General features: G+C 62.3%; 112 protein-coding genes and 1 tRNA gene (2 of these 113 running past the window's edge). 57 read left to right on the top strand and 56 right to left on the bottom strand.

Annotated features, from left to right (window positions below):
- The 3 genes from ligD to NKH41_RS12400 all read right to left on the bottom strand — a co-directional run.
- Positions 1-2,396: the 5' portion of a DNA ligase D gene (gene ligD / locus NKH41_RS12410; protein WP_352770210.1), read on the bottom strand. It extends 106 nt beyond the left edge of the window; the window shows 2,396 of its 2,502 coding nt (coding positions 1-2,396); the start codon lies at positions 2,394-2,396; its stop codon lies off the left edge, out of view.
- 9 nt (positions 2,397-2,405) lie between these two features.
- Entirely contained in the window at positions 2,406-3,257 is an 852-nt protein-coding gene (gene ku, locus NKH41_RS12405; RefSeq protein ID WP_352539795.1) for a non-homologous end joining protein Ku, read from the bottom strand.
- A gap of 118 nt (positions 3,258-3,375) precedes the next feature.
- On the bottom strand, positions 3,376-3,882 hold the full coding sequence (locus NKH41_RS12400) for a YciE/YciF ferroxidase family protein (RefSeq protein WP_352770207.1): 507 nt from the start codon (positions 3,880-3,882) through the stop codon (positions 3,376-3,378).
- Between the two features lie 406 nt (positions 3,883-4,288).
- On the opposite strand from NKH41_RS12400, the gene NKH41_RS12395 reads away from it, so the two are divergent.
- The 3 genes from NKH41_RS12395 to NKH41_RS12385 all read left to right on the top strand — a co-directional run bounded on the left by NKH41_RS12395 (position 4,289) and on the right by NKH41_RS12385 (position 6,886).
- Positions 4,289-4,435, top strand: a complete 147-nt coding sequence (locus NKH41_RS12395) for a hypothetical protein (RefSeq protein ID WP_023718851.1) — start codon at positions 4,289-4,291, stop codon at positions 4,433-4,435.
- A gap of 257 nt (positions 4,436-4,692) precedes the next feature.
- Positions 4,693-5,073: a thiol-disulfide oxidoreductase DCC family protein gene (locus NKH41_RS12390; RefSeq protein WP_352778836.1), complete on the top strand. Its 381-nt coding sequence runs from the start codon at positions 4,693-4,695 to the stop codon at positions 5,071-5,073.
- Between the two features lie 61 nt (positions 5,074-5,134).
- Positions 5,135-6,886, top strand: a complete 1,752-nt coding sequence (locus NKH41_RS12385; protein WP_352770205.1) for a saccharopine dehydrogenase family protein — start codon at positions 5,135-5,137, stop codon at positions 6,884-6,886.
- Here the strand turns inward: NKH41_RS12385 and NKH41_RS12380 are convergent.
- The 3 genes from NKH41_RS12380 to NKH41_RS12370 all read right to left on the bottom strand — a co-directional run bounded on the left by NKH41_RS12380 (position 6,775) and on the right by NKH41_RS12370 (position 10,369).
- Positions 6,775-7,158: a DUF1850 domain-containing protein gene (locus NKH41_RS12380; RefSeq protein WP_352451865.1), complete on the bottom strand. Its 384-nt coding sequence runs from the start codon at positions 7,156-7,158 to the stop codon at positions 6,775-6,777. The genes NKH41_RS12385 and NKH41_RS12380 overlap by 112 nt on opposite strands.
- Positions 7,155-9,251, bottom strand: coding sequence for a TRAP transporter permease (locus tag NKH41_RS12375; protein ID WP_352770203.1), 2,097 nt, complete (start codon positions 9,249-9,251; stop codon positions 7,155-7,157). Before NKH41_RS12375 ends, NKH41_RS12380 begins: the two co-directional genes overlap by 4 nt.
- A 158-nt stretch (positions 9,252-9,409) precedes the next feature.
- On the bottom strand, positions 9,410-10,369 hold the full coding sequence (locus NKH41_RS12370) for a TAXI family TRAP transporter solute-binding subunit (RefSeq protein WP_352539793.1): 960 nt from the start codon (positions 10,367-10,369) through the stop codon (positions 9,410-9,412).
- 253 nt (positions 10,370-10,622) lie between these two features.
- On the opposite strand from NKH41_RS12370, the gene NKH41_RS12365 reads away from it, so the two are divergent.
- Both NKH41_RS12365 and NKH41_RS12360 read left to right on the top strand, forming a co-directional pair.
- Positions 10,623-10,976 carry a YciI family protein gene (locus tag NKH41_RS12365; protein WP_352614750.1) on the top strand — a complete coding sequence of 118 codons (354 nt, stop codon included), beginning with the start codon at positions 10,623-10,625 and terminating at the stop codon, positions 10,974-10,976.
- Positions 10,976-12,232, top strand: coding sequence for an RNA polymerase sigma factor (locus tag NKH41_RS12360; protein WP_352770200.1), 1,257 nt, complete (start codon positions 10,976-10,978; stop codon positions 12,230-12,232). The genes NKH41_RS12365 and NKH41_RS12360 overlap by 1 nt, the downstream gene beginning before the upstream one ends.
- A gap of 15 nt (positions 12,233-12,247) precedes the next feature.
- Here NKH41_RS12360 and NKH41_RS12355 read toward each other — a convergent pair whose 3' ends face one another.
- From NKH41_RS12355 to hrcA, 6 genes are all read right to left on the bottom strand, one after another.
- Complete coding sequence (locus tag NKH41_RS12355) at positions 12,248-12,871, bottom strand: glutathione S-transferase family protein (RefSeq protein ID WP_352539792.1); 624 nt, start codon at positions 12,869-12,871, stop codon at positions 12,248-12,250.
- Positions 12,872-13,045: 174 nt separating this feature from the next.
- Complete coding sequence (gene cysK / locus NKH41_RS12350; RefSeq protein ID WP_023718844.1) at positions 13,046-14,026, bottom strand: cysteine synthase A; 981 nt, start codon at positions 14,024-14,026, stop codon at positions 13,046-13,048.
- Between the two features lie 165 nt (positions 14,027-14,191).
- Positions 14,192-14,809 (bottom strand): LysE family translocator, encoded by a 618-nt coding sequence (locus tag NKH41_RS12345; protein WP_352614746.1) that lies wholly within the window; start codon positions 14,807-14,809, stop codon positions 14,192-14,194.
- An 87-nt stretch (positions 14,810-14,896) separates the two neighbouring features.
- Complete coding sequence (locus NKH41_RS12340) at positions 14,897-16,252, bottom strand: PQQ-dependent sugar dehydrogenase (protein ID WP_352770198.1); 1,356 nt, start codon at positions 16,250-16,252, stop codon at positions 14,897-14,899.
- Between the two features lie 100 nt (positions 16,253-16,352).
- Entirely contained in the window at positions 16,353-16,550 is a 198-nt protein-coding gene (locus tag NKH41_RS12335) for a hypothetical protein (RefSeq protein WP_023678983.1), read from the bottom strand.
- Between the two features lie 35 nt (positions 16,551-16,585).
- On the bottom strand, positions 16,586-17,698 hold the full coding sequence (gene hrcA, locus NKH41_RS12330) for a heat-inducible transcriptional repressor HrcA (RefSeq protein ID WP_502893799.1): 1,113 nt from the start codon (positions 17,696-17,698) through the stop codon (positions 16,586-16,588).
- Positions 17,699-17,842: 144 nt separating this feature from the next.
- Between hrcA and rph the strand changes: the two genes are divergently transcribed.
- From rph to NKH41_RS12305, 5 genes are read left to right on the top strand one after another with little or no spacing between them, the layout of a single operon-like run.
- Positions 17,843-18,559 (top strand): ribonuclease PH, encoded by a 717-nt coding sequence (rph, locus tag NKH41_RS12325; protein WP_352473573.1) that lies wholly within the window; start codon positions 17,843-17,845, stop codon positions 18,557-18,559.
- 33 nt (positions 18,560-18,592) lie between these two features.
- A complete protein-coding gene (locus tag NKH41_RS12320) occupies positions 18,593-19,003 on the top strand; it encodes a VOC family protein (RefSeq protein ID WP_352473571.1) in 411 nt (136 codons plus the stop codon).
- A gap of 14 nt (positions 19,004-19,017) precedes the next feature.
- A complete protein-coding gene (rdgB, locus tag NKH41_RS12315; RefSeq protein WP_352614790.1) occupies positions 19,018-19,665 on the top strand; it encodes an RdgB/HAM1 family non-canonical purine NTP pyrophosphatase in 648 nt (215 codons plus the stop codon).
- Entirely contained in the window at positions 19,662-20,825 is a 1,164-nt protein-coding gene (hemW, locus tag NKH41_RS12310; RefSeq protein ID WP_352770195.1) for a radical SAM family heme chaperone HemW, read from the top strand. Before rdgB ends, hemW begins: the two co-directional genes overlap by 4 nt.
- A 4-nt stretch (positions 20,826-20,829) precedes the next feature.
- Positions 20,830-21,153, top strand: a complete 324-nt coding sequence (locus NKH41_RS12305; RefSeq protein WP_352770193.1) for a low molecular weight protein tyrosine phosphatase family protein — start codon at positions 20,830-20,832, stop codon at positions 21,151-21,153.
- Positions 21,154-21,416: 263 nt separating this feature from the next.
- On the opposite strand, the gene NKH41_RS12300 is transcribed toward NKH41_RS12305, so the two are convergent.
- Entirely contained in the window at positions 21,417-21,602 is a 186-nt protein-coding gene (locus NKH41_RS12300) for a hypothetical protein (protein WP_352614740.1), read from the bottom strand.
- Positions 21,603-21,778: 176 nt separating this feature from the next.
- Here NKH41_RS12300 and rsmI point away from each other — a divergent pair, with 176 nt between their 5' ends.
- The 4 genes from rsmI (at position 21,779) to NKH41_RS12280 (ending at position 24,573) form a co-directional block, all read left to right on the top strand.
- Positions 21,779-22,705, top strand: a complete 927-nt coding sequence (gene rsmI, locus NKH41_RS12295; protein WP_352770191.1) for a 16S rRNA (cytidine(1402)-2'-O)-methyltransferase — start codon at positions 21,779-21,781, stop codon at positions 22,703-22,705.
- Complete coding sequence (locus NKH41_RS12290; RefSeq protein ID WP_023678973.1) at positions 22,698-23,075, top strand: YraN family protein; 378 nt, start codon at positions 22,698-22,700, stop codon at positions 23,073-23,075. The genes rsmI and NKH41_RS12290 overlap by 8 nt, the downstream gene beginning before the upstream one ends.
- Positions 23,076-23,284: 209 nt before the next feature.
- Positions 23,285-24,256, top strand: coding sequence for a complex I NDUFA9 subunit family protein (locus tag NKH41_RS12285; RefSeq protein WP_352473565.1), 972 nt, complete (start codon positions 23,285-23,287; stop codon positions 24,254-24,256).
- 80 nt (positions 24,257-24,336) lie between these two features.
- Positions 24,337-24,573 (top strand): metallothionein, encoded by a 237-nt coding sequence (locus NKH41_RS12280; RefSeq protein ID WP_352926009.1) that lies wholly within the window; start codon positions 24,337-24,339, stop codon positions 24,571-24,573.
- A gap of 321 nt (positions 24,574-24,894) precedes the next feature.
- On the opposite strand, the gene NKH41_RS12275 is transcribed toward NKH41_RS12280, so the two are convergent.
- Positions 24,895-26,145 carry a flavin-containing monooxygenase gene (locus NKH41_RS12275; protein ID WP_352770251.1) on the bottom strand — a complete coding sequence of 417 codons (1,251 nt, stop codon included), beginning with the start codon at positions 26,143-26,145 and terminating at the stop codon, positions 24,895-24,897.
- A 225-nt stretch (positions 26,146-26,370) separates the two neighbouring features.
- On the opposite strand from NKH41_RS12275, the gene NKH41_RS12270 reads away from it, so the two are divergent.
- Positions 26,371-27,084 carry a DNA helicase gene (locus NKH41_RS12270; RefSeq protein ID WP_352932698.1) on the top strand — a complete coding sequence of 238 codons (714 nt, stop codon included), beginning with the start codon at positions 26,371-26,373 and terminating at the stop codon, positions 27,082-27,084.
- Between the two features lie 96 nt (positions 27,085-27,180).
- Here the strand turns inward: NKH41_RS12270 and NKH41_RS12265 are convergent, their stop codons facing one another.
- Positions 27,181-27,987, bottom strand: coding sequence for an undecaprenyl-diphosphate phosphatase (locus tag NKH41_RS12265; RefSeq protein WP_352770189.1), 807 nt, complete (start codon positions 27,985-27,987; stop codon positions 27,181-27,183).
- 161 nt (positions 27,988-28,148) lie between these two features.
- Between NKH41_RS12265 and NKH41_RS12260 the strand changes: the two genes are divergently transcribed.
- The 10 genes from NKH41_RS12260 (at position 28,149) to NKH41_RS12215 (ending at position 38,629) form a co-directional block, all read left to right on the top strand.
- Positions 28,149-28,841, top strand: a complete 693-nt coding sequence (locus NKH41_RS12260; protein WP_023678968.1) for a glutathione S-transferase family protein — start codon at positions 28,149-28,151, stop codon at positions 28,839-28,841.
- Positions 28,822-29,982, top strand: a complete 1,161-nt coding sequence (gene queG / locus NKH41_RS12255; RefSeq protein ID WP_352770186.1) for a tRNA epoxyqueuosine(34) reductase QueG — start codon at positions 28,822-28,824, stop codon at positions 29,980-29,982. The genes NKH41_RS12260 and queG overlap by 20 nt, the downstream gene beginning before the upstream one ends.
- Positions 29,979-30,887, top strand: coding sequence for an SDR family oxidoreductase (locus NKH41_RS12250; protein ID WP_352770184.1), 909 nt, complete (start codon positions 29,979-29,981; stop codon positions 30,885-30,887). The genes queG and NKH41_RS12250 overlap by 4 nt, the downstream gene beginning before the upstream one ends.
- 56 nt (positions 30,888-30,943) lie before the next feature.
- On the top strand, positions 30,944-32,038 hold the full coding sequence (mepA, locus tag NKH41_RS12245; RefSeq protein WP_502895684.1) for a penicillin-insensitive murein endopeptidase: 1,095 nt from the start codon (positions 30,944-30,946) through the stop codon (positions 32,036-32,038).
- A 121-nt stretch (positions 32,039-32,159) separates the two neighbouring features.
- Entirely contained in the window at positions 32,160-33,185 is a 1,026-nt protein-coding gene (locus NKH41_RS12240) for a glucokinase (protein WP_352473558.1), read from the top strand.
- Positions 33,186-33,303: 118 nt separating this feature from the next.
- Positions 33,304-35,163, top strand: coding sequence for an ABC transporter ATP-binding protein (locus NKH41_RS12235; protein WP_352770248.1), 1,860 nt, complete (start codon positions 33,304-33,306; stop codon positions 35,161-35,163).
- On the top strand, positions 35,160-35,993 hold the full coding sequence (dapB, locus tag NKH41_RS12230; RefSeq protein ID WP_352683980.1) for a 4-hydroxy-tetrahydrodipicolinate reductase: 834 nt from the start codon (positions 35,160-35,162) through the stop codon (positions 35,991-35,993). Before NKH41_RS12235 ends, dapB begins: the two co-directional genes overlap by 4 nt.
- A 76-nt stretch (positions 35,994-36,069) precedes the next feature.
- Positions 36,070-36,690 carry a 2,3-bisphosphoglycerate-dependent phosphoglycerate mutase gene (locus NKH41_RS12225; RefSeq protein WP_352473555.1) on the top strand — a complete coding sequence of 207 codons (621 nt, stop codon included), beginning with the start codon at positions 36,070-36,072 and terminating at the stop codon, positions 36,688-36,690.
- 73 nt (positions 36,691-36,763) lie between these two features.
- Positions 36,764-36,848 (top strand) — tRNA-Leu (locus NKH41_RS12220).
- Positions 36,849-36,958: 110 nt separating this feature from the next.
- Positions 36,959-38,629: a DUF6538 domain-containing protein gene (locus tag NKH41_RS12215; protein ID WP_352932693.1), complete on the top strand. Its 1,671-nt coding sequence runs from the start codon at positions 36,959-36,961 to the stop codon at positions 38,627-38,629.
- A gap of 682 nt (positions 38,630-39,311) precedes the next feature.
- On the opposite strand, the gene NKH41_RS12210 is transcribed toward NKH41_RS12215, so the two are convergent.
- The 6 genes from NKH41_RS12210 to NKH41_RS12185 form a co-directional block, all read right to left on the bottom strand.
- Entirely contained in the window at positions 39,312-39,617 is a 306-nt protein-coding gene (locus NKH41_RS12210) for a hypothetical protein (protein WP_352932690.1), read from the bottom strand.
- Between the two features lie 529 nt (positions 39,618-40,146).
- Positions 40,147-40,587, bottom strand: coding sequence for a hypothetical protein (locus NKH41_RS12205; protein WP_352932687.1), 441 nt, complete (start codon positions 40,585-40,587; stop codon positions 40,147-40,149).
- Entirely contained in the window at positions 40,584-40,784 is a 201-nt protein-coding gene (locus tag NKH41_RS12200; protein WP_352932684.1) for a hypothetical protein, read from the bottom strand. The genes NKH41_RS12205 and NKH41_RS12200 overlap by 4 nt, the downstream gene beginning before the upstream one ends.
- A complete protein-coding gene (locus NKH41_RS12195; protein ID WP_352932681.1) occupies positions 40,765-40,950 on the bottom strand; it encodes a hypothetical protein in 186 nt (61 codons plus the stop codon). Before NKH41_RS12195 ends, NKH41_RS12200 begins: the two co-directional genes overlap by 20 nt.
- Entirely contained in the window at positions 40,944-41,150 is a 207-nt protein-coding gene (locus NKH41_RS12190) for a hypothetical protein (RefSeq protein WP_352932679.1), read from the bottom strand. Before NKH41_RS12190 ends, NKH41_RS12195 begins: the two co-directional genes overlap by 7 nt.
- Before the next feature lie 748 nt (positions 41,151-41,898).
- A complete protein-coding gene (locus NKH41_RS12185) occupies positions 41,899-42,483 on the bottom strand; it encodes a recombinase family protein (RefSeq protein WP_352932676.1) in 585 nt (194 codons plus the stop codon).
- A gap of 378 nt (positions 42,484-42,861) precedes the next feature.
- Between NKH41_RS12185 and NKH41_RS12180 the strand changes: the two genes are divergently transcribed.
- Positions 42,862-43,113 carry a Y4lK-related protein gene (locus NKH41_RS12180; RefSeq protein WP_352932673.1) on the top strand — a complete coding sequence of 84 codons (252 nt, stop codon included), beginning with the start codon at positions 42,862-42,864 and terminating at the stop codon, positions 43,111-43,113.
- A gap of 133 nt (positions 43,114-43,246) precedes the next feature.
- Here NKH41_RS12180 and NKH41_RS12175 read toward each other — a convergent pair whose 3' ends face one another.
- The gene (locus NKH41_RS12175) at positions 43,247-43,678 is read right to left on the bottom strand and encodes a hypothetical protein (protein ID WP_352932670.1); all 432 of its coding nucleotides are present in this window, start codon (positions 43,676-43,678) and stop codon (positions 43,247-43,249) included.
- Between the two features lie 175 nt (positions 43,679-43,853).
- Between NKH41_RS12175 and NKH41_RS12170 the strand changes: the two genes are divergently transcribed.
- Positions 43,854-44,891 carry a PIN domain-containing protein gene (locus tag NKH41_RS12170; RefSeq protein WP_352932668.1) on the top strand — a complete coding sequence of 346 codons (1,038 nt, stop codon included), beginning with the start codon at positions 43,854-43,856 and terminating at the stop codon, positions 44,889-44,891.
- A 432-nt stretch (positions 44,892-45,323) separates the two neighbouring features.
- On the opposite strand, the gene NKH41_RS12165 is transcribed toward NKH41_RS12170, so the two are convergent.
- On the bottom strand, positions 45,324-49,124 hold the full coding sequence (locus NKH41_RS12165) for a DUF5906 domain-containing protein (protein ID WP_352932665.1): 3,801 nt from the start codon (positions 49,122-49,124) through the stop codon (positions 45,324-45,326).
- Positions 49,125-49,648: 524 nt separating this feature from the next.
- Between NKH41_RS12165 and NKH41_RS12160 the strand changes: the two genes are divergently transcribed.
- The 3 genes from NKH41_RS12160 (at position 49,649) to NKH41_RS12150 (ending at position 53,617) form a co-directional block, all read left to right on the top strand.
- Positions 49,649-50,296, top strand: coding sequence for an FxLYD domain-containing protein (locus NKH41_RS12160; protein ID WP_352932662.1), 648 nt, complete (start codon positions 49,649-49,651; stop codon positions 50,294-50,296).
- Between the two features lie 48 nt (positions 50,297-50,344).
- The gene (locus NKH41_RS12155) at positions 50,345-52,258 is read left to right on the top strand and encodes a DUF7380 domain-containing protein (RefSeq protein ID WP_352932660.1); all 1,914 of its coding nucleotides are present in this window, start codon (positions 50,345-50,347) and stop codon (positions 52,256-52,258) included.
- Between the two features lie 147 nt (positions 52,259-52,405).
- The gene (locus NKH41_RS12150) at positions 52,406-53,617 is read left to right on the top strand and encodes an AlbA family DNA-binding domain-containing protein (RefSeq protein ID WP_352932657.1); all 1,212 of its coding nucleotides are present in this window, start codon (positions 52,406-52,408) and stop codon (positions 53,615-53,617) included.
- Between the two features lie 270 nt (positions 53,618-53,887).
- On the opposite strand, the gene NKH41_RS12145 is transcribed toward NKH41_RS12150, so the two are convergent.
- The 7 genes from NKH41_RS12145 to NKH41_RS12115 form a co-directional block, all read right to left on the bottom strand.
- On the bottom strand, positions 53,888-54,259 hold the full coding sequence (locus NKH41_RS12145) for a DUF4087 domain-containing protein (protein WP_352473554.1): 372 nt from the start codon (positions 54,257-54,259) through the stop codon (positions 53,888-53,890).
- Positions 54,260-54,337: 78 nt separating this feature from the next.
- Positions 54,338-54,838 (bottom strand): hypothetical protein, encoded by a 501-nt coding sequence (locus NKH41_RS12140; protein WP_352614725.1) that lies wholly within the window; start codon positions 54,836-54,838, stop codon positions 54,338-54,340.
- A gap of 115 nt (positions 54,839-54,953) precedes the next feature.
- Positions 54,954-55,361 carry a lysozyme inhibitor LprI family protein gene (locus NKH41_RS12135; protein ID WP_352473552.1) on the bottom strand — a complete coding sequence of 136 codons (408 nt, stop codon included), beginning with the start codon at positions 55,359-55,361 and terminating at the stop codon, positions 54,954-54,956.
- Between the two features lie 100 nt (positions 55,362-55,461).
- Positions 55,462-57,756, bottom strand: a complete 2,295-nt coding sequence (locus NKH41_RS12130; RefSeq protein ID WP_352770182.1) for a lysozyme inhibitor LprI family protein — start codon at positions 57,754-57,756, stop codon at positions 55,462-55,464.
- 39 nt (positions 57,757-57,795) lie between these two features.
- Entirely contained in the window at positions 57,796-58,716 is a 921-nt protein-coding gene (locus tag NKH41_RS12125) for a Do family serine endopeptidase (protein WP_352770180.1), read from the bottom strand.
- A gap of 113 nt (positions 58,717-58,829) precedes the next feature.
- The gene (locus NKH41_RS12120) at positions 58,830-59,270 is read right to left on the bottom strand and encodes a hypothetical protein (protein WP_352473549.1); all 441 of its coding nucleotides are present in this window, start codon (positions 59,268-59,270) and stop codon (positions 58,830-58,832) included.
- 33 nt (positions 59,271-59,303) lie between these two features.
- The gene (locus tag NKH41_RS12115; RefSeq protein ID WP_352473548.1) at positions 59,304-59,654 is read right to left on the bottom strand and encodes a hypothetical protein; all 351 of its coding nucleotides are present in this window, start codon (positions 59,652-59,654) and stop codon (positions 59,304-59,306) included.
- A gap of 824 nt (positions 59,655-60,478) precedes the next feature.
- Here NKH41_RS12115 and NKH41_RS12110 point away from each other — a divergent pair.
- Complete coding sequence (locus NKH41_RS12110; RefSeq protein ID WP_352473547.1) at positions 60,479-60,859, top strand: hypothetical protein; 381 nt, start codon at positions 60,479-60,481, stop codon at positions 60,857-60,859.
- 139 nt (positions 60,860-60,998) lie between these two features.
- On the opposite strand, the gene NKH41_RS12105 is transcribed toward NKH41_RS12110, so the two are convergent.
- From NKH41_RS12105 to NKH41_RS12070, 8 genes are all read right to left on the bottom strand, one after another.
- A complete protein-coding gene (locus NKH41_RS12105; RefSeq protein WP_352770178.1) occupies positions 60,999-62,639 on the bottom strand; it encodes an ABC transporter substrate-binding protein in 1,641 nt (546 codons plus the stop codon).
- A gap of 273 nt (positions 62,640-62,912) precedes the next feature.
- Positions 62,913-63,905, bottom strand: a complete 993-nt coding sequence (locus tag NKH41_RS12100; protein WP_352770176.1) for an alpha/beta hydrolase — start codon at positions 63,903-63,905, stop codon at positions 62,913-62,915.
- A 16-nt stretch (positions 63,906-63,921) separates the two neighbouring features.
- The gene (locus tag NKH41_RS12095; RefSeq protein WP_352770173.1) at positions 63,922-64,599 is read right to left on the bottom strand and encodes an isochorismatase family protein; all 678 of its coding nucleotides are present in this window, start codon (positions 64,597-64,599) and stop codon (positions 63,922-63,924) included.
- A 20-nt stretch (positions 64,600-64,619) separates the two neighbouring features.
- The gene (locus NKH41_RS12090; protein WP_352770171.1) at positions 64,620-65,924 is read right to left on the bottom strand and encodes a M24 family metallopeptidase; all 1,305 of its coding nucleotides are present in this window, start codon (positions 65,922-65,924) and stop codon (positions 64,620-64,622) included.
- A gap of 293 nt (positions 65,925-66,217) precedes the next feature.
- Positions 66,218-67,195 (bottom strand): GlxA family transcriptional regulator, encoded by a 978-nt coding sequence (locus tag NKH41_RS12085; RefSeq protein WP_352770169.1) that lies wholly within the window; start codon positions 67,193-67,195, stop codon positions 66,218-66,220.
- Between the two features lie 327 nt (positions 67,196-67,522).
- Positions 67,523-68,704 (bottom strand): cystathionine gamma-synthase, encoded by a 1,182-nt coding sequence (locus NKH41_RS12080; RefSeq protein WP_352458589.1) that lies wholly within the window; start codon positions 68,702-68,704, stop codon positions 67,523-67,525.
- Complete coding sequence (locus tag NKH41_RS12075; RefSeq protein ID WP_352473972.1) at positions 68,701-70,125, bottom strand: pyridoxal-phosphate dependent enzyme; 1,425 nt, start codon at positions 70,123-70,125, stop codon at positions 68,701-68,703. The genes NKH41_RS12080 and NKH41_RS12075 overlap by 4 nt, the downstream gene beginning before the upstream one ends.
- 187 nt (positions 70,126-70,312) lie before the next feature.
- Positions 70,313-70,711, bottom strand: coding sequence for a RidA family protein (locus NKH41_RS12070; RefSeq protein ID WP_352458587.1), 399 nt, complete (start codon positions 70,709-70,711; stop codon positions 70,313-70,315).
- A gap of 155 nt (positions 70,712-70,866) precedes the next feature.
- Between NKH41_RS12070 and NKH41_RS12065 the strand changes: the two genes are divergently transcribed.
- Together NKH41_RS12065 and NKH41_RS12060 are read left to right on the top strand one after the other, a co-directional pair.
- Complete coding sequence (locus NKH41_RS12065; RefSeq protein ID WP_352458586.1) at positions 70,867-71,196, top strand: hypothetical protein; 330 nt, start codon at positions 70,867-70,869, stop codon at positions 71,194-71,196.
- Complete coding sequence (locus NKH41_RS12060; RefSeq protein WP_352542813.1) at positions 71,193-71,840, top strand: cysteine hydrolase family protein; 648 nt, start codon at positions 71,193-71,195, stop codon at positions 71,838-71,840. Before NKH41_RS12065 ends, NKH41_RS12060 begins: the two co-directional genes overlap by 4 nt.
- Before the next feature lie 114 nt (positions 71,841-71,954).
- Here the strand turns inward: NKH41_RS12060 and NKH41_RS12055 are convergent, their stop codons facing one another.
- From NKH41_RS12055 to NKH41_RS12040, 4 genes are all read right to left on the bottom strand, one after another.
- The gene (locus tag NKH41_RS12055) at positions 71,955-72,308 is read right to left on the bottom strand and encodes a winged helix-turn-helix transcriptional regulator (protein WP_352473975.1); all 354 of its coding nucleotides are present in this window, start codon (positions 72,306-72,308) and stop codon (positions 71,955-71,957) included.
- 328 nt (positions 72,309-72,636) lie between these two features.
- Positions 72,637-73,983: an FAD/NAD(P)-binding protein gene (locus tag NKH41_RS12050; RefSeq protein ID WP_352770164.1), complete on the bottom strand. Its 1,347-nt coding sequence runs from the start codon at positions 73,981-73,983 to the stop codon at positions 72,637-72,639.
- Positions 73,984-74,032: 49 nt separating this feature from the next.
- Positions 74,033-74,485: an RrF2 family transcriptional regulator gene (locus tag NKH41_RS12045; RefSeq protein WP_023675902.1), complete on the bottom strand. Its 453-nt coding sequence runs from the start codon at positions 74,483-74,485 to the stop codon at positions 74,033-74,035.
- 147 nt (positions 74,486-74,632) lie between these two features.
- Positions 74,633-74,824 carry a hypothetical protein gene (locus NKH41_RS12040; RefSeq protein ID WP_352458582.1) on the bottom strand — a complete coding sequence of 64 codons (192 nt, stop codon included), beginning with the start codon at positions 74,822-74,824 and terminating at the stop codon, positions 74,633-74,635.
- Positions 74,825-75,163: 339 nt separating this feature from the next.
- On the opposite strand from NKH41_RS12040, the gene tauA reads away from it, so the two are divergent.
- The 4 genes from tauA (at position 75,164) to NKH41_RS12020 (ending at position 78,127) form a co-directional block, all read left to right on the top strand.
- On the top strand, positions 75,164-76,177 hold the full coding sequence (tauA, locus tag NKH41_RS12035) for a taurine ABC transporter substrate-binding protein (RefSeq protein WP_352614697.1): 1,014 nt from the start codon (positions 75,164-75,166) through the stop codon (positions 76,175-76,177).
- Between the two features lie 108 nt (positions 76,178-76,285).
- Positions 76,286-77,059 (top strand): taurine ABC transporter ATP-binding protein, encoded by a 774-nt coding sequence (locus tag NKH41_RS12030; RefSeq protein ID WP_352770161.1) that lies wholly within the window; start codon positions 76,286-76,288, stop codon positions 77,057-77,059.
- Complete coding sequence (locus tag NKH41_RS12025; protein WP_352770158.1) at positions 77,056-77,919, top strand: ABC transporter permease subunit; 864 nt, start codon at positions 77,056-77,058, stop codon at positions 77,917-77,919. The genes NKH41_RS12030 and NKH41_RS12025 overlap by 4 nt, the downstream gene beginning before the upstream one ends.
- A 19-nt stretch (positions 77,920-77,938) precedes the next feature.
- Positions 77,939-78,127, top strand: coding sequence for a hypothetical protein (locus NKH41_RS12020; RefSeq protein ID WP_352473982.1), 189 nt, complete (start codon positions 77,939-77,941; stop codon positions 78,125-78,127).
- 59 nt (positions 78,128-78,186) lie between these two features.
- Here NKH41_RS12020 and NKH41_RS12015 read toward each other — a convergent pair whose 3' ends face one another.
- A complete protein-coding gene (locus tag NKH41_RS12015; RefSeq protein ID WP_352491244.1) occupies positions 78,187-78,372 on the bottom strand; it encodes a hypothetical protein in 186 nt (61 codons plus the stop codon).
- Positions 78,373-78,677: 305 nt separating this feature from the next.
- Here NKH41_RS12015 and NKH41_RS12010 point away from each other — a divergent pair, with 305 nt between their 5' ends.
- From NKH41_RS12010 to NKH41_RS12000, 3 genes are all read left to right on the top strand, one after another.
- Positions 78,678-79,037, top strand: coding sequence for a septal ring lytic transglycosylase RlpA family protein (locus NKH41_RS12010; protein WP_352473985.1), 360 nt, complete (start codon positions 78,678-78,680; stop codon positions 79,035-79,037).
- Positions 79,038-79,293: 256 nt separating this feature from the next.
- On the top strand, positions 79,294-80,571 hold the full coding sequence (locus tag NKH41_RS12005; protein WP_352458576.1) for a polyhydroxyalkanoate depolymerase: 1,278 nt from the start codon (positions 79,294-79,296) through the stop codon (positions 80,569-80,571).
- Between the two features lie 212 nt (positions 80,572-80,783).
- Complete coding sequence (locus NKH41_RS12000; RefSeq protein ID WP_352453647.1) at positions 80,784-81,401, top strand: transglutaminase-like cysteine peptidase; 618 nt, start codon at positions 80,784-80,786, stop codon at positions 81,399-81,401.
- Positions 81,402-81,410: 9 nt separating this feature from the next.
- On the opposite strand, the gene NKH41_RS11995 is transcribed toward NKH41_RS12000, so the two are convergent.
- The 4 genes from NKH41_RS11995 to NKH41_RS11980 are packed head-to-tail and all read right to left on the bottom strand — an operon-like array spanning position 81,411 to position 84,203.
- The gene (locus tag NKH41_RS11995; RefSeq protein WP_352473989.1) at positions 81,411-81,779 is read right to left on the bottom strand and encodes a helix-turn-helix domain-containing protein; all 369 of its coding nucleotides are present in this window, start codon (positions 81,777-81,779) and stop codon (positions 81,411-81,413) included.
- Between the two features lie 53 nt (positions 81,780-81,832).
- The gene (locus NKH41_RS11990; protein WP_352473990.1) at positions 81,833-82,369 is read right to left on the bottom strand and encodes a Smr/MutS family protein; all 537 of its coding nucleotides are present in this window, start codon (positions 82,367-82,369) and stop codon (positions 81,833-81,835) included.
- On the bottom strand, positions 82,366-83,472 hold the full coding sequence (gene mltA, locus NKH41_RS11985) for a murein transglycosylase A (RefSeq protein WP_352770154.1): 1,107 nt from the start codon (positions 83,470-83,472) through the stop codon (positions 82,366-82,368). The genes NKH41_RS11990 and mltA overlap by 4 nt, the downstream gene beginning before the upstream one ends.
- A gap of 23 nt (positions 83,473-83,495) precedes the next feature.
- Positions 83,496-84,203 (bottom strand): Tim44/TimA family putative adaptor protein, encoded by a 708-nt coding sequence (locus tag NKH41_RS11980; RefSeq protein WP_352770151.1) that lies wholly within the window; start codon positions 84,201-84,203, stop codon positions 83,496-83,498.
- A gap of 198 nt (positions 84,204-84,401) precedes the next feature.
- On the opposite strand from NKH41_RS11980, the gene NKH41_RS11975 reads away from it, so the two are divergent.
- Together NKH41_RS11975 and secB are read left to right on the top strand one after the other, a co-directional pair.
- Positions 84,402-84,893: an FxsA family protein gene (locus NKH41_RS11975; protein ID WP_352770149.1), complete on the top strand. Its 492-nt coding sequence runs from the start codon at positions 84,402-84,404 to the stop codon at positions 84,891-84,893.
- Positions 84,894-85,006: 113 nt separating this feature from the next.
- On the top strand, positions 85,007-85,507 hold the full coding sequence (gene secB / locus NKH41_RS11970) for a protein-export chaperone SecB (RefSeq protein WP_352770146.1): 501 nt from the start codon (positions 85,007-85,009) through the stop codon (positions 85,505-85,507).
- Positions 85,508-85,761: 254 nt separating this feature from the next.
- Here secB and dnaQ read toward each other — a convergent pair whose 3' ends face one another.
- From dnaQ to NKH41_RS11945, 5 genes are all read right to left on the bottom strand, one after another.
- A complete protein-coding gene (gene dnaQ / locus NKH41_RS11965) occupies positions 85,762-86,484 on the bottom strand; it encodes a DNA polymerase III subunit epsilon (RefSeq protein ID WP_352770143.1) in 723 nt (240 codons plus the stop codon).
- 85 nt (positions 86,485-86,569) lie between these two features.
- Positions 86,570-87,172, bottom strand: a complete 603-nt coding sequence (coaE, locus tag NKH41_RS11960) for a dephospho-CoA kinase (protein WP_352770141.1) — start codon at positions 87,170-87,172, stop codon at positions 86,570-86,572.
- Positions 87,169-88,011, bottom strand: a complete 843-nt coding sequence (locus NKH41_RS11955) for a shikimate dehydrogenase (protein WP_352770138.1) — start codon at positions 88,009-88,011, stop codon at positions 87,169-87,171. The genes coaE and NKH41_RS11955 overlap by 4 nt, the downstream gene beginning before the upstream one ends.
- On the bottom strand, positions 88,004-88,603 hold the full coding sequence (locus NKH41_RS11950; RefSeq protein ID WP_352473997.1) for a Maf-like protein: 600 nt from the start codon (positions 88,601-88,603) through the stop codon (positions 88,004-88,006). Before NKH41_RS11950 ends, NKH41_RS11955 begins: the two co-directional genes overlap by 8 nt.
- 168 nt (positions 88,604-88,771) lie before the next feature.
- Entirely contained in the window at positions 88,772-89,590 is an 819-nt protein-coding gene (locus NKH41_RS11945) for a pyruvate, water dikinase regulatory protein (protein WP_254817949.1), read from the bottom strand.
- Positions 89,591-89,991: 401 nt separating this feature from the next.
- Here NKH41_RS11945 and hemE point away from each other — a divergent pair, with 401 nt between their 5' ends.
- From hemE to rho, 3 genes are all read left to right on the top strand, one after another.
- Positions 89,992-91,020 (top strand): uroporphyrinogen decarboxylase, encoded by a 1,029-nt coding sequence (gene hemE, locus NKH41_RS11940; protein ID WP_352770135.1) that lies wholly within the window; start codon positions 89,992-89,994, stop codon positions 91,018-91,020.
- A gap of 5 nt (positions 91,021-91,025) precedes the next feature.
- Positions 91,026-91,568 carry a protoporphyrinogen oxidase HemJ gene (hemJ, locus tag NKH41_RS11935; RefSeq protein WP_352614786.1) on the top strand — a complete coding sequence of 181 codons (543 nt, stop codon included), beginning with the start codon at positions 91,026-91,028 and terminating at the stop codon, positions 91,566-91,568.
- Between the two features lie 166 nt (positions 91,569-91,734).
- Positions 91,735-93,000: a transcription termination factor Rho gene (gene rho, locus NKH41_RS11930; protein WP_023675925.1), complete on the top strand. Its 1,266-nt coding sequence runs from the start codon at positions 91,735-91,737 to the stop codon at positions 92,998-93,000.
- Positions 93,001-93,049: 49 nt separating this feature from the next.
- Here the strand turns inward: rho and NKH41_RS11925 are convergent, their stop codons facing one another.
- Positions 93,050-95,068 carry a thioredoxin domain-containing protein gene (locus NKH41_RS11925; RefSeq protein WP_352770132.1) on the bottom strand — a complete coding sequence of 673 codons (2,019 nt, stop codon included), beginning with the start codon at positions 95,066-95,068 and terminating at the stop codon, positions 93,050-93,052.
- A gap of 58 nt (positions 95,069-95,126) precedes the next feature.
- On the opposite strand from NKH41_RS11925, the gene mnmE reads away from it, so the two are divergent.
- The 5 genes from mnmE to NKH41_RS11900 all read left to right on the top strand — a co-directional run bounded on the left by mnmE (position 95,127) and on the right by NKH41_RS11900 (position 101,138).
- A complete protein-coding gene (gene mnmE, locus NKH41_RS11920) occupies positions 95,127-96,455 on the top strand; it encodes a tRNA uridine-5-carboxymethylaminomethyl(34) synthesis GTPase MnmE (protein ID WP_352770129.1) in 1,329 nt (442 codons plus the stop codon).
- Positions 96,456-96,844: 389 nt separating this feature from the next.
- Positions 96,845-98,734: a tRNA uridine-5-carboxymethylaminomethyl(34) synthesis enzyme MnmG gene (mnmG, locus tag NKH41_RS11915; RefSeq protein WP_352932644.1), complete on the top strand. Its 1,890-nt coding sequence runs from the start codon at positions 96,845-96,847 to the stop codon at positions 98,732-98,734.
- Positions 98,731-99,387 (top strand): 16S rRNA (guanine(527)-N(7))-methyltransferase RsmG, encoded by a 657-nt coding sequence (gene rsmG, locus NKH41_RS11910; RefSeq protein ID WP_352453673.1) that lies wholly within the window; start codon positions 98,731-98,733, stop codon positions 99,385-99,387. Before mnmG ends, rsmG begins: the two co-directional genes overlap by 4 nt.
- Positions 99,388-99,404: 17 nt before the next feature.
- Positions 99,405-100,205 (top strand): ParA family protein, encoded by an 801-nt coding sequence (locus NKH41_RS11905; RefSeq protein ID WP_352770122.1) that lies wholly within the window; start codon positions 99,405-99,407, stop codon positions 100,203-100,205.
- A gap of 51 nt (positions 100,206-100,256) precedes the next feature.
- Positions 100,257-101,138 carry a ParB/RepB/Spo0J family partition protein gene (locus NKH41_RS11900; protein ID WP_352770120.1) on the top strand — a complete coding sequence of 294 codons (882 nt, stop codon included), beginning with the start codon at positions 100,257-100,259 and terminating at the stop codon, positions 101,136-101,138.
- A 228-nt stretch (positions 101,139-101,366) separates the two neighbouring features.
- On the opposite strand, the gene holA is transcribed toward NKH41_RS11900, so the two are convergent.
- On the bottom strand, positions 101,367-102,413 hold the full coding sequence (gene holA, locus NKH41_RS11895; RefSeq protein WP_352770117.1) for a DNA polymerase III subunit delta: 1,047 nt from the start codon (positions 102,411-102,413) through the stop codon (positions 101,367-101,369).
- Positions 102,414-102,843: 430 nt separating this feature from the next.
- On the opposite strand from holA, the gene NKH41_RS11890 reads away from it, so the two are divergent.
- The 4 genes from NKH41_RS11890 to lpdA all read left to right on the top strand — a co-directional run bounded on the left by NKH41_RS11890 (position 102,844) and on the right by lpdA (position 108,152).
- Positions 102,844-104,076 carry a 3-methyl-2-oxobutanoate dehydrogenase (2-methylpropanoyl-transferring) subunit alpha gene (locus NKH41_RS11890; RefSeq protein ID WP_254817940.1) on the top strand — a complete coding sequence of 411 codons (1,233 nt, stop codon included), beginning with the start codon at positions 102,844-102,846 and terminating at the stop codon, positions 104,074-104,076.
- 2 nt (positions 104,077-104,078) lie between these two features.
- Positions 104,079-105,092 (top strand): alpha-ketoacid dehydrogenase subunit beta, encoded by a 1,014-nt coding sequence (locus NKH41_RS11885; RefSeq protein ID WP_352770114.1) that lies wholly within the window; start codon positions 104,079-104,081, stop codon positions 105,090-105,092.
- A gap of 10 nt (positions 105,093-105,102) precedes the next feature.
- Entirely contained in the window at positions 105,103-106,494 is a 1,392-nt protein-coding gene (locus NKH41_RS11880; RefSeq protein WP_352770111.1) for a dihydrolipoamide acetyltransferase family protein, read from the top strand.
- A 263-nt stretch (positions 106,495-106,757) separates the two neighbouring features.
- Positions 106,758-108,152 (top strand): dihydrolipoyl dehydrogenase, encoded by a 1,395-nt coding sequence (gene lpdA / locus NKH41_RS11875; RefSeq protein WP_352770109.1) that lies wholly within the window; start codon positions 106,758-106,760, stop codon positions 108,150-108,152.
- 168 nt (positions 108,153-108,320) lie between these two features.
- Here the strand turns inward: lpdA and NKH41_RS11870 are convergent, their stop codons facing one another.
- Positions 108,321-109,424, bottom strand: a complete 1,104-nt coding sequence (locus NKH41_RS11870; RefSeq protein ID WP_352770108.1) for a saccharopine dehydrogenase family protein — start codon at positions 109,422-109,424, stop codon at positions 108,321-108,323.
- A gap of 123 nt (positions 109,425-109,547) precedes the next feature.
- Between NKH41_RS11870 and NKH41_RS11865 the strand changes: the two genes are divergently transcribed.
- From NKH41_RS11865 to NKH41_RS11855, 3 genes are all read left to right on the top strand, one after another.
- Positions 109,548-109,976, top strand: coding sequence for an Lrp/AsnC family transcriptional regulator (locus NKH41_RS11865; protein ID WP_352770106.1), 429 nt, complete (start codon positions 109,548-109,550; stop codon positions 109,974-109,976).
- Positions 109,977-110,163: 187 nt separating this feature from the next.
- The gene (locus NKH41_RS11860; RefSeq protein ID WP_352491263.1) at positions 110,164-110,529 is read left to right on the top strand and encodes a RidA family protein; all 366 of its coding nucleotides are present in this window, start codon (positions 110,164-110,166) and stop codon (positions 110,527-110,529) included.
- 22 nt (positions 110,530-110,551) lie between these two features.
- Positions 110,552-111,781, top strand: a complete 1,230-nt coding sequence (locus tag NKH41_RS11855) for an amidohydrolase/deacetylase family metallohydrolase (RefSeq protein WP_352770103.1) — start codon at positions 110,552-110,554, stop codon at positions 111,779-111,781.
- Positions 111,782-111,936: 155 nt separating this feature from the next.
- Here NKH41_RS11855 and NKH41_RS11850 read toward each other — a convergent pair whose 3' ends face one another.
- Positions 111,937-112,305 carry the 3' end of an NAD(P)-binding domain-containing protein gene (locus tag NKH41_RS11850; protein WP_352770100.1) on the bottom strand. 1,413 nt of this gene lie beyond the right edge of the window, so 369 of the gene's 1,782 nt are visible here — the last part of the coding sequence; the start codon falls outside the window, past its right edge — the gene reads right to left on this strand; it ends in the stop codon at positions 111,937-111,939.

The raw sequence follows: 112,305 nt of genomic DNA, 5'->3' as shown, positions 1-112,305 counted from the left end.
GGCAATCCGGCCTCGATTTCCGCCCAGGTCACCGGCATTGATACCGTGGCGCCTTTTTTGGCGCGCGACGAATAGGGCGCGACCGTGGTCGCGCCACGGCCATTGCGCAGATAATCGACGAATATCCTGCCGGTGCGCGCCTTCTTAGACAGCGTCGCCGTGTAGCGGTCGGGTGCGGCTTGCTCGAGCGCTCGGGCGAACTCATGGGCGAAGCCTTTGACCTCGTCCCAGTCCGCCGACGGCTTCAGCGGGACGAGGACATGATAGCCCTTGCCGCCCGAGGTCTTGACGAAATTAGGCAGGGACAGTTCGTCGAGCCGGCTGCGGATATCGAGCGCCGCGGCACGCACCGCCTTCACGTCGACACCCTCGTCGGGATCGAGATCGAAGATGATCTGGTCTGGTTTTTCCAGCTCTTCCGTGGTCGAGCCCCAGATGTGGATCTCGACGACGCCGAGTTGAACGAGGGCCACGACACCGTCGAAATCGCGGATGAACAATATCTCCTCGCCGTCGGTGGGGTCCTTCATCACGGCGATCTTGTCGTGCATGCCGGCCGAGGCATGCTTCTGGAAGAACCGTTGGCCGCCAACACCGTCCGGCGCCCGCACGAGGCTGAGCGGCCGGTTGATGACGAATTGCTTCATGCGCGGCCAGACCAGCGCGTAGTGATCGACCAGATCCTGCTTCGATACGTTCTCCTGCGGCCACAGAAGCTTGTCGGGGCGGGACAGCGTAACCGAGGTTTTCGCCGTGGCCGCGGGTTTGGCGGGCTTTGGCTTCGACTCTGCCGGAGCTGAGCGTGCTTTCGGTTTCTCCTGCACGACTTCCTCCGCCGGCTTGTCCTCGCGCAATCCCTGGAACGACGCGTGGCGTATTATACGGTCCGACGTCCAACTGCGAAACTCCACTTCGCCAACAAGTTCGGGCTTGACCCAGACCAGCCCCTTGCCCCTTGGCACCGCCCTGTCGAAGGGCGAGGTTGTCGTCTTCAGCGCATCAAGCCTCCTCTTCAGCTCGTTGGTGCTTTTGGCCGTGAAGCCGGTGCCGACGCGGCCGGCATAGCGCAGCTTGCCGCCCTCGTGATAGCCGACCAGCAGCGAGCGCAGGCCCCGCCCGGTCTTGTCCGACGGCATGTAGCCGCCGATGACGAATTCCTGGCGCGCCGTACATTTCGACTTCACCCAGGACGGGACACGGCCGCTGCGGTAGGGCGCATCGGCGCGCTTGGAGACGACGCCTTCGAGCCCCAGCCGGCAAGCATGCTCCAGCATGATCTTGCCGGGCTCGGCAAAGTGGTCGCTGAAGCGCACGGCCTGATCCTCGGCCTGTCCGGCGAGCAAAGTGCGCAGCCTTTCCTTGCGCTCGACCAGCGGCTCGGAACGGATATCCTCACCGTTGAGACGCAACAGGTCGAAAACGTAGTAGATGAAACGATCCGTACGGCCCGCCGACAGATCTTGCTGCAGCAGCGAGAATGACGACACGCCATTATCCGCCAGCACGACGATTTCGCCGTCGATGATAGCATCGGTGCATTTCAGGCCGCCAAGTGCCGCGACAATTGCGCCACCGAATTTGTCGGTCCAGTCGAGGCCGGCGCGTGTCAAAAGCCGCACCTCGGTGCCGGCAAGCTGCGCCTGCATGCGATAGCCGTCGAACTTCACCTCATGTAGCCAGTCCTTGCCGGGCGGGGCGTCCCGCTCCAGCGTTGCGAGCGCCGGTTCGATGAATTCCAGCCGCCTTGCCGCGACGGCCTTCGCTTTGCTGGCGGCCGGCCTGTCGGACTGCCAGACGCTTGGCTTCTTGCCGTCGGCGGTCTTGCCTTCGCCGACCTCTTCGATGGTCAGGCCGGATTTCACCGATTGCGGCGCCTCCTGCAAAATGTCCTCGCCCGGACGCGCGGCGGCATCGTCGGATTTGATCAGCAACCAGTTGTCACGCTTTTCGCCCGGACGCGGCTTCAGCCGCACCAGATGCCAGGCGCCATGCAATTTGTGGCCATACAGTTCGAAACTGATATGGCCTTTCTTCATCGCCCTTGCCGGGTCGCCATCGGGGACCCAAGTTCCCTCGTCCCAGACAATGACCGAGCCGCCGCCATATTGGTCCTTCGGGATAGTGCCTTCAAACGGCGCATAGTCGATCGGGTGGTCCTCGACGTGCACGGCGAGCCGCTTTTCGTGCGGGTCGAGGCTCGGGCCTCGCGTCACGGCCCAGCTCCACAGCACGCCACCATGCTCGAGACGAAGGTCGTAGTGGAGCCTGGTGGCGGCATGCTTGTGGATGACGAAGATGCCACCCGGCACGGCTTTCTTGCCGCGCGAAACCTTGCCGGCTGGTTCGGCCGTCTTCTTGAAATTGCGCTTGGCGTGATACTGCTCGAGGCTGGCCATGGGCGGATCCTAAGCAGATTTGCGCCGGGCGGCTTTGGACTTGGCGCCTTTTCCCGGGCGTCCGGTCTTTGCCGGCGCACCGGCTTCCGATGAAAGGCTCTTCTTCAGCGCATCGAAGAGGTTGACGACGTTGGAGGGCCGTGGTTCCGCCTTGGCCTTCGGTGCCTTCTTGCCGGCCTTCTTGGCGCGGACCAGCTCGATCAGGGCATTTTCGTATTTGTCCTCGAATTCGGAAGGATCGAACGCCGCCTGTTTCTCATCGACGATGTGTTCGGCCAGCCTGATCATCTCGGCGTCGGTCTTCACCGTCTTGATGTCGCCGAACACTATCTCGGGCCTGCGAACCGTATCGCCATAGCGCAAGGTCGTCAGCAGCAGACCCTTGCCCAACGGCTCGATGACCACCGGACGTTCGCGGCGATAGAGCACAATGCGGGCCAGCCCCGCCGTCTTCTTGGCGGCCATGGCGTCGCGGATGACGGCGAAGGCCTCTTCCGAGACCTCGTCCGCAGGCGTCACATAATAGGGCGCGTCGAGATAGATCTGCTGGATCGAGGATTTTTCGATGAAACCATCGAGGCTCATCGTGTGCGAGGATTCGATCTGCACGGCTTCGATCTCCTCCTCCTCGATTTGGACGAAGTCGCCGTCGCCGATTTCGTAGCCCTTGATCTCGTCGCCTTCATCGAGCGGCTTGCCGCTTGCCGAATCGACATAGACGCGCTTGACGGTATTGCCGGTCTTGCGGTTGAGCACGCGGAATGAGACTTTCTCCGCCTGGGTGACGACATTGGTCAGTTCGACGGCGCAAGTGACCAGCGAAAGCTTGAGATACCCTCTCCAGGCCGGGCGCGGCGCCATGACAAACTCCCTGCACGACAATGTTCAACCGAGAACGGGCAAAGTCCGTTCCGGTTCCGGCAGCGCAAAGGCAAGTCCGGGCTTTCAACCCAGCCTTGCCTTGTTCTCACTCACTGCGCTACTCGGCGGCTTGCAGGTTGACCTTGCTTTCCGCTATCTCGGTAAGCTTGCGGTCGGTTGCCTGCTCCTCCTTGAGGTTGTTGGCCAACACATTGGCGCAGTCGCTGCGGCCCAGTTGCTTGGCCCAGGCAATCAGGGTGCCGTAACGGGTCATCTCATAATGCTCGACCGCCTGGGCAGAGGCGATCAGCGCAGCGTCGAGGACCTCCTTGTCGGCGATGTCGCCGCTGACGTCGTCGGCTTCTTCGAGAATGCCGTCGATGGCTGGGCAGTCGACCTGCTTGGCCTTCACGCCGTGCAGTTCGAACACCTGCTCGACACGCTGGATATGACTCTTGGTCTGAGCGAGATGTTTCTCAAAGCCGGCTTTCAGCTGCGGATCACTCGCCTTGTCGATCATCTTCGGCAGCGATTTCTCGATCTGTTTTTCAGCGTAATAGATGTCGCGCAGCGTGTGCACGAAGAGGTCGTCGAGGGTTTTGATATCCTTCGAAAAGAAACCCATGGCCTTTGCCTTTCCATTGCTCTTGCGGTTTCGGATTTTTGGCTGCGGCCCACCCGAGCACCACAGCCTGTGGAGCCGGTTCGTCCCGGCACTGGGAAATCAACGTGCGGCTGACGGGCCGGTTCCTGGTTTTCCGGCCGCGTGCACGGAAATTTCGCGGTCCGGCAAAACCTGAAACAAAACCGCGCCTCTGCGACATTCAGGCGAAACATATGTGATGCAAAAGTCACAATGGACGAAATGCCGACGGAATGCATGGAAACACCGCGAATCAGCCGCATTCCAGCCATGAACAAAGGCATTTTCGACCAGAGATTAACATCGCGTTCACCGACTATTCACGCCTGGACGCTATGATCCCCGCAATTCGGAAGGGACATCCGAAACGGGACAGGGACCGAGTAAAATGAGCTTCTGGAATCAAATCGCCGGCTATGCCGCCGCCATCCGCGAATTCGTCGCTCCGACCTATCGGCCTGAGCGCTATTATATGCGCGGCCCAGGCCCCGCCTGCGCGCGCCGTGGCAACACGCTTGGGATCAGCGTGCACTAATGATGACCACGGAAAGCCGTCACGACAGCCGGATCTGCCGGCCCGACGCCGACAACCGGTCAACGACCTATCGCGCCGAGCGCCCTGCGCTGACCGACAGACGGCGTGCGACAACGCCAGGCCTCTAGCATTCCGGGCTTTGATCCAGCCGCCGGCAGGCCTAGTGTCGCCTGACACCAGCTGCCGGGCGTCACGTGATCGTCGAGCCGAACCATTCTCCTGAGCCGCCACAATTCGGTGCAAGTCGCCCGTTGATCGTGTTCGACGGCGTCTGCGTGTTGTGCTCGGGCTTTGTGCGCATGGTGGTGAAGCTCGACCGCAAGGGCCGCTTCCATTTCGTAACGGCTCAGTCGCCGTTCGGCGAGGTGCTGTTCAAGAAATACGGGCTGCGGACGGATAGCTACGAGACCAATCTCGTCATCATCGATGGCGCGGCTTTCACCCGCCTGGACAGTTTCGTTGCCGTCATGGCCGAACTCGGCTGGCCGTGGCGGGCGGCGCGGGTCCTGCTGCTGTTGCCGTGCCAGCTTCGCGACTGGCTCTACGACCGCATCGCAAAGAACCGCTACGCCCTGTTCGGCAAGAAAGACAATTGCGAAATCCCTTCCGCCGAGGTGAGGGCAAGATTGATCCGCTAGATTCGTTGCCGTGGCCGGGAGCGGGCGGGGCATTTTGGGGGAACTGTTGGGGGAACTGCGGATGAAGGTTCTTGTCGTCGGCGGCTATGGCACCTTTGGCGGTCGCACTGTCGAGCTTTTGGAGGGCGAGCCGCATCTGATCCTCTTTGTCGCCGGGCGCTCGCTCGCCAAGGCTGACGCGTATTGCAAGAAGCACGCCCCGACAGCAGCCCAGCTGGTGCCGGCACTGTTCGACCGTGACGGCGATCTCGCCGCGCAACTCGCTGCATTTGAGCCTGATATTGTAGTCGACGCGAGCGGTCCGTTCCAGGCCTATGGCGAGGGACGCTATCGCCTGATCGAGGCCTGCATCGCCCGGCGCATCAACTATCTCGATCTAGCCGACGGCTCGGATTTCGTCGCCGGTGTCTCTGCGTTCGACGAGGCGGCGCGAAACGCCGGCGTCTTCGTGCTGTCCGGCGTCTCGAGCTTTCCGGTGCTGACGGCGGCGGTGGTGCGTCGCCTGTCTTCGGACCTGACGCGGGTCGACGGCATTCGCGGCGGCATCGCGCCTTCGCCCTTTGCCGGCGTTGGCGGGAACGTCATCCGGGCTATCGCCGGTTATGCCGGTCGGCCGGTGCGGCTTGTTCGCAATGGCCGTCCCGAACAAGGCCGTCCGTTTACCGAGCAGCTGCGCTACACTATCGCGCCGCCGGGCCGGCTGCCGCTTCGAAACACGCTGTTTTCTCTGGTCGACGTTCCGGACCTGCGCGCCTTGGCCGCGCTTTGGCCGGAGGCGAGGACCATCTGGATGGGCGCCGGGCCGGTTCCCGAGACGCTGCACCGCGCCCTGATCGGCCTCGCCTGGCTGGTTCGCGCCGGATTGATCGGTTCACTTTCGCCACTGGCGCCGCTGATGCATCAGGCAACGAACCGGCTGCGCTGGGGCGAGCATCGCGGCGGCATGTTCGTCGAGGTGGAGGGATCGGACCGGGCGGGCGCCATCGTCAAGCGCTCGTGGCATCTTGTGGCCGAGGGCAATGATGGGCCGCTGATCCCGTCGATGGCGGTCGAAGCGCTGGTCCGCAAAGCGCTGGCCGGACATCAGCCCGCGCCGGGCGCACGGGCGGCGATGCGCGATTTGGAGCTCCGGGATTATGAAGCCCTGTTCGCAGGGCGGACAATCTACACCGGCTTCAGGAACGGGGCGGCGGACGAGGACAAGCCGCTTTATGCCGAGCTGCTCGGTGCCGCCTGGCAAGGCCTTCCCGGGGCAATTCGGTCAATGCATGACCGTACGATCACGGCCGCAGGCCGCGCGCGCGTCGAACGCGGGCGCAATGTTCTTGGCCGGCTAATGGCCTGGACGGTCGGCTTCCCCGGGGCAAGCGAGGACATCCCGGTTCATGTCCGCTTCGACACCGACAAGGACGGCGAGACCTGGACCCGGACATTCGGCAAGCACAGTTTTTCGAGCGTACAGTCCGCGGGCCGGGGTCGATCGCAGCGCCTGCTGTGCGAACGCTTCGGCCCGCTGACCTTCGCGATGGCGCTGGTTGCCGAAGACGGCCGGCTGGCGCTGGTCTTGCGCCGCTGGAGTTTTTTTGGCCTGCCGCTTCCGATGTGGCTCGGTCCACGCTCGACTTCCTACGAAACGGTGAAGGATGGCCGCTTCCGCTTCCATGTCGAGATCTCGCATCCGCTTGCCGGCATGATCGTCCGCTACCGCGGCTGGCTGGAGCCCTCCGGCCCGCACGGCTCCAGCGAGATCGTGCCGCCTGCCAGCTTGGCCAATTCGCGACAGTCCTGCGCCGTGCACAGCGTCCAGCCCTGACCCGTTGCGCCCGAGGCGGCGAGCGCGAGGCGCCGCTGTGGCCCGACCTTGGGCGCATAGACCCACCAGCCGTTTCTCAGCACCGAGCCTTGCGGCGGCTCCATCCCGGCGCCCGATCCCTTGATGCGGGCCTCGACGAGCTGCAGGCCGGACGGCAGCACCTTCCAGTCTTCCTGCCACTGGGTCTTCTCCACCGAATGCACCCAGGAGAGCGTGAAGGCAGCGACCGCGAGCGTTACCGTCTTGCCGGCCGCGACGATGCAGAGGCTCATGCTGAATTAGCCAGCGAAGCCTGCCGCGCGCGCCAGCAGTGCCAGCCGATCCAGACAAGGGACAGCGCCCAGCCCGCCTCGTCGGTGAGCGGCAGCGCCGCAACCAGCAGCACGCCGGCGGCGAAGGCGACGAGGCGTTCCCACCAGGCCATGCGCCGGGCGAGAAATCCGACGGCCGCGGCGCCCCACAGGACGATACCCATGCAGGCTTTGATGACGATATAGGCGACCTCGACGGGATAGCCGAACTGGGCGGCGATCGGGCCGGGGGCCTGCAGCATCAGCGCCGGGGTATAGACCGCCATGAACGGCACAACGAAGCCGGCAATGGCAAGCTTGGTGGCCTGGACGCCGATCTTGAGGCCGCTTTCCTTGGCCATGGGTGCGGCGGCGAAGGCGGCCAGCGCCACAGGCGGGGTAAGATCGGCCATGATGCCGAAATAGAAGACGAACATATGGCTGACCACCAACGGCACGCCGAGCGACAGCAGCGCTGGCCCGGCCAGCGACGAAGTGATGATGTAGTTGGGAATGGTCGGTATGCCCATGCCGAGCACCAGGCAGGTGAGCATGGTCAAAAGCAGCGACAGGAACAGATTGTTCTCGCCGATCGAGATGATCCAGCCGATGAAGGTCGAGGCGATGCCGGTAAGCGTCAACGTACCGATGACGATGCCGACAATGGCGCAGGCAATGCCGACCGGCAGCGCGTTCTTTGCTCCTTCGGCAAGCGAATCCACGCATATGCGCAGCGTCTCGCGCCCGCCCTTGAAGGTGAGGCAGGCGGCGACCAGCACGGCGATGACCAGGCTGAGGATGTTGACGCCGAATTTCATGAAGGAAGCCGCGGCAAGCCCGAGCGCCAACCAGAAGACGATGCGGAAGGCGAGCGGCCCGATCGATGCTGCCAGCGGCGTGCCGAGGATAAGCACAATGGTCAACGCCAGGCCCATGGTGCCGGCGAACACCGGTGTGTAGCCGGCAAACAGCAGGTAGATCAGTGCTGCGAGAGGCAGTACCAGCGGCCAATGTTGTCTCACCGCATCCCACGGGTTGGGCAGGTCGGCCTTGGCCATGCCGTGCAGGCCGGCCTTGCCGGCTTCCAGGTGCACCTGCCAGAAACAGGCGCCGAAATAGAGCAGCGCCGGAATGATCGCCGCCTTGACCACAGCGGCATAGGGGATGTTCAGGGTCTCGGCCATGATAAAGGCAACCGCTCCCATCACCGGCGGCATGATCTGACCGCCCATCGACGAGGTCGCCTCGACGGCGCCGGCGAAAGCCGAGCGGAAACCGAAGCGCTTCATCAGCGGGATGGTGAACTGGCCGCTGGCCACCACATTGGCGACGCCGGAGCCGGAAATGGTGCCCATCAGCGCCGAGGACAGCACGCAGACTTGCGCCGGGCCGCCGCGCCATGAGCCGACCAGGCCAAGCGCAAAATCGTTGAACAGCGCGATCATGCCGGCGCGCTCAAGAAAGGCGGCGAAAACGACGAAGATGAAGATGTAGGCGGCCGAGACATAGATCGGCGTGCCGTAGATGCCTTCGGTACCGTAGGCGAAGGTGTCGACGAGCTGGGCGAAATCATAGCCGCGATGGATGAACGGCGGTGGCAGATGATTGCCGGCGAATGCGTAGGCGAGAAAGATGAAGGCAATGACGGCAAGCGGCAGCCCCATCAACCGCCGCGCCGCCTCGAAGACCAGCACGACCAGCACCGCGCCGACGATCAGGTCAGGCGTGGTGAGAAAGCCGGAGCGGCGGATGAGGTCGGCATAGAACACCCAATTGTACAGACCGGTGGCGAAACCAAGCAGGCCGAGCGTCCAGAACACTGCTTTCGCCGGGACGCTTTTGGCGCGCAGATTGGCGATTAGGGCAAAGCCGAGCAGCAGCAGGAAGCCGACATGCATGGCGCGTATGACCTGGCTCGGTAGGCTGCCGTAGGCGGCGATGTAGATTTGGAAGATGGAGAAGGCGATGGCGATAAAAAAAGCCGCCTTGCCAGCGATGCCTTCGCCGAAGCCAGGCGGCAATCCTTCGACAGGAGCTTCCGCTGTGGGGGAAAGAACGGTCGGGGTTGCGGTCATTAGCGGGGTTCCTGGCGGGGCGCTCCCCTCCCCGAGGGAGGTGCGAGCGAAGCTAGGCGGGTGGGGTCGGTGCGGCAGTGTACGGCCTCAACCGACCCTACCGGTCCATTCGCCTTCGGCAGCTGTTCACCTTTTCCTCAAGGGGGAGGGATGGCTCCTTACTTCACCAATCCCTTTTCCTTGTAATACCTCTCGGCGCCTGGATGCAGCGGCACTGGCATGCCGTCGAGCGCCTTGGCCGGGTCGATCGCCTTGGCGGCGGCGTGGGCAGCGGTGAGCTGGTCGAGATGCTCGAACAGCAGTTTTGTCATCTGGTAGGCGGTCTCGTCGGAGACATCGGCGCTGGTGATCAGGAAATTGCCGACGGCGGCGGTCGCAACATCCTCGGTCTGGCCCTCGTAGGTGCCCTTGGGGATGACCACGGAAAGATAGGGCGAGCCGATCTTGGCGACGTCCTCCGCCGGCACGGCAACGATGTTTACCGGCAATGAGGTGGCGAGGTCACGGATCGACGCGACCCCAAGGCCAGCCGACTGAAGCGTGGCGTCGAGCTGTCGGTTCTTGATCAGCTCCACCGATTCGGCGAAGGGCAGATATTCGATCCGCCCGAGGTCTTCGTATTTCAGCCCGGCAGCGGCAAATATCGTGCGGGCGTTGAGCTCGGTGCCTGAGGCCGGCGCGCCGACCGAAAGGCTCTTGCCCTTGAGATCGGCGAGCGTCTTGATGCCGGATTCCTTGCTGGCGACGATCTGGATGTAGTTGGGATAGATGGCGGCAATGCCGCGCAGCTTGTCGAGCTTGCCTGGGAAGCCTGCTTCAGTATTGCCTTCGGCGGCCAGCTTGACGGAATCGCCGAGCGCAAAGGCGATCTCGCCCTTGCCCTGCTGAAGCAGGTTGAGGTTTTCGACCGACGCTTTCGTCGCCTGCACCTGAGTACGCGCGCCTTCGATGCCCTTGCCGTAGATTTCCGACAGCGCGACGCCGAGCGGATAGTAGACGCCGGACGTGCCGCCGGTCAGCACGTTGATGAATTCCTGTGCCTTGACCGATACCGCGCCAAGGCCAAGCGACAGCGCCAGCACGCCGGCTGCAACAAATTTCGTCCTGAAATTGAGCATGCGATTTCCTCCCTGAAAATTCGCCGCCGTGCCCTCCTCGGCGGCACGAAGCGAGTTTAGACAGCGGGCGGGAAATGCCAACCCGCAATAGCAGCGATTAGACGAACGGCTAAGCAGTGCCGCAACACGTTGGCGCTTGCGCGAGGTCGCATCGCGGCAGAAAGATTTTTCCAGCGCTTGTCGAAATCCGGCAGGGCCGCGCGACATAAGTCCGGCTCGCAACGATGCGGCCTTCGAGAAACGGGAGAAGACCATGCGATACATGCTTTTGATCTATGGAAACGAAGCGGGGATGGCAGCCGCGCCACCGGATGCGGTGACACAGATGTCGAGCGCGTACGTCGCCTACACCGAAGCGCTGAAGAAATCCGGCGCCTGGCTCGCCGGCGACCGGCTGAAGCCGACGCAATCCGCTACCTCGGTGCGGATGGCCAATGGCAAGACCAACGTGCTCGACGGCCCCTATGCCGACACCAAGGAGCAGCTTGCCGGCTTCTATATGATCGAAGCGGAGGACGTCGACGCCGCCATCGCCTGGGCGGCGCGCTGCCCGGGCGCCAGCACCGGCACGGTAGAGGTGCGGCCGATCTGGGAACTCACCATGTGATGCCGGAATTGCCCGATACTGCGCGGGCGGCGGCGGAAGCGGCCGCCCGGCAAAGCTACGGCAAGCTGGTCGCTTATCTCGCCGCACGCACGCGCGACGTGGCCGCTGCCGAGGACGCATTGGCCGATGCCTTTGCAGCGGCGCTCGAGCGTTGGCCACAGGCGGGCGTGCCCGACAAGCCGGAAGCCTGGCTGCTGGCGGTGGCACGCAAGCGCCGCGTCGACGCGATCAGACGGCGGCTGACACGCGAGGCGGGCCGCGACCACCTCAGACTGATCGCCGAGGAGATGGAGGCGCGCATGGCCGAGGAAGACCTGCCGGACGAGCGGCTCAGGCTCATGTTTGCCTGCGCCCATCCCGCGATTGAGGCCGGCGTGCGAGCACCGCTGATCCTGCAGACGGTCCTGGGCTTCGACGCAGCGACCATCGCCTCGGCTTTTCTTGTCTCGCCAGCCACGATGAGCCAGCGCCTGGTGCGCGCCAAGACGCGAATTCGCGAGACAGGCATTCCGTTCCGCGTGCCGGAGCGGGCCGAGCTCGGCGAGCGGCTGGGCACCGTTCTGGAAGCGATCTACGCGGCGTTTGCCGAAGGTTGGTCCGACCCGGCCGGCACCGAAACGCGGCGCCGCAATCTCGCGACCGAAGGCATCTGGCTCGGCCGTTTGATCGCCTCGCTGATGCCGGATGAGCCGGAAGCACTCGGCCTGCTGGCGCTGATGCTGTTCGCCGAGGCGCGGCGTGCAGCCCGGCGCAATGCGGCGGGTGACTATGTGCCGCTGGCCGAGCAGGATCTTGCATTGTGGGACGATACCCTGATCGATGAAGCGGAGGCGCTGCTCGGGCGCGCGGCCGCCGAGGGTGTTGTCGGCCGCTACCAGCTCGAGGCCGCCGTGCAATCCGCCCATACGACACGGCGGCTGACCGGTTGTACCGACTGGGTCGCGATCAAGGAGCTCTACGACGCGCTGTCGGTGATTGCCGGCTCGCCGGTGGTGTCGATCAACCGTGCGGTGGCGATTGCCGAGGCCGAAGGTGCTTCAGAAGGATTGGGCGCGCTTGATCAACTCAGCGGCGACAAGCGGCTGTATGACTATCAACCTTACTGGGCCGCCCGCGCGGGCCTGCTGGCCAGACTCGGCAAAGTTCCACAAGCGAGCGAGGCCTATGACCGGGCTATCGGCCTCGAACGAGATCCGGCCGTCCGCCGGTTCCTGCAGGAACGACGGGCAGGGCTCGGCCGCGCGGAAAGACACTGAGACAAGGCGGAGTGCTTAGGCCGGCCACATGTCGTGGGAAGCATTCAGCCTCTTCATCACCCGATGTTCCCGCAAATTGGCCCACAGGCGTTCGATGTTCGGCCAAGCGGTTGGAACCTTCGCGACCTCCGGATGCCAGGCCACCAGCATGACGAGATAGATGTCGGCCAGCGAGAGTTGGTCGCCGGCCAGCCAGTCGCGGCCGTCGAGGGCGGCATCGAGAATGGCGAGGCTGCGATCCATTTCCGAGACCGCCGCCTGTTTGACAGCGTCCACGCCCCGGGGATCGGTCGTGTAGCGATGAGCGTAGAAGAACCGCAGGTCAGCCGAATAGATGACGGAGGACATGAAAAACATCCAGCGCAGGAAGTCGGCGCGGTCAGCCGAACTTGCTGCGGGCGCCAGTCCTGCTTCGGGGTGGCGCTCGGCCAGCAGGATGCAGATCGCCGCCGATTCGGTCATCGAGCGTCCGTCCGGCAAGATCAGGACCGGCACCTGGTTCAAGGGGCTGATATCAAGAAAGGCCTGGTCGGGTCGGCCCTTCGGAACGTCGATCTGGTCGAAAGGCACGCCCGCCAAAGCGAGCGCCGCCTCGACGACAAAGCCGCCGGTATTGGCACGCGTATAGAGCTTGTACATAAAGTCCTCCACCTGCCGGACAGCGACGATTGATACGGAAGTGACCCGCCGCTCAAGCGAACGACGCCCGCCACAGGTGGTTTTTCAGCGGTCCACGCCGACGCGTGATACTGAGTATTTGATGTCGGAGGGCATCGCGAAGGATCGCTACTGACCGGTCAAAAACGCTCGTGTCTAAGCGCCCAATCCCTCGAACAGGATCGTCGAGAGATAGCGCTCGGCGAAGGAGGGGATGACGACGACGAGGTTCTTGCCCTTGTTCTCGGGCCGCGAGCCGACGACGATCGCCGCTTGCAGGGCGGCCCCCGACGAGATGCCGACCGGCACACCTTCGAGCCGAGCGACGAGCCGTGCATTAGCAACCGAATCCTCGTTCGAGACCTTGACGATCTCGTCATAGATCGTCGTGTCGAGGATTTTTGGCGCGAAGCCGGCGCCAATGCCCTGGATCTTGTGCGGGCCTGGCTGGCCGCCCGACAGCACCGGCGAGGCTTCCGGTTCGACGGCGACAACATGCACCGAGGGCTTACGCTTCTTCAGCACCTGGCCGACGCCGGTGATGGTGCCGCCGGTCCCGATGCCGGCAACGAAGATATCGACTTCGCCATGGGTGTCGTTCCAGATTTCCTCGGCCGTGGTGCGGCGATGGATTTCCGGATTGGCCGGGTTTTCGAATTGCTGCGGAATGACAGCGTCGGGCAGCGTTGCCGCCAGCTCGTCCGCCTTGGCGATGGCGCCCTTCATGCCTTTCGGCCCTTCGGTCAGCACCAGTTCGGCACCGAGCAGAGCCAGCATCTTGCGGCGTTCGACGGACATGGTTTCCGGCATGGTCAGGATCAGCTTGTAGCCCTTGGCAGCGGCGGCAAAGGCGAGCGCGATGCCGGTATTGCCCGAGGTCGGCTCGATCAGGGTGGTCTTGCCGGGCGTAATCCTGCCGGAAGCCTCCAATGCCTCGATCATCGACACGCCGATGCGGTCCTTGACCGAGGCGATCGGGTTGAAGAATTCGAGCTTGGCCAGCAGATTGGCGACGACACCCTTCTCCCTGGCGAATTTATCAAGCCGCACCAGCGGCGTGTCACCGATCGTCTCGGTGATCGAATTGTAGATGCGGCCGCGGCCGGGCACGTGTGTGGGGGTGGCGGGCTTGTTCATTGATTTCCTCCCAGAGGTAAAGCGGCAAGAGTCGCGCGGGCATAGGATAGAGCCATCCACCGCGCAAGATAGGCTGTCGATCGAAAAATATCCGAGTGAAGTTCGTGCTGAGTACCCCCGCCTTTGCAAGGCGTGGCAATCCTTGGGCGGATTGGCGAAAGAGATCTATTGGCGGGCGGCAATTGCCGCCGCCGCGCCGACCATAAAGCCGGCGGCGGTGCGGTTGAGTGCCCTCAGCGCCCGCGGCGACTTCAGGAACCAGCGCGCCTTGGCCGCCAGCGCCAGATAGGGCACCAGCACGACGAGCAGGACGACGATGGTGAGCGCGACGAGGATACCGTAATCGGCCAGCGTGATCGTCTTCAGATCGACGATGGTCGGGGTGATGGCAAGATAGAAGATCATCGTCTTCGGATTGCCGAGCGTGACGGCAAGGCCGGCTACAAAGCTGGATGCCAAGCCGCCCTTGCCTTTCTTCGCCTCCACCGTTTCGGGCGTGATGCCGCTCGTCCAGAAACGCCAGCCAAGAAAGGCGAGGTAGGCGACGCCCAGCCATTTGATGGCCAGGAAGACCATGCCGAAAGTCTGTGCGACGAAAGCCAGGCCGAGCACCACGGCAGTGAGATAGGTCAGGTCGCCGAGCATCAGCCCGAACGACATGGCCAGCGACGAGTGGAAGCCGGAACCCAGAGCACGCGCAACAAGCGCGGTGACGCCTGGGCCGGGGATGGCCGCGGCGATGCCGAGGGCAGCACTATAGGCGAGGAACCCGGTGAGTGTCATGATTGGCGCTTGTCGCACAATGTTGAAGTTGGGTGAATTCCCTCGGGCCGGATTCGATTGCGCCAGCGCAGCAGGCGACACCGCCGTTCAGGAGCGGCCGTCTTCGTAGGTAACGCGCCAGATGGTGCCGTTACCGTCCTCTGTGACGATCAGGGAGCCGTCCTTGGCCATCGCGACACCGACCGGGCGGCCCCAGACGGCGTCGTTCGAGATGACGAAGCCGGTCATGAAGTCCTCATATTCGCCTGTCGGCTTGCCATCCCTGAATTTGAGCCTCACCACCTTGTAACCGGTCCTGGCGCCACGGTTCCACGAACCATGCATGGCGACGAAGGCGTCACCCTGATAATCCGCCGGGAAGTTCTTGCCGTCGTAGAAGGCTATATTCATCGGCGCCGAATGCGCCTGCATCAATACATCGGGGACAGTGGCCTTGCCGGCGAGGTCTGGCCGCTCGCCCTGATGGCGCGGATCCTCGTTATTGCCGATGTAGTACCAAGGCCAACCATAGAATCCGCCGTCCTTGACCGCCGTTGCAAATTCGAACGGCACATTGTCGCCGAGTTCGTCGCGCTCATTGACGACGCACCACAATGCGCCGGTGGCGGGCTGCACGGTCATGCCCGTACAGTTGCGCAGGCCGGTGGCGACAGTTCGCGGATTTTTCCCATCCGGGTCAAAGGCGAGCACATCGGCACGGCCGTCCTCGGAGCCCCAGGCCGCCCCGAGCGGCTTTGATTTGGCCCAGGCGTCGAGGCCGCTATCCGGCTCCTTGCCTATATCCTCGGCGACGTTCGAGGCGGAGCCAACCGACAAATAAAGCGTTTTGCCGTCCTGCGAGAAGGCGATGTCGCGGGTCGTGTGACCACCCGACGGGATTTTGGCGACAATGGTTTCTGGTTTGCCGGATGTCTTCAGGTCGCCATCGCGATAGGGGAAGCGGACGATGCTGTCGCTGTTCGCGACATAAACCCATTGCGGTTTGTCTCCTGGCGGATAGAAGGCGATGCCGTAGGGATAATTGAGCCCCTTGGCGAAGATCGCTTTCTCGATGGGCCTGGCGCTGCCCTCGGCGAGACGATAGACGCGTATTTGGTCGGCATGGCTGTTGGCAACAAACAGGTCGCCATTCGGAGCGACGCGCACGACACGTGGATTGACGATGCCGGATGCGATCATTTCAGCCGAAAAGCCCGACGGCAATTCTGGCTTGGCGCTTTCGGGCCGTTCCGCCACGCCGGCGCCGTTCGAAGCGGATTGGGCGGGGTCGGCTGCCGGCATGTCTCGCGGCCCAATCAGGCGTCGGACGCCAGGCCTGTCGGCGTGCCAATCGCCAAACGCGGCTTCGCCTTTGAGCACATTCTGATCCGCCTGCTGGGCGGCTGCCGGTGTCGCAACAAGGAGGGCAGCGGCCAAGGCCGCAAAGCCGCCAGATCGGATCATCAACGTCCTCCGGGATTCGCCTCGAACAGGGGCAAACGGCATCAGGTATTGATCGTTCCAAGCGGCCGTCCAGCACACGAGGATTTGAAGCCGAACCCGTTCAGTTGCCAGAGGCGTAAAAGTCGTCGTCGAGGCGCTTTTCCAGCGCGACCAGATCGGCCGGCAGCGGTAAACCCATCGCCCGCATCTCTTGCAGCTTCTCGCGCAACTGCTCTTGTACCTCGTGCTGATCCTCTGGCTGGTTGATCATTTCTTCGAGCAGCAGACTGATCTGGGCCTTGAACGATTCCAGCGCCATTCTTTTCTCCTCCTTGCGGCAGGCCGCGGCGGCTCCTAGCTCAGCATGCGCGAAATCAGCTGCGCCGTATAGTCGACCATCGGTACTATGCGCGCATAATTCAGCCGCGTCGGCCCGATGACGCCGAGCGCACCGACGACACGCGCGTCCTTGTCGCGATAGGGTGCCACCACCAGCGAGGAGCCAGACAGCGAAAACAGCTTGTTTTCCGAACCGATGAATATGCGCACGCCTGGGCCTGCCTCGGCGAGGTCGAGAAGCTGGATCAGCCCATCCTGCGTCTCCAGATCCTCAAACAGATGCCGCAGCAATTCTATGTCGGCCTGGGCAGTGACGTTTTCCAGGAGATTGGCGCGACCGCGCACGATAAGCCGCCCAGGCACGCCGCTTTCAGCGCCTGCCCAGACCGCCAGGCCCTTCTCGACCAGATCCTGCGACAGCGTGTCGAGGGCCGCCCTGGTCTCTTCCTTGATGCGGGCGATCTCGACCCGCGCCTCGGCCAGGGTGCGACCGCGGATATGGGCGTTGAGGAAGTTAGAGGCTTCGTGCAATTGCGAGATGGTGATGCCGGCGGGCAGATCGATGACGCGATTTTCGACGTCGCCGTTCTGCGAGACCAGCACGGCCAGCGCCTTGGTCGGCTCGAGCTGGATGAATTCGATGTGCTTAAGCGCCGCCTCATTCTTGGCGGCGAGCACGAGGCCGGCGCCGCGCGACATGCCGGACAGCATCTGGCTGGCCTCGGTCAGCATATGCTCCAGCGTCGCGCCCGAGCCGGAGGCGCGCACCTGGGCCTCGATGGTGCGGCGCTCCTCGTCGGAGAGGTCACCAAGTTCCATGAAAGCATCGACGAAGAAGCGCAGGCCTGCCTGGGTCGGCAGCCGGCCAGCCGAAATGTGCGGCGCATAGATCAGGCCGAGATGCTCAAGGTCGCTCATCACGTTGCGGATGGTGGCCGGCGACAGCGACGACGGCAGGATGCGCGACAGGCTGCGCGAACCGACCGGCTCGCCATCCCTCAAATAGGAATCGACGATGCGCCGGAAGATGTCGCGCGAACGCATGTCGAGCGATTGAAGCGCGGGCGATTGCAGCGCGTGCGAGGGGAGCACGTGCGACTGCAAACCGGGATCGACTGCCTTTGTCATTTCGAGCCAAACCTCCGCCCCGAAGATATAGACTTCCGCGGTGTCGGCGCAACCGGTCCATTTTCCTTTGCGCGTCACGCCCCGTGCGGCTACAAGCCGGCCAAGATTCCCCGGCCAAGATTCCGAAGAAAGAAAGAAGCCTGAATGCGCCCTTCCAAACGCCAATTCGACGAAATGCGCCCCATCTCCTTCGAGCGCGGCGTCTCCAAGCATGCGGAAGGCTCGTGCCTGGTGAAGTTCGGCGACACGCATGTGCTGTGTACGGCCAGCCTGGAGGAAAAGGTGCCGGGCTGGATGCGCAACTCCGGCAAGGGCTGGGTGACGGCGGAATACGGCATGCTGCCGCGTTCGACCGGCGAGCGCATGCGCCGCGAGGCTTCGTCCGGCAAACAAGGCGGCCGCACGCTGGAAATCCAGCGGCTGATCGGCCGCTCCCTGCGCGCCGTGGTCAATCTGCAGGCGCTCGGCGAGCAGCAGATCACCGTCGACTGCGACGTGATCCAGGCCGACGGCGGCACGCGCACCGCTTCGATCACCGGCGGCTGGGTGGCGCTCTACGACTGCCTGCGCTGGATGGAAGCCCGCCAGATGGCGAGCCTGAGCAAGGTGCTGAAGGATCACGTTGCGGCAATCTCCTGCGGAATCCATGATGGCCAGCCGGTCATCGACCTCGACTACATCGAGGATTCCTCGGCCGGCACCGACGCCAATTTCGTCATGACCGGCAAGGGCGGCATCGTCGAGATCCAAGGCACGGCCGAGGGCGAGCCGTTCTCGGAAGAGCAGTTCGCGGCGCTGATGGGGCTCGCCAAGAAAGGCATTCAGCGCCTGGTCAGCTTGCAGCAAATGGCGGTGGCTTAGCTGCGGTCCAATATTGATGAGATTGGCGATCCTGTGACTCCTTCCGCAATCCTGGAATCAGCACTCTACGTGACCGACCTTGCTGCCGCGGAACGGTTCTATTCGGGCGTGCTCGGGCTCGATCTGCTCGGTAAGGTCGATGGCAGGCATCTCTTCTTCCGCTGCGGCGACGGCGTGCTGCTTATCTTCAATGCCGAGGCCACCAAAGTGCCGCCGCGGGCCGACGCCAAGCTGCCCGTGCCGCCGCATGGCGCGGTCGGCCAGGGCCATCTTTGCTTCGCCGCAAGCGCGGATGAAATCCCACGCTGGAAAGCGCATCTTGAGGCGAAGAAAATCGCCATCGAAAGCGAGTTCGAGTGGCCGCAAGGCGGCCGCTCGATCTATATTCGCGATCCCTCCGGCAATTCGATCGAATTCGCCGAGCCACGAATTTGGGGCATCTGATGCATTCGCCAACTATTCATTCGCTTGATGGGCATAAGATCATCGTCGCAAGCCACAACGCCGGCAAATTGCGAGAATTCGCCGATCTGATGGCGCCATTCGGCATTGAAGCGAAGTCCGCAAAGGAATACGGCCTGCCGGAACCGGACGAGACCGGCACCACTTTCGAGGAGAACGCCCTCATAAAAGCCTTGGCCGCCGCCAAGGCCACTGGATTGCCGGCGCTGTCGGACGATTCCGGCCTGTGTGTCGATGCGCTCGACGGCGCACCCGGCGTCTACACCGCCAACTGGGCTGAGACGCCGGACGGCTCCCGCGACTTCGGCATGGCCATGCAGCGCACGGAAGTGGCCTTGCAAGAAGTTGGCGCGATCACGCCTGCCCAGCGCAAGGGCCGCTTTGTCGCGGTCATCTGCCTGGCCTTCCCCGATGGCCAGGCGGAATATTTTCGCGGTGAGGTCGAGGGCACGCTGGTATGGCCGCCGCGCGGCGAGCTCGGCTTCGGCTACGATCCGGTGTTCTTGCCCGATGGGTTCGAGAAGACCTTCGGCGAGATGAGCGCGAAGGACAAGCATGGCTGGAAGCCCGGCCAGCCAACCGCATTGTCGCACCGTGCCCGCGCCTTCCAGAAATTCGCGCAAGCCCGATTGGCCGCCGTATGACCATGCTGCTCGACCGCAGGCCTGGTTTCGGCGTCTACGTCCACTGGCCGTTCTGCGCGGCCAAATGCCCGTATTGCGACTTCAACAGCCATGTCCGCCACCAGCCGGTCGACCAGGAGCGTTTTGCCCGCGCCTTCGAGACCGAGCTGGCGACGATGCGCGGCCGCACCGGGCCGCGCGAGGTGACCAGTATCTTTCTTGGCGGCGGCACGCCATCGCTGATGAAACCGCAGACCGTGGCGGCGGTGCTGGATGCAGTGGCGAAGAACTGGACGGTGCCTGATGGCATCGAGGTGACACTGGAGGCCAATCCCTCCTCCGTCGAGGCCGAGCGCTTTCGCGGCTATCGCGCGGCCGGCGTCAACCGGGTATCGCTTGGCGTGCAGGCGCTGCACGACAAGGATCTGCGCTTCCTCGGCCGTTTGCACAATGTCGATGAGGCCCTGCATGCGATCGGCCTGGCGCGCGAGATATTCCCACGGCTGTCGTTCGACCTGATCTACGCGCGGCCCGGTCAGACGCCGGAAGCGTGGCAGGCGGAGCTCGAGCAGGCGATCGGCCACGCCGCAGACCATCTGTCGCTCTATCAGCTGACCATCGAGGAAGGCACGCCGTTCCATGCGCTGCATGCGGCAAGGAAGTTCATCATTCCAGACAATGAGCTTGCCGCCGATCTCTACGCGTTGACACAGGAGATCACCGCCGCGCGCGGACTGCCGGCCTACGAGATTTCCAACCATGCCAGGCCCGGCGCCGAAAGCCGGCACAATCTCACCTACTGGCGTTATGGCGAATATGTCGGCGTCGGTCCCGGCGCGCATGGCCGGTTCGTCGAAAATGGCCGGCGCGTGGTGACGATCGCCGAGAAAATGCCGGAGACTTGGGCCAATCTGGTCGAGGCCAAGGGCCATGGCGTTACCGGCGGCGAGATCCTGACGCGGTCGGAAGAGGCCGACGAGTTCCTGCTGATGGGGCTGAGGCTGGCGGAAGGCATCGACCTTTCCCGCTACGAGGCATTTTCAGGGCGCGGCCTGTCGACGGCACGGCTGTCGGTACTGCAGGACGAAGGCCTGGTGGCGCCGATCGGCAATGCGCGCCTGCGCGCCACGCCGGCCGGCATGATCGTGCTCGATGCGGTCGTGGCGGACTTGGCCAGATAGCACGTTGAAGAACGTTCTCTTCATCTGCAGCCAGAATCGCTTGCGCAGCCCGACGGCGGAGCAGGTGTTTTCCAAGCGGCGGGACATCGAGGTCGCTTCGGCCGGCACTAATCACGATGCCGACATTCCGTTGACGCATGAACTCGTCGCCTGGGCCGACATCATCTTCGTGATGGAAAAAACGCACCGCGCCAAACTGCAGCAGAAATTCAAGACAAGCCTGAAAAAGGTTCGGGTAATCTGCCTCGATATTCCCGACGACTATGCATTCATGGACCCGGCTCTGGTGGGCCTGCTGGAGGCGCGTGTCTCGAAGTATCTGGGTTGAACGATACATCGCGGAGCATGCGCAACCGCGCTTCGAGAACTGTCTCGACCGATCGCTAAGGTTTGCGGGGTCAAGCCTCGTGCTTGTGGCGGTGTTTGGCGCGATCTTTTTCGCTGGTCTCTCCGGAACGGACCGGCTTGATCTCGCTTTTGTCGCGTGAGGCATGGTGCTGGTCGTCTGTGGAATGTGACGCTGCGCCATCGCGGGCGCTTTTTGTTTCGAGGCGGGTGATGAAAATGTCGAAGCGATTGGGCATCGTCCGGTCAGTGCTCCATCGTGCGGGCGGTTTCGTTTGCGGGCTTGCTCTCTGCCGATCGCTGGCGTGCAAGCGGCTTCTTGGCTCTGCCATCTGCGGCTTCGGCAGGCCGGCTCTTGTCGCATGGTGCGGCGAAGCGTTTGCGGCCGGCATAGTAGGGTTCGAAAACGTCCTGTATCGTCAGGCTGTCCATCCTGCTCCTCCCGAGATCAGGGGTAAAATTCGCCGGCAACGGTTTCGTTCCCTACTGTGGCGAAGGCATGGCGGCCGGTTCACGTCGGCATCCCTTTTGGAACCAGGGCCTTTGCAACCCAGGCTTTTGCAACCAAGCGTGAGCCGTGCCAAACAGGGTCGAACGGAGTTGTGCAGGTGACCGGCGAATCGGCCAAACGCAGTTATGTGGTCGGGCAGACCGAAATCGCCGCCCGGCCGCTCGAGCCGGCGCTCTACCTGGTGGCGACGCCTATCGGCAATCTCGCCGATATCACGCTGCGCGCGCTGGAAACGCTCGCCGCCGCCGATATCGTCGCTTGCGAGGACACACGTGTCAGCCGCGTGCTGCTCGACCGCTACGGCATCCGCCGCCGCACCACCGCCTACCACGAGCACAATGCCGGCGAGGCCGGACCGAAGCTGATCGCGGCGCTGCTGGCCGGCCAAAGCGTAGCGCTGATCTCGGATGCCGGCACGCCGCTCATCTCCGACCCCGGCTACCGGCTGGTCGGTGAGGCGCTGGAACGTGGCATTCGTGTCGTGCCGATCCCCGGCCCATCAGCAGCACTTGCCGCTTTGACGGCATCCGGCCTGCCCTCGGACGCGTTTCTGTTTGCCGGCTTCCTGCCGGTGAAGTCCGGGCAGCGGCTGACGCGGCTGGAAGCGCTGAAGGCGGCGCCGGGAACGTTGATCTTATTCGAATCGCCGCGCCGGCTGGCCGAGACGCTCAGTGCCATGGTCGAGGTGCTGGGCGGTGCCCGCAAGGCGGCGATCGGCCGCGAGCTGACCAAGACTTTCGAGGAGATGCGGACCGGCACCCTCCAATCGCTCGCCAGCCATTATGCGGGAGCCGATACGCCCAAGGGTGAAATCGTCATCTGCGTCGGCCCGGCCGATGCGGTCGCTGATGAGCCAGAAGACATCGACCGGCTGCTGCTTTCGCTCGCCGTCGAGATGCCGGCCTCCAAGGCAGCGGCGGAAGCCGCCAAGATGACGGGTGGCCAGAAGCAGGCGCTCTATCGTCGGCTGCTCGACCTCAAGAATGCTGGAAGAGACGGGACCGGCGGAGGCGGCGATGGCTGAACGGCCGAGCGCCAGCCGGCAAAAGGCCTACCGGCGCGGCCATCACGGCGAATGGCTGGCGGCGGCGGCGCTGATGCTGAAAGGCTACCGAATTCTTGCCCGCCGCCACCGCACCAGGTTCGGCGAGATCGACCTGATCGCGCGGCGTGGCGATCTGGTGCTGATCGTCGAGGTCAAGGCGCGCCGCACGCTGATGGAGGCAATGGAAGCCGTCGGTCGCGAATCGGAGCACCGCATCGAAGGAGCCGCCGATTTCTGGCTTTCGCGCCAATCCGACTACGGAAAATTATCGGTGCGCTTCGACATGGTGGCGGTGCTGCCGTGGCGCTGGCCGGTGCATGTCGAGAATGTGTTTTACGGGCGAAACTAGGCTATTCCCGAAGTGGGGCCGTTTGCTGCGCCTGCGGTTCAGATCATGGTTTGCCGAGCCGTCAAGCATCCGCCCAGCGCTGACTGGCATCCGCCCAGCGCTGACTGGAACAAAAGCGTTCCTGCGTTGTTCCCCAATCGTCCTGATGTTCGACGGGCTGGTTCAAATGCCGGCCTGGGCAGTCGTGGCAGCTATGCGAGGACAAAGGGATGGCGAGGCAAATGGATCCCGACGATCTCAACCCGGTACGGATCGTCACCGTGTTCGGCGGAACTGGCTTTCTCGGGCGCAGGATCGTGAAGCGGCTCCTGGAAAGAGGTTTCACGGTGCGCGCTGCATCTCGCCATCCGGCTCGCGTGGCCCTGGTCTTTTCCTCGATTACAAGGATGCCCGAGGCAGTCGAGGCGGATATATTGGATGCGTCCTCGATCGGGTCGGCCATTACCGGATCACAGGCGGTCGTGAATGCTGTCAGTCTTTACGTCGAGCACGGCGTCCAGACCTTTGAACGCGTGCATGTGAAAGCCGCGGCCGATCTCGCTGCCGCGTCGCGCGACCGCGCGATCGACCAATTCGTCCAGATTTCAGGGATCGGCTCCGATCCTCAATCGGATTCGAATTACATAAGGGCGCGCGGGCGCGGAGAAGGCGCCGTGGAAAGCGCATTTCCCGGCGCTTTCATTGTGCGTCCCGCCGTCATGACAGGACCTGACGACGCTTTCCTCACGACCATTGTGAGGATGATACGCCTCCTGCCGGTCTATCCGCTGTTCGGCGATGGTGGCACACGGCTTCAGCCGGTCTATGTGGCGGACGTCGCCGAAGCAGTGAGCCGGCTGATCGACGGGCGAACCCACAAGGGTTCATCCATATTCGAATTCGGTGGCCCGCGCATCTATACCTATAAGGAACTGCTTCGGGAGATCGCCCGACAACTCGATACGCACGTCAAGCTGATGCCGGTGCCGTTTGCGGTATGGAACGCCTTGGCTGGCGTCGCGGAACTCCTCCCGGCTGCCCCCATAACGCGCAACCAGATCGATCTTATGCGTCAGGACAATGTGGCAGCAATCGACGCGCCTGGCCTGAAGGAACTCGACATCGAGCCGCGGGATATCGACGAGGTGATCCGTGCGATCGAACAGCGCCGTGGCGTAGGCTCGCGCTCGTCTCCGCCTTAGGACGGCCCCCTGATCCTGGCGGGAACCTATCGCCGCGACAGGTTGGTCGAGCTTGAAGCTGTGAAAGAAGGAAACGAACTATGGCCAGATGCGATCAATGCGGGAATGACTACGACAAGGCTTTCAAAGTGACGATGGCCGAGGAGACCTACACGTTCGACAGCTTCGAATGCGCGGTCCAGAAACTTGCTCCGATATGTCCGCATTGCGGATGCCGGATCATCGGACATGGCGTCGAACAGGATGACATCATCTACTGCTGCGCACATTGCGCCGCGGAGGAAGGTGCGAACGCGCTGACCGATCGCGCGCCTTGATGCACCTTCTTTGGCGTCTCCAGGGCGACCATTCCGAACGACTGCGCCGGGTCATCCCATATAGCCAGTGCTGTCAGCACGACGACGACCAGCCGAGGTCAAGACGCCGAGATCAAGGCCGCCGCACGTTGACGGAGGCAATGGATGCAGTCGGCCGCGAATTGGAGCACCGTATCGAAGGTGCCGGCGATTTCTGGCTGTCGCACCAATGGACTACGGAAAATTGTCGGTGCGCTTCGATAAAAGGCAGCGTGCGTCGTCTTGATCGCGCCAGAGCTGTCATGTTCTTGCACGTTCAAGAACCCGCGTTCGACGGCTCGTTTAGACGCCGTTCCGTGGCAAGTCGGCTCCCGCTTGGACGAGTCGCTCCACGACGGCGGCCGCCTCCTCTGGAATGGCCGGTATGGTGCCCGACTTCCGCGTCGATCCGAAATCGAGGCCGGCGAAAAAGAGACCTGGAACAGCGCCGACGCCATCCTCGTGGACGGGCTGGCCGGCGGCATCGAGCGCGCCGGGAAGCCGAACCCATGAGAAATCGCCGGTGAAGCCCGTGCACCAGATCACTGATCTGATGCCGCTCGCCGTCCAGTCGAGGGAGCGGATCGGAGGATCGGGCAAGCTCGGTTCAATCGTCTCGGCTGGATCATCGTCGGCCAGTGGCGCATCGAGGCCGGCGCGCTCGATGTACTCGTCAACCAGGCGCTTGGCATTCGCGGAGACCTCGTCGGCAAATCGCATATGGTCGTCGAGCTCGTCGCCGAAGACGAGGTTGCCGTTCTCCACACCCCTGAAGCGGCCGAGCAGCACCACGCCCTGTGCACTCAGCGATTGCAGGCTGATCGTATGGGTCGCGCCGACCAGCGCGCGGGCCTGCAGCTTGCCGGAGGGGAGGACGAGTTCCTTGCGCGGAACGTCGAGAAAACCGGACAGCGTCAGCCATTTAAGTATGTTGCCCCCGCGGTAGCGCCGCACCCAACGGCCGTTGCGGCTGGTCGCCAAAAAGACCGCACGTCCGGCCAGCGCCAGATCCTCGGCGATCTGGCCGCCCGACTGACCGCTGCCGACCACCAGCACCGCGCCACTCTCGAACTCGGCCGGGTTGCGATAAGCCGAGGAATCGACTTGGCGAATTGCGGTTGGCAAATCCGCCGACCCTGCTGGCCGGACCTGCCGATTCTGGTCGCCGGTGGCGATCACCACGTTGCGCGCCAGAAATGCCCCGTCCGTCGTGATGATGCGAAAGATCCCGTCGTCTCTCGTCAGCTCTTGCACCGGAGTTTGGGTGCTTACCGGCAGGCGGTGCCGCTCGGCATAGCCTTCGAGATACGCGACAAATTCGTGGTGGGTTATCGCGCCCCACGGCTCGGGCCCCTCGTAGGAATCACCGGGTAAGATGGAGCGAATGGTCGGCGAATTGAGTCGAAACGAGTTCCAGCGCTGCGTTCGCCACGTCTCGCCGATCCGGCCTCGATCGAGCACACGGTGGTCGCGGCCCTGCCGTTTCAAGAAGTAGCTGACGCCGAGTCCCGCCGGACCGGCGCCAATAACGAGGGCGTCAAGAACTTCGCTCATGCATTCCCCTGCCAACCATACGTCCACAAGATCGTGTGGCTCGGCTTCGGGCAAGAATAGAGTTCCCGCTGGGATTGCGCTATCTTCCGATTCGGGTGCGGCCCACGCCTCCTCCCTCCGCTCGGGAAAGTATAATTCATACGGGGCTACCTAGTCATCAAACCGACTGTTCGAGCACCAAGCATAAGGAGGGATTGCCAAAACTGCTCGCAATAGGAGGTTGGAATGAAGCTGTCGGCGCCAATTTACCATCTGAAGCGCAAGGCCAGGCTCTTATCCCGCGAAGAAAAAATCCCACTTCATGAAGCGCTTAACCGCATAGCCCTTCAGGGAGGCTACAATGATTGGAGCCTCCTTGCCGCGAAACTGTCCGCTGCAAGGCCGGCCGGCAAGCTGATTGCGCGATTGAAGCCCGGTGACCTGGTGCTACTCGGCGCGCGGCCGGGGCAAGGCAAAACCCTAATGAGCCTCGAACTCGCCGTGGAGGCCATGAAATCCGGCAATCGAGCCATGTTCTTCACGCTGGAATACACCAAAAAAGACGTTGTTGAGCGCTTCGAAGCAATCGGGGCGGAGTACGCGCAGTTCGATAGGCTGTTCGAATTCGACTGCTCCGACGCCATAAGTGCCGATTACATCGTCAACACGTCCGCGTCAGCGCCTCGCGGCACCCTGATGGTCGTAGACTATCTGCAATTGCTCGACCAGAAGCGCAAAAATCCCGAATTGGCCGTGCAGGTCCGGGCGCTGAGGGTATTTGCGCGGGATCGAGGGCTGATCATCGTCTTTATTTCTCAGATCGATCGATCATATGATCCATTGAAGAAGCCGTGCCCGGATATTCGAGATGTCCGGTTACCGAACCCTCTGGATTTGCAGCTGTTTGACAAGACTTGCTTCTTGAACAAGGGGGAAATCCAGTTCCAGCCAGCGAACTAGGCAGGCCCCAATCCGGGGCTCCTGTCGTGCCGCATCGATTGCGTTCCGACAGGGGCTTAGAATCACCGCCAATCTCAGTCTTATAGCTGCACCGGCTCATCTCCAGATGGCCAGCCCCGCCAGGCCGACGATGCCGACGACCAGCCGCCACCAGCCGAACAGCGCGTAGCCATGGCGCGAGACGTAGTCGAGCAGGAAGCGCACGACGATTAGCGCGGTGACGAAGGCGGCGACGAAACCGACGGCGATGATGGGCAGGTCGGCGCTGCTCAGCACATTGCGGTTCTTGAACAGGTCGAAGGCGAAGGCGCCGACCATCGTCGGGATGGCAAGGAAGAAGGAGAATTCCGCCGCCGCCCGTTTGTCGACGCCGAGCAGCAGCGCGCCGACGATGGTCGAACCCGAGCGCGACGTGCCGGGGATCAGCGACAGGCACTGAAACAGCCCGATCTGCAGATAAAGCCTGGTCGGAAACCGCTCGACATCGTGGTAATAGGGCTTCGGCTTCATGCGATCGACCAGCAGCAGGATGACACCGCCGATGATCAGCATGATGCAGATCAGCCGCGGCGATTCGAACAGCACCGTCTTGATGAAATCGTGCGCCAGCGCGCCGATAATGGCCGCCGGCAGGAATGCGATGAGGATGCCAAGGACGAAATGCCGCGTCAGCCGATCGTAGGGCAGCTCGAGCAGCATCTTCCAGAGACGGCGGAAATAGACGCTGAGAATCGCCAATATGGCGCCGAGCTGGATCAGGATCTCGAAGGCCTTGCCGGTCGAATGAAAGCCGAGGAAATGGCCGGCAAGCAGGATATGACCGGTTGAAGACACCGGAATAAACTCGGTCAGGCCCTCGAGCATGCCGAGCAGCAGCGCTTCGACGACGGTCTGGTTTTCCATGGCAACCTCGGCGTTGGAGTGAGGGCGTGAGAAAAGGGCTTGCTTGTCACGGCGCGGAACTCCCCCTATAGGTCGCAGCACCCTGACAGCCCCTGAATCGGGCGGCCAAGACTTACCGGCGCAGCCGGCGATTTGCCAGTGCGCTCTATTATCGCGGGACCATGCTGACGCTTTTCCACCATCCGATGTTCGCCAGCTGCCGCTTCGTCCGCCTCGCCTTTGGCGAGTATGGCGAGGAACTGGCGCTGATCGAAGAGAAGCCGTGGACGCGGCGCAAGGAGTTCCTGGCGCTGAACCCGGCCGGCACGCTGCCGATCCTGCTCGCCGAAGGCGACGTGCCGATCGTTGGCGCAGTGGTCATTGCCGAATATCTCGACGAGACGCGCGGGGTACTCAAGCGCGACAAGCGGCTGTTCGCCGAGGATCCGATGGAGCGCGCCGAAATCCGACGGCTGACCGATTGGTACCTCAACAAGGCGGAAAGCGAGGTTACCCGGCACCTAGTGCGCGAGCGCGTCCTGAAGCCGGTCATGCCGGAAACGGCAGGCGGCGGCTCGCCCGATTCGGCGGCGATCCGCGCCGCCCGCGCCAATATCCGCCAGCACATGAAATACACCAACTGGCTGGCCGGCACCCGTCATTGGCTGGCCGGCAACAAGGTCACCTATGCCGATCTCGCGGCGGCGGCGGCACTGTCGGTGCTCGACTATCTCGGCGAGATCGACTGGCGCGAACACAGCGCCGCGCGCGAATGGTATACAAGGGTGAAATCACGGCCTTCGTTCCGGCCGCTTCTGTCCGACCGGGTGCGCGGCCTGTCGCCGGTGTCACATTATGCGGACCTCGATTTCTGATACGGCAAAGCTGCGCGCGCTGATCGACCGCGAGGCGCGGAATGCCGGCTTCGACGCCATTGCCGTCACCACGCCCGATGCGATTCCGCAGGCGCCGGAACGGCTGGCCGAATTCGTTGCCGACGGCTTTCACGGCTCGATGGGCTGGATTACCGAAACGCTCGAGCGGCGAGGCAAACCGACGACGCTTTGGCCAGAGGTCCGCTCGATCATCGTGCTGGCGATGAATTACGGCCCCGACCACGACCCACGCGACATTCTGGCAAAGCGCGACCGCGGCGCGATCTCGGCCTATGCGCAGAACCGCGACTATCATGACGTGATGAAAGGCCGGCTGAAGGAGATCGCCGGCAAGATCGTGGCGCGCGCCGGCGGGGACGTGAAAGTGTTTGTCGACACCGCGCCGGTGATGGAAAAGCCGCTGGCCGAGGCGGCCGGCCTCGGCTGGCAAGGCAAGCACACCAACCTGGTCAGCCGCGCGCATGGCTCCTGGCTGTTCCTCGGCACCATCTTCACGACGGCCGAGCTGGTGCCGGACGCGCCTGAGAACGATCATTGCGGCTCCTGCCGGGCCTGCCTCGACGCCTGCCCGACGGACGCCTTTCCGGCGCCTTACCGGCTCGATGCGCGGCGCTGCATTTCATACCTCACCATCGAGAACAAAGGACCGATCCCGCATGAGTTCCGGGAAAAGATCGGCAATCGCATCTATGGCTGCGACGACTGCCTGGCCGCCTGCCCGTGGAACAAGTTCGCCCAAGCCGCTTCGGAGGCAAAGCTTGCCGCCCGCGCGGACTTGCGCGAACCGCCGCTCGCCGAGCTGCTGCGTCTCGACGACACTGCCTTCCGCACGCTTTTTTCGGGCTCGCCGATCAAGCGCATCGGCCGCGACCGTTTTATCCGAAACGTGCTGATAGCGGCCGGCAATTCCCAGGACTTGTCGCTGGCCGGCGCCGTTCGCGCGCTGCTCGACGACGCCTCGCCCCTGGTTCGCGGAGCTGCGGTATGGGCGCTGTCGCGGCTGGTGCCGGGTCGGGAGTTCGCCGAACGTGCCGCAGCCGCTTTGCAAGCAGAACATGACGAGGCGGTGAGAGGCGAATGGCTTCTGGCCCTGCCAAAGCCGATCGAGGCGCATACATGACAAAAAAGCAGATTTTCATCTTCGGCGCCGGTTATTCGGGCAGGGCCTTCGCCCGCGCCAACAGGGATGCCGACACAACGATCTTCGGTACAACACGGTCGCTGGAAAAATTCGCGGCGCTGCGGCAAGCCGGTATCGTGCCGCTGCGTTTCGATGGCACGCTGACCTCCGAAATCGGCGATGCCCTTGGGAAGACAACCCATCTCGTCGTCTCGGTCGCGCCGGACAAGGCCGGCGACCCGATGCTGGGCGCGGCACGCGAGGAGATCGCGGCCAACATGCCGGAGCTCGAATGGATCGCCTATCTCTCCACCGTCGGCGTCTATGGCGACCGAGGCGGCAATTGGGTGGACGAGGCCGCCGAATGCCGGCCGTTGTCGAAGCGGTCGGTGATGCGTGTTGCAGCCGAGCAGGATTGGCAACAATTGGGCCATGACATCCACCGGCCGGTGGCGATCCTGCGGCTTTCCGGCATTTACGGGCCGGGCCGCAACGCCCTGGTCAACCTGGAAAACGGCACTGCGCGGCGGCTGGTCAAGCCGGGCCAGGTGTTCAACCGCATCCATTGCGACGATATTGCCGGTGCGCTCTGGCATCTCGCCGAGGGCAATCGCGGCGGCATCTTCAACGTCACCGACGACCTGCCGGCGCCGCCGCAGGACGTCGTCGCCTATGCCGCCCAATTGATGGGCATCGAGCCGCCGCCCGAAATTCCGTTCGAGACCGCCCAACTTTCGCCCATGGCGCGGTCTTTCTACAGCGAGAACAAGCGTGTCGCCAACGCGGCAATCAAGGCGGCCGGTTATGGCTTTCGCTTTCCCGACTATCGCTCGGCGCTCGATGCCATGTGGGCGAGCGGCGACTGGCGCGACGGCGAGGCGCGCAGCCCGATGAAACGGTCATGATCGATACGTTGCGCGGGCTATGGTATGATGCGGTTCAAATCGCGGAGGGGTCCAGCTTGGGGAAGACGTTAGCGCGAGCCTTGCCGGGCAAAACGCTGCTGCTGACGGCAGTACTGGCCATCGCCGGCTTGGCGGCGCTTGCAACGCAGCCAGGGAGCGCCGAGCAACGGGCAAAGGACCTGTTCGGCGCCAAAAAGCTGCCGGCACTCGCAGCAGCGCAATCGATCGGCTTTTATTCCAAAGGCTGTTTTTCCGGCGGCGTCGCCCTACCCATGGACGGCCGGCACTGGGAGGTGATGCGACCGTCGCGCAATCGCCGCTGGGGCCATCCGGCAATGATCGCGCTGATCGAGAAACTGTCGCGCGATGCCGCTGCCGACGGCTGGCCGGGCTTGCTGATCGGCGACATCTCGCAACCGCGCGGCGGTCCGATGCTGACCGGCCATGCCTCGCACCAGATTGGCCTCGACGCCGACATCTGGCTGACGCCGATGCCCGACCGTAAGCTCTCGGCCGAAGAGCGCGAAAACATCAGCGCTACCTTGATGGTCGATGAAAAGACCCATTTGGTGAAGGACGGGCTGTGGACGCCGATGCACACGCGGTTGTTGAAGCGCGCCGCGAGCTATCCCGAAGTCGAGCGCATCCTGGTCAATCCCGGGATCAAGAAGAAGCTCTGCGACACGGTCAAAGGCGACCGTAGCTGGTTGCGCAAGGTCAGGCCGTTCTGGGGCCACGACTACCACTTCCACATTCGCATCGGCTGCCAGGCTGGATCACCCGACTGCAAGGCACAGGAAGCGACGGCGCCAGGCGATGGCTGCGACCAGGCGCTGGCCTGGTGGTTCACCGAGGAGCCGTGGCGCCCCAACAAGAACCCGGACAAGCCGAAGGCACGCGACCTGATGACCATGGCGAACCTGCCCAGGCAATGCCAGTTCGTGCTCGACGCGCCAGCTCCGCCGTCGGCGGAAGCAGTCACCTACTATGGCGACGGCGTGCCGATCGCGGCCGTACCTGCTCCCGCGGCAGAGTCTTCGCCGCCGCCGACGGTCGCAGCCGGCGCGGCAGCGCTTCCGGCCTCGGCGAACGCCTTTGTGGCGACGCCCGAGATCGGCATTCCGCTGCCGCGGCCACGACCGGGGCACTGATGCGGGCAGCGTGTTCGCTGTCTGCATCCGTGCATCTCCACTTCGAAAACCGATTTCCCTTTTTGCGGTCATGCGCTAGTCAACGAGAGAACGGCGATACGCGTCGGGAACGGACGAGAGCATGCCAGGCGTAAGCGACGACGACACTCTGTTGCGATTTCCGATCCTGATCGGCGATATAGGCGGCACCAATGCGCGCTTCTCGATCGTACTAGACGCGAATTCCGAGGCCGGCGAGCCGACCATCGTCCAGACCGCCAACTTCAATACGATTGACGAGGCGATCCAGTCGGCCGTGCTCGACCGCTCGTCGGTCCGGCCGAATTCAGCTGTGCTGGCGGTAGCCGGTCCTGTCGAAAGCGACGAGATCCCGCTTACCAATTGCCCATGGATCGTCAAGCCGAGACAGATGTTCGCCAGTCTCGGTCTCAGCGACGTCGTGGTGCTCAACGATTTCGAGGCACAGGCGCTGGCTGTCGTCGCGCTCGGCGAAGAGCATATGGAAAAGATCGGCGGCGACGAGCCGGAACCGAATTCCGGGCGGGTGGTGCTCGGCCCGGGAACCGGGCTCGGTGTCGCCGGGCTGGTTTATGCGCTGCATCACTGGATACCGGTGCCCGGCGAGGGCGGCCATATGGATATCGGCCCGCGCTCACCGCGCGATTTCCAGGTGTTTCCGCATATCGAGAAGCTCGAGGGCCGCATCTCCGGCGAACAGATCCTGTCCGGACGCGGCCTGGTCAATGCCTACCGGGCGGTGGCCAAGGCGGACGGCAAGCCGTCGCCCTTTACAACGCCTGCCGAGGTCACCGCCGCGGCGCTGGCAAAGAACGATCCGGTGGCCGAAGAGGCGCTGTCGATCTTCGTCACTTGCCTAGGGCGCACCGCCGGCGATCTCGCTCTGGTGTTCATGAGCCGCGGCGGCGTGTTTCTCACCGGCGGCATCGCGCAAAAAATCCTGCCGGCGCTGCGCACCGGCAATTTCCGCGCCGCCTTCGAGGACAAGGCGCCGCACAGCGCCCTGATGCGCGGCATGCCGGTCTACGTCATCACCCATCCGCTTGCGGCGCTTTTAGGGCTGGCCGCCTATGCCAGAAATCCGTCGCTGTTCGGCGTGCAGACGGCGGGGCGGCGCTGGCGGGTTTAGGACACAAGCTGCGCCGCGACGAAGTTTCCCGTCCCCGGCCATAGGCAAGCCGCCATCGGGGCGTTAAGAGGTTGCCGAATTGCAGTCCCGCCAAACCGAAACCACAAAGCGCTCCAACGTGACAATTCCAGCACCAACCAAAGGGAAAGTCCGTCCCAGCGAGATCGTGGCGGTGATCCGCCGCATCATCGCCGAGAACAGCCGCGATTATCGCTGGTACTATGCTCTTGCCGTGCTGTGCCTGGTGACGATCGCGGCGACGACCGCCTTCACAGCCTGGATCATGAAGGATGTCATCGATCAGATCTTCTACCAACGGCGCGGCGATCTTATCGCGCTGATCAGCGTGTCGATCCTGGCCGCCTTTATGCTGCGCGGCCTGGCCAGCTACGGCCAGGCAGTGACGCTGGCCAAAATCGGCAACAATCTGGTGGCGCGCTATCAACGCCGCATCTTCGACCATCTGATGAAGCTCGGCGTCGGCTTCTTCAATGACACCCGCTCGGGCCGGCTCGCCGCGCAGATCAACGAGAACGTCAACGGCATCCGCGATCTCCTGTCGATGACGCTGACATCGCTGGCGCGCGATGCGGTATCGCTTGTCGCGCTAGTCGGCGTCATGATCTGGCAGGACCCGATGCTCTCGGCGATGTCGCTGCTGATCGGCCCGCCCTTGATCTACAGTGTCACCTATCTGATGCGCCGGGTGCGTCGCATCACCCGTGAATCGGTGCAGATCAACTCGCGGCTGATCGGCGCCATGCAGGAAGCGACGCAAGGCATCGCTATCGTCAAGGCCTTCACCCTGGAAGACGAGCTGTCGCGCCGCATCGGCGGCCTCGTCGCGGGCGCCGAGCAGCGGGCAAACAAGATCGCCCGCGTCTCGGAACGGCTGACGCCTATCTCCGAAATGCTGGCCGGCTTCGCCGTCGCCGGCGTCATCGCCTATTCCGGCTACCGGGCGACCGTCGGCGGCCAGCCGCCGGGCGCGGTGTTTGCCTTCATCACCGCCCTGCTGCTTGCCTATGATCCGGCCAGGCGGCTGGCGCGCATGCAGGTCGGTATGGAAAAGTCGCTGGTCAATGCGCGCATGATCTACGAGCTTCTCGATCTCGAGCCGCAGCAAGGTGACGTGCCGGGAGCCGCCGAGGCGAAATTCACCTCTGGCGAAGTGCGCTTCAACAACGTGTCCTTCCGCTATGTCGAAGAGGCGCCGGTCCTGCAGGACCTGAGCTTTGTCGCCGCCGCCGGCAAGGTGACCGCCATCGTCGGAGCCTCGGGCGCCGGCAAGACGACGCTGGTTGCGCTGCTGCAGCGCTTCTACGATGTCGAGTCGGGCAGGATCGAAATCGACGGCCAGGACATTTCAAAGGTCACCAAGCATTCGCTGCGCGGCTCGATCGCCTATGTATCGCAGCAGCCCTGTCTGTTAGAAGGCACCATCCGCGACAACATCCGCTACGGCAGGCTGAGCGCCACCGACGCAGAGATTGAACGCGCCGCCCAACAGGCCGCGGCACACGATTTCATTCGCCAGCAGCCGCAAGGCTACGACACGCCGGTCGGCGAGAACGGCGTGACGCTGTCGGGCGGCCAGCGCCAGCGCGTATCGATTGCACGCGCCATCGTTCGGCAGGCGCCGATCCTGCTGCTCGACGAAGCGACCTCGGCGCTCGACAACGAGGCCGAGGCCCGCGTCCAGGAAGCGCTGACCCATGTCATGGAAGGGCGCACCACCATTGTCATCGCGCACCGGCTGTCGACGGTGGTCAATGCCGACCATATCATCGTGCTGGAGCAGGGCCGGCTGGTCGAACAGGGCACGCATGCCTCGCTGATGGCCGACCCGCACAGCGTCTATGCCCGGTTCCATCGGGTGCAAGGCAGGAAAGGGCTGGGGCTTGTCGATGACGCCAAGCCAATCCAGACTGCGGCGCAAAATGATCACGCGAAAAAGGCGGTCGGGAGACATTCATGAGCGACACGCCGACCGTGAGTGAAATGGGCCTGGTGGTGGTGGGCGCGGCTGGCCGCATGGGCCAGGCGCTGATCCGCGCCATCCACACGATACCGGGCGCGCGTGTCGCCGGCGCCATCGCGCCGGCCGGTTCGCCACATCTCGGCAAGGATGCCGGCGAGCTGGCCGGCGTCGGCAGGCTCGGCGTGGCGATCGGCGACGATCCGCTGCCGGCCTTCGCCAAGGCCGACGGCGTGCTCGATTTCACCACGCCGGCAGCGACCGTCGAATTCGCCGGCTATGCGGCGCAGGCGCGCATCGTCCATATCATCGGCACCACCGGCTGCTCGGCTGAAGACAATGCCAGGATCGCGGCGGCGGCGCGGCACGCGACGGTGGTCAAGTCAGGCAATATGAGCCTCGGCGTCAATCTGCTGGCGGTGCTGGTTGAGCAGGCGGCGCGCGCGCTCGATGCCGACGATTTCGACATCGAGATCCTGGAAATGCACCACCGGCACAAGGTCGATGCTCCGTCGGGCACGGCGCTGCTGCTCGGCGAGGCCGCCGCTGCCGGGCGCGGCGTAGCACTTGCCGGCAACGATGTTCGCGTGCGCGACGGCCATACCGGCGTGCGCAAGGCAGGCTCGATCGGTTTCGCCAGCTTGCGCGGCGGCTCGGTGGTCGGCGACCACAGTGTGGTGCTGGCCGGTACCGGCGAGCGCATCACGCTTGCCCATCATGCCGAGGACCGGGCGATCTTTGCCCGCGGCGCGGTCAAGGCAGCCCTGTGGGCGCGCGGCCGCAAGCCGGGCCTCTATTCGATGCGGGACGTGCTCGGCCTGACAAGCTGATCCACAGATTTGGCTGATCCACAGATTTGGCTGATCCACAAGATTTGGCTGATCCACAAGATTTGAAGGAGCAAATATGTCGAGAACTCTCGTGCTCGTGCGCCACGGCCAGAGCGAATGGAACCTGAAGAACCTATTTACCGGCTGGCGCGACGTCGACCTGACCGAACTGGGCCATGCCGAGGCCAAGTCGGCCGGCGCCAAGCTCAGGGCGCGCGGCATGAAGTTCGACATCGCCTTCACGTCGTCGCTGATCCGGGCGCAGAAGACCTGCCAGCATATTCTCGACGCCGTTGGCCAGAGCGACCTCGAGACCATTCGCGACCAGGCGCTGAACGAGCGCGACTATGGCGATCTCTCCGGCCTCAACAAGGATGATGCGCGCAAGAAATGGGGCGAGGAGCAGGTGCATGTCTGGCGCCGCTCCTATGACGTGCCGCCGCCCGGCGGTGAAAGCCTGAAGGACACCGGCGCGCGCGTCTGGCCCTATTACCTGCACGATCTGCAACCGCATGTGCTGCGCGGCGGCACCGTGCTGGTGGCGGCGCACGGCAATTCGCTGCGCGCGCTGATCATGGCGCTGGACGGCAAATCGGGCGAGGAGATCGTCAAGCTCGAGCTCGGCACCGGTGTGCCGATCATCTACACGCTCAACGCCGATTCCACGGTGGCGTCGAAGGAAGTGCTGGAGCATTGAGCCGGAGAAGGAACGCGGCTTTCAAAAAAGCGCGTTGACACTCATCCCTCGCCCGCTTAATGAGCGCGCACCAGCCCAGATGGCGGAATTGGTAGACGCGCACGGTTCAGGTCCGTGTTCCGCAAGGAGTGGAGGTTCGAGTCCTCTTCTGGGCACCATCAACCCCTTAAGTGGTTGATTTTCCGCAAGGTAGCGATTCTAAAGGGTTTTCTCCCCCAAACTGTCACACAGACTGTCACACAGACAGTCCATCTTCGGGGTTGAAGGCATGGCTATTCCTAAGCATCTGATTCTGATCGACGAGACGTATTACGCCAACGTCCGCGTGCCTTCCGATATTGCCGAAAGCTTCGGGAAGAAGAACGTTCGAAGGTCGCTCAAGACCAAAGATCAGCGCGAAGCGGGACGCCGGGTCCATGACAAGGTCGCTGAAATCGAGCGCGACTTCGACCAGCACCGGGCCAAAATCAAAGCAGCGACAGAAACCCAGCCGGCGCAGGTGCCGGCACCGACGCCTCAGTCCTTCGCCGATCTCGGCAGGCAGTACGGTCGCGAGATTGCAGAACGTCAACTGACAGCACGCGCCGATCTCTACGAGGCATCGCTCGCAAATTCGGAAGACTTCTGGCGAGGTAAAACCGAGGAGCAGTTGCCGACCTTTCCTGACGAGTTCAATTATTTCGACAAGCTGGTGGCGGATGGCGATCTCGATAGAGCCGTGGGTTACATCATTCGTGAGAAGGCCAAGGCACGCATCGCCGATCTCAAGCGCATGGTCGATACGGGCGACATGGGCGAACTGCTGGCCCTTGCCGAGGAGCGCCAGCCCGGTCTAGAGCGCAAGGCACATGTAGCACTCGCGTTGACGCTGGCACGTGCCGAGATCGCCGCTCTGCAAAACAGCCTGTCCGGTGATCTGGATGACCACCTGACGACACCGGAGGCTGACCGGGCCTCAACCACACCAACCTTGCCGCCTGTGTCGCTGGACGCCCTGTTCGACAAATGGAAGGTGGAGACGAAGCCGAGTGCCAGCACCCTATCGACATGGCGCGGCATCATAAAATCGCTGAAGGCAGCATTGCCCGACAAAGCGGATGACGCGGGCTCGATCACGCCGGAAGACCTCATCAAATGGAAGGACGATCTGGTCGAATCCGGGAAGACTGCGAAGACGATCAATGCCAGCTACCTCGCCTGCATTCGCACGGTGTTCAACTACGGAGTGACAAACAGGCTTGTGGCAACCAACCCCGGCACCGGTGTCAAGGTATCGGGCGGCAAGGGCGGGTCCAAGGGATCGACGCAACGCATCGGATACACCAATGACGAAGTTGCTCGATTGCTGACGTTGTCGCGCAAGGAGACGCATCCGGCTTTGCGTTGGTTGCCTTGGCTTGCCGCTCAGACCGGATCGCGCATCAGTGAGGTCGCGCAGTTATGGGGTAGCTTCGTCAAGAAAGCAGACGGCATCCATTATCTGGACATCAAAGCCGCGCCAGATGCAGGCAGCATCAAGGAAGATGTCTCGGAACGAACGGTCCCGCTGCATCCGCAGTTGATCGAAGACGGTTTCCTCGAATTCGTGCAAGCGCGTGGCGATGGACCCCTGTTCTACGGCAAGTCGTCCGGTGACCGGGAGAAGAAACACGCGTCGAAGGGCGTATCAAACAGGCTGGGGACTTGGATACGTGAGAATGGTTTCAACGATAAGCGGATAGACCCGAACCATGGCCTACGGCACTGGTTCAAAACACATGCGGACGACGTTGGAATACAGGACCGTATGGTTGACAAGCTCCAAGGCCACGCGCCGTCAACCGAGGCGGCTAAGTATTATCACCCCGAACTGTCTACCAAGCTGGCCGCGTTGAAGAAGATAAAACTGCCGCCTGTCAGGGGTGGAGGCGACGAGGTGGATGAGGTGTCTGAGGATTGAGCGCAGCAGCCAGCGACCGGTCGCAGAGCACTTCATAAGTGGAAGATTGCGCGGCGGTCATATTCTATCCCCGTCATCCACATGTCTGACACACAAGATGTTGGGGTCATAAAAGCTACGCAAACGAATCCTTGACGGTAGGAAACGAGTCGTCTTTTATGTCAATACACTCCTGTTGAGAGTGCGACCGGAAAGTTTCGAGGCCGGCCTTTTTCCCGGAATATGTGCGTTTTGAACCGCATTCCCGCCTGTTTAAGAGGCCGGCGGAAGCGTTGGGATCGTTTGCCTTGGATTTAGAAAGGGAGGATTCTCGAACTCGATTAAATCCTCTGTTACTACTATAATTAGTGTTTGCAGGTAAAATCGGCACTAGGTATTTTGAGAAACCCTTGGCCAGAGATTCGGAAAGGGGCGAGCAATTGCAGCGGGCACGTCGCCAAACATCACCCGCTGCAATCTATGACAAAACCAAGGAGGCTATGATGCCGCCCATATAGTTTAATCACTTCCCGGGGAAAGCCGCTCGCGACGGCCCAACCCGGCAGTCACCGTTAGGGTGACACGGGGCCGGGACGCAAATGTTCCGGCTCCACCATACAAAACAGAATCTAGCATACCACGGATTCTGTGGTCAAACGGCTTCGCACTATCGGTCGAACTTATGCGAGAGAGTGCGGGGCCTTCAGGCTCGTCCGCCAGAGTTAAATTCCTTCACCCAAACGCTACCGCCCAGCACCCGGAATCTTGCCGTTTGGCCGGCGAGGAGTAGGTGACCGGCCATCTCGGCATCGACATTATCGAAAGAGCTAATCGCCACGAAGGCATCGCCGTCGAGAGCGGAAACCACGACAGTGAAAAAGCCACGATCCCAATCGACCGACAGCGGCGTCATACCGTCTTCATTGATCTGCATTGCCGGTGCAAGAGTGCGGCGCAAGCAACTGTGATCGGCACCTGTGGTAAGCCATGATTCAACGCGTAGCAGCATGATCAGGCCCTCATCTCGGCGCGACGCATTGAGCAAAGTATTTGCCGCTGGGTCTGTTGCTTCGACCCTTTGAATGTGTCGAAATCACGAATGTTCAGGTTGAACGTATTATGCTGGACGGAGCGTTCGCGGCTGCGGTCGTTCGAAGCACAATTGGACATAGTAACTCCCGGCGCTCTGGAGGCGTTGACGGTCTGGTCTGTCGGGAGTGGCGAGGGTTGCTCCGCAACCATTGTGGTAGGTTTGGTAGGAGCCGAGCCAGTATGGGCCGTGAGGGGGCGGCTAAAACTGGCCCGGCTTTACCCCGAGCGTGCCTGATGGGGCGCTCTGGGATCGGTGGGCGGCCGAAGGACACTACGGCCGCCTCGTGTAAGCCGCGCCTCGGCGGGGTGGTCCAAGGCGCAGCACACGTTTCGCTTATTCTTCGGTACGTTCCGCATCGGGGCGCGGGGCGTTGCCGGGTTGATGGTCATTGGGGTCGGACGTGGGTGCTCGATCGGCGCTGTCGGGATGCGCAGGCAGAGCGATGTCATTTCAACCACGGTGTGACCAGTAGCGTGTCCGCCTCGGAAGCCCGCGCCGAATTCTTGGACCACCGCCCAAAGGCCTCATAAACAGCAAGGCGCATGTCGGGGTGGGCATTAGCCCAGAGGGCAGCGCCGTCGAGCTTGGGCGGGAGATTGATGTGAGGCTTGCTTTCCGGCGCGGTTGGTTCGGCAGGCTCTTCGGTGTTCGGCTTAAGAGTGCTGAGCCATTCGAGATTCTTCCGATCCAAGTCGGTGATTTCCGACAATTGTCTATCGCCGAGGTACTCTCGCTGGAGAGAATTCAATTCAATGACCGGCTCCGGTGCGTCTTCCACGTCACCAAGATTGGCGACCTGGAGTCGGATGACGGGATCGGCCGATACCAACGTCTCTTCGGTCAGGCCGCGCTGATTTAGAAATGCGGTTTGTGCTTGGTTGATCATGGCGATTGGTCCTTTTTCGTTTCGGAGTCCGCCGGCATGGCGGCCAGATTCAATTGTCTGATGATGGCCTTCTTTACCCACTGGTCTCTTCGCTGCCCGGCAGCCCTTGCAGCAGCGTCAATTCTCTCGACAAGGAGGGTATTTGCCGGGATCACTAGCCGGCGATATTCGAGGAGGTCAGTCGGGACGATATCCATTGATCGCCTCCTCGCTGTCGTTGAGCGCATGTTCCAGCGCCTTCTGGAGATATTCCCCGCGTGTCAGGCCGGCCGACTCCGCAGCATCATCGATTCTGTCGAGGGTCCCGCTCACGGCCAGGTACCTGATCCATTCATAGGTTCCGGAGTGGGTCATGCTCAGCACGCGGATTCGTTGCGGGCACGATCCCTTTCGATCGCTTCGGCGCGTGCAATCTGGACTTCCAATAGGGCTAAAGCGGTTCTCACCACGTGCGCGCGACCAAGCCCGGTGACCGCGGCTTGGCGGTTGACGAACTTTAACTGCGAGTTCGTGATGGACACCACAAATCTATTGTGGCTGACGCCTTCTTTGCCGATAGTCATACGAAAGACTCCACTTTGCCGCCGCTTGTAATAAAGTCCCGCTGGACAATAAGTCGCAGTGCCGCTGTGAATGGCACGAGGTCTCTCAGCGCCAGCGCGTCAATGTAGTCAATCAAATGATCCGGGAGCGTGATGCTCTTATTGATGCTGCCGTTTGGGCGCATAGAATTTTTGCACGTAGACAATGTGGTTCTCATAATTGGGGGATCGAGACGCAGCGGCTACCAGCCGAGAGGCGCATAGTACCACTATGGCCAAGGTCCCTGAGTATGCTGATGGTACAGACAACAATACGTTCTGTCAAGAAAAGCTTGACAGCGGCCCAAAAATAGTGGGTGGTGCCGTAGATATATGGAATGGTGGTGCGATTAACCAACCTGATCTCTGCATGACTTGGTCTGCACTCAACCAATCAATGCTATTGGCCAGCCGAGGAGGTTTGGTGTTGGCTGGAATTGCAGGCCACAGGGTTGAGTGCAGAAACTAAACCCTGTGCAGATTCAGACTCCGCGCAGATGGGCACAGTAGGTGCCCGCCACCTACCCCACCCCTATACTGGCCAGTGAGCCTCTACTCGCATTCTGAGAGGTTCACGACGCTGAATATCGTGAAGAAAAAGAGGCCCCACCCACCCCCTACCTGTCGGGTCGGCGTCGGGCTCTTCACTCAACCACTTCGACCACAAGCCGGGACAGCAAAAGGCCCGGACGATTGCCGGGCCTTGTCGTGGATGGTGATGACGTGATGGCTATGCGGCCTTTGCCTCTGCCTCGCCTGCCTGCTTGGCAATGATCTTCTGCACCGTGGCCTTGGAGAACCCGATCTCTTTGGCAATGGCGCGGATCGATACGTTGTCAGCCCTCAGAGCCGCCACACGGGCCTCTGTGGCATCGTCCAGCCGCTTCGGCCGTCCGCCCGTGATGCCTTTGGCGCGCGCCTTGGCAATGCCCTCCATCTGCCGTTCTTTCCGTAGCTCGGTCTCAAAGGTCGCGATGCTGGCAAGGATGGAGAAGACCAAGCGTCCTGTGCGTGTGGTGGTGTCAAGGCTGGGATCGTCCAGCACCTTGAAGGCTACACCCTTCCGCTCCAGTTCGTCCGCGATCCTGTGCAGATGTAGCGTCGAGCGCGCCAGTCTATCGAGCTTCGTGATGACAAGGGTATCACCATCACGTACGTATTCGAGGCAGCGCGCCAGTTCCGGCCGATCATCGTCCAGACCGGAGAGCTTCTCTTTGAATATCTTGGTCGCGCCTGCGGCTGTCAGTCGGTCCACCTGCGTCTGGTAGTCCTGCGATCGGCTTGAGACTCTGCAATAACCAACCAGTGCACCCATACCCGTACCCTTCTGTCTAAGACATTTAGAGACAGACCTTAGTGTACGCGAAGGGTACGGTCAATCGGAATGTGCCATTAAAGTAAACATTTGTGGACACTGTAGAGGGCGGAGTTCCGGGGTTTTAGAGGGTGGTTGAGTGCAGAATGCGAGGTGCCCAGATCGATTGGCCAGCGTTTACCTAACCAATCAGGGTAAACCCCGCGCTGTGATCTATTTACCACATGTGGTATATATGATACACTTATAACCACGTGGTTATGGATAGTCGCCCGCCCGCGATCGACGCAAACAGTTTCCGGGTCGAATTTTTTATGTCAATTTTTTATCCGGGCGCGCGATTTGGAGGGTGAGGTGAGGATGAGGACGAATAGGACTATGCAGGAAAAAGACATTCCCGCCTTTGTGCAATCCGTTGTCGATCTTGGTTGCAACATCTGCGCAGTCGGCCATTTTGGATATGTGTTTGGCGATGCTGATCTGCCGCCAGCACAATGCGAGGCCATCCAACCACAGTTGCGGTTGATTGACGAAACCTACGGCAAACGCGACCACCTCATAGCGGAGATCATCGAGTACCTGCGATCGATCGGCCGCTATATCGAGGTTGGCCCGCAAACGAGGCACTAATGATAGCGGCCGTCGATTTCGAGATACGTTTTCACCCGCCCGTTGTGTTCCAATGGACCCACGGCGCGCCGGCTTCCCTGTAGCTTCCGCGACCGTCTGGAGGAGACTCTGCTAGACGACGAGGCTGGCAAATTTAAACGGATGACAGTTCAACGATCTCGAAGTTCCGACCAATGACGTTGCGCACTCTCCAAGCCTTCCCCTGGCTCTCTAGCTGCTCATTTAGCCACCCCACTGGTGGGAGCGCGAAACCTGCCATCATTTCGGGGCTGATACCGTCATGGGAAAGCATGTAGAGTCGGGTCAAATCCTGCACAAAAGCCACTCGCTGAGACACGAGGTTTTCGCGCGACGGCTCGGCAGGCACAACCTGCTTGGATCGAAGAGAGGCGTTTTCTTCGTCGCGTCTGGTGAGGCGGCTTTCTAGATTGGCAACGCGTTCACTTAGCCAATAGCGACCAAGCAGAAAACCGCCACCACCGAACAGCGCCGCAAACGTGACGAACACCCAGGGGGCTTGCATCACAACGGCCCAATTCGTTTGCAAGAAGGCTACCAAATCCATGCGCGATTCATATCAGCGCAGTCCGGCTTCGCCAACGGCTGAGATTAGAGGCGGCCGATGCTCGCTGATTGACCGAGGGCGGCGTACACCTCCCCTCATTTGAGGTATCCTGTCTCGGTGCGGTTCCGTCCCCGTGCGGCTGCGTCTAGGTTGTTGGCAGGAGAGAGAGATTCCAATGACACTGTGGCTTCTAGTAGACACTTCGGTATGGCTGGATCTTGCGAAGGATTGGCGGCAGCAGCCCGTCATCCGAGCGATGCGCGAAAGCGCCCGCCATCCCGGACTCGAACTGATCGTGCCAGACATCGTCAGGGATGAGTTCTCCCGCAACAAGGAGCGTGTGGCCGGTGACGCGCGGCGCAGCTTACAATCCCATTTCCGGCTCGTTCGCGAGGCCGTTGACAAGTTCGGCAACGATGCCACCAAAGCGGGCACATTGAAAAATTTGAGTGAAGTGGACCACAAGATCGTCGTCACCAACGGGGCCGTTACGGAATCCGTGCAGTGGATCGAGACTCTGCTCGCTGGAGGCCGCCGCATGCGGATCACGAACGCCATCAAACAGCGTGTCGCAGAAAGGGCGCTGGCGGCGGTCGCGCCATACCATCGCCAGCGCAATAGTGCTGGCGACGCCGCTATCCTCGAATGTTTTGCGCAGGTCGTCCGGAATGGTGGTCAGTACGACACGTTCCATTTCGTGACCCATAACACTAAGGACTTTAGCGAGGAGGCAGGGGACCGTCGAAGGCCCCACCTGGACCTCGCCCCCATATTTGACGGCAAGAGGTCCGTCTACTGGACATCACTTGTCGACGCACTGAACGGGTTCGAGCCGGGTTTACTCGAAGAGATCGACGCGGAGTTCAATTGGACCGATACGCCGCGCGGTCTATCGGAAATTCTTGAGGCCGAACGCCTGATGGAAAGGCAAGTTTGGTACAACCGCCATCAGAACTTGCGCATCGGGATCGAGCGCGGCACCGAGAAGATCGTCACGAATGAGGAGTGGTCGGTAGCTGAGCCAAGCGACCGCCACAACATGATCACCGCTGGCACTTGGCGCATCGCCCAAGACTCTGCGCGCAGGACCGAGAAAGAGATCGGCACCGACAAACTCGGCCCTTGGACGAACTTCGAATGGGGCATGCTAAATGGCAAACTGTCGGCACTGCGTTGGGTAATGGGCGATGAGTGGGACATGTTGGACACGTAGGTGTCTGTCACCGAACCGCTCTTCACACAGTATCGAAGGTAATTGAGGCGGGCGGTCGATCTGCGCTCAACAGGGGAGCTTGTGAGGTCATCGAGGTCGTGGCCATGGGCTGGCGTGGTCGGTTAGTCGTCACCATCGCACTTGGCTATCGCGGTCTGCTTCTGCACTCGACCTCACGGTGACTGAGGCGTGCGCTTGCAGGGTTGAGTTCAGAGCCCTTCAGAGTCCAAGATTCCAAGGAGTCCAAGTACTTTTCAACTCTAGTACGAACCATAAAAAAACTGATTGCGGTTATCCTCCCTCGTTTGAGAAGGGAGAAGAGAGACTTATTTTTTTTAGAAGTCCTAGAGACTCGAAATCTACATGGACTCCTTGGAATCTTGGACTCTGGTGAGCCGTGAACGAATGCACCATTTGCTGCGGCGGTGACCATCACCTTGCACTCCCGCTGTTCAGCCCGAGCGTCTTGCGAATGAACTCGTCCGCCTCCGCCCTCACCTCGACGCGCTCCATTTCGAATGCCGCGCACTCGATCCTGTAAGCGCCCATCGCGTCCTTGTTTTGCGTCTCCGGCTTCTTTGGGTACATGGCGACCTGGGGCTTAACCAGCCGGATGAAATCGGCCTCGTTATCGACCGTCCTATGGTTCAACGGTAGGTGGTGATCCTCGTAGAACGCGCGGAGGTCCGGCAGAGACGGCAGAATGTAGGTGCGGCCAGTAACGCCGTTCCCTTCGATCCCGACAAGCGAATCCCCATCCTCGGTCTCCTTGAACATCCCAAGAAGGTATTTGCCGATCTTCTCCGCTGAGACCTCCTTACCATAGTAGGTGCCGACCTCGGCGCGATAGCTCTCGTAGATGGTATCCTTGGCAATGGTGAGTGGTGCTGTCCTCCAACCTTCCAGCTTCTTAGGCTCAGTGATCAGGCTGACTCCGTCCGCGTCAAGGAAGGTCCCGCTCGTCAGGACGCCGCGCAACCACTGATCTTCGGCGCTTTGATTCGTCAGGATTTGATCCATCAGAGCGGCGGTGCGAGGCGGGGTGCGCAGGTCCACGTCGAGCCTGTCGAGGTCAATGTGGAGGAGATCATATGCTAATTCAGCCGGGAGTTCACCGTCTGCGATGCGCGCCACGAAGTGATCCCAATAGGCCCGGTTGTGCATCTGCTCCGGTGGAACAAGCGTCACTGCATAGCGACGTTCATCTGGTGTGGCGCGGACGACGTTCTCGGCATTCGACAAGAAGATGAACCGGCGATAGTCGTCGATTTCAGTGGCGTCCATGAACTTGCGTTCCAGCATCATCCGATCGCTGGTGATCATGTCCTTCACGATGCTATCGACCTTGCGGTCTCCTCCGAAGAATGCCTCCTCGGCGATTGCCAGAATCTTGGCGTCCATGTGCCCGTTGAAATTGCCCGTAAGCTGCTTCGGGTCGCTCACCTTGACACTGTGACGGCCCAAGATAGGACGCAACGCATCGACGAAGATGCCCTTGCCGATGCCCTTCAAACCTCGCAGGACCAGTGCCGTGCCCGGCTTCTTATCCGGCTGCTGCATCATCTGCGCCAACCACGTTATGACATATTTGAAGAAACGCATGTTGCCGCCGCAGATGATGTGAAAGACATGGCGATAGTAATCCATGCAGTCGCCTTCGACCGGTTCCAGAGCGAGACCTCGATAGAGGTTCAGATGGTTTTTAGGCGTGAGGTCCTTCGTCCCGTGAACATAGGGCTTGAACACGATTTCCGTGCGGTGGTCGCGATAGGTGGAATCTAACCATTCGGGGAATAGCTTCTCGAACTCTTTGCCGTAGGTCCACGGGCGGAAGACTATGTCCGCGGCTTCGACCGAAAGCCAAGGTTCGTCAGTTTCGCGCTTCTGGTAGAACACGACGCCGGAGCCGCGTTGCACAAGGGCGAGCACTTCGTTCATTGCGCGAATGCCATCGATCAACAAGGGATAGTGCCGATCCTCGCCGGGCATCCCCTCGCCATCCTTCAAACGCTTCTTAGCCTCCGCCTCACGCGCGTTGTTCTTGGCGCGGGCTTCGACCTCCTTTTTGAAGTCGGTCAGACCTCCAACGATCTTCAACCCTTTGATGCGTTCATAGATCGGGACGCGGCTCTTCTGCCGCGCCAAGCAATTCATGAGTGCTTCCATGGTCGTGATCGATGGCGCGCCGCTCGCATCCTTTTCGGTACGGGCTTTTTCTATCAGGGCGTCTAGGCCTACTTGACCATCGCCGGTCGCTTCCCGATCGGACATCAAGTCGTATTCCGGATCGTAGAGCGTCGACTCGTCAATCCAACCGAGCTTAATCGCCTCGCAAAGCATCTTTAGCCGGTCTTTGCCACCCAGCGGCTTGCACGTCTCGTGCGAGCACTGAAAGTGCATTTCTGATCGGTAGTTGCCCATACTGGCGACGAAGCAGCCGGGATCGAATTCCTTTCCCTTCGATGGCAAATGCCTACCGAGGGGGCATTGGACAGTCAGATGTTCGTTGCCCTCATCCTTGAATAGAACCTCATCACGAATGGGGCTCTTATTGAAGGCCTTGACGATGTCGAAATAGTCGGCCCGGTCCTCGCCATTCCGATCTGCCCAACGTTTCAGATTGACACCACCGGGCGTGATGATTGACTCGCTGCCACCCATCGCCTCGGCAGTGGCTTCGAACGGGTCGCTGGCCTTCTTACGCGCCCGTTCAAGCTCTTCCCATTTGACGGAAGCACCCGCGCGGTTAATCACGATCTTCGGCGGAGTGGCATTCTCGCGGGCGCTGGGGCGGTAGAAACCACGGTTAAGTTCCAAGGTGCTTTCATCGACGTTGACGCCGACGAGCAAGCCAAGGCCACGAAGCTTTTCGCCCCATTCCGCGATCAATTCCTTGTCGCGCCCCAGATAGTTTTTGCGAAGGACGGGCTTGTCGAGGACGAAGCCAATCCGATGTTTTTCGATCGGGATCGTCTCGGCAAGAACATACCATCCACCATCAATCTGATCGAGTATCACACTCGTGATGCCGTCGATCACACGTGGAAGATACAGGGACTTTTCCCGGAGGTATTCTTTGAAGGCCTCAACAGTAGGTTCGTTCGGATCGTAGCCTTTCGCTTTGCCACCCTTCTTAGTGCACCAGTCGCCATATTTCTGGTGATGGATTGGGACCTGTGTCGAACCGAAATTGTGCGAGGCGTGAAGGATGAAGAAAAGCCCCGTCTTGAACGCCAGCCGCTTGGTTTCCTCGTACAGCGCGCCGTTGTCGACATCCACCCACGCCATGTAAAGTGACTTGACGTTCGGAACGAGTTTTTGAGCCCCACTCAGTTCACCTGGGAAGAACGCGCCATCGTCTTTATCATCGCCGACTCGGTAGGCGTCGAACCATTCGTTACTCAACACCTCGATCGTCTTCGGTTTTTTCACGCCGGGTGACCACGGAATCCAGTCCTTCGACTGGATCGAGGCAGTCATTTTTCCATTCCACTTTTTGGGCCGTGGCTTGCAGATCGAAACTTCGACGTTGCGGGTTACCGGGTTCCACTCGCCGTAGAACTCGACATCATAGCGGGTCTCTGTCGGCTCGCTGTCGATCGACGGAATTGCGTCTGCACTCAACCCGCTTGGATCGTCGTCACCACCATCTCCAAGGATGAACGCATTCAAGACCTCCTTGACGGTGTAGATTTCAAACGGCTCTCCAGCTTCAAGGATGGCTTCCGACATATGGTGCAGTTGATAGTCACCATAGAGAAGCGGCACATCGAATTCCGCATAGGCGTCGGGATCGTCGTGTTCGTCCATGTAGCCATCGTCGAAAGCAGGCTGGATACCACGCAACGGGTTATCGTCCGTTGTCGTCAGGTAGACCAGATGAATGATCCCGTTCGGGCCGTTGATGGCATACGAAGGCAAGAGGTCGGCTGAATCTTTGCGAGCGTCGGCCTCGTAGCGGTAGGCAAACCGGATGCCGGTGATCTCGGCAAACACGTGGTGATCGCCGGCCAAGTGGCGAGCCTCATGGATCGCTGCTGCAAAATCGGCAATTGGCTTGGTGACGATGCCCTCGCGTTTGCCCTCATCGTTGCGATGGAACAGTGTCACCGTTTCAGCATCACCCAGCATCGCGAGCAATTGACGCGCGACACGGGCGCGTTTGAAAGGATGGATTGATGCGGATGGTTGGGTACTGGAGGCCGTGTTCTTGGCCGAAGGGGACTTGGTCATTATGTGGTCTTTCCAGATCGACAGACATGCGTCTGCATCCCCGAGGCGCTCATGCGCAGCGGGTGGTTTCACTTTTGAACCGACGATCTGGATTTTGCTTCCGGTCTAGATCGCGGCGACGGGTTGCGTTTCGAAGCGAACCCCCGGCCCGCGAACTCTGGACGCTAACTGCTTGGTGGTTTAGTGCCGACAGTCCCGAAAGACTGACGGCACGATCTAAACCAAGAAGCACCCACCATCAACCATAGTAATGGGCGCTCGTCAAGATACGGCTCACTTCGAGTTAGACACGCTGCCAACATTCTCAAGCTGCAATCGAAATATACAAAGCTTTCTGAGAGGCGTTGTTTTTAAATTTATTCTGCTCTCATTCTGAGAGGCGATGCAATTATTCAATATCATCCCACCCTATACGGAGGCACTTTGCATTCGCGGGGACGCTGGGAATTTAGCGATCCGATAAACGTTATCTTGAATGTAATCCGCGAATATATCGTCCGACCATGGAATTGAGAGGCGGGCAAATGGCAAAGGATGACACACAAACGTTCGGCACAAAAAATCAACGCAGCAATGATATTGCCGATGTGCGATTGAGGTTGCGGACGGCGGTCGAGCCCGCCCATATTAAGGCTAAACGCGCGAAGACGTGGAAGGATTACTTATTCTACGGCTTCGTCGGCCTTCTGTTCATGTCGGCTGCTGGCAACATCGGCAGAATCTTTGAAGACCCTAAGGTCCGCGACGCTCGCTTGGCAGGAGAGGTGCAAGCGGCCGCAGAGGCTAAAAGAACGGAGGCTGCTCAGAAAGCAATTGAGGATGCTAATCAGAGGAAGCTTGACGCTGCCGCCAAAGAAGCCGCTCGGATCGCGTCACTACCTAAGTTGAAGGTCGAATCCTGGCAGTGCACAAATGAATACGGCTTCGCGAAGGTGACCGGAGAAGTAACTAACCGGAGTAGCGAGCCGATCGAGAGCTTGATGGTCATCGGGATTTTCCGCACCAGCAACGATGAATTCGTGAAAAGCGCAGAGGCTATGGTTGACTATCAGCCGCTTATGCCCGGCCAGACCAGCCCATTCCCTGCGATGACGACAGACAATCCCATTATGAGAAACTGTAATGTGGCCTTCAAGACGATGTTCGGAGGCCTCGTCAGTTCCGGCCGCTAGGCCGCTTGGAGTCGCACGGCGCTCGGCCGACTGATATGGAGTTCAACTATGTCAACCGACGAGTCGAGCGAAGCCGAAGATCAAGAGCCCACCCAGAGCGCACCTGCTCCCGGCGTAGCATTTGTCGTTCCTATCGAGATTTTCCGGTTGAAGTCGGTGACGGCGTCGATAGATAATCCCAATGAGGTCGATATTCAGGGGACGCATACTCGGCTTGCAGCAGCAGCGACGGCTGCACGTGAGGTAGGTGATCCCGCCGCAGATGCCTTGCAGGTCCTTTCCGGTATCGCCTCATGCCACTTCGTGCCGGAGAACCGCGTCGAGCCTTTCCAGCCCATGGCGACGTTCAGTGGTCGGCGTACGCTCATTTCCGGCGATCTCCTCGCAGAGCAAATAGAGGTGTTGGCAGCGTTCTCGCCTGATATCCCGAGTCCGGCCCTGCGAGCCCGTGTGAGCGATGTTTGCCGGTTGCGGGTGCCGAAGAACGCCAACGCTGGGATGCGCGCCGTTGGCGCCTACGTCGATTGCGTGGCGATGGTCCTTCGCGGCGAAGCCGAGTTCGCCTTTGAAAAAAAGAGCGCGGCATGCGTCACGGGATGCGACCTTCTGAGAAGGGCAACTATCATCGCGCGCCGCATGGGCTGGGATCGAGCCGAGTTCGATCCACTGCGCAACGTCATATCCGATGTTTCCCAGATGGCGGCAGGCTCGAATGACTCGTGGGGATTTGTCCATATCGCGCCCGTCAACCTCGACAATGGCATCTGGGAGCCGAAGGCCGTGGCCGACGCCGCCGAACATCTGGCAACGCACGACAAGATTGCAGGGGATCATTTCTGTCAGCGTGAGCTATGGCAACTCGCGGCCCGCGCATACCATCGGGCGAAGGATAACGAGAACGAGAGCCGTTGCTTGATCGCTGCGGCCGAGACGTATGTCGGCAACGCCGATGCGCGTCCCGAGTCTGCCATGGTGCAGGTCAGTTTCCTCGACAGCGCAATTGAAGCGTTGCGTCCGATACCGGGCACCGCGCAACGCCGCCGTGAGCTACAGGATCGTCTCAACGCTATCCAACCGAACATCCGAGATGAGATGTCGAGCTTCTCGCATGAGCAGGATATCACCGAACTTGTCGGCGCGATCGAAACGGCTGTTAGTCGGAAGCCGCTCCCAGATGTGCTTAAGGCGCTCTTTACTTGCGAACGCTCGCCTGAGCCCGACGCACTCCGAAAGCAGGTTCTCGAAAACGGCTATGGCAGCATATCGGCTATGATGCCGATGACGCTGAGCGACCATCAAGGCCGGACACGGTTCAAGGCTCCCGGCCTAAGCTTCGCTGGCCCTCCTGATGAGGATCAAGTGCGCTTCCTGATCAACCAGCAGGAACAGTTTCGACGACAAATGGCCGTGGCTGGTAAGATCAACACCATCCGCCGTGTGATCATGAACGAGCATTACGTCTCCCTCGCCATGTTTATGCCGATCATGCAGGCAAGCGCATTCGTGCCGCCTGACCATGAACTGATCTTCGCCAAGGGCGCGTTCCGGTTCCTCGCAGGCGATGACATCGAGGCTGCACACTTGGTCCTCCCGCAACTGGAGAACTCGTTAAGGTATATGCTCGCCTTGAAGGGAATCGAGACGAACCGGATCAATCCTGACGGCACTCAGGAAGAGGCAATGCTGAGCCGTCTGCTAGAAGAGTACCGCGATCCCCTGCTTACAATGATCCCGGCTGCGATGTTGCAAGAAGTCGATCTTCTCTTCAACTTCCGGGGTGGCGCATCGGTGCGTAATGAGCTTGCGCATGGGAAAATGGGGGAGGGCGACTTCTGGAGCCCAGACGTGGTTTATGCGACATGGCTAGTCCTACGTATGGCGTGTGCGCCGGCATTTAGAGTGTGGCCAGACGTTGCCGCCGCGATAGCACGCGTGGGCGGCTTGCTAAGCGGTCCAGTTTAACAGTCAGTCTTGCATTCGTCCGCGCGGGGGCACAGGGGAGCCTTCGCCCATTGCCCGGGACATCTCGCACGCGCTGCGCACCCCTAGGAGCCCGCATGGAGTTCCTCTACTAGGGGAGGCGACGGCGTCGGGAAGTTTGGAGGGCCTATGTCGATATTCCAACCTGTGCTGGAAGACGTTGCCGAAATCGATGTTGCGGAACTTGTTGCGGACGTCCAACACGAGGGGCTTAGCCTCGAATTCAAACGAGACATGTACGGAAACTCGGACGCCGACCGAAAAGAATTTTTGAAGGACCTGTCGTCTTTCGCTAACTCCGCTGGCGGATATCTTGTGATCGGTATCGATGAAGACCAAGGAGCGGCCATCGCAATAACGCCGATTGCAGGCGATTCTGATGCCGCGCTTCAACGGCTGGAGCAGATCGCCAGAACTGGAATAGAACCCCGCATCGTTGGCATTCGAATGCGCGCTGTGCCGATCGCCGCAGGCGGGTTCGTTTACGTCATTCGAATTCCCAAAAGTTGGAATCCCCCCCATCGCGTCTCGTATCAGAACTCCAATCGCTTCTATCTCCGGTCGTCAGCCGGTGCCCATGAAGCCAGCGTTGAAGAGCTACGAGCAACATTCGCAAACGGAGCGGCCATGCATGACCGGATGAGTGAGTATGTTCGTAACCGTATCCAAAGGATTGCCGACAACGAGGGGATTGTTCCGCTTGCACGTGAAGACGGAACAGAGGGGCGGCTAATCATTCACATCTTGCCCTTTGCAGCGTTTAGCGGCGGCTCACAGATCGATGTTGCGGCTGCCCAAGAAGTTGCGAATCTGCTCCAGCCGCTTGGCGCAACCGGTCGCTCTCGGATTAACTTTGAAGGCTTCATGGTGGTGCGGACGGCCGAAGTGGCGCGTGGCTACACTCAGGTTTTCCGCAATGGCGTGATCGAGGCAACCAAAGTACGAGTGATCTCCTTGCATCAACAACAGGTCAACCAACAGGTCTTAAGAGTACCGACGCGTGCGTTTGTAGAGCCAATCTATGCCCGACTGCCGTCATACATGCGCGCTTTGCAGGCATTGGGTGTACCACCGCCCTTCGGCATATCCATATCGCTTATCGAGGTGGCGAACGCGTTTCTGGGAATAGGCAACTTTTGGGATGAGGAAAATCAACAGCCGATCGACAGGCCGAACCTAGTCCTGCCTATGCAGATCATTGCCGACTTCGGCGACGATGCATCATATCGGAGCGCCGTGACTCCAGCACTGGATGCACTATGGAACGCGGTTGGACTCCCGAGTGCTGCCCCTTTCGTGGCGAACTTCAACGAACGCGGCGAGTGGATCGAGCGAAACTAACCCTTGGACTCTTCCAGAATGAGAAAACGACTTGCCAACTATCACACAGCCTGTCACACATAGGGGGTAATCGGGAAGGAAATAACCTAATAAAATCAATACCTAGGGCTCGGTAAAGCGCGAGTCCTCTTCTGGGCACCAAATTCCCGTTTCGAACCGATTGATGCGGTTTCAGAGACCCAAGAAAAAGCCCGGTTTGCCGGGCTTTTTCTTGATCCAATGCTCTAAGCTGCCTACCGTCAGCCATGGTATCCACAAGATATCCAACAATTATCCGTCCGGGTTAGGCAGCGATCTGTCGTTGCGACAGCGCAGCAGCGGAAGGATTTGGCCCGAGATCACTCTGGTGATCTTCTGTTGCTTGGCGTTGGTTACGACGTTCATGCACGCACATCCGTAGCCGTGACCCGAACCAGGCACATTGGTCTCGACGAATTGCCGCTCGTCAAAGGCCGGCACATTGTCGATGCCCTTGGGATCCGGGCGTCCCTGCATCTGGATCCACCAATCCCCGTCACTGTCGGTCAGGACGAGGTTGCCGGGGGTCGGGCTGGAGTACCAGCCACAACGGCGCTCGGCATGGGCGGCTGCAGACAAGGACATGATAGCCAGGCAGACACAGATAGCGAACAGTGGGCGCATGAATATCTCCTCCCTGAAGTAGGTCAGGTCGTGCCGCCGATCCGTTGGCGCCGGGGACGCGCATGACTTTTGCGAGCCTTATGGCTTCAACTTCGTGTCCACATGTTCTTCGATCAATCCGCAATGAAGCGTCACGGGCGCCCTTTGGACGTTGCTGAGTGGACCGTCGATGAAATCGCAGCCGAGCAGATTGACCGAGCTGCTCTTGCGCGCCGACGCAACGTTGACGTTGACATCGGGAGGGCCGGCAAGCCAGTCGAGACGCTTTGCGTCGACCTTGGCGCCGCTGATGCGGGCGTGGCCGCCTGTGCCCGGTATCTCCACCTCTTCGTCGTGCGGTGTGAGATCGATCAGGCCGACTTCGTTGGCGTGCTTCGCGGCGCTCGGCTTGGGGTCGCCGTAATAGGAGGCGAAGACGACGATTCCCTCCTTTTCAGCCGCGAGCTTGGCGGCTGCTTTCTTGGACAGCGTGACGTTGACGTCGAAGCCCATGTCATCCTGGGCTGTTGCCGGCACGGCAGATGCCAGCAGCACAGATGCCGCAATCGCCATTGCGAGCGATGATCCGCAGCGTTTCACAATCCACCTCCTTCAAGTCCCCACGCAGTGATGATGCCCCTCGCATTGTTCATATCTGGCAGCGACGTCATGCTCGCCGCCGGCTTCATCATGATCAAATAAGTTGCAGCACGTGTCAGTTCGCGGCCGGAACGGGGCAACTCAGATCGCCTTCCTTGCAATTCAGGTAACCCTCGAAGGCTTTGACACGGGATTGCGTCAGGCCGTCCATGCATTGCGCGATGAGCATCGGTATTACGCTTCCTCCGGCCGATCCAGCAGTCTGAAAACTGCACTCCGCGTCGCGAAACTTGCCCCAATCCCGCTGTGCCTGAACAAGAAGCTTCTTGGTATCCGCATCGTCCTTCAGGCGGGCTTCGATCTGCTTGTAAAGCTCATTGAGCTTCTTGTCGGATTTCTGGAACTCGGCACCGAAGCACTGATTCATGGTGGCCTGATCCTTGGCATCGGCGCACTTGTCCTTGGCAAGGGCGAATGTCGGCGCAGCCAGAACCACGGCAGCAGTCAATATCGCTATTTTCATCGATTTCCCTTTCCGATTGCAGTCAAGCTCTTAAGTTGCTCAGCCCCGCCCTATGTTCTCGTCAGCTGTCCGTTATTGCCACGATCGGCCCATGGCCCGATTATCTGGTTTTCATTGGATCAGCTTTGCCACCTTCGGCGACCGTGACGTTGCCGACCTTTCCTGAGCCGGTCAGCGTGCCGCCCTCCTTGACCATGACTTCGCCGGAGACCTCTCCGTCAACGACAAGCAGTCCCGAGACGGAAACGTCACCGGTCAAAGAGCCGGTCACGTGCAACTCCGCTCCCGCCACCACTTCCGTCATGCCCGAATATTTGTTCTTGCCGCTCAGCGTCAGCTTGCCACCGGCAACAACGAGGCCGCCGCTGTCGCCGGCGTCATCAAAGTCCGCGATGGTTCCGTCAAATTGCCCGTCGGCTGCTGTCAGGATCAGTCTGCCCGCGCCCAGATAGACCTCGCCTTTACCGCCAAGGTTGCGAATGGCCGTATCGTTCAGGGAGTGCGCCACTCCCCAGGGCTTCAGGTGGTTTCCTTTCTGATCGATGTTGAGCACACCGTCGACTATGACGCGCGAGGAATGCTCGATGCTGCCCGGCCCGGCCAGAGTAAGATAGCCATCGGCCGCGATGTGGGTTGTGCCCGTGTAGGTATTGGCCCCGGTCATGCGCACGTCCGCGTCCTTCTCGATCGTGAAGTCGCCGGCGCCGAAGATGTTCCCGGCCAATCCGAGCCATCCGTCGCTGCCCATTTCGCCGTTCACTCGGTTGAGCTGCACTTGATCCTTGACAGCCGCGTCTGTCGTAAAGTCGGCAGCGCTGACAAAATAGGGTGAATAGGCGGTTGTTTTGTTCTCCAGATCATACATCATGGAATTGGACTGAAAGAAGGGTAGGCCGACCCAAATTCCATGGCCTCTCTCCTCATCGCTTTGGCGATCGATAACGACATCGCTGTATTCCCTGTTGTTGAAACTATCGTCAAATCCACAAAACTTGAAGTTTATTATGCCAGAACTGTATTTATCAATTTTAAAACCTTTCGACTTTAGCTTATTTAAAGTATCTTCATTCGTAATATGAACAAATGTCGCTGTTCCTGTATCCAATAAGACGGGTCCGCTGAAATCAACCGATTGCTTCTTTCCCTTATGGTCAAAAGAAATCGTATAACGGTAAGACCCTTCGTACTCATTGGATGCATTCGCGCCTGATCGCGGGAATCGTCTCTGGTAAGCCTGAAAATCCCCTTCGCCCCACGGCGTCAGGGCCGTAAACTGGGATCTCAGACTGGGGGACAAATTCAGCGTCAGGCACGGACCGCAGCCCGGTGTCGTCTTCCTTTTTCCAAGATTTGCATTGGCAGAGACCACATAGCCGCTTCGGGTTTGACCGCCGGGGGCACTGGTCTGGTCTCCTGGAAAGATAAAATCGGCGGCTCCAAAGATGCCGTAAAACGTCGTCGAACCACCGGGTTCGCCTTTCTGCATTCTCTCGCGCGCATTAAGATCCGCATAGACTGGCGTATCGCCGTATTGACCAACGGGCTTCTGCATCAATTTCACATCCTCGAGGTCGCCGAAACCCTTGGTGTAGACGTAATCCACCACCCGAGCAGCGCTAAAGCCGCCGTCGAAGGTTACGACAGGCTCCCACGCATCATCCGGATCGTAAAAAGACAGGCTGTCGAACCGTACCTGTTGTACCCAATCGCCATAGGTGCCGTCACCATAGGCGTACATTGCGGGCTTGCTGCCGGGCACCGGCTTTACGCCAGGGACGCTCGAATCGATCTCCGCGTTGAACTCATCCGACCCGGTGTCGAATTCGAACAGACGAGGCTTGGCACTATTGATGCCCACCATGATCCCGAGTTTGTGATAACCACCGTCGGTTCCGTATTCCCTGACGTGTTGCAATGGAATAAGTATCGGGCCGGCAGCCTGGACAGGGACGGTCTCTTCGGCCACCGCAGGTGCGGCATGTGATGTGTTCGCTGCCGGAACGGGGCAGCTCGGATCGCCTTCCTGGCATTTCAGGTAATCCTCGAAGTCTTTGACACGGGATTGCGTCAGGCTGTCCATGCACTGCGCGACGAGCATTGGCATTACACTTCCTCCGGCCGCTCCCACGGTCTGGAAACTGCACTCCGCGTCGCGAAATTTGACCCAATCGCGCTGTGCTTGAACAAAAAGCGTCTTGGTATCCACATCATCCTTCACGCGGGTTTCAATCTGCTTGTAAAGCTCGTTGAGCTTGTTGTCGGATTTCTTGGACGCGGCATCGGCGCACTCGTTCGCGGCGGCCTGATCCTTGGCGGCGTCGTAGCACTTGTCCTGGGCAAAAACGAAAGCCGGCATGGCCAGGACCATGGCAATGGTCAGCGTCGCGGTTTTCATCGGTTGACCTCTGTTTAGAACTGCCGGCCCGGTCGGCTGCTAGTTGGCATCGTCGTCGTTCGATCCGGCAGCGTCGTCGGTACTGTCATCCGTCGCATCGTCATCCGAGCTGTTGTCGTCAGTGTCGGTGTTGTTGTCGCCATCACCACCGTCCGTTGGGTCTGCATCGTCATTCTGATCGCTCGAATCGTCCTGATCGTCGGAACTATTGTTGTCAGTGCTGTCATCCGACGCATCGTTATCCGTACTATCGTCGTCAGTGTCGTCGTTCTGATCGCTCGGATCGTCCTGATCATCGGAACTTTTGTCATCGGCATCGGGAGGAGACGTTTCTGCGTCCTGACTGGCGTCCCCAGGCTGCGAGTCGTCCCCGCGATAGCTTGTGTCATTGAGGCCCGTCTCCATCTCCTCGTCATACTCATCGACGATCTGCGTCCATTCCTCTCGATTGTCGACGCTCGTCCATTGGGAGATATTGTTGACCGAGATGTTGGTGTTGAAGTTGTTGACGGTGATGTTGGTGTTGACCTCGACGACATCTGCGACTTCTGTCCCGCGATTCACGCCAAACAGGAAACTGGTGGCACTCGCGGCAAGGGCGGCCCAAACGAACCTATCGACATCGCGCGGCGTCGAAATCGGTTGATGCCGCACTGTGGCAAGCACGTCACCCGGTCGGATGCCTTGCCGCGCGGCAACACCGTGGGGTGCAACGGCCAGGACATACACGCCGCGAAGCTTGGGCGGGATCTGGTAGCGGTGCCGAGAGGCGTGATTGATCGGTATCAGAACCGCGTTAAGAGCCCGGGAAACATAGGGTTTCGGCAGATCATATTTGCTGGCATACGCAACATTGATCGTGTGCGGGACAGCTACACTCACAACAGCCGTCATTTTCACTGAAGTTGCCAATGCACGGGCGAGCTGCATTATCAGTCTGGATTTTCGAACGGTTTGCATTTTGCACATCCTGCAGCTGATGATTGGAGTCGATCTCAGAGCCCCGGCGCCCCGGAGCGCTCACCAATCATTCTCCCCCTGCACCAACGGTCAGCGGCAATTTCCAGCGATCATCACCGTCGTTCCGTAACTTCCTCGGCAAAACACTTTGCCAGGTCTTGCGGCGCTCCGAGCTTCTTCGCCCAGGATACCAGTTCAGGTTTTTCCGACGGCTCGGCATAGCCGCCCCACACGTCGCGAAACTGCTTCTTTCCGTCGACTGTCTGGAAGAACATCACGCCGTCGTCGCTCACCGGCGTGGAGACGTAGGCGGCGCTCCAGCTGCCGCTCTCCATGATCGTGAAGAACTTTGCCTGAGCGGGCTTGAACTTATTGGTCATCGCCGAGACGACGAGAGGGGCATATTCCTGCTTGCGCGCCTTCGTCACTTCGACCTTTATACCGTCACAGGCGTTATTCGCAGCGAAAGCGGACGTCAGCGCCATTCCCAACCCCGCAAGGCCGACCATAACGATTTTGGCATGTCGCCGGACCAGGCCGCTGAATTCAGACATGATTGGCTTCCTCCTTGTTCGCCCCCGAGTCCCTTAATCGGAATCGTCATCGTCGGATGAATTGTCATCGTCCGGTGTATCGACCTCGCAGCCGATGCCGCGGCAGCCTTGGTAGTTGCCTTGCGTGTCGAAGTTCGGATTGCCTTCCTTGTCGTACTGCGGCCTGTCGTCGATGCTTTTATCCCTGTCATCAGGATCGTCGACTTTACATCCGAGCCCATGGCAGCCGATGTAACGGCCCCTGGTATCGAAGTTGGGATTGCCGTTCCTGTCGAACTGCGGCCGGTCGTCTATCTTCCGGCTCCCTTTATGGGACCGATCAACCAGGCAGCCCTTTCGGCGACAACCATCGTAGTCGTCGGTGGTACAACCGACGATCGCCATCAAAGCAGTGACCAAGGCCGCACAGATTACGAGTTTCACGATTCATTCCTCCGACCGGCTGGCGGCGGACATCGTCCATATCGGAAGGCCATTGCAGGCGGCGATCCCCGCCTTTGCCGCGAAGGCTGGCGCCAATCGGAGGAGGGCAAAGCTTCGCCGGCCATCAAACGAGAGCCAGGCTGCGGGCGATGCATTCGACGACTTAGCCGACGGTTGCCGTAATCTCTTACGTGGGAGGGAACGCTCCCAGCGGGGGCCGCCGCATTAGCGAGTGTCAATATTCCTCTCCATGCTTAGTGCCCCGTCCGCCCAAGCATGTTTCAACGATCCGCTGACGCGGCTGTGCTTCCAAGAAATGCATCCAAGTCAGCCTATGACAAGGACAAATCCCAATATCGCAGGATTGAATTTTGCAAATGCTTAATAATTCGGAATCAGCACGGGCTATCTTAGCAGATACTGAAATGTGACCAGCAGCAAGATTCCGGAATGCTTCCTTAGGTTTGTTCTCATTAAGCCGAGTTAGTACAAGCAATATTCTATGTTGTTGTGAATTTTGCGCCAGCTCTACAAAAAGGGCGTGACGAACCCACCCCTAATCGCGATCTATTGTGGTATTTTTTTCGAACCCAGCCAACCGTTGCGAGGGCCGAAAGAAACGCGCCCCTTTGCCCGACATTTCAACGCTGCGGAGTGCCAAACAGGGGCGCCGTGGGGGCGGCACATCCCACAAAAGCTCGCAGAGGCGGCTGCGGCCGACCGGATGCGGCGCCAGCGCCAGATAGGCGAGCAGCGCACACAGCTTGCGCGATTTTGGGAGCTGGATGATCGATCAGAACATCGCGCAAGGGCATTATCTCGGCGCGCTGATCAAGGCCGAACCGGCACTCGCACTGGCGGCGCCGGTGAGCATCAACATCGTGTGCTTTCGCTACCGCGCGGACGGGCTGGGCGGGGAGCGCCTGAAAGCGCTCAATACCGAGATCATGCTGAGGCTGCAGGAAGAAGGCATCGCCGCCATTTCCGACACGACGGTGCATGGCCAGCCTAGCCTCAGGGTGGCGATCAACAACCACCGCACCCGGCGCGACGATCTGGACCTGCTGGTGCGGGAGACCGTGCGGCTTGGACTGGAGATTTCAAGGCCTGGCGTGGCTCTTCCTTCTCCCCTTGTGGGAGAAGGTGGACGCGAAGCGGCCGGATGAGGGGTGTTCCAGCTTGATACTGACGGCACTCCGTCCGCACCCCTCAACCGTCTTGGCGCTGCGCGCCAATCCACCTTCTCCCACAAGGGGAGCAGGAAGAAAGAGCGGCGCTGGCCCCGACAATTGGTCGTCTGCAAGGCTACGCCTCGAGCCAGACCTTCTCGAAATGCTGCTCGAGCGATTGGTGCTGCTCGCAGCCATGCACGCCCTTGCGGTAGGTGCGGTAGACCGAGCGCCAGTAGGGCTGGATGATGACGCCGGAATCGCGCAGATTCTGTTCGATCTTGGCCATGAGCTCCTTGCGGGCGCCGGGATCGGGCATCGCCAGCGCCTTGTCGAGCAGACTGTCGAATTCCGGATCGGCGTAGGCGGTCTCGTTCCACGCGGCGCCAGACTTATAAGCGAGTGCCAGCACCTGGACGCCGAGCGGCCGGCCGAGCCATTCCGTGCAGGAGAAAGGATATTTGCTCCAGTCGTTCCAGAAGGTCGCGGCCGGCAGCACGGTGCGCTTGATCTTCAGCCCGGCCTCGCGCATCTGCGCAGCGATGGCGTCGCCGGAGCTCTTCTGCCAGTCGACGTCGACCGAGATGAGTTCGTATTCGTGGTCGGCCTTGCCGGCCTCGGCGAGCAGGGCCTTGGCTTGATCAATGTTGCGGACGGCCGGGCCGATATCGGCATATTCGGGATGCATCGGCCCGACATGATGGTTCTCGGCAGGCTTGCCGCGGTTGTCCATGCCGATCTTCAGCACGGCGGCGTTGTCGACGGCGAGCTGGGCGGCGCGGCGCACCTTGATGTCGTCATAGGGCGGATTGCCGATATTGAACCGCGCGACGATGGTCGAGCCGGTGGCGATTTCCGAATTGCTCAGGCCCATGGAGTCGGTCTGCGCAACCGTGTCGGAGGCGGTTTCGTGGTCGGTATCGATCTCGCCCGATTCGAAGGCCGACAGCATCGCATTGGGGTCGGAGCCGTAGTCCACCCATTTGATGCCGTCGAGGTAGAACTCGCCCTTCCACCATGGCTTATCTTTGCGGCGGACTTCGGCGCCGACCTCGGCATCCCATGCCACGAGTTCGCAAGGCCCGGTGGTGATCGCCAATGCCTTCAGCGGATCGCCGTCGCCTTCATAGCTGCGGTGCATGATCAGCGCCGGATAGTCGGCCATGCCGGCAATCAGTGAAATGTCGGGCTTGGGCAAATTGAGCCGCACGGTGACGTCGTCGACGCGTTCGATGCCGCCGTCGACGGCCTTCTTGGTGTCGGCGTTGACCAGTGCGCCCATGCGCGCGGCGACCGAATTGCCGGCGACGGACGCATCGCACCAGCGCGTCAGATTGTGGATCACGTCGTCGGCGTTGAAGGTGTCGCCGTTCGACCAGGTGATGCCCTTGCGGACATGCAGCGTCAGCACGCGGGCGTCGTCGCTGGTTTCCCAGCTCTCGAGCAGCCATGGCTCGAAGGTGAAGTCGCGCTTCCAGCGCACCAAATATTCGTTGCACTGGCGGGCGACGTTGGACATCTCGACGCCGTCGAAGGTGCGCGGATCCTTCCAGCCCTTGACGTTCATGGCGACACGCAAGATGCCGCCGCGCTTCGGCTCGTCGGCCCTGGCCGGTGACGGCGCAAGCCCGCCGAGCGCCAGCGCGCCGGTAGCGCTGACGCCGAGCGCAGCCATGGTGGCGAGATATTCGCGCCGGTTCATCTGGCCTTTCTTGAAGCCATCGGCGACGGGCTCGGCCTGCGGATGCAGTTTTCGATCGGTCAGCATGAACTTCATTGTCGTCATTCCCCTGTTGTTGGGCACCTCTGCCGATCGCCAAACGCGGGGGACGGATGCGATCGCCGGAGCGCCATTGCCTCGGGGATGATAGGGCGAGCTCCCGTGGGGGAGTGTTCGGACTTCCGCAGTTCTTGTGCGCTGTTCCGCAAACGGAAGGTCCCCCCTCACCCGGATTGCCAACCGAATTGCGAAGGGCAATTCGGGGCAATCCGACCTCTCCCCGAGGGGAAGGTGGACGCGAAGCGGCAGGATGAGGGGGCCTTCGCAACTTCAGTAAGGCCAGTCGCCTTTGCCGAGCGCGGCGATGGCCGCAATGACGCGGGCGAAGGCTTCACCGGCGCGCGGAACGGTTTTGCGGGCGCGCAGGAAACTGTGCACCAGACGCGGCTCCTCGCGCCACCAGGCGCGGCCGCCGGCGGCGAGGATGCGGTCGCGATAGGCCTCGCCGTCGGAGGACAGCGGATCGCACTCGGCCGTGATGATGAAGGTCGGCGGCAGGCCGGAGAAATTGCTGCCTCGGAGTGGCGAAAAGGTCGGATCGTCGGGCGACTGTGCCTTTGCGGAGCGCACGTTGCGATAGAATTCGATATCGCGCAACGTCAGCAGCGGCGCTTCGGCGTGCTCGACACAGGAGCCGGCGCTCTCTTTGCCAACTGGTTCCGAGCCGCCGAGCTCGGGATAGATCAGCACCTGGCCGATCGCATGGCGAGGATGGCGGTGTGTCGCCTGTGCCACCGCAGCGGCCAGATTGCCGCCGGCGCTTTCGCCGCAGAGCACTATCGGCAGGCCGGCCGTCGCCGTCGCCCATTCGAATACGGCCAGCGCATCGTCGAAGGCGGCCGGATGCAGATGCTCGGGCGCCAGCCGGTAATCGGCGGACAGCACGGCAAAGCCGGTGCCGGCGCATATCTCGGCGCAGATGTCGTCATGGCTGTCGAGGCCGCCAAGGACGAAGCCGCCGCCGTGATAATAGACAACCATCGCCTGCGGCGCCGTGCCCGCCATCTGGTAACGCCGGACCGGGATCGCACGGTCGCCGGCAGGAACCGCGCTGTCGCTGGCCTTGACGCCGGGTGGGTAGGGCTCGCGAAACGCCCGGCACATGGCGTCATAGACCGCCCGCTGCCTTTCGATCGGCATGAAAGCGATTTCGGGCGGATACCAGTCGTTGACCCGGTCGATATAGGCCCACAGCTCCGGATCGAGCAGCGTCTGGTATTTTCCGCGGTCTTTTATTTCGGGTCGATCGGCCTCGGTGACCATCGCTGCGCGATCCCGCTCAGAGCTCGGCATAGAGGCGGGCGGCGTTTTCATAGCTGAAACGCAGCGGCACCGAGCCCTCGACCTGCCAGGCTTCGACCGTCTCGCCTGCCAGCAGCCGGCAGGCGCCGTCGGTGGTGGTGACGGCACCGCCATAGAGCCGGTTGGCAAGGTTGAGGATGGCCGTCTGGTGCATCGCCGTGCTGCCACTGCCGCAGGCATCCTTGACCAGCAGCACTCGAAACCCGAGCGCCACCGCATCCTTGACGGTGGCATCGATGCAGGCCTCGGTCCAGACGCCGGCAACGACCAGCCACTCGATGCCATCGGCCTTCAACCGTTCGGCGGCAGGCCCCGCGCGGAAGGCGCTGGCATCGGTCTTGACCAGCATCATCTCGCCTGGCGCCGGGCCTACTTCCGCGCAGATGGCAGTCAGCGGATCGTCCTTGTCGGAAAATGCCGACTTGCCGCTGGCCTCGACCGGGTGGAACGGCCGCGCCGTTGCGAGATCGACGATATAGGCCCAGTGATACAAAGGCACATGATTGGCCCGTGCTGCTGTCTGCAGGCGCTGGACGTTGGCGAGGATGTCGCCATAGCCTTCGACCAGATAGCGCTTGTCCCGCCGATGCTCCTCCTGGAGATCGATAAACACCGCCGCCGCCTTGCCGCGCTTGATCGAGATCGGGCTTTTCATTCGAAACTGCCTGTCAGCACTCAAACCTGCCTGTCAAGGAAATCGTCCTCATAAGGAAAGCGCGACAGGAGTTCGGTGCCGGTTTCGGTGATCAGGATCTCGTCCTCCAGCTTGACGCCCTCGCGGCCGCCTTTCTCGCCGATATAGCTTTCGACGCTGACCACCATGCCCGGCACGACAAAACCGTCGCGGCCATAGGTTTCATAATCCATGGCGTGCGCGATGAACGGCGTCTCGCCATGCATGCCGACGCCGTGCATGACCGAGGTATAGCGCTGGTCGACGAAGCGGTCGGGAATTTTCCAGGCCTTTTCGGCAATCTCGCGAAATGCCGTGCCCGGCTTGACGACCCCGATATTGTGCTGAACCTGGTCGTGCGCCATGCGGTAGAGCGACTTCTGATAATCCGTCGGCTTGCCCGGTCCGCAACGGAAGGTGCGCGAAAAGTCCGAATAATAGCCGTAGCAGCCGATCGTATCGGTATCGAGCGCCAAGAGTTCGCCCGGCCTGATCTTGCGGCCGCTCGCCTCGTTGAACCAAGGATTGGTGCGCTGGCCCGAGGTCAGCAGCCGGGTCTCGATGAACTCGCCGCCTTGCCGGATCACCTCACCATACATGATGGCGAACAGCTCGTTTTCGGAAACGCCGGGCTTGATCGCCTCGCGCACCGCATAGACCGCAGCCTCGGCACCAGCCATCGACACCTGCAGGCATTTTACTTCCTCGGGCGTCTTGACCGCGCGCACCGCCAAAATCTCGCCCTGGCAATCCCGCACCTCGCAGCCGCGCTTTTCGAGCGCCAGGGCCTGCAGATGGCTGCAGCGGTCGAGGCCGAGCTTCATCGAGCCGCCGCCATGCGCCTTGAGCAAATCGGCGATCTCGTCGGCGAAGGGACCGGCGGTCTCGTCGTCGCGGCCCGACACCGATGACCAGACCAGCTTGGACGGACGCGCCTCGTCGATCGTGTCGAGCACCATCGAGACATGGTAGCTCTGCGGATATTCGAACAACACGATCGGCCCTTCGGTGGGGATGAAGAAGTAGCGCGTCGAGTTGCGCAGGAAATAGCCGAACATGTTGCGCGAGCCGGTGGCGTAGCGCTGGTTGTAGGGGTCGAACAAAACGACGCCGCCATAGCCGGCCTCGCGCATCCAGGCGCGCAGCCTGGCCAGCCGGCCCTTGCGCAGCGCGTCGGCGTCGATGAAGGACGGCTCGGTGTCCGACAGCCACATGCCGCCGGCCGGATCCGCCGCCGCCGGATGGCGCATGCGGTCCCTAAAGTCGACATCCTCGGTGCTGTCGGGGTCAAAAACGACGATGCTCATGGGGTGCCTCCTGGAAGCGGGGAAGATGAGCCATACGTCGTTCAGAGGCTGTGCGCGATACCGCAGATGTTGTGCGAAATACCGCTTGAAGTCGTTCCGTAGCGTTCTACGGCGCCCCCCTCTGTCCTGCCGGACATCTCCCCCTCAAGGGGGGAGATCGGCTCGTCATCGCCGCTTTCGTGAATTTCCACCGTCGCAGGAGGAGCGGAGCATCGAAGCTGCCAATCTCCCCCTTGAGGGGGAGATGCCCGGTAGGGCAGAGGGGGGCGCTGTCCCGCCAACATCCGAAATACCTAATGCCTCCGCATCACCTTCGGCGCATGGCCATGCTCCTCCCGAAACGCCCGCGCAAAACTCGACATCGAGGCGAAGCCGCAGGCCAGCGCCACGTCGCGCACCATCAGCGTCGAATGCGCCAGGAGGTCGGCAGCGCGTTTCAGCCTGAGGCGGCGGTAATAGCCGTTGGGCGAGATGCTGAGCTCGGAGCGAAAATTGCGCTCGAGCTTGTCGGAGGAGACGCCGAGCCTGGCGGCAAGGTCCGTCATGCCGAGCCGCTCCTCCACCGCATCCTCCATGATGGCGATGGCCGACAGCACCAGTTCGTTCTGCACGCCGGTGCGCAAGCGCAGCGGCATCAGCTTGCGGTCGACGCTGGAGCGCAGCGGGCTGTGCACGAACCACTCGGCGACGCCGGCCGCCAGCTCGGCGCCGTAATCGCTGGTGATGATCTCCAGCATCATGTCGAGGCTGCCGACGCCACCGGCCGAAGTGAAGCGCTTGCGGTCGATGACATAGAGATCGCGCCTCAGCTCGATATCCGGAAACGCTTCGGTGAAGGCAGCCTGGCTGGTCCAGTGCAAGGTGCAGGCATGACCGTCGAGCAGGCCGGCCCGAGCCAGGAAGAAGGCGGCATCCGCCACCGCACCGATATGGGCGCCGTCGCGCAGGCTCCTGCGGATCCAGCTCACCGCATCGTGTGCGACGAGATGATCGGCATCGCCGCCCGAGCAGACGACGACGCGATCGACCTTCGGCGCGTCATGGGCGGCAAAGCCGGGCTGGATGATGACGCCGTTCGAGGCCTCCACCGGGCCTTCGGCGGCGCCGACGATGATCCAGCGGTAGCAGTCCCGCTTGGCCAGCACGTTCGCCGCGCGCAGCGGCTCGATCACCGAGCTGAACGCCATCATCGGAAAGCCTGGGAAGACCAGGATGGCGAAGGTGAGGGGGGTATCGCTTGCCGTCGGTTGGTTGCGTTGTCGGTTGTTCATAGCTTCCGGAGCCAGGCAGCAAGGTGGATCAGGAAGCTACAATTCTGCCAGATGGCGCCAAGGTCAACGGAATAGAATGTAAGACACATGGATATGGGTGCAGAATAAGCGCCGCTCGTTCGCGATCCTTCACGCCCCCTCTGTCCTGCCGGACATCTCCCCCACAAGCGGGGAGATCGGCAGCTTCGCCGTCCCGTCCGTGTTTCAGCGTTGGAGGTTGGCGAAAGCGCAAGATGACGGCCAAATTCCCCCCTCGTGGCCGAGATGCCCGGTAGGGCGGAGGGGGGCACTGTCCTGCCGACGTCTCGTAGGTTCTTGTTGGCGGGCTCAGCTCGCCAGCGCCTGATCCAGATCCGCGATCAGATCGTCGCCATCCTCGATCCCGGCCGACAGCCTTACCAGCGAATCCGAAATCCCGATCTCGGCGCGTTTTTTCGCCGGGATCGAGCCGTGCGTCATCAGCGCCGGGTGCTCGATCAGGCTTTCGACGCCGCCGAGGCTTTCGGCCAGCGTGAACAGTTGCGTATGTTCGAGGAAGCGTTTGGTGCCGGCGAGGTCGCGGTCGAGCTCGACCGTGATCATGCCGCCGAAGGCGTGCATCTGCCGCCTGGCGATGGCGTGCTGCGGGTGGCTGGGCAGGCCGGGATAGATGACACGGCGGATGTCGGGACGGCTTTCCAGCCAGTGCGCGATCTTCTGGCCGTTCGACGAATGACGCTCCATCCTCAGCGCCAGCGTCTTCAGTCCGCGCAGCGCCAGGAAACTGTCGAACGGCCCGGAAATGGCGCCGATGGCGTTCTGCAGAAATTTCAGCCGGTCGGCGAGATCCTTGTTGTCGCCGACCACGGCGACGCCGCCGACCATGTCGGAATGGCCGTTGAGGTATTTTGTCGTCGAATGGACCACGATGTCGATGCCGAGCTCCAGCGGCCGCTGCAGATAGGGGCTGCAGAAAGTGTTGTCGGCGACTGAGAGCACGCCTTTGCGCCTGGCAAGTGCTGCGACGCCTTCGAGGTCGACGACACGCAGCAGCGGGTTGGTCGGCGTCTCGACCCAGAGCATTTTGGTTTCCGGGCGGATCGCCGCCTCGACCGCGGCAAGATCGGTGAAGTCAACGAAGTCGACCTGGAGGTTGGCGGAGCGCTTGCGCACCCGCTCGAGCAGCCGAAACGTGCCGCCATAGATGTCGTCGGTGGCGACGATGTGGGCGCCGGAATCGAGCAGTTCGAAAATAGTGGCGATCGCTGCCAGCCCCGAAGCGAAGGCGAAGGCGGCTGTGCCGCTTTCGAGATCGGCCACAGCGCGTTCGAAGGCGAAGCGGGTCGGGTTCTGGCTGCGGGCATATTCAAAGCCCTTGTGCACGCCCGGGCTCTGCTGACCGTAGGTCGAAGTGGCATAGATCGGTACCATCACCGCGCCCGTCGTCGGGTCGTGGCTCTGGCCGCCATGGATGGTGCGCGTCGAAAAGGCGAGGCGGTTTTTGCCCGATACGGTGGCTTTGACGGTCATCGGGCGCGCCTCAGATGGTTGATCAGGTCGATGCGTGTTATCAGCCCGATGAATTCGTCGCCGTCGAAGACGATGGCGACCTCGTTGCGATCAAACACCGGCAGCAACGCGTCCAGCGTCTGGCTGGCTTGCAGCGTGTGCAGGGTAGAGGTCATGGCCGTACTGACCGGAGCCTTGAAGCGGTCCCAGCGGCTGTCATAGGGGCCTTCGACCTTGGCGAGGATATCGCTTTCGTCGATGATGCCGACGAGCTTGCCCTCGTCCAGCACCGGCAGCTGCGAAACATCCGAGCGGCGCATGCGGCCATAGGCGTTGAGCAGGCTTTCGTCCGGACCGACATACACGGTGTCACCGGTGCGGTGCGAACGCATCACCAGATCGCGCAAATCGCCATGCTGCTCCTGCTCGGCAAGGCCCTGCTCGGCCAGCCAGAAGTCGTCGAACACTTTCGACAGATACTTGTTGCCGCTGTCGCAGACGAAGGTGACGACGCGCTTCGGCACGGTCTGCTCGCGGCAATAGCGGAGCGCTGCCGAAAGCAGCGTGCCGGACGACGAGCCGGCGAGGATGCCTTCCTTCGAAAGCAGGTCGCGCACCGCCAGCATGCTCTGCTTGTCGGGGATGGAATAGGCCTTCCTGACCAGCGACAGATCGGCATTGGGCGGGACGAAATCCTCGCCGATGCCTTCGACGGTCCAGCTCCCGGCCTCTATCATCTTGCCGGTCTTGATCAACGGCGCCAGCACCGAGCCGACCGGATCGGCCAAAATCATCTCGGTCTTCGGCGAGACTTTCGCAAAGTAGCGGCCAAGCCCGGTCAGCGTGCCGCCGGAGCCGACGCCGACGACAACCGCATCGACGTCGCCTTCGAGCTGTTGGAAGATTTCCGGTCCGGTCGTGGTTTCATGAGCCAGCGGATTGGCCGGATTGGCAAACTGGTTGGCATAGAAGGCGCCGGGCAGCTCGGCGGCGATCTTTTCGGCCATGTCCTGATAATATTCGGCATGACCCTTGCCGACATCGGAACGCGTCATCCGCACCTCCGCGCCGAGCGCCCGCAAATGCTGGATCTTTTCGCGCGACATCTTGTCGGGGACGACCAGGATGATGCGGTAGCCCTTGGGGATGCCGACCTGGGCGAGACCAAGACCGGTGTTGCCGGCGGTCGCCTCCACAATCGTCCCGCCGCGCTTCAGTTTGCCCTGTTTTTCGGCGGCGGCAATCATCGACAGCGCGATGCGGTCCTTGATCGAGCCGCCGGGATTCTGGCTTTCGAGCTTGATGAACAGCCGGCACTTGCCGATGTCGAATTTGGTCAGCTCGACGACCGGCGTCTGCCCGATCAGGTCGAGAACCGAGGCATAAGGCGGGCGCAGGCGGGACGATGCATCGTCCGGTGCCACGATCTTGTGCTTGCTCATGTCAGATGCTCCGTTGCCAGAATGAGCAACCGCCCTGGAAGACGGCAACCTACCGTCTTTTCCAGCCGTTTGCAGTTGGAAAGAAGATAGATCGTGCCAATCCGGCCGCCAGCAGGGGAATGGAATTTCGCGAAAGCTTCGTCGGCCTGCAGGCAGGGGCAAAAGATTTGCAGAACCCGCTTAGGGTTCAGGCGATCGCGGCCTGAGCTTCGATCTCGATCAGAAAATCCGGATTGCCGAGGCCGGCGACGCGCAGCACCTTGATGATCGGCGGCGCGCCACGGTTTGCCCAGAAGGCCATCCAGGCGCCGAAGGCCGGCCCTATGTCCAGGTCGCCGGCGATATAGACCGAGAGGCTGACGAGGTCTTCAGGCTTTGCCCCACCGGCTTCGAGCACCTTTGCCAGGTTGGAGAGCGCCTGAGCGGTCTGTGCAGCGAGATCGTCCCTGGCGACGGTCCGGCCTTGCGCGTCGACGCCATTCTGGCCGCCGACCAGCACGATGCGCGCGGATGCCGGCAGCGACACGCCGTGCGAATAGGCCGGATTGCTGTGCATGCCCTCGGGGTTCAGCCTTTCGATGGTCACCGCGCTTTTCTCCTCTTCAGCAAAAATTATCCCGCGGCCGCCCATAGGATCAACGGCAATCGTGCGGGCGTTTCAACGCACCATCTCGTTCGTTGCGGCCGCCGATTCCGCCATGCTACCCGGCGCTGGGCGAACAGCAATGCAAGGAACGGCCGATGAAGATTCTTGCCTATGACAATTTCAAGCCCGGCGTCACGCTCGACGATTTGCGGCCTTATCTGCGCGACGAAGTGTCGAATGTCTGGCGGCTCTGGAAGGCGGGGATCGTGCGTGAGAATTATGCGCGCGCCGATATTGGCGGCGTCATCATCGTCTTCGAGCTCGACAGCGTCGCGGAAGCGCGGCGCTACACCGAGGACTTCCCGCTGTCCAAGGCCGGGCTGCTAGAATGGCACTTCATCGCCTTCGACGCGCCATTGCCGCTGGAATTCCTGTTCGATCCGACGGTCGATATCGCCAAGCCATGGGACCGGACTGCGGCATGATCCGGTCGAGCGACGGGATCGAAATCCCGGCCAGCCTGGCTGAGTGGTGCGATCCGCGCCGCACGGCGCTGGTGGTCTACGACATGCAGGTCGGCATCTGTCGGCAGGTGGCCGGCGCCGCCACCCTCGTCGAGCGCACCGGCACGGTGCTGGAAGCGGCGCGCGGGGCCGGAATGCGGGTGGCGTTCACGCGCCACCTGTCGCTGCCGCGCAAATGGATGGGCGCGACGCAGCTGCGCACCGCCATGGCCTGGCAGCGGCGCGACAGCCCCGACACGGTCGAGCCGTGGTTCCTGCGCGACGCCGAAGCGACGCGGATCGTGCCCGAGCTGGACCCCCGCGCGGACGAGGCGGTATTCGACAAGCTCACGATGTCGGCGTTCGATTCCACCGCGCTCGGCTTTGCCTTGCGCGACTGCGGCGTGCGCACGATAGCGCTCGCTGGCATCGCCATGGAGATCGGCATCGAGCCGACCGTTCGCCAGGCGACCGACAATGGCTTTGTCGCCGTGGTAATCGAGGATGCCTGTGGCTTCGGCAACCGCGAAGCGCGCGACCGCTCGATGGCGACGCTACGCTTCCTCGGCGAAGCCGTCGTCACCGACGTCGCAAGCTTCTGCAGCGCGCTTGCCGGCGCGGGTTGAGGGCAATCGGCTTGCCGCGCGACCCACCGTTTCACGGCAACGCCGAACCGCTCCATCGCTTTGTCTTCACACATTACGGACGGAAAACCGCTCCGCGCTTTTCCCGGAATTGATCTAGGTGGTGGCTGCGCTGTCGGTGCGAAAGCGCACGCCTTCGGCGCGACCGTGCACGCTGCCCCAGTCGTAGAGCGCCTGGAGCGCGGCGGCGAGATCTTCACCGCGCCCGGTCAAGGCGTAGCGCCCCTTGCCGTCGGGCGACGTCTGGAGCGTGACGAAGCCGATCTCGACAAGCTCGGCCAGGCGCTGCGTCAGCATCTTGTCCGAGAGTGAGGGAATCAGCCGGCGCAGGTCGGAATAGCGCATCGGCTGTTCCTTGATGCGCGCCAGGATCACCGTCTTCCATTTGCCCCCGAGCGCGTCGAGCGCGAACTCGACCGGACAGCCGTAGAGTCTTCCGCGTTGGGTCATGCGCCATGGTAGGCAAGGCACGGTGACGACGAAAGCAGAATTTGCCCGGCCATCTGGCCAGGGTCGCGGCTCACGGCCTCGCCGACTACAAAATCCATGGAGGAGAACGAAGACGAGCGTGCGCGACATCAATCCGGTCGATGCGAGACGGCCGAAACGTGTGGCGTCATTGCCTGGCTGTCTCGACCACCACAGGCTGCTGGTCGGCTCTGGTGGAGCGAGCTCCCGCACCCTGGTTCGCCTTCACCGAACGCGGCTATGCGGTCGAGATCTTTTCACCCGGCGACAGCGGTCTTGCATCCGAGATCGCGTCAAGACAGAGGCGGCCTCATCCGAGCAAGCGCTTGCTCAGCCGCGCGCACTGCACGCGAATATCGGGAATGGCGTCGATTTCGAAGAAGGTGCCGCGCGTCAGTGGACCGACGGCGAGGATATTGGCGAATACCGTGCCGTCGCCGGCGATGACCTCGCAGTTCGCGGTCACGTCGAGGCCGAGGCGCATCGGATCCGGCCGTGCCAGCCCACGCTCGACCAGCGACCGCACCACGCTGTTCGAGGTGGTCGAGATGTCCTTGGCGATGCCTGTGCAATCATAGATGCGGGTGACGTCGAACCTTTCGAGCTGCTGCGTGTGGCGCGACTGGACCTGTACGCTGAAGCCGTCGCCGGCGGCGATCTCGACGACGCGCCCGGCGACAAGGCGGATGCGGCCCGCTTGCACCGCCTCGGCAACGCGGGCGTAGACTTCCGGCGCCATGCGATGGCGGTGGATGTCCCACCAGGCCTTGGTGTGCTCGACGAAGCGGCGCTTCGCCGAGGACGGCCAGTTCTGCCAGATCTTCTGGTTGAAGGGTCTCAGACCGTCGACGACGTCGCGCCAGTCGATGCCGGCCTTCTGGTTTTCCCGGATCAGGTCGCGGAACCAGCCGACGAAATAGGAAAGCTGGGTGCCGAGCGGAATGTCGGCAACGTCGAGCTTGATTGGATTGCCCTTGCGATGCGGCGAAGGCAGCAGGCCGCGCCGCGACACCGCGACGATCGCGCCGCGGTGGCCGCGCTGCTCGAGCGACAGGAAGGCATCGACCATGCTCAAGCCGGTGCCCAGCACCAGGACTCGGGCTTCGGGGTCGAGCGCAGTGTCCGCCTCGGATCCCATCCTGATCGCATGCCCCTGCCCCGCCCCCGGCTCTTCGTCGTGGCCGGTGGCGAGCACGGCAAGATGCGCAACCACGCTGGTGCCGTTGGCCAGCGCCACTTCGACGCCTGACGCGGTCGGCGAGATCGACAGGCTCTCCTCGCGGATCAAGCGCAGCCGGCCCGTCTGCTGCTCACGCGCCTCGAGCTCGTCGAGCAACTCCTTGAGATAGCGGGCGTAGACGCTGCGCGGCGCATAGACCGGCGCCTGTTCCGGCGTTGCCAGGCCGCGTTGAAGCAGCCAGCGCGAGAAATTGCCGGGATCGTCGGCATAGGCGCTCATGCCCGACGCGCTGACATTCAGCACATGCGCCGACAGCAGCGTTGAATAGGCCATGCCTTGCCCAAAATGCGGGCGTTTTTCGATCAGGCTGACACGTAGATCGGGATTGGGCGACTTCAGCAGATGCGCGGCAAGCACGACGCCGCTGGCACCGCCGCCGACAATGATGATCGAACTTGGCGTAGCGCGCACGGTCATGCGCACACCAGCTGTCCTGGCGATCGTCGCCGGCTCAGGAGAGATTGGTTCAGGCCTGGATTTTCAACGCCGCCGAAAAATCCTCGTCGCCGGCGATGTCGCGCATTTCGGCGAGGCTGCGCTGGTCCAGCACCTCGGCGATGGCCTGCCGGACCTCCAGCATCAGGTGTCGGACTTGGCATGTCGCCTCGTTGCAGTCTTCGCAGCGCTGATACTGGGTGCGGCTGGCGCAAGGAATGGGGGCAAGCGGTCCGTCGAGCACGCGCACGACGTGGCCGACCTTGATCTCGTCCGCTGGGCGTGCCAGCCGGTAGCCGCCTTCCTTGCCCTTGCGGCTCTGAACGAAACCGGCATTGCGCAATTCGCCAAGGATGGCATCGAGGAACTTCTTCGGAATATTGTTTCCTGTGGCGATGTCGTTGACGAAGGCGAGCTGTCCAACCGGCAGGCGCGCCAGATGGACGAGCGCCTTGAGGCCGTATTTACCTTTTTTCGTGAGCATAACCCGCACGTTTCTCTGTCATTCGATGGCGCAAGGCCACCGGTTGCGAAACGCCTGGCGTGCCTCCCCGCCGCGTCCAAGCTGTCACTACAGATAAATTCTAGTGACATGATATACAAGCCGAGAAACGTTGATTTTGCTTCGTTTTCACGCCGCAATGGCCATTTTGGCCGGGGCTTGTGCTCTTGCGAGCACAGGAGCCACCGCGAATGACACACCGGCAAACTGGCCGGCGGCAGGAATGTCCCGATCGGCGAGAATACCGACAGCAGCTTCTGCACCTGAATTTGAAGGCCAAAGCATGCCGCGCGCGGCAACAAGGAGGGTGGCGTCGCTCATCGTCCTCTCCAATCCTTCAATGTCGATAAGGATACTAGACTTAACCGCGAACACAGGGAACTTGTTTCCAATTTCTTGGCTATCCACAGCATGGATTTGCCGATGCAGGGGCGAAAACGGGAAAATCCTTGTTGCGCGCGAGGACGACGTGGAAGAGGTTCCCGGGCAAGGACGATGGTTCTCACCCGAGCCGTCACCCAGAAGCGCGCGAACTGCCATAGCCAGATGACTTTTTCTAACAAGACCGCACCGATTGGAAGGATTTAACTCTACAAGAACGATAGAGTTAGATGACTATGAAACGCAATCCGGGTTTTCCTCGTTTCCAAGGAGCGTTTCATGTCCACCATTTCGCGACGTATCGTTCTCTTGTCCTCGGCGGCCTTGGCTGGCGCCGCCTTTCTCGGCCCAGCCGATGCGCAGGACCTCAAGATCACTATCGGCTACCAGACGGTCGTCGAGCCCTCGAAGGTGCCGCAGGCCGACGGCGCCTATGAGAGCGCGACCAAGGCGGCAATCGACTGGCGGAAATTCGATTCCGGCGCCGACGTGATCGCCGCCATCGCTTCCGGATCGGTCGACATTGGCTATGTCGGTTCGAGCCCGCTGGCGGCGGCGGCGAGCCGCGAGCTTCCAATCCAGACAATCTTCATTGTCGGGCTGATCGGCGAATCCGAGGCCCTTGTCGCCCGCAACGGCGCCGGCATCGAGAAGGCCGCCGACCTTGCCGGCAGGAAGGTGGCGGTGCCCTTCGTTTCGACGACGCATTACAGCCTGCTTGCCGCGCTGAAGCATGAGGGTGTCGACCCGAAGTCGATCGATATTCTCAATTTGCGGCCACCGGAGATCGCGGCGGCATGGGCGCGCGGCGACATCGACGCCGCCTATGTCTGGGATCCGGCACTCGGCCAGATCAAGACTTCGGGCAAGGTCGTGCTGGATTCCTCGCAGGTCGCCGCCTGGGGCGCGCCGACCTTCGACGCCTGGATCGTGCGCACCGATTTCGCCGAAAGGAACCCGGAAGCGGTGCGCGACTTCGTCAAGGTGACGGGCGCGGCCTATGCCGAGTTCCTGGCCAAGCCGGACGCCTGGTCGGTGACGTCGCCGCAAGCGGCGAAGATCGCCACGATCACCGGGGCCAAGCTGGAGGACGTGCCGCAACTATTGAGGGGCTATGTCTTCCCGACGCTCGAGGAGCAAGCCTCGGACAAGTTCCTCGGTGGCGGCACGGTCAAAGCGGTCGAGGCGACATCGGCCTTCCTCAAGGAGCAGGGCAAGATCGACGCCGTGCTGCCGGATTATTCGGAATACGTGTCGTCGAAATATGTCAGCGAAGCGCTTGCCTCGAACTGACGCCAACGCGCGCGGTTCTCCTTCCCTGACGCCGCGTGCTCCCTGCCCCGAACCGCTTGCGAGGAGCGGCTTCGGGGCAGACAGATTCGGAATATCGGCGAGGTTCCCATGACGCATCTCGTGCTCGACAAGGTCTCGGTCCACTATGACGGTCAGCCGGCGCCGGCGGTCGAAAATGTGTCGATTGAGATCGCCAAGGATGACTTCGTTGTCCTGGTCGGCCGCTCCGGCTGCGGCAAGACCTCGTTGCTCAACGTCGCTGCGGGCCTGGTCGAGCCTGTGCGCGGACGCGCCACGATTGGCGGCCGGCCGATCACGGCGCCAGGCTCTGACCGCGCCGTCGTGTTCCAGAACGACGCGCTGTTTCCGTGGCTGACCGCGCGGGAAAATGTCGCCTTTGCGCTCAGGCTGCGCGGTGTCAGGGCCGCGGAACGGGCGCGGACTGCCGACGACCTTCTGGCGCTGGTGAAACTCGACGGCGCCGGCGACAAGCGCATCTGGGAGCTTTCCGGCGGCATGCGCCAGCGGGTCGGCCTGGCCCGGGCGCTGGCGGCCGAGCCGCAATTCCTGCTGCTCGACGAGCCGCTGGGCGCGCTCGATGCGCTGACACGCGAACGCATGCAGACAACGCTGCTCGATCTGTGGACGGCAAGCCAGGTCGGCGTGCTGATGGTCACGCACGGCATCGAGGAAGCCCTGGTGCTGGCAACCCGTATCATTGTGCTCGCTCCCAGCCCTGGCCGGGTGGTGTGGAGCTTCGAGACCGGCTTCAGCCGGCGCTATGCAGCCGGCGAGGCCATTCGCAGCATCAAGGCCGATCCCGCCTTCGCCGCAGCGCGCGGCGAGCTGACCAACGCGATCTTCGAAGGGGAGGCAGCATGACCGTTACCTCCTATACCGAGCGGCCGCTGCGCAAGGTCGACGACGGAGCCGACGCGCTGTCGGTGCCATGGTCGCGGCCGCGGCCGAGACGCAGCCGCGTTTCGGCCCGCGTGGTTAGCGCGATCACCATTCTGATGATGCTGGCGGCGTGGACGGCATCGGCCCGCCTGCAATTGGTGTCGCCGGTTTTCCTGCCGTCGCCTGTGGCAGTCTGGAACAAATTTGTCGTCGTCGCCCGTGACGGCTTTGTCGACGCAACGCTGCTCCAGCATATCGCCGCCAGCCTGTGGCGGGTGTTTGCGGCGCTGGTCGCGGCCGTTTTCGTCGGCGTTCCCATCGGGCTGGCTATCGGCATCAGCACGATCGGGCGCGGCATCTTCGATCCGCTGCTCGAATTCCTGCGGCCGATCCCGCCGCTCGCCTATCTGCCGCTGATCATTATCTGGTTCGGCATTGGCGAGCCGTCCAAGATCCTGGTGATTGCCATTGCCATGCTGGCGCCGGTTGCGCTGTCGACGGCATCGGGTGTTCGCGGCGTCTCGCAGGAGCGCATCAACGCAGCGCGCTCGCTTGGCGCCACGCAGCGCCAGGTGATCAGGCACGTCATCCTGCCCAGCGCGCTGCCCTCGATCCTGACCGGGCTGCGCATCGCGCTCGGCGCCGGCTGGTCGACGCTGGTCGCCGCCGAGCTGGTGGCCGCGACGCGCGGGCTTGGATTCATGATCCAGTCCGCTGCCCAGTTCCTCGTCACCGACGTGGTGGTGATGGGCATACTGGTGATCGCTGCCATTGCCTTCGTGCTCGAATTCATCATCCGCAGGATCGAGCGGGTTCTCGTCCCGTGGGCGGGGCGGGAGTAACCGGACCGGAGACGTGACGATGCCCCATTCCACCGCTGTACTGTTTGCGCATTTCGGCCATTGGCTCCGCCTGATCAAGGCCGGAGACAAACAGCCGCCTGAAGACGAACGCAAAACGCCGACACCGGTGCATCTGGACGCCGAGCGCAACCGCCTGCCGCCGCGCGACGAAAGTTTCTACTGGGGCTGGCAGTACTGGTCGCGGTGAGCGGCCGCCACGGGTCCGCTGTGTGCTGCTCCGGCGGGCGCCTGAGGATCGACGCCTGTTCAACCACGCGAGCGGTTTGCCCAGGCCAGGCCGACCAAGCCGACCAGCACGGTCACGATGCCGGCATAGAGCCATTGCGACTGGCCGGTCATGAAGCTGCCCTGGACCCAACCGATGCCTTGCAATGACCACAGCACGCCGATGGCGAGCACAATCAAGGCCAGCAGATTTTTGATCAATCTCATCGCTAGAACTCCTCTCCAAGTCGATCATCAGCCGCATTCCGGCCGAAATGGAACAGCTAAAAGAAGCAGCCCAATCACGCCAACTTCTACTTAGATGCTAACCTCTGATCCTGCGCAAGACATGCGGAGATCGGTGAAAAGATCATCAAGGAAGCTGTGCCGCGCTGCGGGAAATCTCTGACAAATTGTTTCGCGTCGACTCCAAACGTGTAACATTGCCATGGAACCGACAGATCATTGCCGCATTTGCTGCCTCATTCGTCCCTAACCGCTGCGGGTCTGTCAACGGAGCCAGTCCCCAACACATGAACAAAAGCAACCAGACCGCGCTTGTCGCGGCCACGATCGCGGCTGGCCTGATGGTCGGCGCATCCACTGCCAGCGCCGCCGCTCAGTGCGGCCGTGCGTCCTGGTACTCACTGCATTCCAGAACCGCTTCCGGCGAACGCATGAACCCGTCGGCGCTGACTGCCGCGCATCGCAGCCTGCCGTTCGGCACCAAGCTGAAGGTGACCAATCGCAACAATGGCCGCAGTGTCGTCGTGCGCATCAACGACCGCGGCCCGTTCATCAAGGGGCGGATGCTCGATCTGTCGAAGGGCGCCGCCAGTCAGCTTGGCTTCATCAGCTCGGGTCACACCGCTGTCTGCATGGCACGGGTCTAACGGCCGCCACGGCCGGACACCGCCTCCGACGCTCGTCCCCAATAGCCGTGCTGCCTGCCTGGCCTTCGCAGGTGCACATTGAGCCGGCTGTTGCCGTTCCAGGCGGATTCTCAACGCCTTGGACGAAAGAACGAGCATAAATCACGCAAGTTGACGTATTGCATCGCAGCAGATTGTTGCTAACTTCCCCGCAAGGCATTCAAGGCTCGGCGCTGCTCGTCGGCCCTTCGATCGCAGTCGGCAGCGGGGGTTCTCGATGTTCTACCAGCTCTACGAACTGAACCACGCCGCCTTGCAGCCGGCGCGCCTCTATGCCGATGCGGTGCGCCTGTTCTACTCCAATCCGCTCAATCCGGTCTCACACACGTCCTGGGGCCGCTCGGTTGCGGCAACGGCCGAACTGTTCGAGCGCACGACGCGCCGCTACGGCAAGCCGCAATTCGGCCTGACCAAAACCGTGGTCGACTGGAAAACCGTCGAGGTCAGCGAACGCACCGTCTGGTCGCGGCCGTTCTGCAACCTGGTTCGTTTCGAACGGGCGGTTCCGGCCGGGCGCCGGCCGGATCCGAAGCTGTTGATCGTCGCGCCGATGTCGGGCCACTACGCGACGCTGCTGCGCGGCACGGTGGAGGCGATGCTGCCCTATGCCGACGTGCATATCACCGACTGGGTCGACGCCCGCATGGTGCCGCTGGCCGACGGCAGCTTCGATCTTGACGACTATATCGACTACATCGTCGACATGCTGCATGCGCTGGGCCCCGACACCCATGTGATGGCGGTGTGCCAGCCTTCGGTGCCGGTGCTGGCGGCGGCGGCACTGATGGAAGCCAAGGGTGATCCGTTCGTGCCCTCGACGATGACGCTGATGGGCGGGCCGATCGACACGCGCCGCAATCCGACGGCGGTCAATCTGCTGGCGCAGGAAAAGGGCATCGACTGGTTCCGCGACAACGTCATCATGCGCGCGCCCTGGCCGGTGCCGGGCTTCGGCCGCGAGGTCTATCCCGGCTTCCTGCAGCTTTCGGGGTTCATGAGCATGAACCTCGACCGCCACATCATCGCCCACAAGGACTTCTTCATGCACCTGGTGAAGCATGACGGTGACAATGCCGAGAAGCACCGCGACTTCTACGACGAATATCTGGCGGTGATGGATCTGACGGCGGAATTCTACCTGCAGACCGTCGACACCGTGTTTGTCCGCCAGGCCTTGCCCAAGGGCAAAATGACGCATCGCGGCGTGGCGGTCGACCCTTCGGCGATCCGCAATGTCGCCCTGTTCACGGTCGAGGGCGAGAACGACGACATCTCCGGCCTCGGCCAGACCAAGGCTGCGCACGACCTGTGCATCAACATCCCGGCCGACAGGCACGCCCATTACATGCAGCCGGCGGTCGGCCATTATGGTGTGTTCAACGGCTCGCGCTTCCGCTCCGAAATCGTGCCGCGCATCGTCGACTTCATTACCAGCTACGGCCGTCAGAACCGTGTTGCGGTCAAGCCCAAGCTGGTCAGGACCGGCAAGAAATAGGCGACCAGTGATGATGCCTGTCAATCCGCATCAGGTCGGTCAATGCCAAAATCATCGGTTGGCGGGGCCGTGCGGCCGGTCGACCTGTTGCACAATAGTCGCGTTGGCGCCACGCGGGTAACCATGCCGCAAAAATCAATCCATCCTCATAATTGACACGGACTGTAAATACCCCTTAACGTTTCGTTAACAACAAGGGACAAGCGGGGACAATGATTTCCTCACCAATGGCGAGAACGCTGCGCCTGTGTGCGCTGGCCGGACTTACTGTGGCGGCAGGTTGGGCCGGTTCGGCCTCGGCAGCCAGCCCGATGATAACAGGTGGCCCGACCTCGCAGCCGATCGGCCATTATGATTTCTGCAAGAGCTACGCGTCCGAATGCTCGATCCGCCCGAAGGATCTGTCGCCCGCCAGCCTGACCGGCTCGCTGTGGCGCAAGCTGCTCAGCGTCACGGCAAAGGTCAACGCCGCCGTCAAGCCGGAGAGCGACTTCGACATCTACGGCAAGGACGAGGTCTGGGCCTATCCCGACAAGGGTGTCGGCGACTGCGAGGACTATGTCCTGGAAAAGCGCCGTGAGCTGAACCGGCTTGGCGTCTCGTTTGCCGATCTGTTGATGACTGTCGTGCGCAAGCCGGATGGCGAAGGCCACGCTGTGCTGACGGTGCGCACCGACAAGGGCGACTATATCCTCGACAATCTGACCGACCAGGTCCGTTCCTGGGACCAGACCGGCTATCGTTTCCTCAAGCGGCAGGCGATCGACAATACCGGCCGCTGGGTCTCGATCCGCGGCGGCCAGCAGGTGCTGGTCGGCTCGGTCCAGTAACAAGGCAGCTCATTTCGGTCGTGCCAGTGCGGCGCGGAGCGACGCTATGATGCGGCGAAGCTCGGCTTCGTCAAGCTTTTCGATGTTGTCGGCCAGAAGGTTGGCAAGCTCGGTCGCCGCCGGGCTAAGGCCCGACGTGTCGAGCTTGACACGCGGATGCGAGGTTTCGGCCAGCCGCGCCAGTTCCTCGGCGTCGTCCCAGATGATGTTGAAATAGCCGATGATCTTCTGGATCAGCGTCCAGCTCGGCGCACCGCGGCGGCCGTGTTCCAGCGCCGAGAGATAGGCTGCGCTGACGCCGATCGCCTTGGCCATGTCCTTCTGGCTGACGCCGCGCTCGTTTCGCAGCACGCGAAGCTTTTCGCCGAATGGGGTCACAAGCGCACCTTCATGGGTGCATCCTCATAGGTGCGTCCCTCATCGGCGTGTCCTCATGAGCGCGCCCGCCGCAAGCGGATATAGAGCGCACCCGAGCCGCCATGTTTGCGGGCGGCATGGTCGTGGCTGGAGACGAGGGGCCGGAAGGCGGGTGTCGACAGCCATGACGGCACGGCGCGCCGCAAGACGCCATCGCCGCCCGACGAAGAGCCCTTGCCGGTGATCACCAGGACGTAGCGGATGCCGCCGGCATGCGCCCGGTGCAGAAAGGAAAACAGCAGCGAATAGGCTTCGTCCTGCGTCAGGCCATGCAGGTCGACGCGGCCCTCGATCGGCAGCCGGCCCTTCGACAGCTTGTCCAGCGTCGGTTCATCGAGTGCGTGGGAGACATGCTGCGCCTTCGGCTTTGCGGCCGTGGCAGCATTGCCCGCGACCTGTGCCGGCGGCGGCGCCTGCCTGGTCTCGTCGATCTCCGGCCCGACGTGCGGAATTTCGACGGCGGTTCTGCCCTTCAGCGGTTTTGCCGTGTGCGCCACCAGGTTCCACAGCACCCGGTCGTCCTCGCTCAGCCTATCGATGCGCCGGGTCATCGGCCTGCTCCTGAAACCAGCGGCCGGGGGACCAGCGCATAAAAATCTGCGGCGTTGCGGATAACGCCGGCGATCTCGCCGGCAGCATCGCCCGACCCGGCAAACAGATCGCCGCGGGCCGGCCCGGTGATCGCCGAGCCGGTGTCCTGCGCGATCATCAGCCGCCGGAACGGTTTTCCGTCGAAAGCGGTCAGCGACGGCGCATCGATATGGAAGGGCGTGCCGAACGTGTGCAGCAGCCGGTCGACGGCGATCGAGCGGCCCGGTGTCAGCGCCACCTTGGCGGCAGCGATCGGGCCGAACTCTGGGTCGTCGACGCCCATCTCGCGGAAGAAGATGTAGGAGCGGTTGCGCCAAAGGATCTCGTCGACGCGTTCCGGATGCGCCTTGAACCAGGCACGGATCGACTGCATCGTCACTTTCTCCCGCGGGATCTCGCCTTCCTCGCTCAAGATCTTGCCCGGTCCGGTAAAGCGCTGGCCGGATTTGGCGGCATAGGTGATGCGGCGAAGCCTGCCGTCGGTCATCTTGAGGCGTGCCGCGCCCTGCACGTGAATGAAGAAGGCGTCGACCTTGTCGGCGAGCCAGGCGATTTCCAGCCTTTTTCCGGCAAGCGCGCCGCGTTCGATCTCGCCGCGGTCGAAATATTCGACCGGGCCGTTCGGCGCCGCACGAGCAAAGGCGAGATAAGGATCCAAGGTTGAAGGACGATTGCCGTCGTCGATGTCGACTAGGTCGGCCGGGCGCGCCAGCAACGGCACCGAAAACCGTTGCGTGCGTACCGGCGAGGCTTCGACCTCCGGCTCATAAAAGCCGGTGACCAGGCCGGGACCACCATCTTCGGCATCGATACGGGCCGGAACGAAATGGCGCTCGAAAAAGCTTCGAGCCTGCGACCGATTCGCCGGCGAAACGGTGCGCGCTTCGGCATAGGCGTCGGCAAAGCCATTGTAGTCGACGCCGAGCGCGCCGGAGCGGTAGGGTTTGCTCAGGATATGAAAGGCCGAGCGGCGAAAGGCGTCAAAGGCAGCAAGATGGTCGTCCTCACCCCAGCCCGGCAATTCGCCAAAGGATTTTTCGCTGAAGGCTCGAGAAAGCGACACGACAGCCTCCGCCGCCGTCCAGTTCAGTCTTCTTCTTCGGTGGCGACGAGCTTCCAGTTCGGATCGCGCGAGCGCGCGTCACGAGCGAAGGTCCAGACATCCTTGACCTCGGCGACGGTTTCGGGATCGCCGTCGATGACGGCGCCGGCCTTGTCGCGGGTCGCCGAAATCAGTTCGCTGACAATGCGCAGCGTGATGTGGGCCTCGCTGCCCTTCATCTCGGCCGAAACGATGTCGGCCTTGTCGATGCCGACGAAGGAGGACTGGATCTTTTCGGCTTTCGCCTCACGGTCGCCGATGGCCGCGACGAAGCCGTCATAGACCTCGCGCGACAAAAGGTTCTTCAGCGTTTTGCGGTCGCCATCGGCGTAGGCCATGACGATCATCTCATAAGCCATCTTGGCGCCGTCGACGAAGGTCTTCGGGTCGAAGGTCGGATCATTGTCCTTGATCGCCCGCAGGCCCCGGTTGAGATCGGTGTCGGGCTTGGCAAAGGCATCGATCGCCACATAGGTGTCGGCCGCCGGCTCTCCTGTCAGGCGCTTGCGCGGCAGCGAAACCACGTTCTCGGGTTTCTGGGCGGCATCCTTGTCGTTTTTGCGCGCTGCCGTATATGGATCGAAGGGCGGGCGCTCGTTGCCCGTGCGTCGGCCAAGCACGTTGCGCAGCTGAAAGAAGATCACCACCGCCGCAATCAGAAAGAAAATCGTGCCGAAGTCGAAGAAGCCCATATCTTGCGCCAATCAATCCCTGCTTTGGCCGGACCAGCGGCCAAGCAAGGGCCGCGATCACATAGCGTTCGGTATCCAAAGCATATAGAACGCATGGCGCAATCATTCAAATCAAAGGCAGCCATACCTATCTAACAGCTCTGGTGCCAGCGGCGATTGCCCGCCGACCGGCAAAACATCGAAACGATCGGTCAAGATTTGCGTATCTCGCTGTTTCCCCTGTTCATTCTCGCGCTTCCGCTGCTGGAGATAGCCGGTTTCGTCATTGTCGGCCGCCAGATCGGCGCGCTGGCGACGGTCGGGCTGGTGCTGGCCTCGAGCATTGCCGGCGCCTTGCTCCTTCGACACCAGGGTTTTGGCGTGATGGCCAGGATCCGTGCCGAAATGGATGCCGGGCGTGATCCGAGCGGCCAGCTTGCGCATGGCGCCATGATCGTGCTGGCAGCGATCCTTTTGATCATCCCCGGCTTCATCTCGGATATTTTCGGCCTTCTGCTGTTCCTGCCGCCGGTGCGCGATCTTGCCTGGCGGATGCTGAAAGGCCGCATCGTGCTGGCAACCGATTTCAGCAGTGGTTTGCGGGCAAGGCAACGCGGCAAGACCATCGATCTCGACGACGGCGACTATTCGCGGGCCGACGACCATACGCGCGGACCGGGTTCTCCCTGGCGCCGCCTCAAGGACGAGTAGCTGCAAGGCAACCGGCGTCTTTTGCAAACTTGTCTTGTCGGGCCGGCCATGATAGCGAACGCCCGAATTTCAATCCGGTCAGCAACGCTGCCCAGGCAAAAGGACCACAGCTTATGGCCAGCAACGACGACGCGCCGACCGGCGCAGCCAACGGTAATGGAAATGCGGCGCAGCCTTCGCTCAACGTGCTTGCGCAATATGTGAAGGACCTGTCCTTCGAAAGCCCCGGCGCACCGAACTCGTTGCGCGGCCGCGACAAGGCTCCGGGCATCGCCATCAATGTCAACGTCAACGCCAACCCGCTTTCGGACAAGCAGTTCGACGTCAATTTGACGCTGAACGCAAAAGCGTCGTTCGACCAGGAAGTGCTGTTCAACGTCGAGCTGGTCTATGGCGGCGTCTTCTCCATCAGCGGCTTCCCGCAGGAGCACATGCTGCCGATCCTGTTCATCGAATGCCCGCGGCTGCTGTTCCCGTTCGCCCGGCAGATCATCGCCGAGGCAACACGCAACGGCGGCTTCCCGCCGCTGATGCTAGACCCGATCGATTTCGCGCAGATGTTCCAGCAGAAGCTGACCGAGGACCAGGCTGCCGCCAAGGTCAAGGTGAGCTGAGGCTGGTTGGCTCGCAGCGTTTGAAAAACCCGGCGCGAAGCCGGGTTTTTTGTTTGAGACGCCGGCGGGGCAGTACCCCCCTCTGGCCTGCCGGCCATCTCCCCCTCAAGGGGGGAGATCGGACTTCACGTCAGCCTTCGCCAATCCTTCATCGCCGCAGGAATGAGCGAGACGCTGGGTCTGCCAATCTCCCCCCTTGAGGGGGAGATGTCCGGCAGGACAGAGGGGGGCGCGAAGGATCACTCCGGTCAAAATCACTGTGCCGCGGAACTCGCTTCCGGGGGGACGCGCAGCCACAGCGCTTTTTCGCCGAGGCTGCCAACCATGCCTGCGTGTGCTGCGCGCTCGGCATCGGTCAGGCGCGACGGCAAGGCGATCGGCCGCACACCGATCGAAATATCGATGTCGTCGACATCCTGCCTGCCGCCCGCCGGAGTCAGGATGCTGTCGAGGATAAGGCTTGCCTGCTTGCCGCCGATGAGCTCGATATAGACCTCGGCCAGCAATTCCGAATCGAGCAGCGCGCCGTGCTTGGTGCGGCGGCCGTTGTCGATGCCGTAGCGGCGGCAGAGCGCATCGAGCGAATTGGGGCCCATCGGATGCTTGCGGCGCGCCAGCGCCAGCGTGTCGACGATCCGTCCCGGATCAATGGCCGGATGACCAAGCCGGCCGAATTCGAGATTGAGGAAGCCGATGTCGAAGCCGGCATTGTGCGCGACCAGTTTGGCGCCGTCGATGAAGGCCAGAAACTCCTCGGCGATCTCCATGAAAGTCGGCTTGCCCTGAAGATCGGCGGCGCTGATGCCGTGCACGGCCTGCGCCTCGTGATGGATCTGGCGGCCTTGCGGGTTGATGTATTTGTGGAAGGTTCGGCCGGTCGGGAAGCGGTTGACCAGCTCGACGCCGCCAAGCTCGATGACGCGGTCCTCGCGCGTGTCGAGGCCGGTGGTTTCCGTATCGAAGATGATCTCACGCATCGAATCAGTCCACTGGTTCCGGCATCATTCTAGCCGAATCACGCCCGGAACAAAATGGCAACAAGTAATGCGGGCTGCAAGCCTCTTAACCAGGCCTGGCTGCCTTATCCACGACTAGTTCGGCGATGATGGCCTTGACGGCCGCGCGAGTGGCGTCAAAGCCCTGACCGGTGTCGATGACAAAGTCGGCGCGCCGGCGCTTTTCGGTGTCGGGAACCTGCCTGGCCAGGATCGACGCCAGTTTCTCCTCGTTCATGCCCGGCCGCGCCAGCACGCGGGCGCGCTGGACTTCGCGCGGCGCGGTGACGACCACGACCTTGTCGACGCGGTTGCGGCCGCCGGTCTCGAACAGCAGCGGTATATCGAGCACGGCAAGCGGCGCGCCGGCGGCACGATGTTCAGCCAGGAAGGCATCGGCGTCGGCACGGACCAGCGGATGGATGATCGCTTCCAGCCGTTTCAGCGCGGCGGCGTCGCCGAGCACCCGCTCCGCCAGTGCCGCGCGGTCGACCGCACCGGATCGGGTGGTGCCGGGAAAGGCCGCCTCGACCAAGGGCGCGGCCTTGCCGGCATAAAGGCGATGCACAGCCTCGTCGGAATCATGGACCGGCACGCCGGCCTCGGCGAACATCTTGGCCGCGGTCGATTTGCCCATGCCGATCGATCCGGTGAGGCCGAGCACGATCATTTTATCGCGCCGATATCGGCAATAATTATTTGCCGCAGTTCGGCGGTGACTTCTGGCCTGATGCCGAACCACCGCTCGAAGCCGGGCACCGCCTGGTGCAGCAGCATGCCGAGCCCATCGACGGTTCTCAGGCCGCGCGCTCTGGCGGTAGCAAGCAGCGGCGTCTCCAGCGGCACGTAGACGATGTCGGTGACGATGGCGCGGTCCGGCAGTCTGCCTGGATCCGCGGACAGGCCTTCATTGCCATGCATGCCGAGCGCTGTCGTGTTGACCAGCAGGCCGGCATCTTCGAGCAATTCGCCGGTCGCCGCGAGGTTGTGGGCGGAAACGCCGGCACCGAAGCGGTCGCGCAGCTCCTGCGCCCTCGCAAGCGTCCGGTTGACGATGCGGATGTCGCTGACGCCGCGCTGCTTCAGCGCATGGATGACCGCGCGAGCGGCGCCGCCGGCACCGAGCACCACGGCGGGGCCGTTGGCCGCCCAGCCCGGTGCATATTCGTCCAGATTGGCGGCAAAGCCATGGGCATCGGTGTTGCCGCCGCACAATTCGCCATTCTCGAACCACAGTGTATTGACCGCACCGATCTGTTCGGCGTCGGCGTCACGCCGCTTGGCCAAAGCGAAGGCGGCTTCCTTGTGCGGGATGGTGACGTTGCCGCCGCGATAGCCTTGTGCCTGCAGCGTCTGCAGGAATTCGGCAAAGGCCTCCGGTGCAACGTCGATGGCCTCGTAGACGCCGTCGATGCCGTATTTCGCCAGCCAGTGGCCGTGGATCTTCGGAGACCTGGAATGCGCGATCGGGTGGCCGGTGACGAAGGCTTTTTTTGGGGCCTCAGCCATCGATCGCCCCGAACTCACGCAGCTTGGCCAGCACCGGCAAAAGTGGCAAGCCGACAATAGTAAAATAGTCGCCTTCGATTTTTTCGAACAGCTGGATGCCTTCGCCTTCGATCTGGTAAGCGCCGACACTGGACAACGCCTTGGCGCCGACGCGCGCCAGATGGCGGCCGATGAAGGCCGGATCGAGCTTGCGCATGGTCAGGCTGGCGATGCCGACATGCCGCCACAGAACCTGGCCGTCACGGCCGAGCACGACGGCGCTGTTGAGATGATGCGTCTTGCCCGACAGCGCCAGCAGATGACGGCGCGCTCCTTCCATGTCGGCCGGCTTGTGGAACAGCTCGTCGCCGAGCGACAGCGTCTGGTCGCAGCCGAGCACCAGGGCGCCGGGCTTGCGCTCACTGACGTCGGTGGCCTTGGCTTCGGCGAGCACCAGGGCGACGTCCTCCGGCGACACGCCAGTGTTCTGCAGCGGCGCCTCGAGCGCGCGCTCATCGACAGAAGCCGGAACCGCTTCGACAGTGACGCCGGCATTGACGAGCAGCGCTTTGCGGAACGGGCTGCCCGAGGCAAGGATGATTTTTTCGGCCATTTTTTTCGCCCGTTTGCTGGCGTCACTAGGGTGCGTCGAGATTCAGGTCAGGCCGCGCCGAAAACGGTGGCTTCCGAGAACCGGAGCGGAGCGTACTTTTCGTACGTGAGCACCGGAAGCGCAGGAAACCGCCGTTTGCAGGCCGGCATCACCTGAATATCACACGCCCTACCGCGTCTTGCCGCGCAGGGCAACGATGGCCGCCGCCGTCTCCTCGATCGAACGGCGGCTGACGTCGATCATCGGCCAGCCGTGCCGCGTGCATATCTGGCGGGCATAGGCGAGCTCTTCGGCGATCGCGGCGCGGTCGACATAGTCGGTCGGTTCGTAGGCGCTGGTGCCGAGAATGCGGTTCTGCCGGACCTGCGAGATCCGTTCGGCGGTGGCGACCAGGCCGACGATCAGCGGCCTCGTGGCATTGACCAGGCTTTCGGGCACCGGAACGCCGAGCACGATCGGGATGTTGGCGGTCTTGATGCCGCGATTGGCGAGATAGATGCTGGTCGGCGTCTTCGAGGTGCGGGAGATGCCGACGAGCACGATGTCGGCATCATCCATATTGGCCGGCAGCTGGCCATCGTCATGCTCCATGGTGAAGTTGAGCGCGTCGATGCGGCGGAAATATTCGGCGTCCAGCACATGCTGGGCGCCGACGCGGCGGCCGGCAGGCGTGCCGAGATAGGACTGGAACACCGTCAGCACCGGTTCCAGCACCGAGACGCAGGGCAGGCCCATCGCCGCGCAGCGTTCGTCGATGCCGCGGGCAAGCTTCTGGTCGACCACCGTGTAGAGGATGATGCCTGGCTCCTCCTCGATATCTTCGAACACCTTCGTCACCTGCTTTTCGGTGCGGATGAGCGGGTAGATATGTTCGATGGCGCGCGCGTCCTTGTATTGCGCGGAAGCCGCGCGGCCGGCGGCCAGCAGCGTTTCGCCGGTCGCGTCGGAAATCAGGTGAAGATGAAAGAAGCTTTGCGGTTTGTTCACAGGATACATTCCAGGCTGTGGGCCGATGTGGATAAGCCGGGCGGAAAACTCGGCCACCGCAAAGCGACTGTATCAGATGCCGGTTTGTCCACAATTCGATGTGCTGTCGGCTTCTCCGGGCGGTTGGGGACAAGTCCGGGGACGGAGCTTCTTGCCGTCGCTTCATCCACAGGGGCAATTTCCCTGGCTTGGCGGCAACGCATTGACTCCAGTCGTAAATTCCCGACTTTCCACAAAGTCCTGCAATCCCGTTGGAGAAGCGCGCGACAATATGCTGGCTGGTCTTTTCGAGGGCAAAGCGGGACAGGAGACAACCACCACAACCAACAGACTCTTAGAATCATAAGATTCCTAAAAATAGAATATTTAATTATAGGGAAGCCTGGAAAGGCGAGTGCTCAATGCCTCAAGACCGGATCGTGCTGGACGTGTTGACAGGCAAGGCGGCGTTTCCGCCACCGCTCTGGGTGATGCGCCAGGCCGGCCGCTATCTGCCGGAATACCGGGAGACGAGGAGACGGGCCGGATCCTTCCTCGATCTTTGCTACGACCCGGATCTCGCCGTCGAAGTGACGCTGCAGCCGATCGAACGCTTCGGCTTCGATGCATCGATCCTGTTTTCCGATATTCTTGTCGTGCCGCATGCGCTCGGCCGCGACGTGCGCTTCGAGGAAGGACGCGGCCCGCTGCTGACGCCGATCACGGCTGCGGAAATTGCGGCTCTCGACGGCGAAACGTTTCACGTGAATCTCGAGCCGGTCTACGAGACGGTGCGGCGGTTGCGCGCCAGACTGCCTGATGAAACGACGCTGATCGGCTTCTGCGGTGCGCCCTGGACGGTGGCGACCTACATGATTGCCGGCCACGGTACGCCCGACCAGGCGCCGGCCAGGCTGTTCGCCTATCGCGAGCCGGCGGCCTTTCTTCGGCTGCTGAAGGTGCTCGCCGATCATTCGGCTGCCTATCTGATCCGCCAGATCGCGGCCGGCGCCGACGTGGTGCAGATCTTCGATTCGTGGTCAGGCGTGCTCGACGAAGCGTCTTTCGAATTGTTCTGCGTCGAGCCGGTGGCCTCGATCGTCCGGCAAGTGGAGGCTGCCCATCCCAATGTTCCGGTCATCGGCTTTCCCAAGGGCGCGGGAGATCACTATCGAAGCTATCGCCAGAAGACCGGCGTGACCGGGCTGGGCCTCGACTGGACCGTGCCGTTGTCGAGCGCGAAGGAATTGCAGCGTGACGGCGCCGTGCAGGGCAATCTCGATCCGCTGCGGCTTGTAGCCGGCGGCAAAGCGCTTGCCGACGGCGTGGGGGCGATCCTGAAGGCGCTGGGCGACGGACCACTGATCTTCAACCTCGGCCACGGCATCACGCCGGAGACGCCGCTGGCGCATGTCGAGCAGATGGTGAAACTGGTGCGGAGCGCATCGTGACGATGATGGGCGCAGACAATGCGAACAGCACCAACAGCGGTCGAGGGGCGATGCGCCGCGCGGCAATTGCGATCGCCATCTTCCTGGTGCTGGCCGGGCTGCTGTTTTTCTTCGGGCCCGATGATTTCTATCCCTGGGCGAAGGCGATCCATGTGATTGCCGTCATCTCCTGGATGGCTGGCATGCTCTATCTGCCGCGCTTGCTGGTCTATCATGCCGATGCCGAAAAAGGCTCCGTCCAGTCGGAGACTTTCAAGGTGATGGAGCGCCGCCTGCTGCGCGGCATCATCAATCCGGCAATGGTGATCACCTGGGCATTCGGCCTGTGGCTCGCCTGGAAAGGCTTTGGTTTTCAAGGCGGCTGGCTGCATGCCAAGATCGCTGCGGTGGTTGGCCTGTCGGCCGTGCATGGCTATCTCGCCGGCGCCGTCCGGACATTTGCCGAAGACCGCAATGAAAAATCGGCAAGGCACTGGCGGATCGTCAACGAGATCCCTACATTGCTGATGATCGTCATCGTCGTTCTGGTAATCGTGAAACCGTTCTGACGTCTTCGGTTGCCCGCAAAAGGCGGCTTGCTCTTTCAACCGACCGACGATAAAAGACGGGTCTTCCTTCCCGTCATGCGCCGCCCATTTATCGCTTCGGCCGCGCCCGGCATTTGTCGCATCCCGCCGATATTTTTCCCAAAGCTTACTCAGAGTCCGTCTAATGATGCAAGAAATGAAACTCACAGAGTTCAAGAACAAGAAACCGCCAGAGCTGATCGCTTATGCGGAATCGCTCGAGGTCGAGAACGCCAGCGTCATGCGCAAGCAGGAGCTGATGTTCGCGATCCTGAAGAGGCTGGCGACCCAGGATATCGAGATCATCGGCGACGGCGTCGTCGAAGTGCTGCAGGACGGCTTTGGCTTCCTGCGCTCCGCCAATGCCAACTATCTGCCGGGTCCCGACGACATCTATATTTCACCGTCGCAGATCCGGCGGTTCTCGCTGAAGACGGGCGATACGGTTGAAGGGCCGATCCGCAGCCCGAAAGAGGGCGAGCGCTATTTCGCGCTGCTCAAGGTCAACACGATCAATTTCGACGACCCGGAAAAAATCCGCCATAAAATTCATTTCGACAATCTGACGCCGCTTTATCCGACCTCGCGGCTGAAGATGGAGATGGAGGTTCCGACCTCCAAGGATATTTCGGCGCGCGTCATCGACCTGGTGGCGCCGCTCGGCAAGGGCCAGCGCGCGTTGATCGTGGCGCAGCCGCGCACCGGCAAGACGGTGCTATTGCAGAACATCGCCCATTCGATCACCACCAACCATCCGGAATGCTATTTGATCGTGCTTCTGATCGACGAGCGGCCGGAGGAAGTCACCGACATGCAGCGCTCGGTGAAGGGCGAGGTGGTATCCTCGACCTTCGACGAGCCGGCGGTGCGCCACGTCCAGGTTGCCGAAATGGTCATCGAGAAGGCCAAGCGCCTGGTCGAGCACGGCCGTGACGTCGTCATCCTGCTGGATTCGATCACCCGCCTCGGCCGCGCCTACAACACCGTCGTGCCGTCATCCGGCAAGGTGCTGACCGGTGGTGTCGACGCCAACGCGCTGCAGCGGCCGAAGCGCTTCTTCGGTGCTGCCCGCAACATCGAGGAAGGCGGCTCGCTGACCATCATCGCGACGGCGTTGATCGATACCGGCAGCCGCATGGACGAGGTCATCTTCGAAGAGTTCAAGGGCACCGGCAATTCGGAAATCGTGCTCGACCGCAAGGTGGCGGACAAGCGCATCTATCCGGCCATGGACATCCTCAAATCCGGCACCCGCAAGGAGGACCTGCTGGTCCCGCGCCAGGACCTGCAGAAGATCTTCGTGCTGCGCCGCATCCTGGCGCCGATGGGAACGACCGACGCCATCGAGTTCCTTATCGACAAGCTCAAGCAGACCAAGACCAACGCGGATTTCTTCGATTCGATGAATACGTAAAGGGGGCAAGGCGCTGTCCCGCCGGCGTTCCGGTTCTGTGCACCTCGACCTATCGACGGCGCAACTGCCGCTCGAGTTCCTCAGCGTCGGTTATCACCGGCAGGCAGACCTGCCCCGTGCAGAGCCAGGCGCCGGGCTCGGTCGTTGGCGGCAGGACGCCGCCTGGCAAGGCCGGCAGATTTGTCGCCGAGCCAACAGGCACGACGACGTCCACCCGGCGCGGGTCTGGATTTCGATTCGCAACCGGAACAAGCCTTAGAGTCTCCGGTCTATCCACAATCACCAGCTTCAGCGGTTCAAGCGCCAAGGCACAGGCATTGACTATACCCGCCTGGCCATAGCCCTGGTGCTCCGCCCGCCCGCCCGCGTGCTCTGCGACTGTCCAGGCTTTTTCCCAGAGATCGAGATCGCCCGAAAGCGACGACAATCGGACCAGAGCCTCGATGATCTGGCCGGTAGCGGAAGGAATGGCTTCGTCGACATCGCCGCGGATGCGGATCGGCACATCCGCGCTGTCGGACGCGGTCAGATAGTAGCCGGTCTTGTCGCTGTCCCGGTGCCAAAGATCGAGTTGCTCAATGAAGTTCCCGGCGCGATCGATGTAGCCGGGATTGCCGGTCGCCTCGAACAGTGAGATGGCGGCGTTGGCCATGGCGGCATAGTCGCTCGACAGAGCCGGAAACAGCTTCTTTGCGCCGAGCATCGAATGCGGCAGGCGGCCGTCACGTCCGGCAGCCGCAATTGCGCCAAAGGCCGTTGCCGCCGCTTCGATCCAGTCGGATCGGCCAAGCGACCGTCCGGCCTCGGCAAGGGCTGCGATCATCAAGCCGTTCCAGTCGGTCAGGGCCTTGCCGTCACGCCCGGGCCGCACGCGCTGTTCCCTCGCTGCCAGCAGCCTTTGCTTGAGCGGAACCAGAAGGTCACGATCGATGACGCTCTGCGCCTGTTGAGCATCAGTCTGGCAAATGATCGGCTTGCCTTCCCAACCATGCGGGTCGGCAAGCGTGAAGTATTTGAAAAACAATGCTGAATCGTCGCCAAGGGCTGCTTCTAGCTCATCCCTGCTCCAGGTGTAGAACAACCCCTCCTCGCCCTCGCTATCGGCATCAAGGCTGGCGGCGAAGGCATCGCCCTCGACTCGCATTTCGCGCAACAGCCAGGCAATGGTCTCTTCGATTCGCAGCCGGAACAATTCCTCGCCGGTTGACGCATAGGCCCAATTGCACAAGCGGATGAGCTGGGCATTGTCGTAGAGCATTTTTTCGAAATGCGGGACCAGCCATTCGGCGTCGGTCGAGTAGCGGCTGAGTCCGCCGCCAATATGGTCATAGATGCCGCCGGCCAGCATCTTTTCGAGGCTGAGGAGAACGGCGTCGCGGTGCGATGCGGTGCCGTCGCGCAGCCAGGTCAGCCAGAGGCTCTGCATGAACGGCGCGTTGGGGAATTTCGGCGCGCCGCGCAGACCGCCCAAATCGCGGTCGATCATGCCGTCAATGCCATTGGCGAGGTTCGCCAGCATGCCGCGGTCGAGCACGGCCTTGCCATGGCTGCCCGCCAGCCTCATCTCGACATGCGTGGTCAGGCCGTCGGCACTCTGGTTAACGCTTTCTTTCTTCTCCCGCCAAGCCTTGTCAACCGCCTCCAGCACCTGGACGAAACCCGGCCGGCCGTAGCGGGCTTCGCGCGGAAAGTAAGTGCCACCCCAGAACGGCTTGCCGTCCGGGGTCAGGAACATGGTCAGCGGCCAGCCGCCCTGCTCGCCCATCGAGGACAGCGCCGCCATGTAGATCTGGTCGATGTCGGGGCGCTCCTCGCGGTCGACCTTGATATTGACGAAGAGACGGTTCATGACGGCGGCGACGTCGTCGTTCTCGAAGCTCTCATGCGCCATGACGTGGCACCAATGGCACGCGGCGTAGCCGACAGAGAGCAGGATCGGACGCTGCAGCACCTTTGCTTCGGCCAGAGCGGCGGGCGACCATGGCCGCCAGTGCACGGGATTGCCGCTGTGCTGCTGCAGATAGGGGCTGGCCTCTTCGGCAAGCAGGTTTTGTGCAGGCAATGTCACGGCACTACTCGATGCGGATTGAACAGGCATAGCTAGGGCGCTTCGGCAGAGCGGGCAAATGATTTCAAAAGACTCCATCGTGGCGCTGTCGAGCGGGCGCCTGCCGGCCGGCATTGCGGTGATCCGGATTTCCGGGCCGCAGAGTCGATTCGCTGTCGAAACGATTGCTGGATCGAAGGTGCCAAACCGCGTTGCCACCTATCGCAAGTTCCGGGCGCCCGACGGATCGGTGCTGGACAGCGGCTTGGTCGTCTTCTTTGCCGGTCCCGACAGTTTTACCGGCGAGGACGTTGCAGAGTTCCATGTGCATGGCGGGCGCGCCGTCGTGGCGAGCATGCTGGAAACGATCGCCTCCTGCGACGGCGTCAGGCATGCCGAGCCTGGCGAATTCACCCGCCGCGCCTTTCTCAACGGCAAGCTCGATCTGGTCGAGACCGAGGCGCTGGCCGATCTCATCAACGCTGAAACCGAGGCGCAGCGGCGCTTTGCCGTTCACAACGCCCAAGGCGTGCAGAGCGAACTCTATCTGGGCTGGCGCAGACGGCTGATCCACGCCCGCGCGATGATCGAGGCCGAGATCGACTTTGCCGACCAGGATGACGTGCCGGGCTCGGTCGCCGATACGGTCTGGTCCGATGTCCGGGCCATGATCGACGAAATCGAGCGCCATGTCGCCGGCTTCCGCGCTGCCGAAATTATCCGCGACGGGTTCGAAGTCGTCATCCTCGGCGCGCCGAATGCCGGCAAGTCCAGCCTGTTCAACGCCCTGGCGCGGCGCGAAGCGGCCATCGTCACCGACGAGCCGGGCACGACCCGCGACCTGCTCGAGGTGGTACTGGACCTGCAAGGGGTGCGGGTCAGGGTAACCGACACCGCCGGTCTGCGGGAGGCGCCCGGCAAGATCGAGGCGATCGGCATCGAGAAGGCCAGGACCAAGGCGCACAGCGCCGATCTGCTGTTGCTGCTGGAGGATCTGGCGGAGCCAATCGCGATCGGTATGCTGCCGGGCGACATTCAGGCGCTGAGGGTCGGAACAAAAATTGACCTGCTGGGGGGCAAATCGCCCTCGCCTGCGGCGCACTATGATTTCGCTATCTCGACGCGGGACGGCACGGGTCTGACCGAACTGCTGGACGAGATCGGGCGTCGTGCCGCAGTCCAGATCGGCAAGGCCGGCGATGTCCTGCCGTCGCGGCTGCGGCACGTCGAGCTGCTCAACGAGACGAAACGCTTCCTGCTCGCAGCAGTGGTCAGTGGTGATCGCGGCCAGGAGCTACGGGCCGAGGAACTGCGCCTGGCGGCGGATCGGCTTGGACGCATCGTTGGGGCGGTCGATGTCGAGGATATGCTGGACGTTATCTTTTCGCAGTTCTGTATCGGCAAATGACTCACGTGAAACATAGGGGAAGGAGCACACCGGGGTGATTCACGTGAAACATGGGCCCAGGAATAGGGGGGACTGTTTCACGTGAAACGATCTCGCTCGTAGCGTCTCCCCTTCTCCCCCAAAGGGGAGAAGGTGGCCGAGCGAAGCTCGGTCGGATGAGGGGTGTTCCAGCCTGGCACCAACAGTGCTCCGTCCAGCACCCCTCAACCGTCTTGGCGCTGCGCGCCAATCCACCTTCTCCCACAAAGGGGGGAGAAGGAAAGACAGGGCGGCGCCAGGCGATCTCTGTCTGCATTGTCGGGGGCAGTCATGCGTCTGAAGGCCCTGCGTCCTTGACAGCGCGTGTCTCCAGGGACATGTGTCGGTCCACTTGAATTCGGGATTCTGAAATGACCAATCACTATGATGTGGTGGTGGTGGGCGGCGGTCATGCTGGTTGCGAGGCGGCTAGTGCGGCCGCGCGGGCTGGCGCCAGAACGGCGCTGGTGACGCTGCGCTTCGACACGATCGGCGTGATGTCTTGCAATCCGGCGATCGGCGGCCTCGGCAAGGGCCACCTGGTTCGCGAGATCGACGCCATGGACGGGCTGATGGGGCGCGTCGCCGATGCCGCAGGCATCCAGTTCCGTTTGCTCAATCGCCGCAAAGGACCGGCGGTGCGCGGGCCACGGACGCAGGCCGACCGAAAACTCTATCGGCTCGCCATGCAGGCGGCGATTCGCGAACAGGCTGGCCTCGATGTCATCGAAGGCGAGGTGCTGGATTTCGAAATCAACGACGGGGAAATCGACGACGGACGCATCGCGGCGGTGCTGCTGGCGGATGGAAGCCGGCTCGCCTGCGGCGCCGTGGTGCTGACGACCGGCACTTTTCTGCGCGGGCTGATCCATATCGGCGAGAAGAAGATCGTCGCCGGCCGCATGAACGAGCAGGCGAGCATCGGCCTGTCGGCGACGATGAGCCGCGCCGGCTTCAAGCTCGGGCGGCTGAAGACCGGCACGCCGCCGCGGCTGGACGGCAGGACGATCGATTGGGCGTCACTGGAGAGCCAGGCGGCGGACGAGGACCCCGTGCCGTTCTCGCTGCTCACCGATCGCATCGAAAATCCGCAGATCCATTGCGGCATCACCCGAACGACCAATGCGACGCACGAGCTGATTCGCGCCAATCTCGGCCGCTCGGCCATGTATTCGGGCTCGATCGAAGGCGTCGGGCCGCGTTATTGCCCGTCGATCGAAGACAAGATCGTCAAGTTCGGTGACCGCGAAGGCCACCAGATCTTTCTGGAGCCGGAAGGGCTGGACGACGACACGGTGTACCCGAACGGCATTTCGACCTCGCTGCCCGAGGACGTGCAACTCGACATCCTGAAGACCATTCCGGGGCTGGAGCGGGCAACCATGCTGCAGCCGGGCTATGCCATCGAGTATGACCATGTCGATCCACGCGAGCTCAAGCCGACGCTGGAAACCAGGCGGATCGCCGGCCTTTTCCTCGCCGGCCAGATCAACGGCACCACCGGCTACGAGGAGGCCGGCGCGCAGGGGCTGCTTGCCGGCTTGAATGCAGCGCGCAAGGCGTCGGCGAGCGAGGAAATCTTGCTCAGCCGCACCGAAGCCTATATCGGCGTGATGGTCGACGATTTGACCAGCCGCGGCATTGCCGAACCCTACCGCATGTTCACCTCGCGGGCCGAGTTCCGGCTATCGCTGCGAGCCGACAACGCCGATGAGCGGCTGACGCCACTGGCGATAAGGCTGGGGATTGCCTCGCCGGAGCGGATGCAGCGGTTCAACAATAGTATGCAAGACCTTGAGAAGGCGCGACAGCTCGCCCTCGGCACCACCATGACCCCCAATGAGGCAGCGCGCCATGGGCTCGAAATCAACCGGGACGGCGTCCGCCGCTCGGCCTATGAGTTGCTGGCCTATCCCGGCGTCGACATAGCCTGGCTGGCGGGGGTCGAGCCGGCTTTCGCGGCGATCGACAGCAAAACGGCCGAACGTCTTGAAACGGAAGCCAAATATTCTGTCTATCTCGACCGCCAGCAGGCCGATGTTTCGCAGATCAGGCATGAGGAGAGCAGGCTTATTCCCGAGTCGCTCGACTTTGCTTCTGTTCCCGGCCTGTCGAACGAGTTGAAGCAGAAGATGCTGGCACGCCAGCCGCGCTCGATTGCCGATGCGCAACGCATGGAAGGCATGACGCCGGCCGCGCTGGCGGTTATTGTCGCCCATGTCCGCAATGCCGAGGCGGCCGCGCGAAAGCAGGTCGCGTGAGCGCTGCGTCCTGGGCAAACCTGCAGGCGGCAGCGGGCCCGGTTTCACGTGAAACATTCGATCGCCTGGTCGAGTTCGAGGCCGTCTTCCGGAAATGGAACCGCCGGATCAATCTGGCCGCGCAATCGACGCAGGACGATGTCTGGCGCCGCCACATCCTCGACAGCGCGCAGCTGGCGCGAATCAAACCAGAGGCGAAGCGCTGGGTCGATCTCGGCTCCGGCGGTGGGTTTCCCGGCCTTGTGCTGGCCTTTTTGCTTGCCGAGCGGGACGGCGCCGGTATCGACCTGGTTGAAAGCAACCGGAAAAAAGCATCGTTCCTGCAAGCGGTCATCGGGCAGTTCGGCCTGCCCGCCAAGGTTATCGCGCGCCGCATCGAAGACAGCTATCCGCTTGTTCCAGCACCGCAAATCGTCACAGCCAGGGCACTCGCCTCGCTGCCCGGCTTGCTCGACCTGGCAGCACCGTGGCTGACCAAGGGGTCGCGCGGCCTGTTTCACAAAGGCCGGGATTACCGCGCCGAAGTGGCAGAAAGCGCTCAACGATGGTCTTTCGATCTGGTAGAACATGCCAGTGCAACCGACGCGCAGGGCGTCATTCTCGAAGTATCCGACTTGCGACAGCACCCTGCTTGTGACCGGCGACCCAAATGAATTTCTGGCATAGACCCATGATGAAGAACGGCCCCCGAATCATCACCGTCGCCAACCAGAAGGGCGGCGTCGGCAAGACGACGACCGCCATCAATCTGGCCACCGCGCTGGCGGCCATAGGCGAACAGGTGCTGATCGTCGATCTCGACCCGCAGGGCAACGCCAGCACCGGGCTTGGCATCGACCGGCGCGACCGCACCGTCTCGTCCTATGATGTGCTGACCGGCGAGCTGGATCTCGAAGCGGCGGCGATCCCGACGGCGGTGCCTGGCCTGTCGATCGTAGCGTCGACGCTCGACCTGCTCGGCATCGAGATGGAAATCGCCTCGGCGCCGGATCGGGTGCTGCGGCTGCGCAACGCTCTGCGGGCTTCGGCTGAGCGCTCGGCCAATTTCGGCTATGTGCTGATCGACTGCCCGCCGTCGCTCAACCTGCTGACACTGAATTCGATGGCTGCGGCCGATTCGGTGCTGGTGCCGCTGCAGTGCGAGTTTTTCGCGCTGGAGGGCCTGAGCCAGCTTTTGGAGACGGTCGAGCAGGTGCGCCGCTCGATCAACCCCGACCTGACGATCCAGGGCATCGTGCTGACCATGTTCGACGGGCGCAACAATCTCGCCAACCAGGTGGTGCAGGATGTGCGGGCGCATATGGGCGACAAGGTCTATGAAACCGTCATCCCGCGCAATGTCCGCGTTTCCGAGGCGCCGTCCTACGGCAAACCGGCGATTCTCTACGACCTCAAATGTTCGGGCAGCCAGGCCTATCTGCAGCTTGCCTCGGAAGTCATCCGCCGCGAGCGCAAATTGCGTGCCGCTTAACCGGTTGTAAATAATAAACCCGATTCGATACCGAAACGATCTGGACGGACGATGAACGAAGACCCTTCGAGGAAAAGACTGGGACGGGGACTGGCGGCCCTGATCGGCGAAATCGATCGCCCAGCGGCACCGGAAAAGCCCGGGTTGGCGGGCGACGGCAAGGTGCCGATCGAGTTCCTCAGCCCCAATCCGAAAAACCCGCGCCGGCATTTTGGCGACGCCGACCTGACCGACCTCGCCCAGTCGATCCGCGAACATGGCGTGGTGCAGCCGGTGGTGGCGCGGCCGTCGAAAACCCAACCGGGCCGCTACGAGATCATCGCCGGCGAGCGACGCTGGCGCGCGGCGCAACGCGCCGGGCTGACCGAAATCCCGATTATCGTGCGCGACGTCGACGATCGCACGGCGCTCGAACTGGCGATCATCGAAAACGTCCAGCGCACCGACCTCAACCCGGTCGAGGAGGCGCTCGGCTACCAGCAGCTGATCGACGACCATGGCTATACCCAGGCCGATCTCGGCCAGGTGATCGGCAAGAGCCGCAGCCATGTCGCCAACACGTTGAGACTGCTCAAGCTGCCCGACGTCATCCGCGACATGCTGGTCGACGGGTCGCTCTCGGCCGGCCACGCCCGTACCCTGGTGACGGCCAACGACCCGGCCGGGCTTGCCAAGCGGATCATCGATGAGGGGCTTTCGGTGCGCCAGGCCGAGGCCTTGGCGCAGCTGCCGGTCGGCGCGCCGTCGGCAAAACGCCAGCCCGCCGCACCGCCGCAAAAGGATGCCGACACGCTGGCGCTGGAGCGGCTGATGACCAGCACGATCGGCATGATTGTCACGATCGAGCACAACCAGCGCGGCGGCGTGATCAGCGTCGCCTACCGGACGCTGGAGCAGCTCGACGAGCTTTGCCGAAGGCTGAAGCGGGAGTAGGTAGGTTGCTAAAATTAGCCGGCAAATAAGATTTTTGCTGCCGTGCGGTGATTGGCGAAATCGTCGAAGTAGTTAATCTCCCCCCTTGAGGGGGAGATGGCCGGCAGGCCAGAAGGGGTCGTCAAATTTCAAGCGCCACCTCCTCTGTCGTCGCGGAAGGGGCTGGTGTTCTACGCGCTGTGACCCCCTCTGTCGCCTTTGGCGACATCTCCCCCTCAAGGGGGGAGATCAGGGGCGCTGCGCCAGCCTGGCACTCTCCACGGCGATGCCGAGCAGGGCCTGGCGTGCCAGCGCGACCGACAGATCCGGCCGCCGGCGTGTCTGCAGCACCGCCGTCTGCAGGCGGTTGAGGGCGCGGCCGAGCGCCTCGCTGCTCCAGCGTTCGAGGGCTTTCTCGACCAGCTTGCGCCTGGAGAAAAACACCGGCGGGCGCGCCGCGGCAACGACCGAAGCGGCATTGCGGCCGCCGGCGTCCATCAGGCCGCGCATCGCCTGAATCGCCTGCAACTGCCGCATCGCCGATGAAAGTACCAGAAAGGGTTGGCCGCCGGACTGGCAATGGCGGGTGAAGGCGGTATCGAAGTCGGCGATCCTGCCTTCGAGCAGGGCGTCGACCGCCGCGTCGAAGGAGAGGCCCGAGACATCGCCAGACGTCGCCTTGACGTCGTCGAGGCCGATTTCGGCCTGGCCATGCGCGTAAAGCACCAGCTTCTCGATCTCGCCGCGCGAGGCCAGCCGGTCGCCGCCGAGATTGCGGCGCAGCGCCTGCCGCGCCTCCAGCGTCATCGACATGCCGGCCTTGCGCAGTTCGTCGTCGATGACCGTGTCGATGTCCCTGGCCTCATCGGCGTAGCAAGGCAGAGCCATGGCATTGTCCGCCGCCTCCACCACGGCGCGCAGGCCGACGCCCTTCTTCAAGTCGCCGGCCTCGATGAGGATGATGGCGTCCCGCGCGGGCTCCGACGTCAGCGCCTTGACGTCATCGGCAAGCGCCTTCTGAGCGCCGGCGTTGCGCACCCATAGCAGGCGCCGCTCCGAAAACATCGGCACGGTGCGCGCCTCGTCGAGCAGACGGCCCTCGTCGCGATCGACTTCCGATCCGTCCAGCCTGACGACCGAGAACGGATCGTCGAGCGGCAGGCCGGTCTTGCCGGCAAAGGCCTTTGCCCGCTCGGCAACCAGCCCGCGATCGGGACCGTAAAGCAGCACGATCGAGACGCGCGGATCCGGCTTCGCGAGCCATGCATCGACCTCGTATGCTTTCTTTTGTGCCATGGGCGCTGATTAGCATGACGCGGGCGCGGGGTGAACGGCGCCGCCCTCCTTTCCTTCTCCCCCTTGTGGGAGAAGGTGGATTGGCGCGCAGCGCCAAGACGGTTGAGGGGTGCTGGCCGGAGCGCTGTTGGTGCCGAGCTGGAACACCCCTCATCCGACCGAGCTTCGCTCGGCCACCTTCTCCCACAAGGGGAGAAGGAGGTGCTCGCGCCGCCCAACCCGACGCATTGCCTTATCTGGCGGGAAACCCGGCGCAATCATCTCCCAAATTGCGCGCCGGCGCGGAAGATCGACAAGAAATTTCGCCGACATATCTCCATCCTGTCTGCCGCGGGCAGCAGCCAGCGGCAGCGAAGCCTCGCCCGACGAATTGGCACTGGTCTGGCGGTGTGCAAGTATCCTGGCCGGGCAACAGTGGAGGACCGAGATCATGGCCGATGCCGGAATGCTGCGCTTCCATGTTCCGGAACCGGAAGTGCGGCCGGGCGGGACGCCGGATTTCTCCAATGTGAGCATTCCAAAAGCTGGCTCGGTGCCGCGCCCGAAGATCGACGTCGACCCGCGCGACATCCGCGATCTGGCCTTCTCGATCATCCGCGTGCTCAACCGCGCCGGCGAGGCGGTCGGGCCGTGGGCAGGGCTGCTTTCGGACGACGAGTTGCTGGAGGGGCTGCGCCATATGATGACGCTGCGCAGCTTCGATGCGCGCATGCAGATGGCGCAGCGCCAGGGCAAGACCTCTTTCTACATGCAGCATCTCGGCGAAGAGGCAGTGAGCTGCGCCTTCCGCAAGGCGCTGTCGCGCGGCGACATGAATTTTCCGACCTATCGGCAGGCCGGCCTGCTCATCGCCGACGGCTACCCGATGGTCACGATGATGAACCAGATCTATTCGAACGAGGCCGATCCGCTGAAAGGGCGGCAATTGCCGATCATGTATTCATCGAAGGAGCACGGCTTCTTCTCGATCTCCGGCAACCTGGCGACGCAGTACATCCAGGCGGTCGGCTGGGCGATGGCCTCGGCAATCAGCAATGATTCAAAGATCGCCGCCGCCTGGATCGGCGACGGCTCGACTGCCGAATCCGACTTCCATTCGGCGCTGGTGTTTGCCTCGACCTACAAGGCGCCGGTCGTGCTCAACGTCGTCAACAACCAGTGGGCGATCTCGACCTTCCAGGGCATCGCCCGCGGCGGCTCCGGTACTTTTGCCGCCCGTGGGCTCGGCTTCGGTATTCCGTCGCTGCGCGTCGACGGCAACGACTATCTCGCCGTCCATGCGGTGGCCAAATGGGCGGCGGAACGGGCGCGCAGCAATCTCGGGCCGACGCTGGTCGAATACGTCACTTACCGCGTCGGCGCCCATTCGAGCTCCGACGACCCGTCGGCCTACCGGCCGAAGGCCGAGTCCGATGCCTGGCCGCTCGGCGACCCGATCGTCAGGCTGAAGAACCATCTCATCCAGCGCGGCGTCTGGTCGGACGAACGCCACGCCCAGGCCGAGGCGGAAATCCTTGACACGGTGATTTCGGCGCAGCGGGAGGCCGAGCGCCATGGCACCCTGCATGCCGGCGGCAAGCCCTCGGCGCGCGACATGTTCGAGGGCGTCTATGCCGAGATGCCGCCGCATCTCAGGCGCCAGCGCCAACAGGCAGGGGTCTGACCATGCCGCGGCGGACCATGATCGAGGCGATCCGCGACGCCATGGACGTGTCGATGGCGCGCGACAGCCAAGTCATCGTGTTCGGCGAGGATGTCGGCTTCTTCGGCGGCGTCTTCCGCTGCACGCAAGGCCTGCAGGCGAAATACGGCAAGGGCCGCTGCTTCGATGCGCCGATCAGCGAATCCGGCATTGTCGGCGCGGCCATCGGCATGGCCGCCTACGGGCTGAAGCCTTGTGTCGAGGTGCAGTTTGCCGACTATGTTTATCCAGCCTACGACCAGATTGTCTCGGAAGCGGCGCGGCTGCGCTACCGGTCGAACGGCGATTTCACCTGCCCGATCGTCGTGAGAATGCCGACCGGCGGCGGCATTTTCGGCGGCCAGACCCACAGCCAGAGCCCGGAGGCGCTGTTCACCCACGTCTCCGGCCTGAAAGTCGTGGTGCCCTCGAACCCGCATGACGCCAAGGGCTTGCTGATCGCGGCGATCGAGGATCCGGACCCGGTGATCTTCCTGGAGCCGAAGCGGCTTTATAACGGCCCGTTCGACGGTCATCATGAGCGGCCGGTAACGCCATGGTCGAAACATGAGCTCGGCGAGGTTGCCGACGGCCATTACACGGTGCCGCTCGGCAAGGCGGTGATCCGACGGCCGGGTGCGGCAGTCACCGTGCTTGCCTATGGCACGATGGTCTATGTCGCCCAGGCGGCAGCCGAGGAGACCGGCATCGATGCCGAGATCATAGATCTGAGGACACTGCTGCCGCTCGATCTCGAGACGATCGTCGCCTCGGTCAACAAGACCGGGCGCTGCGTCATCGTGCACGAGGCGACGCTGACATCGGGGTTCGGTGCCGAACTTTCGGCGCTGGTTCAGGAGAGCTGCTTCTATCATCTGGAAGCGCCGGTGGCGCGGGTCACCGGCTGGGACACGCCCTATCCTCATGCGCAGGAGTGGGACTATTTTCCCGGTCCTGCCCGGCTAGGCCGCGCGCTGGTCGAAACGATGGAAGCCTGAAGAGGGAACGATGGGCGAATATGTCATCAAGCTGCCCGATGTCGGCGAAGGCGTCGCCGAGGCCGAGCTCGTCGAATGGCAGGTCAAGGTCGGCGATCTCGTGCGCGAGGACGCCGTGCTTGCCGCTGTCATGACCGACAAGGCGACGGTCGAAATTCCGTCGCCCGTCGATGGCGAGATCGTCTGGTTGGGCGCCGAGATCGGCGACACGGTGGCGATCGGCTCGCCGATTGTCAGGTTGAAGGTGGCGGGCGAGGGCAATGTGAACGCAGGCGCGAAATCGGCGGAGGGTGAGGCGGCACCTACCCCCACCCCTAGCCCCTCCCCACAAGGGGGAGGGGGACGAGCTTCGGCCGCCAAAGCCGAAGCCAGGTCCAGCTCGCCCTTGGTCGGGCATGTGCCAAGAACCGAGGGCGCACGAACGGCGGATACGGAGTCCCCCTCCCCCTTGTGGGGAGGGGTTAGGGGTGGGGGTACTGCGCCGGCTTTCGGGGGTATAGCGCCGGTCGGTGCGCCGCGCCCCGAGGGCGAAAAGCCACTGGCCTCGCCGGCCGTCCGCCTCAGGGCGAAAGAGGCCGGCATCGACCTTCGGCAGGTCCCGGGAACCGGCCCGGCCGGCCGCATCCGGCACGAGGACATCGACGCCTTCCTGGCACGCGGACCGCAGCTCGCGAAGGCCCCTGGCCTCGCCCGCAACGAGGCGGTCGAGGACATCAAGATAGTCGGGCTCAGGCGAAGGATCGCCGAGAAGATGACGCTGGCCAGGTCGCGCATCCCGCATATCACCTATGTCGAGGAGATCGACGTCACCGCGCTCGAGGATTTGCGCGCCGCGCTCAACAAGGAGAAGCGGCCCGGCGCGGACAGGCCGAAGCTGACGCTGCTGCCGTTCCTGATGCGGGCGATGGTCAAGGCAATCGCCGACCAGCCCAATGTCAACGCACTGTTCGACGACGAAGCCGGCATCGTCCACAAGCATGGCGGCGTCCATATCGGCATCGCCGCGCAGACGGCTTCCGGGCTGATGGTGCCGGTGGTCAAGCACGCCGAGGCGCGCGACATCTGGGACTGTGCAGCCGAGGTTGTCAGGCTGGCCGAGGCGGCAAAATCCGGCACGGCGACGCGCGACGAACTGTCGGGATCGACCATCACCATCACTTCGCTGGGCGCCATGGGCGGCGTGGCGACGACGCCGGTGATCAATCATCCGGAAGTGGCGATCGTCGGCGTCAACAAGATGATGGTGCGGCCGGTATGGGACGGCAGTCAGTTCATCCCGCGCAAGATGATGAACCTGTCCTCCAGCTTCGACCACCGCGTCATCGACGGCTGGGACGCGGCGGTGTTTATCCAGCGGATCAAGACGCTGCTGGAGACGCCGGCGCTGATTTTTGTGGACTGAGGAGATGAGAACGGTCGCAAAGGCCCCCTCGCCCGGCAGCATGGGGCGCCGGGACGCTGGCTCCCCCTTCTCCCCTTGTGGGAGAAGGTGTCGCCGAAGGCGACGGATGAGGGGTGCTCCAGCTTGGCACCTACCGCACTCCGTCCAACACCCCTCATCCGTCTCGGCGCTACGCGCCGATCCACCTTCTCCCACAGGGGGAGAAGGAAAGGCGCGCAGCGGCCGGATGGTGGGGCATTTATCCCCGAAAGGACGCAGCTGACATGAAGGAAATCTCCTGCAAGCTGCTGGTCATCGGCGCCGGTCCGGGCGGCTATGTCTGTGCCATCCGCGCCGGGCAGCTTGGCATCGATACGGTGATCGTCGAGGCAGGCAGACCGGGCGGCACTTGCCTCAATGTCGGCTGCATCCCGTCAAAGGCGCTGATTCATGCAGCCGAAGAGTTCGAAAAGCTCTCGCACATGGCCGGCGGCAAAAGTCCACTCGGCATAACGGTCGCGGCACCGTCGCTTGATCTCGCGGCGACCATTGCCTGGAAAGACGGCATCGTTAGCCGGCTGAACAACGGCGTCGCCGGCCTGCTGAAGAAAGCTGGCGTGAAGACGGTGCATGGCTGGGCGACATTTCGCGACGGCAAGACCGTTGCCGTCGAGACCGAGATCGGCATGCAGGTGATCCGCGCCGAAACGGTGGTGATAGCGACCGGCTCGGCGCCGGTCGAGCTGCCGTCGCTGCCGTTCGGCGGTCCGGTCATTTCGTCGACCGAGGCGCTGGCGCTGAGCGAAGTTCCGGAGAGGCTGGCGGTGGTCGGCGGCGGCTATATCGGGCTGGAACTCGGCATCGCCTTTGCCAAGCTGGGCGCCAAGGTGACCGTGGTCGAGGCGTTGCCGCGCGTGCTGGCGCAATATGATGCGGAACTGACCCGCCCGGTGGTGAAGCGGCTGGCCGAACTCGGCATCGAGGTGCTCGTGAACGCCAAGGCCAAGGGGCTGTCCACTAAGCGCGACGCGCTGCTGGTCGAGACGAATGGCGGCAAGAACGGCAAGATCGCTGCCGACAAGATGCTGGTCACGGTCGGTCGCAAGCCGGTGACCGAAGGCTGGGGGTTGGAGCAGATCGACCTCGACATGGCCGGACCCTTCATCCGCATCGACGACCAGTGCCGCAGCTCGATGCGCGGCATCTTTGCCATTGGCGACGTCACCGGCGAGCCGATGCTGGCGCATCGGGCCATGGCGCAAGGCGAAATGGTCGCCGAGATCGTTGCCGGCCACAAGCGCAGCTGGGACAGACGAGCGATCCCGGCTGTCTGTTTCACCGATCCGGAGCTGGTCACCGCAGGCCTGTCGCCGGAGGAGGCCAAGACCCGTGGCGAGATCAAGGTCGGACAGTTTCCCTTCACCGCCAATGGCCGGGCGATGACGAAGTTGGGCGAGGACGGATTCGTTCGGGTAGTGGCGCGGGCGGACAACCATCTGGTGCTTGGCATCCAGGCCGTCGGCCAGGGCGTGTCGGAGCTGTCCACTGCGTTTGGGCTGGCGCTGGAGATGGGCGCGACGCTGGAGGATATCGCCGGGACGATCCATGCCCATCCGACGCAGGGCGAGGGTTTTCCGGAAGCGGCGCTGAAGGCGCTGGGGCACGCACTGCATGTCTGATGGCTCGCGCTCTCCCCCCTTGAGGGGGAGATGGCCGGCAGGCCAGAGGGGGTCGGTTCGACTGGATGCGACCTCCCTTGCGACAGATGGAGGTTGGCGCTCTACGCGAGGCGACCCCCTCTGTCGCCTTCGGCGACATCTCCCCCTCGAGGGGGGAGATTACGCAGCTCATCCCGCAAGCCGGCTAACCATTTCGTGCTGCGCATAGGCGCGGCCGAAGCGGTTGGCCAGGAACGCGTCGAGGGCGATGTCCTCCTGCTTGATGAAACCTCTTGCCGGCAAGGTGCCGTCGGCGAGCATGTCGAGCACGGCGCAGATCGCCGATGCGGTGGTGATCTGGATGGCGCTGCGCACCATTTCGCCGTCGCGCCTGGCGTAGATCTTGTTGGCGTAGGTCTCCTGCAGCAGTCGGCCGTTCTTGCGGCCGCTGACGGTGACGAAGACTATGACGACGTCCTGCAGCGTCGCCGGCAGGGCGCTTTCGAAAATGTCCTTCAGCACGTCGCGGCGGTGGCGCAGGCCGAGGTCGTTGAGCAGCGCCTTCATGATCGCCGCATGGCCGGGATAGCGGATGGTGCGGTAGTTCAGCGTGCGCACTCTGCCCTTCAGCGTTTCGGCCAGCGTGCCCAGCCCGCCCGAGGTGTTGAACGCCTCATAGGTGACGCCGTCGAGCGAGAATTCTTCACGCTCCTCGAGCGGCGGCACTTCGATCAGCTCGCCTTCGACGATCGCCTCGCAAGGCTCGCAATATTCGTTGATGACGCCGTCGGTGCTCCAGGTCAGATTGTAGTTCAGCGCATTCGACGGGTACTGCGGCAGCGCGCCGACCCGCATGCGCACGCTTTCCAGCGTGTCGAAGCGGCTGGCGAGATCGTTGGCAACGATCGAGATGAAGCCGGGCGCCAGACCGCATTGCGGGATGAAGGCGCTGTTGCCGGAGCGCGCCAGTTCCTTGACCCGCCTGGTGCTGACGACGTCCTCGGTCAGATCGAGATAGTGCACGCCGGCGCTGGCCGCCGCCTCGGCGATGCGCGTGGTCAGATGGAAGGGCGCCGCGCTGAGCACCGCGAATTTGCCGGCCAGGGCCGCTTCGAGGGTGCCGGCGGCTTCGATGTCGAGTTCCAGCGTCTCGACCGTTTCAGGCAGTTCGGCCGCGCCGAGCTGCGCCGCCGAGCGGTCGACGAGCGTAACATGGTAGTTGCCCGTGGAAGCCAGCATCTCGGCAATGGTTGAGCCGATCTTGCCGGCGCCGACGACGATGATTTCCTTCATGACCGGTCCCTCGCACCAATGCTAAATTCACGGTTAGAATCGCAGCTTGCCTGTCGAAAGGAAGCGTGAGATTGTACGAAACGCAGCCTCTCTTTGGGCAATGTGACGGTAAGGTTCGTCGAAATGCTCAGCGATGCCGACCAGGCTCTGCTTTCCCTGCTGCGCACCAATGCGCGCGCCTCGACCGCAGAACTGGCGCGGCGCCTCGGCGTCTCACGAACGACGGTGCAAAGCCGGATCGAGCGGCTGGAAGAGCGCGGCATCATCGCCGGCTACGGGGTCAGGCTGTCGCCGGATTACGAGCAGGGGCTGGTCAGGGCGCATGTCCTGCTCACCGTCACCCCCAAGCTTGCCGACAAGGTGGTGCGCAGCCTGCAGGCGCTTGCACCGGTTCGCACGCTGCACTCGGTTAGCGGCAATTTCGACATGATCGTCATCGTCGAGGCGCCGTCGATCAGGGATCTCGACACGCTTCTCGACCAGATCGGCGCCATGGACGGAGTCGAGCGCACGTCGTCGTCGATCATCCTGTCGACGCGGATCGACCGCTGAGCGGGCTGGTGTCGCGGGTCCAGACGCTGGCGCGAAGGATCACCGAGCGCAGTGATCGTTCTGGCGCTCTCGCGGCAAAGCGATATAGGCTTCGAAGATGTTGGATGAGACTCGCAGAGGGGCCGCGTCCTCTCGCGCCAAGCTGACAAGTCGCGCGGTCACGCAACGATTTCCAGAGGAGGCCTCCTTGCCCAAGCAATGTTTTGGAAAATCCCATGTGCCGTTGTCGCCGGCGGTCAGGGCCGGCGATTTCGTCTATGTCTCAGGCCAGGTGCCGGTCGGCACAGACGGGCTGGTGGTCAAGGGCGGCATCGCCGAACAGACCGAGCAGGTGCTGTCGAACGTCAAGGCGGCACTGGCGCTGGCCGGCTGTACCCTGGACGACGTAGTCAAGACGACGGTCTGGCTCGAAGACGCCCGCGATTTCGGTATCTTCAACACCGTCTATGCCAGGCATTTCCCGAAAGACCCGCCGGCGCGCACGACAGTGGAGTCGCGGCTGATGATGGACATCAAGATCGAGGTCGAGGCCGTTGCCTACAGGCCGGCGTGACGGGAAAGTGGAGACAGGCGCGATGCAATTCGATCTCCTGATAAAAGGCGGCCGCCTCATCGATCCGGCGTCCGGCCTCGACGCGCAGCGCGATCTGGCGATTGCCGACGGCCGTATCGCCGCGATCGACACCGAAATCCCCTTCGAACGTGCCGCCCGCGTCATCGATGCCACGGGCTCGATCGTCGCGCCGGGCCTGATCGACCTGCACAGCCATGTTTATTGGGGCGGCACGTCGCTCGGCGTCGATGCCGACCGGCTCGCCGCAAAGAGCGGCACCACCACCTTCATCGATGCCGGAAGCGCCGGCGCCGGCAATTTCCTCGGCTTTCGCCGCCACGTCATCGAGCGCTCGAAAGTCCGCATCCTGGCCTATGTCAACATTTCCTTTGCCGGCATATTCGGCTTCTCGCAGACCGTGGCGGTCGGCGAGTGCAGCGACCTCCGGCTCTGCGAACCGCGCGAGACCGTAGCGGCGGCTCGCGAGCACGCGGACGTGGTTGTCGGCGTCAAGGTCCGCTCGGGTCGCCATGCCGGCGGCACCAGCGGCATCGCGCCGGTCGATCTCGCGCTCGAAGCCGCCGACAAAGCCGGCCTGCCGCTGATGGCGCACATAGACGAGCCGCCGCCGGGCCGCTCGGAAGTGCTGCCGCGGCTGCGCAAGGGCGACATCCTCACCCACTGCTTCCGGCCGTTTCCCAACGCGCCGGTCTTCGCCTCGGGGGCGGTGCGGCCAGATATGCGGCTGGCGCGCGAGCGCGGCGTCATCTTCGATATCGGCCACGGCATGGGCTCGTTCGATTTCGAAGTGGCCAAGGCGATGCTCGGCGAGGGGCTGGCGCCGGACGTGATCAGCAGCGACGTGCATCTCTACTGCGTCGACGGGCCGGCCTTCGACATTCTGGTGTGCATGTCGAAGCTGCTGGCGCTCGGCATGCCGCTGGTCGAGGTGCTGCGCGCCGCGACACAGCGGCCGGCCGAAGCGATCGCCAGGCCCGATCTCGGCAGGCTGGCGGTGGGTGCGGTTGGCGACATCGCGGTGCTGCGGCTGCGTCCGGGCCGCTTCACCTTTGTCGATTCGGTCGGCGCTTTGCTGGTCGCCGAGCAAAGGCTGGTCTCGGACGGAATCGTGGTCGGCGGCAGCTGGTGGCCGAACGAGGCGGTGGACGATCTCGGCGAAACCGAGCGTTTCGAAGCGCATGCGCACGACACGCATGTCGATGTTGTGAGCCGGCATTTCGGGCGTGGGTGATCTCCCCCCTTGAGGGGGAGATGTCGCCGAAGGCGACAGAGGGGGTCGGTTCGACCGGGCTCGTCTTCCTGCAACGGATGGAGGTTGGCGCTCGACGCGCGGCGACCCCCTCTGGCCTGCCGGCCATCTCCCCCTCAAAGGGGGAGATCACAGCTTCACCGCCCCGCCGCTCCATAAACCGGCGTCGCAATGCCTTCCATCCTCGCCTTGATCTGCAGCGCGACGAACTTCGAATAGAAGCGCGACAGCGCCAGATTGCCGCCGTGGAACCACAGCGCTTCCTGTGCCGTCGGCTTCCACATGTTGCGCAATTCGCCTTGCCATGGACCCGGGTCGCCTTTCACGCCCGAGCCAATCCCCCAGCACGGGCCGACCTTGTCGGCGACTTCGCGCGAGACGATCGCCGCCACGGTTTCGTTCATCGAGAGATAGCCGGTGCAGGCGATGATTGCGTCGGCCGCCAGTTCGGAGCCGTCGTCGAAGAGGATGCCTGTCTGCGTCAGCGACTTGATCCCGACGCCGCT

The sequence above is a fragment of the Mesorhizobium sp. M1169 genome (genome assembly GCF_040318345.1).
In the GTDB taxonomy this organism is placed as follows: Bacteria; Pseudomonadota; Alphaproteobacteria; order Rhizobiales; family Rhizobiaceae; genus Mesorhizobium.
This window is presented reverse-complemented; position numbering and strand designations above follow the sequence as displayed.

Coding starts and splice junctions, on each gene's coding strand:
- NKH41_RS12280 (WP_352926009.1), top strand. CDS start 24,337: ATGGCCAGATGCGATCAATGCGGGAATGACTACGACAAGGCTTTCAAA.
- NKH41_RS12100 (WP_352770176.1), bottom strand. CDS start 63,905: ATGGTCACCGAGGCCGATCGACCCGAAATAAAAGACCGCGGAAAATAC.
- NKH41_RS12190 (WP_352932679.1), bottom strand. CDS start 41,150: ATGACTATCGGCAAAGAAGGCGTCAGCCACAATAGATTTGTGGTGTCC.
- NKH41_RS12180 (WP_352932673.1), top strand. CDS start 42,862: ATGCAGGAAAAAGACATTCCCGCCTTTGTGCAATCCGTTGTCGATCTT.
- NKH41_RS12125 (WP_352770180.1), bottom strand. CDS start 58,716: ATGCAAACCGTTCGAAAATCCAGACTGATAATGCAGCTCGCCCGTGCA.
- NKH41_RS12250 (WP_352770184.1), top strand. CDS start 29,979: ATGACAAAAAAGCAGATTTTCATCTTCGGCGCCGGTTATTCGGGCAGG.
- NKH41_RS12045 (WP_023675902.1), bottom strand. CDS start 74,485: ATGCTCACGAAAAAAGGTAAATACGGCCTCAAGGCGCTCGTCCATCTG.
- NKH41_RS12080 (WP_352458589.1), bottom strand. CDS start 68,704: ATGACCGTCAAAGCCACCGTATCGGGCAAAAACCGCCTCGCCTTTTCG.
- NKH41_RS12380 (WP_352451865.1), bottom strand. CDS start 7,158: ATGAGCCTCTGCATCGTCGCGGCCGGCAAGACGGTAACGCTCGCGGTC.
- NKH41_RS12215 (WP_352932693.1), top strand. CDS start 36,959: ATGGCTATTCCTAAGCATCTGATTCTGATCGACGAGACGTATTACGCC.
- NKH41_RS12110 (WP_352473547.1), top strand. CDS start 60,479: ATGATCGATCAGAACATCGCGCAAGGGCATTATCTCGGCGCGCTGATC.
- NKH41_RS11905 (WP_352770122.1), top strand. CDS start 99,405: ATGATGAAGAACGGCCCCCGAATCATCACCGTCGCCAACCAGAAGGGC.
- NKH41_RS12270 (WP_352932698.1), top strand. CDS start 26,371: ATGAAGCTGTCGGCGCCAATTTACCATCTGAAGCGCAAGGCCAGGCTC.
- hemJ (WP_352614786.1), top strand. CDS start 91,026: ATGGGCGCAGACAATGCGAACAGCACCAACAGCGGTCGAGGGGCGATG.
- NKH41_RS12005 (WP_352458576.1), top strand. CDS start 79,294: ATGTTCTACCAGCTCTACGAACTGAACCACGCCGCCTTGCAGCCGGCG.
- NKH41_RS12340 (WP_352770198.1), bottom strand. CDS start 16,252: ATGATCCGATCTGGCGGCTTTGCGGCCTTGGCCGCTGCCCTCCTTGTT.
- NKH41_RS12030 (WP_352770161.1), top strand. CDS start 76,286: ATGACGCATCTCGTGCTCGACAAGGTCTCGGTCCACTATGACGGTCAG.
- NKH41_RS12260 (WP_023678968.1), top strand. CDS start 28,149: ATGCTGACGCTTTTCCACCATCCGATGTTCGCCAGCTGCCGCTTCGTC.
- tauA (WP_352614697.1), top strand. CDS start 75,164: ATGTCCACCATTTCGCGACGTATCGTTCTCTTGTCCTCGGCGGCCTTG.
- rph (WP_352473573.1), top strand. CDS start 17,843: ATGCGCCCTTCCAAACGCCAATTCGACGAAATGCGCCCCATCTCCTTC.
- mnmE (WP_352770129.1), top strand. CDS start 95,127: ATGATTTCAAAAGACTCCATCGTGGCGCTGTCGAGCGGGCGCCTGCCG.
- hemW (WP_352770195.1), top strand. CDS start 19,662: ATGACCATGCTGCTCGACCGCAGGCCTGGTTTCGGCGTCTACGTCCAC.
- NKH41_RS12300 (WP_352614740.1), bottom strand. CDS start 21,602: ATGGACAGCCTGACGATACAGGACGTTTTCGAACCCTACTATGCCGGC.
- hemE (WP_352770135.1), top strand. CDS start 89,992: ATGCCTCAAGACCGGATCGTGCTGGACGTGTTGACAGGCAAGGCGGCG.
- NKH41_RS12075 (WP_352473972.1), bottom strand. CDS start 70,125: ATGAGCAAGCACAAGATCGTGGCACCGGACGATGCATCGTCCCGCCTG.
- coaE (WP_352770141.1), bottom strand. CDS start 87,172: ATGATCGTGCTCGGCCTCACCGGATCGATCGGCATGGGCAAATCGACC.
- NKH41_RS12105 (WP_352770178.1), bottom strand. CDS start 62,639: ATGAAGTTCATGCTGACCGATCGAAAACTGCATCCGCAGGCCGAGCCC.
- NKH41_RS12240 (WP_352473558.1), top strand. CDS start 32,160: ATGCCAGGCGTAAGCGACGACGACACTCTGTTGCGATTTCCGATCCTG.
- NKH41_RS12175 (WP_352932670.1), bottom strand. CDS start 43,678: ATGGATTTGGTAGCCTTCTTGCAAACGAATTGGGCCGTTGTGATGCAA.
- NKH41_RS12285 (WP_352473565.1), top strand. CDS start 23,285: ATGGCGAGGCAAATGGATCCCGACGATCTCAACCCGGTACGGATCGTC.
- NKH41_RS12065 (WP_352458586.1), top strand. CDS start 70,867: ATGAAGATTCTTGCCTATGACAATTTCAAGCCCGGCGTCACGCTCGAC.
- NKH41_RS12025 (WP_352770158.1), top strand. CDS start 77,056: ATGACCGTTACCTCCTATACCGAGCGGCCGCTGCGCAAGGTCGACGAC.
- queG (WP_352770186.1), top strand. CDS start 28,822: ATGCGGACCTCGATTTCTGATACGGCAAAGCTGCGCGCGCTGATCGAC.
- NKH41_RS12085 (WP_352770169.1), bottom strand. CDS start 67,195: ATGAACAACCGACAACGCAACCAACCGACGGCAAGCGATACCCCCCTC.
- mnmG (WP_352932644.1), top strand. CDS start 96,845: ATGACCAATCACTATGATGTGGTGGTGGTGGGCGGCGGTCATGCTGGT.
- dnaQ (WP_352770143.1), bottom strand. CDS start 86,484: ATGCGTGAGATCATCTTCGATACGGAAACCACCGGCCTCGACACGCGC.
- NKH41_RS12000 (WP_352453647.1), top strand. CDS start 80,784: ATGATTTCCTCACCAATGGCGAGAACGCTGCGCCTGTGTGCGCTGGCC.
- NKH41_RS12385 (WP_352770205.1), top strand. CDS start 5,135: ATGAAGGTTCTTGTCGTCGGCGGCTATGGCACCTTTGGCGGTCGCACT.
- NKH41_RS11900 (WP_352770120.1), top strand. CDS start 100,257: ATGAACGAAGACCCTTCGAGGAAAAGACTGGGACGGGGACTGGCGGCC.
- NKH41_RS12155 (WP_352932660.1), top strand. CDS start 50,345: ATGTCAACCGACGAGTCGAGCGAAGCCGAAGATCAAGAGCCCACCCAG.
- NKH41_RS12130 (WP_352770182.1), bottom strand. CDS start 57,756: ATGAAAACCGCGACGCTGACCATTGCCATGGTCCTGGCCATGCCGGCT.
- NKH41_RS12185 (WP_352932676.1), bottom strand. CDS start 42,483: ATGGGTGCACTGGTTGGTTATTGCAGAGTCTCAAGCCGATCGCAGGAC.
- NKH41_RS12275 (WP_352770251.1), bottom strand. CDS start 26,145: ATGAGCGAAGTTCTTGACGCCCTCGTTATTGGCGCCGGTCCGGCGGGA.
- NKH41_RS12210 (WP_352932690.1), bottom strand. CDS start 39,617: ATGCTGCTACGCGTTGAATCATGGCTTACCACAGGTGCCGATCACAGT.
- NKH41_RS12020 (WP_352473982.1), top strand. CDS start 77,939: ATGCCCCATTCCACCGCTGTACTGTTTGCGCATTTCGGCCATTGGCTC.
- NKH41_RS12345 (WP_352614746.1), bottom strand. CDS start 14,809: ATGACACTCACCGGGTTCCTCGCCTATAGTGCTGCCCTCGGCATCGCC.
- NKH41_RS11980 (WP_352770151.1), bottom strand. CDS start 84,203: ATGGGCTTCTTCGACTTCGGCACGATTTTCTTTCTGATTGCGGCGGTG.
- NKH41_RS12365 (WP_352614750.1), top strand. CDS start 10,623: ATGCGATACATGCTTTTGATCTATGGAAACGAAGCGGGGATGGCAGCC.
- NKH41_RS12055 (WP_352473975.1), bottom strand. CDS start 72,308: ATGACCCAACGCGGAAGACTCTACGGCTGTCCGGTCGAGTTCGCGCTC.
- NKH41_RS12115 (WP_352473548.1), bottom strand. CDS start 59,654: ATGGCGATCGTCGGTTGTACCACCGACGACTACGATGGTTGTCGCCGA.
- ku (WP_352539795.1), bottom strand. CDS start 3,257: ATGGCGCCGCGCCCGGCCTGGAGAGGGTATCTCAAGCTTTCGCTGGTC.
- NKH41_RS11885 (WP_352770114.1), top strand. CDS start 104,079: ATGCCGCGGCGGACCATGATCGAGGCGATCCGCGACGCCATGGACGTG.
- NKH41_RS12090 (WP_352770171.1), bottom strand. CDS start 65,924: ATGAGCATCGTCGTTTTTGACCCCGACAGCACCGAGGATGTCGACTTT.
- NKH41_RS12135 (WP_352473552.1), bottom strand. CDS start 55,361: ATGAAAATAGCGATATTGACTGCTGCCGTGGTTCTGGCTGCGCCGACA.
- NKH41_RS12040 (WP_352458582.1), bottom strand. CDS start 74,824: ATGAGCGACGCCACCCTCCTTGTTGCCGCGCGCGGCATGCTTTGGCCT.
- NKH41_RS11890 (WP_254817940.1), top strand. CDS start 102,844: ATGGCCGATGCCGGAATGCTGCGCTTCCATGTTCCGGAACCGGAAGTG.
- NKH41_RS12170 (WP_352932668.1), top strand. CDS start 43,854: ATGACACTGTGGCTTCTAGTAGACACTTCGGTATGGCTGGATCTTGCG.
- hrcA (WP_502893799.1), bottom strand. CDS start 17,698: ATGACAAAGGCAGTCGATCCCGGTTTGCAGTCGCACGTGCTCCCCTCG.
- NKH41_RS12355 (WP_352539792.1), bottom strand. CDS start 12,871: ATGTACAAGCTCTATACGCGTGCCAATACCGGCGGCTTTGTCGTCGAG.
- NKH41_RS12095 (WP_352770173.1), bottom strand. CDS start 64,599: ATGAAAAGCCCGATCTCGATCAAGCGCGGCAAGGCGGCGGCGGTGTTT.
- NKH41_RS12360 (WP_352770200.1), top strand. CDS start 10,976: ATGCCGGAATTGCCCGATACTGCGCGGGCGGCGGCGGAAGCGGCCGCC.
- lpdA (WP_352770109.1), top strand. CDS start 106,758: ATGAAGGAAATCTCCTGCAAGCTGCTGGTCATCGGCGCCGGTCCGGGC.
- NKH41_RS11855 (WP_352770103.1), top strand. CDS start 110,552: ATGCAATTCGATCTCCTGATAAAAGGCGGCCGCCTCATCGATCCGGCG.
- NKH41_RS11950 (WP_352473997.1), bottom strand. CDS start 88,603: ATGGCCGAAAAAATCATCCTTGCCTCGGGCAGCCCGTTCCGCAAAGCG.
- dapB (WP_352683980.1), top strand. CDS start 35,160: ATGAGCGACACGCCGACCGTGAGTGAAATGGGCCTGGTGGTGGTGGGC.
- NKH41_RS12205 (WP_352932687.1), bottom strand. CDS start 40,587: ATGATCAACCAAGCACAAACCGCATTTCTAAATCAGCGCGGCCTGACC.
- NKH41_RS12145 (WP_352473554.1), bottom strand. CDS start 54,259: ATGCGCCCACTGTTCGCTATCTGTGTCTGCCTGGCTATCATGTCCTTG.
- NKH41_RS12015 (WP_352491244.1), bottom strand. CDS start 78,372: ATGAGATTGATCAAAAATCTGCTGGCCTTGATTGTGCTCGCCATCGGC.
- cysK (WP_023718844.1), bottom strand. CDS start 14,026: ATGAACAAGCCCGCCACCCCCACACACGTGCCCGGCCGCGGCCGCATC.
- NKH41_RS12335 (WP_023678983.1), bottom strand. CDS start 16,550: ATGGCGCTGGAATCGTTCAAGGCCCAGATCAGTCTGCTGCTCGAAGAA.
- NKH41_RS12165 (WP_352932665.1), bottom strand. CDS start 49,124: ATGACCAAGTCCCCTTCGGCCAAGAACACGGCCTCCAGTACCCAACCA.
- NKH41_RS12395 (WP_023718851.1), top strand. CDS start 4,289: ATGAGCTTCTGGAATCAAATCGCCGGCTATGCCGCCGCCATCCGCGAA.
- NKH41_RS11990 (WP_352473990.1), bottom strand. CDS start 82,369: ATGACCCGGCGCATCGATAGGCTGAGCGAGGACGACCGGGTGCTGTGG.
- secB (WP_352770146.1), top strand. CDS start 85,007: ATGGCCAGCAACGACGACGCGCCGACCGGCGCAGCCAACGGTAATGGA.
- rho (WP_023675925.1), top strand. CDS start 91,735: ATGCAAGAAATGAAACTCACAGAGTTCAAGAACAAGAAACCGCCAGAG.
- NKH41_RS12225 (WP_352473555.1), top strand. CDS start 36,070: ATGTCGAGAACTCTCGTGCTCGTGCGCCACGGCCAGAGCGAATGGAAC.
- NKH41_RS11870 (WP_352770108.1), bottom strand. CDS start 109,424: ATGAAGGAAATCATCGTCGTCGGCGCCGGCAAGATCGGCTCAACCATT.
- NKH41_RS12060 (WP_352542813.1), top strand. CDS start 71,193: ATGATCCGGTCGAGCGACGGGATCGAAATCCCGGCCAGCCTGGCTGAG.
- NKH41_RS11865 (WP_352770106.1), top strand. CDS start 109,548: ATGCTCAGCGATGCCGACCAGGCTCTGCTTTCCCTGCTGCGCACCAAT.
- NKH41_RS12290 (WP_023678973.1), top strand. CDS start 22,698: ATGGCTGAACGGCCGAGCGCCAGCCGGCAAAAGGCCTACCGGCGCGGC.
- NKH41_RS12265 (WP_352770189.1), bottom strand. CDS start 27,987: ATGGAAAACCAGACCGTCGTCGAAGCGCTGCTGCTCGGCATGCTCGAG.
- holA (WP_352770117.1), bottom strand. CDS start 102,413: ATGGCACAAAAGAAAGCATACGAGGTCGATGCATGGCTCGCGAAGCCG.
- NKH41_RS12150 (WP_352932657.1), top strand. CDS start 52,406: ATGTCGATATTCCAACCTGTGCTGGAAGACGTTGCCGAAATCGATGTT.
- NKH41_RS11955 (WP_352770138.1), bottom strand. CDS start 88,011: ATGGCTGAGGCCCCAAAAAAAGCCTTCGTCACCGGCCACCCGATCGCG.
- NKH41_RS12400 (WP_352770207.1), bottom strand. CDS start 3,882: ATGGGTTTCTTTTCGAAGGATATCAAAACCCTCGACGACCTCTTCGTG.
- NKH41_RS12375 (WP_352770203.1), bottom strand. CDS start 9,251: ATGACCGCAACCCCGACCGTTCTTTCCCCCACAGCGGAAGCTCCTGTC.
- NKH41_RS12160 (WP_352932662.1), top strand. CDS start 49,649: ATGGCAAAGGATGACACACAAACGTTCGGCACAAAAAATCAACGCAGC.
- NKH41_RS12010 (WP_352473985.1), top strand. CDS start 78,678: ATGAACAAAAGCAACCAGACCGCGCTTGTCGCGGCCACGATCGCGGCT.
- NKH41_RS11880 (WP_352770111.1), top strand. CDS start 105,103: ATGGGCGAATATGTCATCAAGCTGCCCGATGTCGGCGAAGGCGTCGCC.
- NKH41_RS12200 (WP_352932684.1), bottom strand. CDS start 40,784: ATGGATATCGTCCCGACTGACCTCCTCGAATATCGCCGGCTAGTGATC.
- NKH41_RS12120 (WP_352473549.1), bottom strand. CDS start 59,270: ATGTCTGAATTCAGCGGCCTGGTCCGGCGACATGCCAAAATCGTTATG.
- NKH41_RS12370 (WP_352539793.1), bottom strand. CDS start 10,369: ATGCTCAATTTCAGGACGAAATTTGTTGCAGCCGGCGTGCTGGCGCTG.
- NKH41_RS12050 (WP_352770164.1), bottom strand. CDS start 73,983: ATGACCGTGCGCGCTACGCCAAGTTCGATCATCATTGTCGGCGGCGGT.